This window comes from Rhizobium oryziradicis (assembly GCF_001939045.1).
Taxonomy (GTDB): domain Bacteria; phylum Pseudomonadota; class Alphaproteobacteria; order Rhizobiales; family Rhizobiaceae; genus Allorhizobium; species Allorhizobium oryziradicis.
In genome coordinates, this window is sequence record NZ_MKIM01000019.1 from 57,672 (window position 1) to 173,014 (window position 115,343).

Annotated in this window: 81 protein-coding genes, 3 pseudogenes and 1 other annotated feature (2 of these 85 cut by a window edge); of the genes and pseudogenes, 46 read left to right on the forward strand and 38 right to left on the reverse strand. The window is 57.2% G+C overall.

Annotation, left to right across the window (positions count from 1 at the left end; genetic code table 11):
• On the forward strand, positions 1-93 hold the 3' portion of the coding sequence (locus tag BJF95_RS01450; RefSeq protein WP_075637670.1) for a response regulator. The gene continues 609 nt to the left of window position 1, outside the view; the window shows 93 of its 702 coding nt (coding positions 610-702); its start codon lies beyond the left edge, outside the window; the stop codon is at positions 91-93.
• A gap of 82 nt (positions 94-175) precedes the next feature.
• On the opposite strand, the gene BJF95_RS01455 is transcribed toward BJF95_RS01450, so the two are convergent.
• The 5 genes from BJF95_RS01455 to BJF95_RS01475 all read right to left on the reverse strand — a co-directional run bounded on the left by BJF95_RS01455 (position 176) and on the right by BJF95_RS01475 (position 5,821).
• On the reverse strand, positions 176-1,081 hold the full coding sequence (locus tag BJF95_RS01455) for an ABC transporter permease (protein ID WP_083638642.1): 906 nt from the start codon (positions 1,079-1,081) through the stop codon (positions 176-178).
• Between the two features lie 11 nt (positions 1,082-1,092).
• On the reverse strand, positions 1,093-2,031 hold the full coding sequence (locus BJF95_RS01460) for an ABC transporter permease (RefSeq protein WP_075637671.1): 939 nt from the start codon (positions 2,029-2,031) through the stop codon (positions 1,093-1,095).
• On the reverse strand, positions 2,031-3,074 hold the full coding sequence (locus BJF95_RS01465; RefSeq protein WP_075637672.1) for an ABC transporter ATP-binding protein: 1,044 nt from the start codon (positions 3,072-3,074) through the stop codon (positions 2,031-2,033). The genes BJF95_RS01460 and BJF95_RS01465 overlap by 1 nt, the downstream gene beginning before the upstream one ends.
• Positions 3,071-4,168 (reverse strand): ABC transporter ATP-binding protein, encoded by a 1,098-nt coding sequence (locus BJF95_RS01470; protein WP_083638643.1) that lies wholly within the window; start codon positions 4,166-4,168, stop codon positions 3,071-3,073. The genes BJF95_RS01465 and BJF95_RS01470 overlap by 4 nt, the downstream gene beginning before the upstream one ends.
• Before the next feature lie 72 nt (positions 4,169-4,240).
• Complete coding sequence (locus BJF95_RS01475) at positions 4,241-5,821, reverse strand: ABC transporter substrate-binding protein (protein WP_245297207.1); 1,581 nt, start codon at positions 5,819-5,821, stop codon at positions 4,241-4,243.
• Positions 5,822-6,191: 370 nt separating this feature from the next.
• On the opposite strand from BJF95_RS01475, the gene BJF95_RS01480 reads away from it, so the two are divergent.
• Positions 6,192-7,013, forward strand: coding sequence for a sugar phosphate isomerase/epimerase family protein (locus BJF95_RS01480; protein ID WP_075637673.1), 822 nt, complete (start codon positions 6,192-6,194; stop codon positions 7,011-7,013).
• Between the two features lie 64 nt (positions 7,014-7,077).
• On the opposite strand, the gene BJF95_RS01485 is transcribed toward BJF95_RS01480, so the two are convergent.
• From BJF95_RS01485 to BJF95_RS01515, 7 genes are all read right to left on the reverse strand, one after another.
• Positions 7,078-7,848: an ABC transporter ATP-binding protein gene (locus tag BJF95_RS01485; RefSeq protein ID WP_075637674.1), complete on the reverse strand. Its 771-nt coding sequence runs from the start codon at positions 7,846-7,848 to the stop codon at positions 7,078-7,080.
• 2 nt (positions 7,849-7,850) lie between these two features.
• Positions 7,851-8,864, reverse strand: a complete 1,014-nt coding sequence (locus BJF95_RS01490; RefSeq protein WP_083638653.1) for an ABC transporter substrate-binding protein — start codon at positions 8,862-8,864, stop codon at positions 7,851-7,853.
• Positions 8,865-8,913: 49 nt separating this feature from the next.
• Entirely contained in the window at positions 8,914-9,759 is an 846-nt protein-coding gene (locus tag BJF95_RS01495; protein WP_075637675.1) for an ABC transporter permease, read from the reverse strand.
• 26 nt (positions 9,760-9,785) lie between these two features.
• Positions 9,786-11,138 (reverse strand): LLM class flavin-dependent oxidoreductase, encoded by a 1,353-nt coding sequence (locus BJF95_RS01500; RefSeq protein WP_075637676.1) that lies wholly within the window; start codon positions 11,136-11,138, stop codon positions 9,786-9,788.
• Positions 11,139-11,172: 34 nt separating this feature from the next.
• On the reverse strand, positions 11,173-11,787 hold the full coding sequence (gene msuE / locus BJF95_RS01505; RefSeq protein ID WP_075637677.1) for an FMN reductase: 615 nt from the start codon (positions 11,785-11,787) through the stop codon (positions 11,173-11,175).
• A gap of 334 nt (positions 11,788-12,121) precedes the next feature.
• Entirely contained in the window at positions 12,122-12,586 is a 465-nt protein-coding gene (locus BJF95_RS01510) for an Lrp/AsnC family transcriptional regulator (protein ID WP_075637678.1), read from the reverse strand.
• Between the two features lie 326 nt (positions 12,587-12,912).
• A complete protein-coding gene (locus BJF95_RS01515) occupies positions 12,913-14,049 on the reverse strand; it encodes an ROK family transcriptional regulator (RefSeq protein WP_245297208.1) in 1,137 nt (378 codons plus the stop codon).
• 222 nt (positions 14,050-14,271) lie between these two features.
• Between BJF95_RS01515 and BJF95_RS01520 the strand changes: the two genes are divergently transcribed.
• The 15 genes from BJF95_RS01520 to BJF95_RS01595 all read left to right on the forward strand — a co-directional run bounded on the left by BJF95_RS01520 (position 14,272) and on the right by BJF95_RS01595 (position 32,450).
• Positions 14,272-15,507: an extracellular solute-binding protein gene (locus BJF95_RS01520; RefSeq protein WP_075637680.1), complete on the forward strand. Its 1,236-nt coding sequence runs from the start codon at positions 14,272-14,274 to the stop codon at positions 15,505-15,507.
• Between the two features lie 70 nt (positions 15,508-15,577).
• On the forward strand, positions 15,578-16,621 hold the full coding sequence (locus BJF95_RS01525; RefSeq protein WP_075637681.1) for an ABC transporter ATP-binding protein: 1,044 nt from the start codon (positions 15,578-15,580) through the stop codon (positions 16,619-16,621).
• The gene (locus BJF95_RS01530; RefSeq protein ID WP_075637682.1) at positions 16,618-17,478 is read left to right on the forward strand and encodes an ABC transporter permease; all 861 of its coding nucleotides are present in this window, start codon (positions 16,618-16,620) and stop codon (positions 17,476-17,478) included. Before BJF95_RS01525 ends, BJF95_RS01530 begins: the two co-directional genes overlap by 4 nt.
• Positions 17,471-18,316 (forward strand): ABC transporter permease, encoded by an 846-nt coding sequence (locus BJF95_RS01535; RefSeq protein WP_075637683.1) that lies wholly within the window; start codon positions 17,471-17,473, stop codon positions 18,314-18,316. The genes BJF95_RS01530 and BJF95_RS01535 overlap by 8 nt, the downstream gene beginning before the upstream one ends.
• Positions 18,317-18,360: 44 nt before the next feature.
• A complete protein-coding gene (locus BJF95_RS01540; protein ID WP_075637684.1) occupies positions 18,361-19,098 on the forward strand; it encodes a glycerophosphodiester phosphodiesterase family protein in 738 nt (245 codons plus the stop codon).
• Positions 19,099-19,106: 8 nt separating this feature from the next.
• Positions 19,107-19,871 (forward strand): inositol monophosphatase family protein, encoded by a 765-nt coding sequence (locus tag BJF95_RS01545; RefSeq protein WP_075637754.1) that lies wholly within the window; start codon positions 19,107-19,109, stop codon positions 19,869-19,871.
• 10 nt (positions 19,872-19,881) lie between these two features.
• A complete protein-coding gene (locus tag BJF95_RS01550; RefSeq protein WP_075637685.1) occupies positions 19,882-20,574 on the forward strand; it encodes a DUF1868 domain-containing protein in 693 nt (230 codons plus the stop codon).
• Between the two features lie 723 nt (positions 20,575-21,297).
• Positions 21,298-23,388: a helix-turn-helix transcriptional regulator gene (locus tag BJF95_RS01560; RefSeq protein WP_175577179.1), complete on the forward strand. Its 2,091-nt coding sequence runs from the start codon at positions 21,298-21,300 to the stop codon at positions 23,386-23,388.
• Between the two features lie 94 nt (positions 23,389-23,482).
• On the forward strand, positions 23,483-24,511 hold the full coding sequence (locus BJF95_RS01565; protein ID WP_075637688.1) for an ABC transporter permease: 1,029 nt from the start codon (positions 23,483-23,485) through the stop codon (positions 24,509-24,511).
• A complete protein-coding gene (locus tag BJF95_RS01570; RefSeq protein WP_075637689.1) occupies positions 24,511-25,386 on the forward strand; it encodes an ABC transporter permease in 876 nt (291 codons plus the stop codon). Before BJF95_RS01565 ends, BJF95_RS01570 begins: the two co-directional genes overlap by 1 nt.
• Positions 25,387-25,388: 2 nt before the next feature.
• The gene (locus BJF95_RS01575; protein WP_075637690.1) at positions 25,389-27,056 is read left to right on the forward strand and encodes a nickel ABC transporter ATP-binding protein NikE; all 1,668 of its coding nucleotides are present in this window, start codon (positions 25,389-25,391) and stop codon (positions 27,054-27,056) included.
• A gap of 24 nt (positions 27,057-27,080) precedes the next feature.
• Positions 27,081-28,634 carry a hydantoinase/oxoprolinase N-terminal domain-containing protein gene (locus BJF95_RS01580; protein WP_075637691.1) on the forward strand — a complete coding sequence of 518 codons (1,554 nt, stop codon included), beginning with the start codon at positions 27,081-27,083 and terminating at the stop codon, positions 28,632-28,634.
• Positions 28,631-29,755 carry an S-methyl thiohydantoin desulfurase family protein gene (locus BJF95_RS01585; protein ID WP_139317362.1) on the forward strand — a complete coding sequence of 375 codons (1,125 nt, stop codon included), beginning with the start codon at positions 28,631-28,633 and terminating at the stop codon, positions 29,753-29,755. The genes BJF95_RS01580 and BJF95_RS01585 overlap by 4 nt, the downstream gene beginning before the upstream one ends.
• Positions 29,756-29,757: 2 nt before the next feature.
• Positions 29,758-30,834, forward strand: coding sequence for an S-methyl thiohydantoin desulfurase family protein (locus BJF95_RS01590; protein WP_075637692.1), 1,077 nt, complete (start codon positions 29,758-29,760; stop codon positions 30,832-30,834).
• A 41-nt stretch (positions 30,835-30,875) separates the two neighbouring features.
• Positions 30,876-32,450: an ABC transporter substrate-binding protein gene (locus tag BJF95_RS01595; protein ID WP_075637693.1), complete on the forward strand. Its 1,575-nt coding sequence runs from the start codon at positions 30,876-30,878 to the stop codon at positions 32,448-32,450.
• A gap of 273 nt (positions 32,451-32,723) precedes the next feature.
• Here BJF95_RS01595 and BJF95_RS01600 read toward each other — a convergent pair whose 3' ends face one another.
• From BJF95_RS01600 to BJF95_RS01650, 11 genes and pseudogenes are all read right to left on the reverse strand, one after another.
• Positions 32,724-32,906, reverse strand: coding sequence for a hypothetical protein (locus tag BJF95_RS01600; RefSeq protein ID WP_075637694.1), 183 nt, complete (start codon positions 32,904-32,906; stop codon positions 32,724-32,726).
• Between the two features lie 700 nt (positions 32,907-33,606).
• The gene (locus BJF95_RS01610) at positions 33,607-34,704 is read right to left on the reverse strand and encodes a hypothetical protein (RefSeq protein ID WP_075637696.1); all 1,098 of its coding nucleotides are present in this window, start codon (positions 34,702-34,704) and stop codon (positions 33,607-33,609) included.
• Entirely contained in the window at positions 34,701-36,149 is a 1,449-nt protein-coding gene (locus BJF95_RS23605; RefSeq protein WP_083638645.1) for a CmcI family methyltransferase, read from the reverse strand. Before BJF95_RS23605 ends, BJF95_RS01610 begins: the two co-directional genes overlap by 4 nt.
• A gap of 22 nt (positions 36,150-36,171) precedes the next feature.
• Positions 36,172-37,944 (reverse strand): TylF/MycF/NovP-related O-methyltransferase, encoded by a 1,773-nt coding sequence (locus BJF95_RS01625; protein WP_139317363.1) that lies wholly within the window; start codon positions 37,942-37,944, stop codon positions 36,172-36,174.
• Positions 37,941-38,189 (reverse strand): acyl carrier protein, encoded by a 249-nt coding sequence (locus tag BJF95_RS01630; protein ID WP_075637697.1) that lies wholly within the window; start codon positions 38,187-38,189, stop codon positions 37,941-37,943. Before BJF95_RS01630 ends, BJF95_RS01625 begins: the two co-directional genes overlap by 4 nt.
• 34 nt (positions 38,190-38,223) lie before the next feature.
• Positions 38,224-39,432 (reverse strand): cytochrome P450, encoded by a 1,209-nt coding sequence (locus BJF95_RS01635; RefSeq protein WP_075637698.1) that lies wholly within the window; start codon positions 39,430-39,432, stop codon positions 38,224-38,226.
• The gene (locus tag BJF95_RS01640; protein ID WP_139317364.1) at positions 39,425-41,248 is read right to left on the reverse strand and encodes a fatty acyl-AMP ligase; all 1,824 of its coding nucleotides are present in this window, start codon (positions 41,246-41,248) and stop codon (positions 39,425-39,427) included. Before BJF95_RS01640 ends, BJF95_RS01635 begins: the two co-directional genes overlap by 8 nt.
• A gap of 11 nt (positions 41,249-41,259) precedes the next feature.
• The gene (locus BJF95_RS01645) at positions 41,260-42,204 is read right to left on the reverse strand and encodes a radical SAM/SPASM domain-containing protein (RefSeq protein WP_139317365.1); all 945 of its coding nucleotides are present in this window, start codon (positions 42,202-42,204) and stop codon (positions 41,260-41,262) included.
• A 350-nt stretch (positions 42,205-42,554) separates the two neighbouring features.
• A pseudogene (locus BJF95_RS24285) lies at positions 42,555-42,656 on the reverse strand (IS6 family transposase); the annotation flags it as partial.
• Positions 42,657-42,851: 195 nt separating this feature from the next.
• A pseudogene (locus BJF95_RS24290) lies at positions 42,852-42,959 on the reverse strand (IS6 family transposase); the annotation flags it as partial.
• Between the two features lie 98 nt (positions 42,960-43,057).
• Positions 43,058-44,065, reverse strand: coding sequence for a bile acid:sodium symporter family protein (locus BJF95_RS01650; RefSeq protein WP_075637701.1), 1,008 nt, complete (start codon positions 44,063-44,065; stop codon positions 43,058-43,060).
• Between the two features lie 87 nt (positions 44,066-44,152).
• Here BJF95_RS01650 and BJF95_RS01655 point away from each other — a divergent pair, with 87 nt between their 5' ends.
• From BJF95_RS01655 to ggt, 6 genes are all read left to right on the forward strand, one after another.
• Positions 44,153-45,031, forward strand: coding sequence for a LysR family transcriptional regulator (locus BJF95_RS01655; protein WP_075637702.1), 879 nt, complete (start codon positions 44,153-44,155; stop codon positions 45,029-45,031).
• A gap of 70 nt (positions 45,032-45,101) precedes the next feature.
• Positions 45,102-45,776: a GntR family transcriptional regulator gene (locus BJF95_RS01660; RefSeq protein WP_075637703.1), complete on the forward strand. Its 675-nt coding sequence runs from the start codon at positions 45,102-45,104 to the stop codon at positions 45,774-45,776.
• 133 nt (positions 45,777-45,909) lie between these two features.
• Complete coding sequence (locus BJF95_RS01665) at positions 45,910-46,722, forward strand: transporter substrate-binding domain-containing protein (RefSeq protein WP_425348668.1); 813 nt, start codon at positions 45,910-45,912, stop codon at positions 46,720-46,722.
• 209 nt (positions 46,723-46,931) lie between these two features.
• Positions 46,932-47,645 (forward strand): ABC transporter permease, encoded by a 714-nt coding sequence (locus BJF95_RS01670; protein ID WP_075637705.1) that lies wholly within the window; start codon positions 46,932-46,934, stop codon positions 47,643-47,645.
• Positions 47,642-48,334, forward strand: coding sequence for an ABC transporter permease (locus BJF95_RS01675; RefSeq protein WP_075637706.1), 693 nt, complete (start codon positions 47,642-47,644; stop codon positions 48,332-48,334). The genes BJF95_RS01670 and BJF95_RS01675 overlap by 4 nt, the downstream gene beginning before the upstream one ends.
• 38 nt (positions 48,335-48,372) lie before the next feature.
• The gene (gene ggt / locus BJF95_RS01680) at positions 48,373-49,968 is read left to right on the forward strand and encodes a gamma-glutamyltransferase (RefSeq protein ID WP_075637707.1); all 1,596 of its coding nucleotides are present in this window, start codon (positions 48,373-48,375) and stop codon (positions 49,966-49,968) included.
• 160 nt (positions 49,969-50,128) lie between these two features.
• On the opposite strand, the gene BJF95_RS01685 is transcribed toward ggt, so the two are convergent.
• The 4 genes from BJF95_RS01685 to BJF95_RS01700 all read right to left on the reverse strand — a co-directional run bounded on the left by BJF95_RS01685 (position 50,129) and on the right by BJF95_RS01700 (position 53,927).
• On the reverse strand, positions 50,129-51,619 hold the full coding sequence (locus BJF95_RS01685) for a xylulokinase (RefSeq protein WP_075637708.1): 1,491 nt from the start codon (positions 51,617-51,619) through the stop codon (positions 50,129-50,131).
• Between the two features lie 244 nt (positions 51,620-51,863).
• The gene (locus BJF95_RS01690; RefSeq protein ID WP_075637709.1) at positions 51,864-52,334 is read right to left on the reverse strand and encodes an MEKHLA domain-containing protein; all 471 of its coding nucleotides are present in this window, start codon (positions 52,332-52,334) and stop codon (positions 51,864-51,866) included.
• A gap of 265 nt (positions 52,335-52,599) precedes the next feature.
• Positions 52,600-52,908 (reverse strand): GCG_CRPN prefix-to-repeats domain-containing protein, encoded by a 309-nt coding sequence (locus tag BJF95_RS24615; protein WP_075637758.1) that lies wholly within the window; start codon positions 52,906-52,908, stop codon positions 52,600-52,602.
• A 314-nt stretch (positions 52,909-53,222) separates the two neighbouring features.
• Positions 53,223-53,927 carry a TetR/AcrR family transcriptional regulator gene (locus tag BJF95_RS01700; RefSeq protein WP_075637710.1) on the reverse strand — a complete coding sequence of 235 codons (705 nt, stop codon included), beginning with the start codon at positions 53,925-53,927 and terminating at the stop codon, positions 53,223-53,225.
• A gap of 151 nt (positions 53,928-54,078) precedes the next feature.
• On the opposite strand from BJF95_RS01700, the gene BJF95_RS01705 reads away from it, so the two are divergent.
• Positions 54,079-55,338 (forward strand): HlyD family secretion protein, encoded by a 1,260-nt coding sequence (locus BJF95_RS01705; protein WP_083638647.1) that lies wholly within the window; start codon positions 54,079-54,081, stop codon positions 55,336-55,338.
• On the forward strand, positions 55,335-56,918 hold the full coding sequence (locus tag BJF95_RS01710; protein ID WP_075637711.1) for a DHA2 family efflux MFS transporter permease subunit: 1,584 nt from the start codon (positions 55,335-55,337) through the stop codon (positions 56,916-56,918). Before BJF95_RS01705 ends, BJF95_RS01710 begins: the two co-directional genes overlap by 4 nt.
• Before the next feature lie 335 nt (positions 56,919-57,253).
• Here the strand turns inward: BJF95_RS01710 and BJF95_RS24190 are convergent, their stop codons facing one another.
• Entirely contained in the window at positions 57,254-59,566 is a 2,313-nt protein-coding gene (locus tag BJF95_RS24190; protein WP_245297209.1) for a methyl-accepting chemotaxis protein, read from the reverse strand.
• Positions 59,567-60,048: 482 nt separating this feature from the next.
• On the opposite strand from BJF95_RS24190, the pseudogene BJF95_RS24295 reads away from it, so the two are divergent.
• Positions 60,049-60,284: pseudogene (locus BJF95_RS24295) on the forward strand (IS3 family transposase); the annotation flags it as partial.
• Positions 60,117-60,233, forward strand: a sequence feature (AL1L pseudoknot). Its footprint overlaps the pseudogene before it by 117 nt.
• Before the next feature lie 130 nt (positions 60,285-60,414).
• Here BJF95_RS24295 and BJF95_RS01720 read toward each other — a convergent pair.
• Both BJF95_RS01720 and BJF95_RS01725 read right to left on the reverse strand, forming a co-directional pair.
• The gene (locus BJF95_RS01720; protein WP_075637712.1) at positions 60,415-61,203 is read right to left on the reverse strand and encodes a carbohydrate-binding protein; all 789 of its coding nucleotides are present in this window, start codon (positions 61,201-61,203) and stop codon (positions 60,415-60,417) included.
• 12 nt (positions 61,204-61,215) lie between these two features.
• Entirely contained in the window at positions 61,216-63,009 is a 1,794-nt protein-coding gene (locus BJF95_RS01725) for a heparinase II/III domain-containing protein (RefSeq protein WP_075637713.1), read from the reverse strand.
• 208 nt (positions 63,010-63,217) lie between these two features.
• Between BJF95_RS01725 and BJF95_RS01730 the strand changes: the two genes are divergently transcribed.
• The 6 genes from BJF95_RS01730 to BJF95_RS01755 are packed head-to-tail and all read left to right on the forward strand — an operon-like array spanning position 63,218 to position 69,312.
• A complete protein-coding gene (locus tag BJF95_RS01730) occupies positions 63,218-64,156 on the forward strand; it encodes a carbohydrate ABC transporter permease (RefSeq protein ID WP_075637714.1) in 939 nt (312 codons plus the stop codon).
• A 14-nt stretch (positions 64,157-64,170) separates the two neighbouring features.
• Complete coding sequence (locus tag BJF95_RS01735) at positions 64,171-65,007, forward strand: carbohydrate ABC transporter permease (protein ID WP_075637715.1); 837 nt, start codon at positions 64,171-64,173, stop codon at positions 65,005-65,007.
• Between the two features lie 4 nt (positions 65,008-65,011).
• On the forward strand, positions 65,012-66,184 hold the full coding sequence (locus tag BJF95_RS01740; RefSeq protein ID WP_075637716.1) for a glycoside hydrolase family 88 protein: 1,173 nt from the start codon (positions 65,012-65,014) through the stop codon (positions 66,182-66,184).
• A gap of 49 nt (positions 66,185-66,233) precedes the next feature.
• Positions 66,234-67,361: an ABC transporter ATP-binding protein gene (locus tag BJF95_RS01745; RefSeq protein WP_075637717.1), complete on the forward strand. Its 1,128-nt coding sequence runs from the start codon at positions 66,234-66,236 to the stop codon at positions 67,359-67,361.
• Positions 67,358-68,071, forward strand: a complete 714-nt coding sequence (locus BJF95_RS01750; protein ID WP_075637718.1) for a DUF624 domain-containing protein — start codon at positions 67,358-67,360, stop codon at positions 68,069-68,071. Before BJF95_RS01745 ends, BJF95_RS01750 begins: the two co-directional genes overlap by 4 nt.
• On the forward strand, positions 68,056-69,312 hold the full coding sequence (locus BJF95_RS01755; RefSeq protein WP_075637719.1) for an ABC transporter substrate-binding protein: 1,257 nt from the start codon (positions 68,056-68,058) through the stop codon (positions 69,310-69,312). The genes BJF95_RS01750 and BJF95_RS01755 overlap by 16 nt, the downstream gene beginning before the upstream one ends.
• Before the next feature lie 42 nt (positions 69,313-69,354).
• On the opposite strand, the gene BJF95_RS01760 is transcribed toward BJF95_RS01755, so the two are convergent.
• Complete coding sequence (locus tag BJF95_RS01760; RefSeq protein WP_075637720.1) at positions 69,355-71,241, reverse strand: DUF2264 domain-containing protein; 1,887 nt, start codon at positions 71,239-71,241, stop codon at positions 69,355-69,357.
• A gap of 257 nt (positions 71,242-71,498) precedes the next feature.
• Between BJF95_RS01760 and BJF95_RS01765 the strand changes: the two genes are divergently transcribed.
• Positions 71,499-72,236: a FadR/GntR family transcriptional regulator gene (locus tag BJF95_RS01765; protein WP_075637721.1), complete on the forward strand. Its 738-nt coding sequence runs from the start codon at positions 71,499-71,501 to the stop codon at positions 72,234-72,236.
• Between the two features lie 15 nt (positions 72,237-72,251).
• On the forward strand, positions 72,252-73,922 hold the full coding sequence (locus BJF95_RS01770; RefSeq protein ID WP_083638650.1) for an acyltransferase: 1,671 nt from the start codon (positions 72,252-72,254) through the stop codon (positions 73,920-73,922).
• Between the two features lie 45 nt (positions 73,923-73,967).
• Here the strand turns inward: BJF95_RS01770 and BJF95_RS01775 are convergent, their stop codons facing one another.
• A complete protein-coding gene (locus BJF95_RS01775) occupies positions 73,968-75,236 on the reverse strand; it encodes a glycerate kinase type-2 family protein (protein WP_075637722.1) in 1,269 nt (422 codons plus the stop codon).
• A gap of 249 nt (positions 75,237-75,485) precedes the next feature.
• Here BJF95_RS01775 and BJF95_RS01780 point away from each other — a divergent pair, with 249 nt between their 5' ends.
• Together BJF95_RS01780 and BJF95_RS01785 are read left to right on the forward strand one after the other, a co-directional pair.
• Positions 75,486-75,719 (forward strand): hypothetical protein, encoded by a 234-nt coding sequence (locus BJF95_RS01780; RefSeq protein WP_075637723.1) that lies wholly within the window; start codon positions 75,486-75,488, stop codon positions 75,717-75,719.
• A 44-nt stretch (positions 75,720-75,763) separates the two neighbouring features.
• Positions 75,764-76,171, forward strand: coding sequence for a hypothetical protein (locus BJF95_RS01785; RefSeq protein ID WP_075637724.1), 408 nt, complete (start codon positions 75,764-75,766; stop codon positions 76,169-76,171).
• A 35-nt stretch (positions 76,172-76,206) separates the two neighbouring features.
• On the opposite strand, the gene BJF95_RS01790 is transcribed toward BJF95_RS01785, so the two are convergent.
• From BJF95_RS01790 to BJF95_RS01815, 6 genes are all read right to left on the reverse strand, one after another.
• A complete protein-coding gene (locus tag BJF95_RS01790; RefSeq protein ID WP_075637725.1) occupies positions 76,207-76,755 on the reverse strand; it encodes an Rrf2 family transcriptional regulator in 549 nt (182 codons plus the stop codon).
• 110 nt (positions 76,756-76,865) lie between these two features.
• The gene (locus BJF95_RS01795) at positions 76,866-78,242 is read right to left on the reverse strand and encodes an MATE family efflux transporter (protein WP_075637726.1); all 1,377 of its coding nucleotides are present in this window, start codon (positions 78,240-78,242) and stop codon (positions 76,866-76,868) included.
• Positions 78,243-78,245: 3 nt separating this feature from the next.
• On the reverse strand, positions 78,246-84,779 hold the full coding sequence (locus BJF95_RS01800; protein ID WP_245297210.1) for a non-ribosomal peptide synthetase: 6,534 nt from the start codon (positions 84,777-84,779) through the stop codon (positions 78,246-78,248).
• Between the two features lie 11 nt (positions 84,780-84,790).
• Positions 84,791-85,858 carry an LLM class flavin-dependent oxidoreductase gene (locus BJF95_RS01805; protein ID WP_075637728.1) on the reverse strand — a complete coding sequence of 356 codons (1,068 nt, stop codon included), beginning with the start codon at positions 85,856-85,858 and terminating at the stop codon, positions 84,791-84,793.
• Between the two features lie 44 nt (positions 85,859-85,902).
• Complete coding sequence (locus tag BJF95_RS01810) at positions 85,903-90,492, reverse strand: type I polyketide synthase (RefSeq protein WP_245297211.1); 4,590 nt, start codon at positions 90,490-90,492, stop codon at positions 85,903-85,905.
• A 34-nt stretch (positions 90,493-90,526) separates the two neighbouring features.
• Positions 90,527-92,668 (reverse strand): AMP-binding protein, encoded by a 2,142-nt coding sequence (locus BJF95_RS01815; protein ID WP_245297212.1) that lies wholly within the window; start codon positions 92,666-92,668, stop codon positions 90,527-90,529.
• Between the two features lie 439 nt (positions 92,669-93,107).
• Between BJF95_RS01815 and BJF95_RS01820 the strand changes: the two genes are divergently transcribed.
• The 10 genes in view from BJF95_RS01820 to BJF95_RS01865 are tightly spaced (at most 33 nt apart) and all read left to right on the forward strand, a layout consistent with a single transcriptional unit that may run on beyond the window.
• Positions 93,108-97,628 carry a non-ribosomal peptide synthetase gene (locus tag BJF95_RS01820; RefSeq protein ID WP_075637729.1) on the forward strand — a complete coding sequence of 1,507 codons (4,521 nt, stop codon included), beginning with the start codon at positions 93,108-93,110 and terminating at the stop codon, positions 97,626-97,628.
• Positions 97,621-98,499 (forward strand): class I SAM-dependent DNA methyltransferase, encoded by an 879-nt coding sequence (locus BJF95_RS01825; protein ID WP_245297213.1) that lies wholly within the window; start codon positions 97,621-97,623, stop codon positions 98,497-98,499. The genes BJF95_RS01820 and BJF95_RS01825 overlap by 8 nt, the downstream gene beginning before the upstream one ends.
• The gene (locus BJF95_RS01830) at positions 98,496-99,896 is read left to right on the forward strand and encodes an aspartate aminotransferase family protein (RefSeq protein WP_075637731.1); all 1,401 of its coding nucleotides are present in this window, start codon (positions 98,496-98,498) and stop codon (positions 99,894-99,896) included. Before BJF95_RS01825 ends, BJF95_RS01830 begins: the two co-directional genes overlap by 4 nt.
• Positions 99,893-100,120 carry an MbtH family protein gene (locus tag BJF95_RS01835; RefSeq protein ID WP_075637732.1) on the forward strand — a complete coding sequence of 76 codons (228 nt, stop codon included), beginning with the start codon at positions 99,893-99,895 and terminating at the stop codon, positions 100,118-100,120. Before BJF95_RS01830 ends, BJF95_RS01835 begins: the two co-directional genes overlap by 4 nt.
• 12 nt (positions 100,121-100,132) lie before the next feature.
• Positions 100,133-100,711 (forward strand): hypothetical protein, encoded by a 579-nt coding sequence (locus BJF95_RS01840; protein WP_075637733.1) that lies wholly within the window; start codon positions 100,133-100,135, stop codon positions 100,709-100,711.
• Positions 100,708-101,268 (forward strand): siderophore biosynthesis protein, encoded by a 561-nt coding sequence (locus BJF95_RS01845; RefSeq protein ID WP_139317366.1) that lies wholly within the window; start codon positions 100,708-100,710, stop codon positions 101,266-101,268. The genes BJF95_RS01840 and BJF95_RS01845 overlap by 4 nt, the downstream gene beginning before the upstream one ends.
• Before the next feature lie 33 nt (positions 101,269-101,301).
• The gene (locus tag BJF95_RS01850) at positions 101,302-105,714 is read left to right on the forward strand and encodes a type I polyketide synthase (RefSeq protein ID WP_075637734.1); all 4,413 of its coding nucleotides are present in this window, start codon (positions 101,302-101,304) and stop codon (positions 105,712-105,714) included.
• Positions 105,711-113,432, forward strand: a complete 7,722-nt coding sequence (locus BJF95_RS01855; RefSeq protein ID WP_075637735.1) for a non-ribosomal peptide synthetase — start codon at positions 105,711-105,713, stop codon at positions 113,430-113,432. Before BJF95_RS01850 ends, BJF95_RS01855 begins: the two co-directional genes overlap by 4 nt.
• 7 nt (positions 113,433-113,439) lie before the next feature.
• A complete protein-coding gene (locus tag BJF95_RS01860) occupies positions 113,440-115,131 on the forward strand; it encodes a condensation domain-containing protein (RefSeq protein ID WP_075637736.1) in 1,692 nt (563 codons plus the stop codon).
• Positions 115,128-115,343, forward strand: partial view of a thioesterase II family protein gene (locus BJF95_RS01865; protein WP_075637737.1) — the beginning only. 531 nt of this gene lie beyond the right edge of the window; 216 of the gene's 747 nt are visible here — the first part of the coding sequence; its start codon is at positions 115,128-115,130; its stop codon lies beyond the right edge, outside the window. The genes BJF95_RS01860 and BJF95_RS01865 overlap by 4 nt, the downstream gene beginning before the upstream one ends.

The window sequence follows — 115,343 nt, forward strand, 5'->3', positions numbered from 1 at the left end:
AAGATCGAGAGAGACCCAACGCAGCCAACCATTATTTGCACAGAAGCCGGTGTCGGCTATCGCTTTATGGGCGACGACAAAGAGACTGTTTAGCAGATCTACAGTTTGTCAGGGAAAAGTGGATGGAATCCGGTTTTCCCGAATAGACAAACGAAAACAAGGAAAGCGACAGGCTTCAGTTCAATGTTGGGTCAAATTTATCGCGCAACCAATCGCCAATGAGCGAAATACTGAGCGTGGACACAACAATAATCGCCGCCGGTGCCAACATGATCCATGGAGCAGACTGGATATAATCACGCCCATAGCCCACCATGGCACCCAGACTGGTCTGCGGTGGCTGCACGCCCAGTCCCAAAAAGGAAAGGCCGGATTCCAGCAAGATCACTTCCGGAAAATTCAGCGTCATGGACACCAGCAGAGTCGAGGCGATGTTGGGCAATATGTGGCGGCCATAGACCCGTGCCGGTGATGCCCCCAGATCGCGCACGGCTGCCGCATAGCCTTGGTCTTGCGCCGAGATAGCCAGGCCACGGGCAATGCGGGCAATGCGCTCCCAGCCATAAAAGCCCAGCAGAATGGTAAACAGCGGCAGAGAATTGCCCAGAAAGGCCAGAACTGCCAGCGCAATGATCATAAAGGGCATGGCGGCTTGCGCATCGATCACCATCAAGATCATCTGCTCGGCGCGACCGCGCAGGTAGGCCGCCAGAAATCCAAGCGTCACCCCGACCGTTGCCGAGACCAGAGTTGCCAAAAACGCAATGGTGAGACTGATGCGAATGGAGGCAATCAACCGCGAGAGCACATCCCGGCCAAGCTCGTCGGTTCCCAAGGCATGCGCAAAGCTGCCTGCCATAAAGAATGGCTCACTCAAACGTGCGCGCAAATCCATCGCCATATAGCTCTGGGGGGCAACAAGATTGCCAAACGCGATCAAAAAAAGCATCAAGGCAATCCAGGCAAAGGCCAGCAGAATGGTGGGTGGCCATGCCTTGAAAAAGGCTTTGACTTTTGATTTCGCCGTAAAAACAGATGCAGAAGGCAGCGGTGCCTGTTTGTGATTTTGTACAATGGCCATCAGACTCTCCTTCAGGATTTAACACGGACTCGTTGGCTGACACGAAGGCGGGGGTCGAGAAGGCCATACATCAGATCCACCATCAGATTGGCGAAGACCATGGCAAAGCCAATCAGGATGAGAATGACCTGCACGACGGCGAGGTCACGACTGGCAACAGAGCCAACCAGAAGACGGCCAATACCGGGCCAAGAAAATATGCTCTCGACCACCACGGCACCGGCCACCAGAGAGCCGAGCATGAAACCGATAATGGTCAGCGTGGGAATGGCGGCATTGGGGAGAGCGTGGTTGATGACCACTTTGTGCCACGGCACACCCTTTGCCGACGCGGTGCGGATATAGGGCTGGCCGAGCACTTCCAGCATGGCGGAACGGGTAAAACGGGCAATCACGGCTGCACCAATCAAGCCGAGCGTCACAATCGGCAAAATCGCACTTTGCCAGCTGTCCGAGCCGCCGGATGGCAAAAGGCGCCATTTGACCGCAAAAATCAATGCCAGCACCAGCCCCATGACAAAGCTCGGCACTGTGAACCCGGCAACGGAAAGCGTCATGATGGCGCGATCAATCCAGCTGTTGTGGTTCAGGGCGGCAATAATGCCAGCAAGCAGACCGATGATCAGGTTGAAAAGCAAAGCCGGAACCGTCAAGGCCAGAGTGAGCGGCACAGCCTGCATCACCAGCTCAAGCGCCGGTCTGCCATCACGCATGGATCGGCCGAGATCGCCTTGCAAAATCGCATGAAAATAGCTGAGATATTGCAGGGGCAAAGGCTGATCGAGGCCCCAGCTATGGCGAAACACGGCATAGGCTTCAGGCGGCGCATCCGGCCCGAGGATGATCACGGCAGGATCGCCTGTGAGGCGTAAAATGATGAAAGCGAAGGTGATGATCAGCACAACTGTGATCAGCGCACGGCCAAGTCTTGAGGCAAGATAAAGCAACATCAGACGCTCTCCAGGGTGGTTTGCTTGCGCGCAAGGTTGGGGGCAGGGCGAAGTGCGCTGCCGCCTGCGGTGTGAACCAGATGGCAGGCCGCAGCGCGGCCAGCGTCTCGCACAAGCTGCGGCACCTCCTTGCGGCAATTGGCAACAGCCACTGGACAGCGCGGGTGAAAGGCGCAGCCTGTGGGAATATTCACCGGGTTTGGCGGATCGCCCGATAAAACAATACGCTCACGGCGCGTTGTGCCACGCGGACTGGGTGCTGCCGACACCAGAGCCTGGGTGTAAGGGTGCAGGGGATTGTGAAACACCTCTTCAGGAAGGCCTTCTTCCACAATCTTGCCGAGATACATCACCGCCACCCGGTCGGCCATTTGGCGCACCACTTTCAGATCATGGCTGATAAACAGAGCAGCAAAGCCTGTTTTTTGCCGCAGATCATCCAGCAGGTTGAGCACCTGTGCCTGAATGGACACATCCAGTGCCGACACAGGCTCATCGCAGACCAGCAGGCTGGGGTCGAGGGCCAGCGCACGGGCAATCACCACACGCTGGCGCTGTCCGCCGGAGAGTTCGTGCGGGAAGTTTGTGGCCTGATCGGCACGCAAGCCGACAGAGCGCATCAGTGCTGCCGCACGCTCCAGCCGCTCGGCTTTGGGCATATCCTTGCGATGAATATCGAAGGGTTCGGCAATCTGGTTAAGGATCGGCAAACGCCGATCAAGCGCGCCCAGCGGATCTTGGTAGATCATTTGCATGCGTGCCCGCAGACGCCGCCACTCAGGCCCACGATCCACCGGCACGGGCACACCCTCAAACCGCACTTCGCCCGAATTTGGCGCAAGCTGACCAAGCGCAAGCCGGGCGGTGGTGGATTTGCCACAGCCAGATTCACCCACCAGCGCCAGAACCTCGCCCCGGTTGAGGTGAAAGCTGACACCATTGACCGCCTTCAGCGTAGCGGACTGGCCCCAAAGCCCGCCGGGCAGGCGAAGGGCGTAATGCAGGGTGATGTTATCGGCAACAAGAAGAGGCTGATCGCTCATGCCTTGGCTCCTTCCGACGACATCGTGCTTGGCACTTTCATCTCGACATGGTGACGAAGAACGATACTCGCTGCGTGATCTGCTCGCGCTTCGCATTGCCGACAGGCGGCAAAATGCGCGCTTGAGCCTTGCAGTGCCAAAAGCTCTGGCGCGCCGTCGTGGCACATATCCTCCACATAACCGCATCGATCCGAGAATGAGCACCCCGCTGGCAGCGCTTGCGGGGAGGGCACAGCGCCCGGAATCGCCATCAAGCGGCGGCGCGGACCTTCCAACTCCGGCAGCGCGGCCAGCAGGCCCTGTGTATAAGGGTGGGCCGGATTTTCAAACAAGCTTGATGCCGGTGCCTCCTCGACCACGCGACCCGCATACATCACCGCCACACGATCGGCCATATCGGCAATCACGCCCAGATCATGAGAAATCAGCGCCAGCGCCATGCCCGTATCAGCCTGAAGATCGCGCAGCAGATCCAGAATCTGCGCTTGAATGGTGGCATCAAGGGCGGTGGTGGGCTCATCGGCAATCAACAGGTCTGGCTCACCTGCCAGCGCCATCGCAATCATCACACGCTGGTTCATACCGCCGGAGAGTTCATGGGGATATTCGTTCAAACGTTGCGCGGCATTGGACATGCCAACCCGATCCAGCAATCGTCTTGCCTCCTCGCGCGCGCTAGTGCCAGACAGACCGCGATGAAGCGCCAAAGCCTCGCAAATCTGCCGCCCGATGCGGTGAACCGGGTTGAGCGCGCTGGCAGGGTCTTGAAAAATAAGTGCTATGCGCCCGCCGCGAATGGCATTCAGGGGGGATGCGGCCATGCCGATCAGCTCTTGCCCGTCAAAGATGGCAGAACCTGATATTTTTGCGCGACGCCCCAAAAGTCCCAGAACGGCCAGCCAGGTGATGGACTTTCCACAGCCGGATTCGCCAACGACCCCGAGCGTTTCACCCCGCTGAATGGTTAAATCAACACTGTGCAAAGCGCGCACATAGCGTTTGCCAATATCGAAATCGACACTCAAGCCTTTGACACACATCAGCGGGGCGCTCACCGCCAAGGATGTCTGTTTCTGCGGCAATAGGGAAGCCATCGCACATCTCCGGTAAAGGTAAAAAAGCGCCGGGGCGCTGGTGTCCAGCGCCCCGGTCGGTGTGATGTCGGATCAGTTTGCAGGTTTGATGCTGAAGTTTTCAGCCCGGAAATCCATCGACTGGAGGGGCGACCACTTCCATGCAATGTCCTTGCGCTTGCCGTAAAAAATCGCATTCTGATAGAGCACGGTATAGGCCGGATCTTCTCTTTCGGCGATTTCAAGCATGCGTTTGAAGGCTGCCTTGCGATCATCATGGTTCATCGAGGTTTCCAGCACGGTGCAGAGCTTGTTGAACTCGGCATTTGTCCACTCGCCGGACTGCTGCTGGCCGCCATTTTGGCAATGCTGGCTGACAATCGACGCGACCGGATCAGGATAAGAGGCCGAGTTGGACCAATCGCGAATGGCGCGATTGTTGGTCGGGTCCATGATCTGCGCCCAGTTTTCCTTCATCTGGAAATCGATGTTCAGGCCGATCTGGCGAAAGCTTTCGGCATTGATCTGCGCCGTGGCCACCTGATTGGTATAGTAATTGTTGAGAACCCGCATGACGATCGGCTCGCCTTTATAGCCTGCTTCCTTCAGCAGCTTTTTGGCCAGATCGAGATCATAGGCAGGTGGTGTCCAGCCCTTGACGAACATGTCGCCATAGTAATCCCATTGCAAACCAGCAGGTACAACGGTGCGGCCACCCCAGAGCTGATCAACAATCATCTGGCGATCAATAGCATGGGTGATGGCCTGACGGATCAGCGGATTTTTCATCACACCATTGTTTTTATCAAACACCATCAGGCGGTGATTGGCGATTGGGCCGCCGGTGACTTCATAGCCCTTTTCTTTTTCAATCAAAGCAATCTGATCGGGTGGCACATCAGTGATAAAATCATACTGCCCAGACAAAAGGCCGTTCACACGACTTGCAACTTCCGGCACCACAACAAAGCGCAGCTTTTTGATGGGCGGACGGGTGCCCCAATAGTCATCAAAGGCTTCCAGTTCCAGAATATTGTGGTCCTGAAACTTTGTAACCTTATAGGGACCGGTGCCCACTGGCATTTGCGCAAGGGCCGTCCAGCTTTTGGCATCGCGATAGGCTTTTTGCGAATAGATTTCAGAACCATAGCTGGCAATGCGATAGAGGAAGGTTGGATCGGGTTGCTTGGCCACGAACCGCACAGTTGAATCATCAACCTTTTCCACATGATCCAGCAGAGGCCAGGATTGAATATAGGCCTTGGCAACTTCCGGCGGCGGCACTTTGCCCTCAACGCCAGTCTGCTTGTTGATAAAGGTGTCTTTGCCATTCTTGGCTGCTTCGATTTGCTCCGGCAGCAGACCAAAACGCTCGGGAGAAAAGGTGAAAACGACGTCATCTGCCGTCATTGTTTCGCCATTGTGAAACTTCACCCCCTGACGAAGCTTCAGCTCAATGGTTTTATCGTCAATCTGCTTCCAGGACGTGGCCAGAAACGGCTTGCGGGGAAGCTTTGGATCTTGCCGATCATAATCAATCAGGCTTTCAAAGATCGAGTAGAAAATGCGAGAGCCAACATTGGAGCGCTCCTTCATGACATCCAGCGCACCGGATGTCACAAGATCCTGCACGGCGATGGTGATTGTCGGCCTATTGTCTTGATCGGCTGCCATAGCAGGGCCGGATACAGCAAGGGTAACAGCTGTTAAAGCTGAAAGCACCCAGCGTCTGACTTGGCGTCTGACATGGAGCCCGAAACCGGGCCTCCCACAGGAATTGGTCATCATGAAACCCTCGGTCCATTATGTGAAAGAGATGGCGGATTTGCTGCAAATGCCACAGGTGCAGCATCACTGCGCGGAACCTGACTCTGATGTGTGACCAATGCATAAAGCTGCGATGACAGCTGCGTGAACCTTCGTTGAAACAATTATGACCCTATGATTTTAGGGGTTTTTGTTCATGCGTTTGTCATCAAGCAAATCTAGCTTCGCGGCTCACACCCCGCATCTATCCCCCACGTCTACTCAGAGAGATGAAACAATGACCGCAGAACTTCCTGTTATCGGTGCTTGCTTGCCTGTGTCCGCCATCGCCCAATACAGAGATTGGCTGTTTGACAGCCAGCGCGATATTGAGCTTCAAAGCTTCCACGAGGCTGAGGTTCTTGAAGGCGACTGGAAACCTGTTGCCGAAGAGGCAAAGCGTCTTTTGGATGGCCATCAGGGCCGCATCGGCATTCACGGCCCGTTTTGGGGCTTCACCATTGACTCGATCGATTTTGAAATTCGCCGCATCGTAGAAAAGCGCATGATGCAGGGTCTGGATGTCTGCGCCGCCGTTAACGCCACGCACATGGTCATCCATTCGCCCTACACCACATGGGGCGAAAACAATATGGACAATGTTGCTGGTACACGCGACAGAATCCTTGAGCTGACCCACGACACATTGGACGCCGTGGTGCGCCGCGCCGAAAACCAGGGCGTTGTGCTGGTGGTTGAAAACATCATGGATGTTGATCCAGCCGATCGCCGTGGCCTGGTGGATAGCTTCAACTCTTCATCGGTCAAGCTCTCTGTTGATACCGGCCATGCCCATTATGCCCATGGCTCAACCGGTGCACCACCAGTGGATTACTTCATTCAGGACGCAGGTGCCGCTCTCGAGCATGTTCACTTGCAGGATGCTGATGGCTACGCAGACCGCCATTGGTCGATCGGCGAGGGCAATATTTTGTGGCCATCGGTTTTCCGCGCCATCTCAAAGCTTGAACAAAAGCCGCGCCTTGTTCTCGAACTGCGCGACAAGAACGACATTCCGGCATCCATGAAATTCATCACAGAAAACGGTCTGGGCCGCTAAAGTATTTCAGGGTCAGATTGAACCAGAGCGATGACAGAGAGGGATGCCCCCTCTGTCATCACGCTCAATGCAATCCAAATTCTCGCAAAAGACCTTCCCGCAGATGAACAAAGCGCGGATCGCTGCGATCTCGGGGCCTTGGCAGATCAACCGGGACCAATCGGATCGCACCACCTTTTTCCTTGGGCAGAATGAGCACCCGATCGGCCAGATAAACGGCCTCCTCAAGGTCGTGCGTCACGGTGATCATGGTCACCTTTTCCTCAGTCCAGATCCGGGTCAATTCCTCCTGCATGGTGATTTTGGTCATGGCATCAAGCGCGCCCAAGGGTTCATCAAGCAGCAGGATTTCAGGCTGCACCGCCAATGCGCGCGCAATTCCGACACGCTGCGCCATGCCGCCCGAAAGCTGCGCGGGCAGCGCTTCGGCAAAATCCCGCAAGCCAACCAGGGTGAGATAGTGGAGCGCCCGTTTTTGAGCGGTGGCGGCATCCAGCCTGCGCATCTCAAGTGGAAAAGACACATTGTCGAGCACTGTTCGCCATGGCAGCAGCCGAGGCTCCTGAAAGATGACCGCCCGTTCATTGCCGATGCCTTGAATGGGCCGTCCGTCTATCAAGACTTCTCCGCCATCGGCATATTCGAGCCCCGCCAGCACCCGCAACAGGGTGGTTTTACCGGAGCCACTGGCACCGACAATGGCAAGGCTCTCACCGGCGTGAATGTCGAGATCGAAGGCCTTGAGCACATTCAAATCGCGGCCATTGATTGAAAAGGATTTGGAGAGATCACGGATTGTGACTGTTCCGCGCTCAAAACTGGTCATCGCGTTCATGTTCAACCTCCGTTGTTGGCGGCAGCGTCTTCGGCTGGCAGCAAGAGGATGTTGGCGGCCTTGAGCTGGCCTTTGGCAAGTTTGCCTTCGCGCTCAAACACATCAATCCAGAATTGCAAGTCATGCTCAACGGCACGGCCGCCGGGACGCACACCGTAGCCCGCGAAGTACTGGGCCGTATCCGGGTTTTCACCGCGCTGCTGTAGGGCGCGCGCAAGCACTTTTTTGGTTTCCTCTGGATGCTCACGGGCATAATCCAGCGCCTGAGCTGATTTTTCAACGAAAAGTCGGGCGGTGTCCGGATGTTTGTTGACCCAATCGCGGCGCAACACCACGAAGCCACCGGCGATATCGCCTAGCACATCGGTGTCATCAAAAACCTTGCGCAAACCACCCTTGGCACGGGCGGCCCCCTCAAATGTTGTCTGCCAATAGCCAAATGCGGAGACATCGACCTGGCCAGAGCGCAGCACCTGTTCGAGTTGCGGGCCCGGCACAACAACAAGCTTTGCCGCATTTTCGGGCAAGCCCACTGAATGGAGTGCCTCGCGAATGGTGTAATCCAGATGGGCGCCAAGCGTGTTCACCGCAATGGTTTTCCCCGCAATGTCCTTGATGGACCGGATTGGGCTGCCGTCGAGGGCATAAAAGATGCTTTGGACTTGGTCGTTAATGCCGTTGCTTGGATAGGCCGCGACAAAATCATTGCCGCCGGCGATGGAATTGAGCACGGCGGAGGTCGCAGCGCTGCCGATATCGACGCTGCCTGAAGCCAGTGCGAACAGAGATTCAGGCCCGCCCGACGCATAGCCGATATTTTTAATGGTGATGCCTGTTCCTTCAAAGAAGCCCAGTTCCTGCGCAAGTTCGTGGGCCGAAAGACCTCCGGCACTGGCCAGAAAGCGCAGCGTCACCGGTTCAGGCGATTGGGCAAACACCGCCTCAACGGGAGGAAGAAGATAGAGACCTGCCGCGAAGAGAGCGAGGTGATTGAGTGTTCTGCGTGTGATGGTCATGGTTCGTCTTTCTGGAAAATAGGGTGAGGTGCCAGCTGAATGGGCAAGGTCAATGGGCCGCTTCATTCCACCGGCACAGCCGCCGCTGAAGCCGCTCGAGCACGGCATTTGCCAAAAGCCCAAGAATGGCGAGCAGCAGGATTGATGCAAACATCAAGGGAACTTGAAAATTGTATTGAGCGCTCATGACGCGAAAGCCAATTCCGCTATTGGCACCAATCATTTCTGCGGCGATGAGCAGCAACAGAGATGTTGTGGCACTCAGGCGAAGCCCCACGAAAATGGCAGGAACAGCGCCCGGCAAAACAATGCGCCGGAAAATATCCAAACGGCTTGCGCCATAGACGCGCGCCATCTCGATCAGCTTCACGTCCGTTTGCTTCACAGCGCCAATGGTTGCCAGCAGGATGGGAAAGAGTGTCGCCCAGAAGATAACGAACACTTTGGATGTCTCGCCGAGACCAAATAGCAAGATAAAAACCGGATAAAGTGCTAGCGCTGACGTTTGGCGAAAAAGCTGAAGAATGGGATCAAGACTTCTCTCGACGGCTTTGATCTGGCCCATAAAAAGACCGAGAGGAATACCCACAAGCACGGCGCTGCCAAAGGCAAGACCCGCACGTTGCAGGCTCACTGCAACATCGCCAAGCAGCAGTCCGTTGGCAAGACCATTCCACAGCGCAATCAGAATGGTATCAAGCGGCGGGAAGACGGCAGGGTTGACCCACCCCTGCTTGCTGGCCAGTTGCCAAAGCACCAGAAAGGCGGCGAGCAAGCCGTAACGTGACAGCAGGTGCCTGGCTATCCCTTCCGCCCGGCGGGCGTGATCCACCGGCTGTTGAACGTTGCGTCTTGCGGTAAAGCTTACGCGGTCGTCGAGATTGAACAGCGTCATGACATCTCCTTTCCTCACGTGATTGATTATTCAGCGGCGGCAAGATGTGCGGCACGCGCGGCCCAGCGGTTCTGTGGAAAGGGCAAGCCCAGATTTTCCCGCAGCGTTCGGCCTTCATAAGCGGTGCGAAACAGGCCGCGCCGCTGAAGCTCAGGCACCACCAGATCAATGAAGTCATCAAGGCCGGTTGGCAGCCAGGGTGGTAGAATGTTGAAACCATCCGCACCCTCGTTTTCGAACCACTCCTGCAATGTGTCGGCCACCTGCACCGCGGAGCCGATGATGGTGAAATGCCCGCGCGCTGACGCGACCCATTGATAGAGCTGACGAATGGTAAAATTATTCTCGTCGGCAATCTGCCGGATCAACGCTTGCCTGCTCTTCATCCCCTCAGTCGGCGGGGCGGGCGGCAGCGGTCCGTCCAGATCGTAACCCGTCAGGTCCAGCGTGCCGCCCGTCAGGCCGTTGAGAAGAGAAACCCCGTCTTTTTCCAAAATCAGACTGGTGAGGCGCTCATATTTCTCGCGCGCTTCCTCCTCGGTTCGGCCAACAAATGGCGAAACGCCGGGCATGATGAGAATATGGTTCGGGTCTCTGCCATGGCCAACAGCGCGGGCTTTAATGTCGCGATAAAACTCCTGCGCGGTGTGCAGATGCTGATGGGCGGTGAAAACCACCTCGGCCGTCGCGGCCGCAAGGTTGCGCCCATCATCGGATTGTCCAGCCTGCACAACAATGGGATGCCCCTGCGGTGAGCGCGGCACATTGAGCGGGCCTTCGACCTTGAAATGCGCACCGTGATGGTTTGTCCTGTGGAGCTTCGTTCTATCAAAAAACTCACCGCTTTCCTTGTCGCGGATGAAGACATCGTCCTCGAAACTGTCCCAGAGCGCCTTTACCACCTCGATATGTTCCTGCGCTCGGGCATAGCGAAACGCATGAGGATGCTGGCGATCAAGGTTAAAGTTGCGCGCAGCCGCCTCGGTGGCAGTGGTGACGACATTCCAGCCAGCGCGTCCGCCCGAAATCAGATCGAGCGAGGCGAATTTCCGGGCGGTGTTGTAGGGCTCCTCATAGGTGGTTGAAGCCGTAGCAATAAAGCCCAGATGGCGCGTCAGCGGTGCCAGCGCCGCAAACAGCGTGACCGGCTCAAATCCGGCAATCCTTGCGCTGCCACCCTCGGAGGTGCCACCGAATGACGTTGCAAGACCATCGGCCAGAAAATAGGCGTCGAACAGGCCGCGCTCGGCGGTGAGCGCGAGTTGCTTGTGGAACTCGAAATTGGTTGCCCCATCCGCAGGCTGATCAGGGTGGCGCCACGAGGCGATGTGCTGGCCACCACCGGGAAGGAAAGCGCCGAGTCGGATCTTGCGTGTCATTGAAATGCTCCTCAGTTCAGAAAATGATGCGTCGTCAGATGCGCTGGCCGATGGCACTGTTGCCGGCGACGCTCACGGGCCTTGCCAGATTGACAACATTGTCAAATGCACGATGGCGCTGGGCAAGATGCGGCTCGAGCTGCTCAACGGCGCGATTGATCCTGTCTATCAGGCGGGGTGATACCGGCTGGCCATTCACGAAATCGACCTCGGAGGCGTAAATACCGATTGGCAGCGTCAACGCTTCAAAGAAGCCAAACAAGGGGCGGAGCTGGTGCTCAATGACCAGCGCGTGCTTTTCGCCACCGCCCGTGGCTACCAGAAGAATCGGCTTGCCAGCAAGTGCTGCAGGATCAATAAGGTCAAATAGATGTTTGAAGAGACCGGGATAGCTGCCCTTGTAAACGGGAGCGGCAATGATGAGCGTTCTCGCATTGAGAATATTGTCAACGATGTCACGAGATACGCCCGTAAGCCCATCGATCGAGCGGGCATTGCCGAGATCGGGTCCAAACTGGGAAAGATCAATCACCTTGGACGTAACATCGAAATGTTCAACGGCGCGCGCTACAATATCCTCAACCAGAGCGCGGGTTTTGGAAGGAACGCTGAAGCTGCCAGCAAGGCCGACGACATCGGGAAAAGTCATGGACGTGATCTCCTTTAATCCACAATATCCATAGACTAAATTCAAATGCGCCCTGCAGTCTATTCCATATTCCAGTGCCAAAAGAGACGATCTGTTCTGAAAGCCAGGGCCGAAAGAGGCAAATCTTTTTGCCCAAACCGTGGGCTCGGGCTGGCATATCCCAAAATCTGTGCGCCCTGCATGGCACACAGATTTTCGTTTTAACGCGTTGTCTTGTTTGGATAATGTTGACCTAAAGTGGTTTCCGGCTTCAGGAAATTTGCAATCGCCTTATCGCGCGTCCATGTCATTCGACATCAACGGGGAGGGTGGCCCCAGCGTTGGGGGCTTTCATCTAACGGGTCGTCGTATCGACAGGATAGGCCGTGGTGAACTTGATGCGTTCCATGGAAAAATGGGACGTCACGTTTTTGAGGCTGACTGTTTCTGTCAGGCGACGATACAACGTATCAAAAGCCGCCATGCCAGACACGGCGATCCTCAACATATAATCAACCTCACCCGCCATGCGGTAAACCTCCATGACTTCCGGCATGGATGAAATAGCGGCGGCAAACGAGTCGCGCCATGCGGGACTGTGATCCGCGGCTTCAATGGCCACGAAAACCGTCAATCCCAGCCCGATCCGCTCAGGCGCAACCAAAGCGACGCGCTGAAGGATGATCCCCTCCTGCTCAAGCTTCTGTATGCGCTTCCAGCAGGGTGTTGGCGAGAGGTTCACCCGCTCGGCGATCTGCGCGACAGACAAGGTGGCGTCTTGCTGGAGTTCGGCGACAATCTTCCGGTCGATCAAATCCATGGGCCTATCCGTTCATGATCGTTACGTTTGCAATGAAATTGCGTAAATCATGGACACAAAAGTCTACAAGGTAAATAGACTAATTAGCTTCATAAACCTTTTCAGAGAAAGGATTTTGCGCGACAACCCACATCCGCACAAAATTTTATGCCCATCAAGCCCGGTAAAGCACACGATCATTGTGCATGCCATTTACACCGAGATTTCAACCATCTTCACGAAAACATTGCATCAGCCGCACAGGTAGGTGCCAGCCGAATAGCCCATCTTTTCGCCTAGAGTCTGTCTCTTCGGGAAAACCGGATTTCACTTTTCCCTGACAAACGCTAGCTCCTCTCCAGCTTGAAAAACAACGCATCAAGCGGCAGCATGGCAGCCCCAGCCGCTGACGGATCGACATTCGCCTCAGACAGAATAAGCTTCGGCTGCGGGGGTGGAGTGTTGTAGCGGTGGTTGTTCCACAATGTGGTGCGCTCTATCAACATTCGGCCCAATTCCGGCGGAATCTGGCCGCCGTAAACAATGGCCTCTGGATCCAAAAGGCCGGTGAGCGTGTTGACGGCCCGATCAAGCTGGGGAATGGTGCGTTCTATCCATTCTTCAACCCCCGGCCAATTCGGGTCAAATCGGTCGCGAAGATCATTGACAGTATCAATGGCAATGCCGCGTTTGCGCAATTCTTCAATCAGATAGCGCAGCGCAGGGCGCTTTTCCGACTCCTCGCCCGGCGTATAAATCCGCACTTCGCCTGCATTTCCATGGGCACCAAAATAGGCTTTGCCATCAATGACAATGCCGGTGCCAAAGCCATAGTTGAACGAAATATACACGAATGTTTTCGCCCACAGTCCGGCACCGCGCATTTTCTCACCAATCGCGCCGGTGGTTGCGTTGTTCTCAATCCAGATCGGCTTTTCAAAAAACGCCTCCAGCTCCGGCTCGAGATTAACCAATGACCAATCCCGCATCGGCTCAGGCGCATTGATCCCGCCGCCAGAGACGAAAAAGCCTGATAGCGCAAATCCGATCCCGACAATCTTGTCCATGGGCACGGCGTTGCGCTTTACCATTCTTTGCAATGCATCGCGTATTTCCAGCAGCGCGGTTTTGCGATGCAGCGAGGGCTGGCCAAGAACCAATTGCTCAACCGTATGGCAGGCCAAATCGACAAGGCAGATGGTGATGGTATCCGTGTTGACGGAGATGCCTACCGAATAGGCCGCTTCGCGTTGCAGCTCCAGCGAGGCACTAGGTTGGCCCCGTCCACGCCGCACCGTCTCACCCGTGCGCACAAATCCGCGCTGAACCAGTCCTTCCACAAGCCGATGAACAGATTGCTGGGCCAGATCAACATGGGTTGTCACATCGGCCCGAACGACCGGCCCATGACGACGGATAACGTCCAACACCCAGCGCTCGCTGAAGCTCAAAAGGGGATGTTTCGAAGAGGGACTGCTGTTCACCAAGAGAATTCCATTATTACCATGAATGCGCAGAAACCCCGAGTGATGCGTGATTTATCGATTCTACTTATAGGGGCCTTGCCGACATATTCCAGAACATTTGTCGTATTTCAGCAAAATGGGCGAGATTATCACCGATTTTCCCGTTGCATCTTGTCATAAAAATATTACACATTATGAGTAATAAAAAGACCAGAAAATACATCTCATCGGGAGACATCCATGCAGCGCCTCAAAATTTTGGGTCTTTTGGCCTCGACTGTGCTTGCCTTTGCCACATCTGTTCATGCGCAAAGCGCCTTGAAAAACGAGACAGAGGCGCTGTCCAAGGTGACGCGTGACAATTTCTATGATGTGGTCGTTCCGCTTGCCAAAGCCGAGGGCAAGGTTGTGATGTACAACTTCGCTGGCAGTTTTGGTGAGCTGTGGAACGAAGGTCTGATCAAGCCCTTCGAGAAGAAATACGGCATCAAGGTTGAGTATTCGGATGTGAAGGGCGATCAGGCCGATCAGCAATTGATCGCCATTCAAAAAGCCGGACAAAATGCCCCTGTTGATGCCTATTTCGATGGCGGCGGCTCTTATCCGGTGCTGTCTGCCGCTGGCGCGGTTGCCAATATCAATCTGGGTGCCATTCTGCCAAACCTTGCAACAGTACCCAGCCAGTTCAAGGACATTGTGTTTGGCGTGAATGTGCATGGTAGCTATCCGATTGTTCATCGCAATCAGACAGCCATTGGCTATGACAGCGCTTTGATCTCGGAGAAGGACGTTCCGAAAGATTTTGATGAGCTGCTGGCGTGGGCTGAGAAAAATCCCAAGAAATTTGCCATGACACTCCCGACCAAGGGCGGCTCTGGCGGTGGTTTTCTGCAATCTGTCGCCTTGAATTACACCGCGGGCGCGTGCCGTGACCGTCTTCTGGATTACAGCAAGAGCCAAAGCGAAGATGATGACTGGGCAATGTCCGAGCCCTGCTTGCAACCAGTGTGGGATTATTTCACCAAGCTTCTCAAGGTCACGGAACTGACCAATGGCAATGCCGACACCCTGAACCTGATCAACAACAAGCAGGCAGCCATCGGCACGGTTTGGGAAGATCAGGTGATGACATTTGTGCGCACCAAACAATTGCCCGCCAGTTTCAAGCTGACATTGCTGAAAAATGGACAGGTTGGTAGTGGCGATGCGTTCTTCATCCCGTCCAATGCCGTCCATCCAGCCGCCGCCATGCTGCTGATCAATGAAGCTTTCAGCATGGATTTCCAAGCCTATAAGATGGAAACCAAAGCCTCTCGCTCCCCGCGCAGCGATTTTGATGCCACGAAAGTGTCCGCTGAAACCCGCAGCTATCTGCTGCCTGCCTCTGTCTATCCATCTCTGTCACTCCCAGCCAATTGGGTCATGGGCAATTCGCTGGCAAAGGCGCTGGATGAGAAAGTTCTATCCCGACTTTGATCAAAAAACGGGCCGTGGCCGAGCGAGATATCGGCCACTTATTCCCTCGACAAGACAACTGGATAGAACAATGGCCGAGCTTGATCTGCGCGCACTGACCAAATCATTTGGTGCCACCGTGGCATTGCACCCAACATCCCTTCAAGTGAAGAAGGGTGAATTTGTCACAGTCCTTGGCCCCTCTGGCTGCGGAAAATCCACGCTCCTGCGTCTTTTGATGGGCATCATGTCCGCAAGCGGCGGCGAAATCCATCTGGCTGGCCAGCGCATTGATGGACTTGCGCCCGAAAAACGCGACATTGCCATGGTGTTTCAGTCCTATGCGCTGTTTCCGCATATGTCAGTGCGGAAAAACCTCGCCTTTGGCCTGAAAATGCGAAAAGTCGCCAAGGATGAGCAGACCCGCCGCATTGAACATGCGTTGGAGATCTGCAATCTGAGGCCTTACGTGGATCGTATGCCACGGCAGCTTTCCGGCGGGCAGCAGCAGCGCGTGGCGCTGGCCCGTGCCATTGTCATGCAGCCCAGCTTGCTGTTGTTTGACGAGCCGCTTTCCAATCTTGATGCAAAACTACGCGACAGTCTGCGCCATGATTTGCTGGCCCTGCACCAAAAAACCGGCTCCACCAGCCTGTATGTCACCCATGATCAGACTGAAGCCATGGCCATGTCGGATCGCATCGTGGTGATGAATGCCGGGCGCGTGGTTGAAATTGGCACACCTGTGGAACTTTACCGCAACCCCGCCCATGCGTTTACCGCGAGTTTTCTGGGCCAAACCAATCTTCTATCTGTCAACGCATACGGTTCAACCTGTGGCTTGCCTTGGGGTGGGGTGGGGCATCTGGATATGCTCGCCCATGGCCTGGTGAGCATTTCGCTGCGGCCTGAAAACATTATGCTGCACGATGCACCCGATGGAGCAGGGGAGATTATCGCGGCCTCCTTCATGGGCGCACATGCCCATTACATCATTCGTATCGCGGGCATGGACCTCCAAGTAACACGTAGCGGCGCGGAAGCCGTGCTGGAAACAGGCACGCGCGTGAACCTTACCGCACTTGGCCCCTTGCGGATTTTGAAAACCGATGGGCTGGAGGGGAAAGCGGCATGATATCCCTTCATGAGCGTCCCGCCTTGCAAACCGTGCTGTTGTTGTTGCCGGGTGTTGGCTTTCTGATCGTGCTGTTTGGCTTTCCACTTCTCACAGCCCTGTGGGGAAGCTTTGGCTTGGCGGGCGGGTTGTCGGCCTTCACGTTGAAATATTACGGCAAATTCTTCACAAGCCATGTGATGTGGCGTGGTCTCACCACTTCGATCTATTATGGCGTTGCGCCGGTTTTGGTCACGCTGGTTCTGGCCATTGGTCTGGCCTTGTTGCTGCGGCACCATTTTATGGGCCGTAAGCTGTTCAACGGGCTTTATAAAATCCCGATGGCGGTTCCCTCCATCATTGCCTCGTTGATGGTGCTGACACTGTTTGAGCAGGGCGGATTTGTGGAGCGCCTGCTTCTGCCTTTGGGATTACACTTGCCAAAACTGGTGCGTGATCCCTGGGGTGTCGGCGTGATCATGGCCACCACATGGAAGCAATTGCCGTTCATGACGCTGGTGATTACCGGAGCGTTTACCTCCATCCCGGCAGATATGCGCCATGCGGCGCGGTCTCTGGGGGCCAATCCTGTTGCGACATTTTTCTATGTTGAGCTGCCTCTGGCTTTGCCCGGCATTACGGCTGCAATCCTTCTGACCTTCATTGGTTCCATGGGCTCTTTCGCCATTCCGGATCTGATCGGTGCACCCAGCCCGTCGGCGCTGTCCGTGTTGATGGTGCGCGCCTTTGCTCAAGGTGATGTAGGGCAGGTCTATGCCATAGGCATGGTGCTGTCTGGCTTCGCAATCGCCGTTCTCATTCTCTATTACGCGCTGACATCCAACGCCCATGCGCGCGCAGGACGACACCATGAGTGACCATCATTCGCAATCGCACCAGATCAACCCGCAGGAAAGGCTGTTTGTGGCAGGCGGCCTGTTTGCCGGGCTGTTTGTGGTCATCGCCCTTCCCATCCTGCTGATGGGGGTGTGGAGCCTATCCCATGGCTGGGCCTATCCTCGTCTGTTGCCGCAAGACTATTCGCTGGACAATTGGCGACAAATTCTCGGCGGTGCCGGCCTGATGCCTGCCCTGATCAACAGTCTGGTGATTGCCGTTTGCGTCACCATTCTGACGGCGCTCATCGCGCTTCCGACAGCCTGGGCAATGGCCAAATGCAAAATACCGGGCAAACGCGCGCTGGAAATCTTCATTCTCGCGCCGACAATCATTCCCGGCATTGTCGTGGGTGTCAGCGTTGGACAGGTGCTGTTGATCATGGGCATCGCCTATACCATTCCCGGCGTGGTGCTGGTGCAAACCATTGGCACATTGCCCTTGATGATCCGGCTGATGAGCGCGTCATTCGAGACCTTGCCGGATGAGTTGATCCATGCCGCGCGCTCCTTGGGGGCAGGGCCGGCAGGCATTGTGACCCATATCATCCTGCCGCTGTGCATTCCGGGGTTGATGGCAGGCGGATTGCTGTCTTTTGTCGGCTCCTTTGAAGAATTCGACAAGACCTTCATTGCCGGAGCGCCCGTTATTCAGACCCTGCCCATCAAGCTCTACACCTATCTCGATCCCTATTCGTTGCAATTTCCGTTGGCAGCCATTGTTTCGCTCATTCTGCTGGTGCCGGTGTTGGTCGTATTCATTCTGGCCGGACGCATCATGCGCGACGACGTGCTTGCCAGTGGTATGGGCAAAGTCTGATCTCCCACCCACCTTCTTCTCTCCAAACGAAAGTTCTTCCTCTGATGTCTTGCCAATCTCCCTATGTTGCAGATCACCTGATTGCGCACCGTGGTGCCAGCGCCTACGCGCCCGAAAACACGCTGGCCGCCATGTTTGAAGCCAAAAAGCGCGGTGCGCGCTGGGTTGAAATTGATGTGAAACTGACCCGCGACGGTTATCCCGTTATCATCCACGACCACCACGTCGACCGGACCACCAATGGCACAGGCCTCGTCGCTGGCATGACATTGCAGGACATTCGCGCTTTGGATGCCGGAAGCTGGTTTGATCCTGCCTTTGCCGGTGAGAAGGTGCCAACCTTTGAAGAACTGATTGAGACTGTCCTTGCGCTGGATCTCGGACTTCAGGTTGAGCTGAAACCTACCCCCGGCGATGATACAGAGACAGCTGAAATCGCCTGCGCCACGCTGTTGCGCTATTGGCCCCATGGGCGTGGACGCATGTTCATGACCAGCTTTTCGGAGCGTTCGCTTTCACGGGCAGCGCAGCTTATGCCCGATGTGCCGCGTGCTTTTGCAGTTGTCGTTCCACCCAAAGATCCACGCGCATTGCTGGCAGAGGTCAATTGCCAGATTCTGCATTGCACGTCTGATATGCTGGATGATGATGCACTGGCCCGCCTGAATGACAGCGGCGTAGAATTTGCCGTTGCCACCATCAACAGCCTTGAGGATGCAAAACGGCTGCTGGCCGGGGGTGCGCAAACCATTCTCTCCGACTATGCAGATCTTGCCCTGTGAGTGGCGTGATGTCTCCCAACCACGCCTCTGCGGTGCAACTCGTGTTGAATGCGGGTGCGCTGGCGCTCGACTTTTTTGCACGGCGCGCCACACTTGCCATGTCCACAAAAGGCTCGCTGGATTTTGTCTCGCAAGCCGACCGAGACATTGAACAGTCTATGGGCGCTGCCATTGCGGCGGCCTTTGATGGTGCCCACCTCTATGGCGAAGAAGGTGGCGGAAAGATCTCGGACGATTACTGGATTGTCGATCCCATTGATGGCACCGCCAACTTTTTGCGCGGCAGCCCACTCTGGGGTATTTCGCTCGCCCACATGCGCTTTGGCCAGCCGGACATTGGCGTCATTCACTATCCGGTGCTCGGTCTTACCCTCTCGGCTGAAACCGGCAGCGGCCTGTTTATCAACGGTAAACCCGGCAAGCGGGATGATGTTTTTGACGCAGCCCGCGTGGTGGCCGTGGGCGAAAACAACCGTTGGGCACCTGATGCCATTGGTCAGGTGGAGCACCACCTTCGGCTGAAGCGCTGGGGCGTCGCCCAATATCGCTGTGCTTCCATCTCCTTAGGCTTCGCCGCCCTTGGTCGCACGGATGGCTATGTGGAGCGCTTTCTTAGCCTCTGGGATCTCGCCGCCGGCGTGCTGATCTGCCGCGAAGCCGGGCTGGAAAGCAGCTTTGGCGGGGAGGCTGTTGCCCAAGGCATGTGGGTGATGGTGGGCACAGCCGCTCTTGCTGAAGACCTTCAGCCGATTTCTAACCTCGTGACAGGATAACAACACAGCCATGCTTATTTCGACAGTCAAACCCCTTGATATCGGCCGAAAATTCCACGCTGACGGGGCGGTTCGCCATTTTCCCGGCAACACCATTGTCTGCCATGTCGCATCCCAAACGGCATTGATTGCCGGATTGGATCGGCTTTATGATCGCTTGCGCCAAGCGTCTGCGGCCCATTCCTATACATTGCTTCCACCCTCAAGCTGGCACATGACGCTGTATGTTGGCATTTGCGATCAGGACCGCCGTGTTTCGCGCTGGCCAAATGGCCTGACGCTGGATGCTCCGATGAAAGAAGCCAACCGCTGCGTCGAAGAGAGATTGCGCTCCGCGAGATTTGAGGGTCCGGCGCGGTTTCGCATGAAGGTAAAGCACTTCTGGCCGTTGAAAGATGGCATTGTACTGGGCGTGGAGCCAGCCGATGAAAGCGAAAACCAAGCCATCAGAGCCTTGCGGGATCAAATATCTGCAAGCTTCGGCATGCGGCTCGAAGACCACGACGTTTACAACTTTCACATCACCATGGCCTATTTCGTCGGGCAGCCCACCGATGCGGAATTCACCGCACTGTCCACGCTGCTTGCCGAGGAATTGCAAACGCTGCTTGAGACCATTCCCGTCTTTGAGGTCGGTCCTGCAGAATATTGCCTGTTCAATGACATGTTCTGCTTCCAGCGCCAGTTCTATATCATGGATTGAGAAGTCGATTGTCCAACGGCATCCATGATGTCTTTGATAGCGTTTGTTTTAAATCCAGCGTGCGCAACAAAAATGGCCCTATCTTACCGGATTGTGCTGATGCAGAATGGACAGGTTGTGCAATGCGCAACGCGTGGCGAAATTTACGGCGCGCCGCAACATGTGTCCGTATACGACGTTTGGGTGCCATCCCTTGCAACGTTTGCAAGCGCTGGAGTGTTTGCCTCCGGATTGGAGCGGGATCTCCGCTGCGATGATGGCGGGTAGCGAAACATGTGAGAAGTTTGTGGCAAAGCCGATCTGACCGGCCTTGCCCGACGTTTTATTCAGTTTTAAGTTCGATCGAGCGGTTTGGGTTTCTGTCTTGTCGGTGTTAGCGAGGGGTTACGCGCAGAACCATTTAGGTCAGGGGTTGAGTGACTGATGACAGCGCGCGATGTAGAGCCCGAAGTTAAGAGCGTGGGGCGAAAGACGGCTAGAGTTTGTCAGAGAGAAATGGAACCCGGTTTTTATGCTCAGACAAACGAAAACAAACATTTGGTTGAGCGGATTTTGCTCGATGTCCGTCCTGTTACGGTGGTGAGGGCATCGGCCGGTTTTGGAAAGACATGGCTGTTAAAAGCGTTGATCGAGGCAATCCCTCCATCGGCAACAAAATGGATCCTCTGTGATGATCATGAAACGCCACCTGACCTCACTCGACTTGAACCGGGGCGACGATATGTGATTGCCACGCGCAATCATGAAACCCTTCCGGGCCTCGATCGGTTGCGCCTATACGGGCAAGTGTTGGACTTGAGCGGCAGCGACCTTGTTTTTCCCATCAATGCCTTATCCGTTGAGGATTGGGATCGCTGTGCAGGCTGGCCGGTTCTGCTCTCGAATGCTGCTGCGGCACCTGTGGGTGATCCTGACGATACCCGGCTCACCCATTTTCTCGCGGACTGTTGCCTCGCAGATCTCACGGAGGCGCAAGTGTGCGCGCTGGTTTTGGGCGAGCATGAGTGGCCATCGTGGCTTATGGAGCGCCTGCCGCCATTGGCGCATCCATCCACGCAAGCGTATCGGCGGGTTCTGGCAGCCTTGCCGGGTGCGGTTGAGAAACGGTTGCTGTCTTGTTTTGCCGATCCCGCGCAGCAAGGGCTGTTCTCGAGCACGTTGGCACAGGCGCTGACGCGCAAGCCTGTTCATCTGAAGGCCGTGATTTTGCAGCTTCTGGCGCGAGGGCAGGGGGGCCAAGCCGTTTCCTTGTTTTGCAAGGTTGGTGGTTGGTTTCTGTATTACCGCCTGGGGCATGCAGCTTTCCAGGAGTTGCTTTCCATGCTCGAAGCGGCTTGTGACGAACACTCCGAGGAGTTGATCATCAGCCGCGCCTTCGTGGTGATCAAGGCCGGAGATATTGGCTGGGCATTGCAGTTTCTGGCCCGGCATTTCGGTCCAGACATGCGTGACGTGCTGAAGGTGCTCTCCTCTGAGAGTGCGCTTTCCCTGCGTGTCAGGCTGTTTCGAATTACCGTGTTGATTTATGAGGACGTTGCCCCGACCGATAGATTGCTGAACGCGCTGTTCGACATTGGCCGCGATTTGCCATTGAATGCGCCGGAGCAACGCGGATCATTCTACAACGCCATGCTGGAGTTTTTCCTGCGGCTCAGGCGGTATGAGGAAGCTGATGGCATGGCTGAAAAGGCGATGGCAGCCTATAGGCAGGCAGACTATCCAATTTTATGCTTCTATATTGCTCTGCATCAGTCGGTTCTCAGTTTGCTGACCTCTGATTTCAACCGTATGGTGCAATTTCTGCGGCTGGCCGCCGACATGCTGCAAAACAGCGGTTTTGACAGTCCCGGAGATCGGCGCTTGATGGATCTGGTCAACGCCTGCATGGCCTATGAAAATGGCGCGCCGGAAGCCCTGCTTGCCTTTCTGGATCACGACCTTTCCGGGCTGATGGAGGGTGAGTTGTGGCCGAGTCTGGCCGATATCGCCATCTATTACGGCAGTCATGCACTCAGCGTGCACATGTCTACGCGCGCGGGCTTACGGTTTCTGGAGCGCTGGAGCGTTTACCAGCCCCTTAATCGGCAGTTTCGCCTCTCCTTGGAAGTGCGCAAGGCGCAGATTTTGCAAAACGGCAATGGTTGGGGCGATGCCGTACGGCTTTTGACACCGCTCAGCGCGGGATTTAACCGGGTCTGGATCGAAAGTGCCGAAGACGCCCTGGCACGTTTGAGCGCGCGCAATGAGATCACACTGGCGATGACCTGGTTGCGGCAGATTGCCTATGAGCGGCCATCCTTTCTGCACCTTGACCGCAAATTGGAGATGATCCTAAGCAACCCGCATCTGCTTGTGCGGCAGGAAATTGCCGCCACCATCTGGCTGGCCTTTGTGTGCCGCCATACACAGCAGAACTCGAAAGCGCGAAATTTGTTGCGGCAGGTGTTTGAGCTGTGCGCAAGCCACGGTGGCCTGACGGCTTTGGCCGAGGAATGGCTGTTCCTCGATCATCTGTTGCAAGACAAGCGTATGGCGGAGTTTGTGATGGCGGCGACCCCGGCTCGCGCTATTCTGCGCCGTTTGGACAAGGGGCGGCAGAGCAGCCTTGCTGCTGCCAGAACCCAACTGACACAGCAGGAGTTGAAAATTCTGATGATGCTGGCGGAAGGTGCCTCCAACAAACTGATCGCCAGAAACTGCGGCATTGCCGAGCCAACGGTGAAATTTCACCTGAAAAACGTCTATCGCAAACTCGGCTGCACCCGCCGCCATGAAGCGATTGCCACGGCAAGGGCGCTCGGCTGGGTGCGCTAAAACCTATCCTAATTTTATAAAAACCTATCCTTTCCTCGCATTGATCTCGTCTCCTCACGCGCTCACCATGGAGCAAGAAAAGGGGAATAACGGGATGGTGTTGCATGTTGTCGAACAGATCGTGAGGCGGGTGTTTTCCGTTGTCATGGTGCTGTTCGTGCTGTCTTTGATGATTTTCGCGCTGGCGCGTGTGGTGCCGGGTGATCCAGCCCGAATGGCGCTGGGGCCATCTGCATCGCAGGAACAGGTCACGGCGCTCGCCCGCGAAATGGGTCTCGATCAGCCGGTGATCGTGCAATATGGCCGCTATATCACCAACGCCCTGCAGGGTGATCTCGGCCAATCGCTTTCATCCCATCGGCAAGTCACTCAGGACATCCGCGATTTTCTTCCCGCCACGCTGGAGCTTGTGGCGGTCACGGTGCTTCTTGACCTGCTGATTGCCATTCCGCTGGGCGTCATCACCGCACGCCATCGCAACACCTGGATTGATAATCTCGGGCGGCTGTTTTCCATGGTGGGTGTGACGGTTCCGTCCTTTCTGTTTGCCATTGGCCTGCAATTGTTTGCCGCCAATTTTCTGCCGGGCTGGCCTTTGTTGGGGCAGGTGAATTTTGATCTTCACGCTCCCGCTGGCCCAACCGGCTTTCTGCTGGTTGATAGTCTGATCCATGGTCGGCTTGATGTGTTCACCGATGCCCTGCAACATCTGCTTTTTCCTGCACTAGCGCTGGCCATGGCGGGCATTGGCCAGATCACCCGCATCATGCGCTCGGCGATGATTGAAAATCAGCGCAAGGACCATGTGCTGACGCTGCTGAGTTTCGGCGTGCCTGATTATGTGGTGACGTTTCGCTATCTGCTCAAACTGTCATCGGTCGCGCCGCTGACCATCATGGGGCTGGAATTTGCCTCGCTGATTGGCAATGCCTTTGTGGTGGAAATGGTGTTTGGCTGGGGCGGTTTTGCCTCTTACGGTCTTAACGCCATCCTGCAAAAAGACCTCAATGCCTTGATGGCGGTGGTGTTGATCTCCGGCCTGTTTTTCATTCTCGCCAATCTGGTCATCGATCTCGTCATCAGCCTGATTGATCCGCGTCTGCGTTTTCGGGGAGGCCAATGATGAGCCCCAATTCGATGATGAACAAGCGCGACCTCTCAGCCGGTTACATGAGCTGGTATCGTTTTTCTCGCAATCCTGCCGCTTTGATCGGGGCGCTGATTGTGCTCTCAGTGGTGGTCATGGCGATCCTTGCACCGCTGATCACGCCCTTTCCCAGCCATATCGGCTCCATTGTCGATTTTCGCCATCGCCACAATCCGCCAAATCTCACCAACTGGTTCGGAACCGATAAAGTGGGGCGCGATCTGTTTACCCGCACCATTTTTGGCTTTCGGGTCTCGTTGCTGCTGGTGTTTGGCGTGCTGGGCATCTCTGTTCCCATCGGCGCGGTGATGGGCCTGTGCGCGGGTTATTTCGGTGGCTGGACCGAGAGGTTGATCACGGGATTTACCAATATCATGCTGGCCATTCCGCCGCTGGTGATGGCGCTGGCAATTGGCAATGTGCTGGAGCCTAACCTGATCAATGCCATGATTGCGATTACGCTTTTGTGGTGGACCTGGCATGCACGGCTTGTCTACCGGGTCACGGTGTCCATAGCCGGAGAAGATTTTATCGAGGCGGCGCGTTTGGCGGGCGCTGGCCCGATCCATATCCTGTTTCGGGAAATTCTGCCCAATTGCATTGCTGTTATTTCGGTCAAGACCACGCTGGATGCGGCCTTTGTCATCCTGTTTGGCGCAACGCTGTCTTTCCTCGGTTTTGGGGTAAAGCCGCCAACGCCGGACCTAGGCTCGATGGTGGCCGATGGCCGTCAGTTTCTGCCAGAAAAATGGTGGGAAGTGCTGGCTCCGGGTGGTGCGATTTTCTACGCCACCCTTGGCTTTAACCTGCTGGGCGATGGTCTGCGCGACATGTTCGATGTGGAGGCGTGACCATGGCTGACCCCTTGCTGAGCGTGCAGGATTTGACCGTTGCTTTCTCCGGCTATGGCCGGGTGAACCGGGTATTGCACGAGGTTTCCTTTTCGATTGAGGCCGGAGAGCGGGTCGCGCTGATTGGCGAGACGGGATCGGGCAAATCCGTCACCTCCAAGGCCATTCTTGGCACTTTGCCGAGCAATGCCAAGGTGGAGACCGGCGCAATTGCCTATCGCGGACGGCAATTGCTGACACTTCCAAAGGGTGAGCGCAACAAACTGAAAGGCACTGCCTTTTCCATCATCATGCAGGACCCGCTGTCCTCCTTCAATCCGGTGTTTCGCATTGGTCGGCATCTGGAAGACGTGATGCATTATGCCGATCGTAATCAGGGCATTTATGATACGCCAAAGGGCCGAAAACAGCGAATTTTCGAGGTTTTGCGCAAGGTGCAGCTTGGCGATGTTGAGCGGGTGTTCAACGCCTGGCCGTTCGAGCTGTCGGGTGGCATGCGCCAAAGGGTGTTGATTGCGCTGGCGCTTCTGCACCAGCCCGATCTGCTGATTGCCGATGAGCCGGGTACGGCGCTGGATGTGACAACGCAGGATGAAATTCTGCGGCTGATCAATCGATTGGTGATGGAAGAAGGTCTGTCATTGCTGATGATCACCCACAATCTTGGCGTGGTGCGCCAGACGGCGGACCGGGTGATTGTGATGCAGCACGGTCGCATTGTCGAGCAGGGGGCGTTGAAATCCGTGTTTCAAGCTCCGCAACAGGCCTATACGCGGGAACTCATGGCGGCAGTGCCGCCGCTCTATGGCGAAGGCGTGGTTGATCAGCCGGTCAGCGACAAGGCTCCGATCATCACCTTGAGCAATGTGCGCAAACTCTATGCCAAGCGGGCGCTGTTTGGGCAGAAACGAGGCCATCTGGCGGTCAACAACATAAATCTTCAGGTCAATGAAGGCGAGATTTTCGGCCTAGCTGGAGAAAGCGGCTCTGGCAAAACCACGCTGGCGCGAATGATGATGAACCTGTTGCAGCCGAGCGAGGGCGAGATTGTTGTGCGCGGTACGCCACGCGATGGCGCTTTGCGCCTCAGCCAGATTGTCTACCAAAATCCCGGCACATCGCTGAACCCCAAGCGCACGGTGGCGCAGATTTTGGCTGTTCCCTTGGCCCATGTGGGTCTTGATAAGGAGCAACGTAATTCACGAATGGTCGAACTTTTGGACCTCGTGCGCCTGCCCGCCAGTTTCGTCTCCAAATATCCGCATGAACTGTCCGGCGGCCAAAAGCAGCGCGTAGCGATTGCCCGCGCCTTGGCGGCCAATCCGCAGATTATCATTCTGGATGAGCCGACCTCGGCGCTGGATGTCTCGGTGCAGAAAACAGTGATTGATCTGCTGTTGGACCTGCGCGCAAAGCTCGGCCTGACCTATGTGATCATCTCGCATGATCTGTCGCTGATGCGCAATTTCTGCTCGCGCATTGTCATTATGTACAAGGGAGAGATTGTGGAGCAGGGCACACCCACCGAGGTGTTTGCAACGGCTCGCCATCCCTACACCCGCGCCCTGATTGCCGCCATTCCGGTTTTGACCGATGCGCAAGAGGCGTTGAAACCCACCATTAGCGAAGAGGAACGAGGCCGTTTTCTGGTGCAAAGCACCAGCCAGTGACCCGTTGTTGAAAGGAAAATACCCGTGTACCGATTGGGAATAGATGTGGGCGGCACCAATACGGATGCCGTGGTCATGCAGGGCGGCAAGGTTCTGTCCGGTATCAAGGCTCCAACCTCCGAGGATGTCACCACAGGCGTGGTCGAGGCCATGGAAGGGGCCATCAAGGCAGCAGGCATTGACCGCAGCCTAGTGACCAATGTGATGATCGGTACCACCCATTTCACCAATGCGGTGATTGAGCGCAAGCATATGACCCCGGTGGCCGCCATCCGCCTCGGCCTGCCCGCCACCGCATGCCTGCCGCCTGCCATCGATTGGCCGGAAGATTTGAAACCCGTGGTCGGCAAGCACGGCTATATGGTGCGCGGCGGCTATGAATTTGACGGACGCGAGCTTTCGCCGCTGGATGAAGATGAGATCAAGCGCATCGCCGGAGAAATCCGCGCCAACAACCTCAAGGCCGCAGCCGTCACCTGCGTGTTCGGCCCAATCAATGCCGCCATGGAACATCGCACCAAAGCGATTTTGCAGGAACATTGCCCCGGCCTGCCGGTGGTGATGTCCACTGACATCGGCCGCATCGGGTTGCTGGAGCGCGAGAGTGCGGCCATCATGAACGCCAGCCTGTTGGAGCTGGCCTATAAAACCGTGCGTGCATTTGGCGAAGCCCTGAAAAGCGCAGGCCTGACCTGCCCCTTCCACATCACCCAGAACGATGGCACGCTGATGGCGGCGGAAACGGTGAAGGATTTCCCGGTTCTGACCTTCGCCTCCGGCCCCACCAATTCCATGCGCGGTGCGGCTTTCCTCACCGGCGTGCAGGAAGCCATTGTTGTTGATATCGGCGGCACGACTTCGGATGTCGGGGCGCTGCATCTGGGCTTTCCGCGTCAGGCCGCAACGGTGGTGGATGTCGGCGGCGTGCGCACCAATTTCCGTATGCCGGATGTGTTTTCCATCGGTCTGGGCGGTGGCTCGCTGGTGCGTGGCGATGCTGAGAGTGTGACCGTTGGTCCGCAATCGGTGGGCTATCGCATTACGTCTGAGGCCAAGGTGTTTGGTGGTGCAACGCTGACTGCCACCGATATTGCGGTGGCCGCAGGCCACGCCGATGTGGGCGACAAGAGTAAGGTTACCGATGTTTCGCCCTCGCTTGCCAAGGCAGCGCTGACGCGTATCCACCAGATGCTGGAAAATGCCATTGAGCGCAGCCGTGTTTCGCCCGAACCAATCCCGGTGATTGCCGTTGGCGGCGGCTCCATTCTGATGCCGGATAAGCTGGGAGATTTTAAGATCATCCGGCCCGAAAACTTCTCGGTTGCCAATGCTGTGGGTGCGGCCATTGCCCAGATTTCCGGCGAAGTGGACCGGGTCTTTGCGCTTGAAAACGGCCTGACCCGCGAGCTATGCCTGAAACAGGCCGAAGAAGAAGCGACAAAAAACGCCGTTGCAGCAGGCGCTGATCCCACCACCATTCAGGTGATTGAACGTGAGGATGTGCCTTTGGCTTATTTGCCCGGCAATGCCACCCGCATCCACGTGAAAGTCGTGGGCGAAATGGGGGGCCAGGCATGAGCCCGATCATCTCCCCCAAAGATTATTTTGATCCGAAAGATCTCTGGATTTTTGACCATGACGATCTGCTTTCGCTGGAAATCGGCGCGGGCATTCTGGGCACAGGCGGCGGCGGCAATCCCTATATCGGCAAGCTGCGAGCGCGGCAATTGCTGGATGAGGGCTATACGCTGTCGGTTTTGCCGCACCAGAAAATCCATGATGATGCGCTCTGCGTTTCCGTCGGTGGCATTGGTGCGCCGGTGGTGGGCGTTGAGCGATTGCGCGAAGGGCGCGAGGGCCTGCGCTGCATCCGGGCTTTGGAAGCGCATCTCGATGTCACGGTTGATGCGATTGCCTGTGAAGAAATCGGTGGGTCCAATTCCATGGAGCCGTTGGTCGTGGCCGCTCTCACCGGCTTGCCGGTGATCGATTGCGATGGCATGGGCCGGGCCTTTCCGGAAATGCAGATGACGACGTTTTCCATCTACGGCCATAGCTCCACGCCATCGGCGATGTGTGATGTGCATGGCAATGTTGTGCTGTTTCAACATGCGGTCTCAGAGCTTTGGCACGAGCGCATGGCGCGGGCCTGCGTGGTGGCGCAAGGGGGGGCATCAACGCTCGCCTCGGCACCCATGACTGGGGCTTTCGTCAAGCAATTCGGCATTCCCAATTCCTACACCCAGGCCGTCAGCCTTGGACAGGCGGTGCGGCAAGCGCAGAAAAACCATGACGACCCGATTGAAGCGATCTGCAAAAAGGAGAACGGAAAAAAGCTGTTCACCGGGAAGATCAGCGATTTGAAGCGCCATTTGCGCGGCGGTTTTGTGCGCGGCGAAGTGCAGCTCGTCGGTATTGATGCCCACCATGGCGAAACGGGGTCGGTGCTGATCCAGAATGAAAATCTGGTGTTCTTCCATGATGGCGAGATGGAATGCTGCGTGCCGGATCTGATCCTGGTGCTGGATGTCGATAGCGGCGAGGCCATCACCACCGAAATGCTGCGCTACGGCCAGCGCGTCGCCATCGTGGCCCTACCGTGCCATGGGCTGCTGCGCTCACGCGAAGCGCTGGATGTGGTTGGCCCCAAAGCTTTCGGGTTGGATGGTGTTGTTTACACCCCGATGAAAGGATCGTGATCATGGCAACGATGGTTCAGGAACACGATCTGGAGGCCATTGCCTTGGGCGGTGCCTATCTTGGCACAGGCGGTGGTGGCGATCCCTATATCGGCAAACTGATGGCGCAAGCGGCCCTGCGTGAGCATGGGCCGGTGAAGGTTGTACGGGCCGACGAGGTGGATGACGATACGCTGTGCATTTCCGTTTTCATGATGGGCGCACCCACCGTGATGTTGGAAAAACTGCCATCCGGTGCCGAAGTGCTGAAAGCCCTGCATGAGTTGGAGCAGTTTTTGGGCCGCAAGGCCGGCGCTATTCTCTGCGTCGAGGCTGGCGGGCTGAACTCCACCATTCCCTATATGGTGGCTGCCGTCACGGGCCTGCCGCTGGTGGATGGCGATGGCATGGGCCGCGCTTTTCCGGAATTGCAGATGGTGAGTTTTACCCTGCATGGCATTGCCGCAAGCCCGCTGGTTTTGGCTGATGACAAGGGCAATTCCTCGCTGTTCTCAGCCGTTTCCAATCTCTGGACCGAGAAAATGGCCCGCGCTGTCACCATCCAGATGGGCGGTGCAGCCCTTGTGGCCGCCTATGCGATGAGCGGAAAACAGATGAAGCAGGCCCTGTTGCATGGCACGATGACGCAGATCCGCACCATCGGCGAGACCATCCTGTCCGAGCGCGCCCGCTCCCGCCATGCAGGGAACGCTTTGCGCGAAAAGCTTGGTGGCACCCATCTTTTTACCGGCCGGGTGGTGGATGTGGAGCGAAAGACGATCGGTGGCTTTGCCCGTGGCAAGCTCACCCTGCGGGGTGTGGATCGGTTTGCGGGTCAGCGTTTTGCCGTGCATTTTCAAAACGAGTTTCTGCTGGCCGAAGGCGAGAATGGTGAAACCGTCTGGGCGACGCCCGATCTGATCTGCGCCCTGGATGCCGATATGGGCTTGCCCGTGACCACCGAGCAGATGCGTTACGGCCTGATGGTGGAATTCACCGGCATACCCGCCGATCCGCAATGGCATACGCCTGAAGGTCTGGCGCTCGCAGGGCCTGGTTATTTTGGCTACGGCGACAACGCAAAGCCGCTCTCTGCATGATCTTTTAAAATACAGCGAACAGTCAAAAAAAGGGGAATGAGATGAACGCAACACAGACTTTAAAACACCTCGCCGTCGCTTTGGCGATGGGAACCGCCATTGTTGCACCACAGGTGGCAATGGCCAAAACATCAACCGTGATGAACGTAACGCAGGTGTTTGGCACCATCGATCCGGCCAAGATCACTGATTACACCCAATATCTTGCCGCCGTGAATCTCTACGATGGCCTGACCACGGTGGACAGCACCGGTAAGATCATCCCGGAACTGGCCGAGAGCTGGGATGTGTCCGGCGATAATCTCACCTACACCTTCCATCTGCGCAAGGACGCAACATTTCAGGATGGCTCGCCAGTTGAGGCCAAGGATGTGGTCTACACCGTCCAGCGCCTGCTGGCGATCAACAAAGGGCCTGCCTATTTGTTTGCCTCGTTGATCAACCCGGACAATGTGAAGGCCGTCGACACTCACACTGTCACCATCACCTTGAACAAGGTCTATGCGCCGTTTCTGACCACCACGCCGCTGTTGCTGGTGATCAATGAAGATGCGGTCAAGGCTGCATCCAAGCAGCCATGGGGTGAGGATGTTGTTGGCGAAAAGTCTATGGGGGCGGGGCCTTATGTGCTGTCCAGCTGGCAGCGCGGCTCGGAAATGGTCATCAGCCGTTATGAGAAATATTACGCGGGCTGGCCAACCAACCCGATTGATGAAGTACGCTTTGTGCAGACAAAAGACGAAGCAACCGTCAAGGCGCTGGCCACATCGGGCCAATTGGGCATTTCCTCGACCACACAAGCCAATGAGACCTATGATGCGCTGGCCAAAACCGACGGCTATGTGGTGCAAACCACGCCAACAGCCACCGGCTTTTACCTCAAACTCAACACCAAGGCCACACCCACGGATGATGTGCATGTGCGCCGCGCCTTGCAATATGCCACCGATTACAAGACCATCCAGACGCAGATCATGACCGGCGACACCTTGGCCGGACCATTGGCTCCGGTGTTCAAGGATGCCTATCTTGATACGCTGAAAGCCCCGGAATTTGATCTGGAAAAGGCCAAGGCCGAGCTTGCACTTTCCAAATACGCTGGCAAGCCGATCAAACTGACGCTGACCTATGTGGCGGGCTTGTCGTTTGAAGAGGATATTGCGCTTTTGATGCAATCCAATTTGCAGCAAATTGGCGTGGATGTGGACATCAAGCCCGAACCCTGGAACCGCATCACCGAACTGGCGGCCAAGCCGGAAACCACGCCTGCCGCTACGGAAGTGTTCTATGGCCCAACCTATCCATCACCGGATAGCGTTTTCTATGTGCAATATCACTCCAAATCTGCCGGAACATGGGCCTCAATGGAATGTTTGCAGGATGCGGCGGTGGACAAATTGATCGACGAGGCGCGCTCCACCACAGATGCAACCAAGCAAAACGCCATCTATAAGCAGATTCAGCAGGCCATTGCTGACAAGGCACCCGATGTGAATTTGCTGACGAAAGTGCAGAAGGTTGCCTTCAGCAAATGCATCTCTGGCTATAAATTTGTGCCTATGCAGAGCTGGGATTATAATTTCCACAATCTGACATGGACATGCCCGGCCAAGTGATCGGTCTTTGACCAAGAGGCCCGATAGGGTCGGGCCTCTCTTGTTGAACTTTTGAAAAACGTAAGCTCAACCAAACGAATTGGGTGACCAAGATCAAACATAATTATTTTTGTCATGATTTATTGCCAGTGGCTTTTCAAACAAGTTGGCACCAAAACCATCAGCGTTTCTTTCTAATGTATGCCGCAAAAGCCCCCCAAGGACACCCATGCTCGCTTTCAGATTATGGAAAGACCAGCATTTGGGGCTTGCTTCTCACGCGCGCTCTCGCTCTCAAGGGTGATTAGCGTAGAACATGGCAAAATTGACCGCCAACATGATTGCTAGCATCCCCACTGTCGCAAGAATGAAGACTCCAATCTTTTTGAGTGCGCTATAGGGCTGCGGTTTTCGACTGAATGCAACCACGCCTGCAACACCAAGTGAAATGCCGATAATGGCGGGGAGTGACATCATTTCATGCGCCTTTCTTAAAATATCAATAGTTTGTCCTGCATGGGCGAGGGGACAGGCAACCAACTTTCTTGATAGCTCAGGCGGCCTTTTAAACCCTCTCGGCGAATGCACGCAAGCCCCGAAAGCTTCTGGTTGCGCAACGCCGGGACACCTGCTTCGAAATCATTGCGTTTTGCACATGGCACCAGTTGTCTCCCACGCAGATTTTCATCTCGTCGCGCAAACCCAGATGGCCGCCGCAGCGGAGCGGCGTATTGCTCGATGTAAAGATAATCTGCTCGTCGCTATGCATGCGCAGCACTGGACTTGACATAAAAAAAGTAGAGAGCGAATGCGCCTTCAATCGGTCAGCTTGAGAGGGGAACTCTCGAACTGAATTGGCTTCGGAAACCAGTTCCTACCAGCGTTGAACTTGTCCAGCTAGAAGGGCGCAAACTATCGCATTCCTAAATGGAATCACCCGTTTGTCACGCCCAAAATGCATAATATACATTATGGAACATTTCGGCGTCCAAGGCGCGTTCGGCTGTGGCCAAACAAAAAACAGCATTCAGCCGAACAGAACCAACATTTGCAACAGGACGGTCCGAGATCAGTGTCCTTGTCGGGCAGCACATACTTCAGAGGTATTTATTGACCTTCACGAAGAGCAAATCTCAACAAGGACATCTCGCAGAAAACAGACCTCTGTCAACGGGTCTCAGCTGGGGCGTAAAACGTCGACGTTGCACCTGCCGGGCTCGACGCCCAGCTCGCTCAACCATGCAATCCCGGCGTGCTGCATATCAACCTCCAGCATATATTCGCCCTCCCTGTCTGGCGCACGCGCGAGTAGGACGATATCTATCATCTCTCCCGGCTGGAGAGGCCGATTGAGAGGCTGTTGGCCATCGAGCCATTGCAACATGCTGCCGTCTGGGCGGCGCCAATGATTTCCCACCGAAAGTCCACTTTGATAGGTCGGTGCCCACGTTACGTCCGAGGTGTTGCGCAGGGTGATCTGGATATCACAAATGCAGCCGGCAGTCATCGTGATCCGCGACGGTAGCGTGTACTCAGCGCGGAGTGACCAGATCGGAAAACTACCGGAATAGGCTGCGGATGCCTCATCCATGCGCCGCCGGACAAGATCGCTCAAAAGGCTGAGGATTCTGCCACTGAACAATTTGCCATGTTCGGAGGGAAGTATATCGAACGTACTATGCGGCAGGTTGACGCGCAGAAGCGTTTCGGCATCGTGAAGCCGGTGGAGAGGGTTGGTCGTATCGTATCGTCCGAAGATTAAAGCTGCCCGCCCAGCATAGGGTGTGAAAAAAAGCGGGTTTAACTCTATGAGCAATGAGACAGGCTGGCCGGATGCCATGAAGATTTCCGCTATTTTTTGCGCCAGGATGGCAGCTTGACAATTGCCGCCAATAAACAACGGGCCTGAGAGGCCCAGCGAATGGAGTTCCTCCGCAAACATTACCGCCATATTGATCTGGTTCTCCGGCGTGTTTTTTACCACCATATGTCCCGACCGCATGCCATAAAGAGGCTGATCTGGCCCTAAGGCAGCAGCAAGGGCGGAAAACTCACCGTAACCCTGAAAGCACCATATGAGAGGCGGTCTTGATCCGCCAAGATTGACCCCGTAGATCAGTCCGTTTTCACTGACCACGTCGCCCTGCCACCAAGGACGGGTAACGGAACCGACTGTCTCGCGAAGTTGCTCTATCAATGCCGCGTTAATCAAGCGCGGTCGTTGGGCCGCAGCGGGGGACGTGTCATGCTGGTTGGGTACATGGTGTTCGGTCATCGGCGCCGTAACCATCCATTGATATTGAAGGTGGCGTTGTAACCAAAGCGATCACAAAGCGCCTCATCGATCTCGTAATCGATGGACCGCCCGGCCAGAAAAGCGTCGATGGCCCGAGACGGTGGAGACAGGGTGGACAAGTTGGCCTTTATGTCGCCTTCACTGCGAAATGCGCCGTCTTCGACAATCAAATAATCGCCCTTTGCCAGAAGCGGATCGAAGTACTCAAGCACTGCCGTGCAGGTTTCCTCGTCGTGTGCCGAATCCTCGATGATCAGAAGCGGATGTCCGAGGGATTTTATGTCCTCGGGCGGCAACACTTTTGCGAGATGGCGCGCATCCCCGACACGCGCGTCGATTCCGAACCGACCGTGATGATCACGGGGCATGAGATCAATACTGATGACCCGCGCCTCAAGTCCCAACGCTGCCATGGTATCAGCCAGCCACTCGGTCCGGCCACCTTCCAGGCTGCCGATCTCGATCACCGCCGATGGTTTCATCTGCTCGATCAAGGTCAGATAATTGGCCATATCCAGTGGGTTGAGGAGCATGGAGCGCCCCTTGTAGCGATAACGGAGGCTGCCTTTCAGCAGCGAGACCAGAACTTCGTCGGGCAGGACACTGGAAAAGCTGCGAGCCGCCTGCCCTGGCCGTGGTCCCATACCAACAGGGAGCAATTGCTGCCTGTTGGCACGCACACGCTGTAGTTCCACCGTTTTACACAGATTGCGCAGCGGTCTGCTCAGCTCCAGGCTGTCGAGAACGGCCGTAAGCGCTGGTGCGTTCACCAGCCGCGCACGCGGTACGATCACCGCCAAACCGAATAGCATTGGCAACCAGACAACCCTGAAGTCTTGGGACCTTCTTGCTATAAAATCCTCGATAGCCGTCCTGACACCGTTGCGCGGACCACCCTCCTGGACAGCATGATAGAGATGCTGGTTCATCCCAGCGGGGGAAAGACCCCGGTCCTCAGGCACAAGACCGCCCATGCGGTATTCCTGCCGGTGTTGCGGGGGAATGCGTTCAGGGCTGTAATAGAGATCACGCCTGCCATAGGGCCATTCCACATCGTGGCAAAGGGTAATTGGTGCCTGAACATCCACCGAGCCATCGCCGCCATAGATAGCAATCAGCTCATGATAAACAGTATACCAGTTGTGGTCACCGTCGAGCAGAACGACGTCGGCAGGCACGAGCTCTTTCAATACGTCCAGACTTGGGCAGTCGTGAAACCCGACCACTTCCGGAAACCGGGTTCTCAAGATTTCTATATCAAAAGCTGGCTCGGGATCAACGATCTCAAGCTGCGCGCCATTGGCGTGTGCCCACGCCGCCAGATGGCGGGAGTGGAGGCCTTGGTCAGCGCCGATTTCGATGATGCGGCGTGCATTCATCGCATCGAGAATAGGTTTGACAATACTTGGCCAGAACTGGAACATAGATATGTTTTCCGATGTCTTTTTAGGACTTCCGCCAGAAAGCGGCGGTCCAATCGATCATAGTGATAGGTGTAGTGATACCGCGGGCCGCTCTAAATTCCTCCACCGCCTGAGCGCACTGCGCCAAGGCACCGTAGTCATCTATAATGATGAAACCGCCCGGAGAGACGCGGTCGTACAGGGCTTCCAGTGCCTGCATGGTGGAGCTGTAAAGGTCGCCATCCAGTCGCAGCACTGCGATGTGTTCGACGCAACAGCCGGCGAGTGTATCGACAAAGAATCCAGGCAGAAAGCGCACGCGGGCATCCAGCAGGCCGAAATCGGCAAACGCACGTTCCACCCTCGCGCGCGAAACTGCGAGCGAGGGGACGTTTTCACGCGAAATATCCATTCCCTGATCTTCGGGCAGCAAAGGTGGCGGCAGACCCGCGAAGGAATCAGCGAGCCAGACATTGCGAGTCTGGTCCCCGTTGAGGTCCAGAACAGCCTTCATCAGAAGGCAGGCACCGCCTCGCCAGACGCCACACTCCATGAGGTCGCCAGCGACACCATCATGGAGGGCCGTGGTCACACACCATTCCAGATGGTCAAGACGTTGCCTCCCGATCATCGTATAGCCAAGCGGCAGAAAGGAGCTTTCGCTCAGCGTCTCGAAACCAACCGCACGGGCACGTCGCTTTTTTTCAAGTGCAGGCCCAAGCTTGCCCGGCACATCATATAATGTGTCCGTCCAGAATGTCGCGGGAAGCTCCTTTGCTCCGCGGACCGAATCCAGAGCCACCTCAATTTCGAGCCCGGTTTCGTTGAGCAATACGGATTTCAACAAGTTGAGATAGCGGTTGCTTGCATCCGGAACAGGGCGAGCCACTGTTGCCGCCTCTGTGGGTGCCGTGTAGCCGGCCGAAAGCTGACGTTGATAGACCTCTGCCGCCGCGCGTGAGACTGGTCCGAAATAACTCCGTTCCGAATCCACGATGTGAAAGCGTCCGCGCAGGCGAAAATACTCGCGAACCGCATTCTTTAAGACGTTTGGGGCATTCTGTCCTGAATTGGTGTGGGTTCCGCCGTGGATCTGATGAAACACTCCCTCGCCCAAAACCGTTACCTGGTGTGAGCGAGGATGTTCCAGAGCCCGCCTCAGCAGATCGGCATTGGCAGAACCACCACCCGGACTTTCAAACGCCGGATCATAGCCTGCAAGATCGGTCCAAAGATCTTTGTCCATGAACAGAAGATTGCTCTCGTCCAGCGGGCCGAACCAGCCTTTCGTGGCATTTTCAGTGAATGGACTGATGTCGAACAGGCGGTAGCCGTTATTTTGCCAATCTATACCGTCCAGCAGCCGGTCTTCCCAAGCGGCATCGTAACCGTGCTGCATGGTCAGCCATTGCGGGCCTGGCCCAAGCTGGAAAGACAGGGTGGTGACGACCGCATCAGAATCGGTGCGCGCTGCCCGCCGGCAGGCGTTGAGCAATCCCGGGCTCGCCATTCGGGCACCATCGATATTGACCCCCACCAGCGGCGCTGCCGCCAATGTCAGGCCGTAATTGATTGCCCGCACCGGAGATGGCCTCGGATCAGAAAAGGAGTGGATCTGCAGATTCATGTCCAGATGGGCAAAATCCTCGATCCTCGGGGGATGGCGAGACCCGTTGTCGATAACGATCACTTCATAATCGTCAGCGGCAATGCCCTGCTGATAGCGTGGCGAAAGGGTGTAGAGGGTCCGCGGCAACTCCCTCTCCATGTCGTAACTCACGACAATTAAGCTCAGTTCGGGACGCTTCACATTCATCCGACGATACCGCTCGCCTGCAGATCGGCGATCAGGCTGTTGATCGTCGAGTTACGCAGAAACAATGCGGCATCAATCTCTATATCGAAGTGCTCTTCCATAGCGCCCGCCATGATCACGGCGTCGACGGAGCTCAGGCCCATAACATTGAAGTTCACATCACTTTTTATGCTCTCCGCTTCGCATTGCAGCATGGTGGCGAGAAACGTTACTGTCCAGGCCCTGACATCATCTTCTTTTAACATTCGACATCCGTTTTTAGAGAAAATCCATTGGAATTTATAGGCTTACCTGGAAGGTCTTCATTCTTCTCTGAACATAGTTCGGTAGCCAATCTGGTTTTTCAGGCATGGCCGTGGGGCGTGGCCCCTCGAGCACGACACTGAAGGCGATACGGGCTTCGAGACGGGCAAGCCAGCCTCCCAGGCAATGATGTGCGCCTGCACCAAACGAGATTACCGGCGGTTTTGTGCGATCCAGCATGAACTGATCCGGATCGGCATAGGCGTCTGGATCACGATTCGCAGCGGCGATCACCAGAATCATGTGATCCCCGGCCTTGATCACACGATCAGCAATCGTTTGCTCTTGATGAGCCCAGCGCCGAAGATGCTGGATCGGTGGCTCCAGACGCAACGTCTCCTCAACCGCATTCGATGCGAGATCAGGACGAGCGGCCAAATGATTCCACATGTCGGGATGTCGTGACAGCCACCATAGCCCATTCCCGATAGAAGCCGATGTTGTTTCGAATGCCGAAATGAAGACAAAGCTGGCTAGAGCAGCCAGCTTATGATCGTCCAAAGGGTGATCCGTTTCATGATTGAGCCGTACAAGCAGAGACAAGCCATCATCTGCTGGTTGGCACCGACGATTCCGAATGTGTTCGCGTAAGAGCGCGTGGGCTTGCTCCAGACTTCGGTTTGCAGAGCGATATTCGCGCATTGAACGACCACGGAGGAGCACACTCGGCACCCCGATCAGCATATCGGCAAGCCAAAGGGCGTCATGGTCACTCAACCCATACAGCCAGCCGACCACCAATGCCGGCAAGGGAAGCGCGTAATCATCCATGAGATCGATTGCGCCACTACGGGCAAGCGGGGCCAGCAAGCGTCTCGCAAGACGGTCAATCTCGGCAGCGTAACTGGCCTGCGAGCGGGCTGTGAGCAGGCGGGCCACCAGTGACCTCAGCGGCTGATGGGCCGGCGGATTGCGTAAAAACAAGGCCACGTCGAGCAGGTGAAGCAACTCAGCCGGTTCCTCATTCAGGGCCTGGGAAATTTCTCTGACGAATTGGCCCACATCAAGGGTTAGCAGGGACGGGTCCGTAAAAGCTTTGGTGACCTCCTGGTGGCGCAGCAAAATCCAGGCGTGTTCGGCCTCGCTCCAGAATACGGGTGTGTGGACGCGGAGCGCTGCATAAACACTATAGGGATCATCGCGCAGCATCGGACTTAGGGTGTTAAAAGACGCTGGATCAATCATTCTGCTTGGCCTCAAAGTGCTTAGGCTCGTACGGGAGGCTCACGTCAAGCGGTACGTCCCGTTCTGCCGACTGGTCTTGTGGCACCAAAGCTGGCCAGTCCAATCGCGAGGGTGTCAGTTCTCCGGACAGATAGGCCTTGCGGCAGGCTGCGCGACGAATCTTGTTGCTTGTTGTGCGCAGCAGGGTTCCGGGCTTGACCAGAACCACATCCGAAGGCGTTGTACCGAAAGTCTCGCAGATCGCGGCGGATACTGCTTTGGGCGCACTTTCAAGCGTTGGATCGTTCAAATGACCACGCTTGACTTCCTGAAGCACGATGAAGTCATCCACCCCGTCGCGCTCGATGGCGAACGCGGCAGCCGCCCCGCCCAGAGCGGGATGGGCGCGAGACGCGGCGATCTCGATATCTTCGGGATGATGCTTGACGCCTCGCACGATAATCACCTCTTTCAGACGGCCAACGACGACCAGATCTTGGCCCTGCATCAGGCCAAGATCACCCGTTCGCAGGAAGCCACCGGCATCCGCCTCACCGGAAATTTTTGCGCGAAACGTTGCCTCCGACATGTCTTCTTGCTGCCAATATCCCGCGCCCACGTGGGGACCGCCTACCCATATTTCTCCAACCTCGCCTTCGGGCAAACGGCAGCGGCTTTCTGGATCGACTATGGCGAGACGTTGACCGATGGCACCTTGGCCACAGATGACACGCTCCATTCCTGCCGGCTGTGATGGGGTGGCCGGGGTGTGGATAGAGCTAAGCCCACGTCCCGCTGGCCCGCCAGAGACGAACAGCGTTGTTTCAGCCATTCCATAGCAGGGGAAAAGCGCTTTCGGATCAAACCCGGCTGGTGTGAGCCCATCAGCAAAACGTCGAAGATCATCTGCTCGAACTGGTTCCGCACCGCAAAAGGCGACGCGCCAGGACCGCAAATCTAGTTCACGCAAGCGCTCTGGTCGGATGCGATCCGCACACAGGGAATAGGCAAAATTGGGGCCACCACTGCTGGTTGCGCGAAAATGCGAAATCGCCTGCAGCCACCGCAGAGGCCGCTGGATGAAATCCATTGGCGACATTAAAACCGAGAGAGCCCCGAGATAGAGAGGTTGCAGCAATCCACCCACCAGACCCATGTCATGGAACAGAGGTAGCCAGCTGACCATCCGCGTTTTTACATCGTGACCAAAGGCAATGCGGATCATCTCCATATTGGCCAAAAGATTGCCATGGGTGACGATCACGCCCTTGGGATTGGCGGTTGAGCCGGAGGTATATTGCAGAAAGGCGGGTGCCTCGCTGCTGAACGCCGGTGGCGTCTGGAGCAGGCCCTCCTCGACACTCTCCTCATCGGTTATGATCCAGGGAAGACCCGACAGCTCGGCCGGAAAGGCACCACGCAGTGTTTTGTCTGTTGCCAGTCTGGTGCATGTCAGCACCAGGCAGGGACTTGCATCCAAGGCAATGGCGGCAATCCGCGCTGCCGATCGCGACGGCGTGATGAAGGGCGTTGGTACAGCGATGGCTCCGGCATAGAGACAGGCGCAGAAGCTGATGATAAACGATAAACCCGCCGGATAAACCAACAGAACAGGTCGCCCTTCTGCGCCTTTGGCGACCAGTTGTCCGGCGAGTGTCCGGGCGTGCTGGTCCAATTCCGCGTATGTCAGGCATTTTCCCTCGCCCTCGCCTCTTTCGAGAAAGCGCAAGGCAATTTTGTCAGGCAGGTGACTGGCATGATGGCGCAACACCTCTGAGAAGTTCACCCATCCGGTTCCGGTCTCAGATGAGGACTGTGGCCGATTATCTGCGAACATTGCTTCCACCGTCAGTGCGCCTTTTGCTTAAAATGCGTCAATGCTGCGATGGATGGGCTGGCGGCAAGGCTAGCGCCCACATCGCATCGATTGCAAACAGGTATGCTGGCCCGCTGCGTTTTCAGCGCTTCCAGAAAATTTGCGCGCCGGGCGGATGCAAACAAGGCGCTGTAGCGGCTATCCGCGAGGTTTCCCAAAAATGCAGCCCCGGGATGGAAACAGCACGGCACTATGTTGCCGCGATGATCCACATAAAGGTAGTTCGGGTCAGAAGCGATTGCACAGCCACCCTCGCCCATGGGCACGGCGTCCTGTTCTCGGTCTCTCAGACTGTCCGGCAATTGCATCCAGCCCCGAAAATCCGGTCGCACACCGAAGGGTTTTAGCACGTCGCGCCACCGCTGCTTGTCCTCCAAATTCTCGATCACGCAACGCGCCTGCAGATGAAGCCCCGGATACCGGGCGGCCAGATCACGCGCAAAGGAAAGAAAGCTCATGAGTTTTGACCACTTGCCCGGCGGTCGCAGCGCTTCATATCGCTCGGAAGTGCCATCTCCATCGCAGCTGATGGTCACCAAATTGACGAGACCCATCGCCACCAATGCCTCCAGCCTTTCCTCGGCATTGCTTTGGGCATTGGTGGATATCTCGACCCACCGGATATGGATGGGAGAAGCAATCAAGATGCGCCCCAAGTCTTCAAGATTGGGATGAAGCAGCGGCTCACCATAATTGAAGAGACGAAACAGATTGATCTTCGTTACATCTATATTGGCAATGCAGCGCTCGAACAGATCGATTGCGATAAACTCGGGTCGCGGATTTAGTCCTGAATTGGGACAACCGACACATCGTAACTGGCAGCCGCCGACGATATCAAAATGGACAGTGGAAAGCACTTCTCGCGTATCAAGGGGTTTCCCTTTAAGCGACGATGAAACTACCATCAATTTCATACCTCATCAAAACGACGGTCACATTCAAACAATATGAAGCCGAGCCGGTCCGACAGCCTGTCGATCCGGCGCGCGTTATAGTCAAGATTTCACCGATGGCGGGATATTTACCCTTAGCCATACACGGCGTTTCGCAATTAAAGAGTGTTAAGGTGCAGCGTTGAAATCGGTCAATACTTGTACATCAGCACGAATACAACCACCCACAGCGGACTTTTCAAGTTTTTAAATCTTTCAAGTCGATAGAGGTGCCAACAAAATCGTTCTGGTCTTTGACAGTCCGGCTTCCGCAGCTATGAGCATAGCCATAGAACGCGCGACCATCGGCCTCGCCGGTTTGATCGCGGATGGAAGGTGTTGGCACCGTCGAGATCACGCTTCGTGGATAGTAGAAAATCAGCCGGGTTTGCTTGTTTATTGATGGCCCGGCACAGATTCCGCCATTGACGCCGCCTGGCTATCCAAAGAGCAGCCTAATTAAATGCAATCTATCTGCATCCTAAGATTACAAAAACGGCAGCGTTACGGATTTCAACTTCTGGATGCGACGTGGAGCTTCAATCCGGACCGATGATTTTGTATCGTGTTGGTTGAAGGGCTCTGTTGCAAAGATTTTAAATAGCAACGAAATCCCATCGCCTCCTTCGTCAAGCGGTCTGATTGTCGAGATTGTGGGCGAGCAATGCCACGGCTTCCATGAGAGCACCCGGCCCGATACCGAAGGCACGCTCAACGATCCGTGCTTCTCCACGAATGTCGCCATTAAAAACGCTCATCAAAATTCTCGCCCAAAATTGCCCGCATTTATTGTGAGCATCATCGGAGTTCTTGCAACCTCAACGCAAATCCCGCTTCAGCGTGAAGTCACACTGTCTTTTGAGAATGATGCCTGCTGTGCAACCTCCTGAGCGTGGGAGGCCATTCGCCGCGCCAACCATGCGCAGACCATCAGCTGGATTTGATGGAAGAGCATGAGGGGAAGTACGATTGCCCCTACCGATTGTCCCGCGAAGATCACGCCTGCCATGGGAACTCCGCTCGCCAAGCTCTTCTTGGACCCACAGAAAACCGCCGCGATCTTGTCTTCCCTGCTGAAACCGCAAAGCTTCGAACCGAAGATGGTGAGCATCAGGGCCGCGGCCAGGAGGAATATGTCGAGACCGATCACCAGCGCCAGATCTGCCGTCGAAAACTCCGCCCAGATGCCTTCGATCACCGCATTCGAAAAGGCAAGATAGACGACCATTATAATCGATCCGCGATCAACCGGCGCGAGCAGCGATTTACGAGCCCGGATCCAGTTGCCGATGAAGGGTTGCAGGACCTGGCCGAGCACGAAAGGAAGGAAAAGCTGGAGCAGGATCTTCCAGATCATGTCGAGTGATACGCCCACGTGCCCGCTGGCCGAGAAGAGAATGGTGACGAGTGCAGGCGTAAGGAACATGCCGAGAATGTTGGAGGCCGAGGCCGCACAGATGGCAGCGGGCACATTGCCCCCGGCGATCGAGGTGAAGGCGATTGAAGACTGCACGGTCGATGGCAAGACGCAGACATAGAGCAGACCGAGATAAAGCGCTGGCGGGATCAGCCAGGGCGACAAAAATCCAAGCAGCAGTCCGAGCAAGGGAAAGACAACGAACGTGATGGCCAAGATGAAACTTTGCAGCCGCCAGTGCAGGAAGCCAGCCAAGACGACATCCGTGGAAAGCCGTGCGCCATGCATGAAAAATAGCAAAGCGACAGCAAGATTGGTTGCGACGCTGAACCATGCGGCAGGCTCGCCGTGAATCGGGAGCACTGATGCGAACGCCACTGTGGCGACCAGCAGGATTGTGAAGGTGTCGGGCAGGAAGCGTTTCATCAGAGAGTCTCGAAAATGGCTGGACAGAGACGCAACAGTAGTTATCGTATTTCACAATGCAAGAAATAACAGTTATCGGATTTTGTGATGATAGATCTCGTCCATCTGCGCAGCTTCATCGCCATTGCCCAGGTCGGTAGCTTCACCTTGGCGAGCCAGAAGCTCGGGCTGCGGCAGTCCACCGTCAGTCAGCACCTGCAGCGGCTGGAAGCAACATTTGGCCATCGGTTACTTGATCGCGACACACATGGTGTGCAACTCACGGCCAATGGTGAGGCACTCCTGCCCTATGCCAAGCAAATGCTCTTGCTCGAACGGCAGACGTCTGCCCTGTTCGCAGATGAACAGCCGCGCGGAACATTGCGGCTCGGGATTTCGGAGGATCTGGTGTCGGGCCAACTCCCGGCGCTCTTGCAGGATTTCATCGCGGACTATCCCACAGTGGAGCTCAATCTTACGGTTTCCCTGTCCCGAGATCTTACGGATATGCAGGACAAGGGCGAACTGGATCTGGTTTTCGCCAAGCGAAGACTGGGTGATCGTCGAGGAGAGCCGATCCTCCGTGAGCCGCTCGTTTGGCTTGCTGCGGACCCCGAGGCTGTGATGGCACGGCCAATTCTTCCGCTGATCGTTTTTCCGCCACCAAGCCTGACGCGCACCCTGCTGATGGAGGCCCTTGAGCGGGCCGGACGCCCATGGCGCATTGTCTGCTCTTGCCAGAGCCTGAGCGGTTTGACCGCGGCGGCAAGAGCCGGCATGGGTGTCTTGGTCCAGCCGCGCAGCCTTGCGCCCTCGGGCTTGCGGGAATTTCCGCCCTCGGTGCTCCCAGCCATGGAGGATGTGGAGTTCATTCTTGTGGCATCTGCCAGCGCGGATCGAAACACGGTTGCAGCCTTCACAAGGCTCATTCGCGATCGGGTTGGAGTAGGCCTGTCTCGGCCCATGGAAGCCCTACGCCACGTTTGATCAAAATACGCTTGACGCCGCTTGATCTGGATGTTTGTATAAGTGGATACAAAAATCCAATGAGTCAAATATGCCCCTGTCACCCGCTTCAATCACACATCTCGCTTCCACAGCAGAAGAAGAAGCCTATCTGCACCTTCAGAAAGCTTTGCGTCTTGGGCGATACAAGCCGGGCGATCGTTTGATCCCCGAAGAGATCGCGGCAGAGATTGGCATGAGCCGCATGCCAGTGCGCGAATCCTTCCGTCGTCTTGCTGCAGACGGGCTGGTGACACTGCGCCCGAACCGCGGCTGTATCGTCACTGGGCTAACCTTCAACGAAATCCAGGAGACGTTCGAGATCAGATCAGTTCTGGAAGGTCTTGCTGTTCGCCTAGCCATGCCTCGTATGAACGCAGAGACATTTGAGGAGCTTGAGCGCCTGCTCGACCGTATGGAACGGGCCGGGCAATCGGGCAGCGGAGATTGGGTTTTACGCCATCAGGAGTTTCATGCCTTTATCTACGGCATGAGCGGACGTCCAAAGCTGATCCGCCAGATCATCGCTCTGCATGTGCTGATCGAACCCTATATGCGGATCTGGTTCGATTATGTCGATAAGCCGCTGTCGGCCCGCGAGGAGCATGGCACGCTAATCCAGGCCCTCCGATCCGGTGATGCGCGGCATGCCGAAGCCGTCATGCAGGCGCACATTGTCGAAACGGCATCAATACTTGCCGATTATGCCAGTCCCGCGCGGCACTGAACGCCGCCCGGTCATTTTGTCTGAAGCTGGGGAAAACATCCGGCAAGGACGGGGAACCGCCGTCACGAACGGCTTAAAACGAAGAGGAAGAGTCATGAAAATCCGATGCATTGCTTCGCTTGCGGCTGCCTTTATGACACTCGCGCTGAGCCAGCCTGTTCAGGCCGAAGACGCGCCGAAAGAAATCAAAATTGCAACAGAAGGCGCCTATGCGCCCTGGAATTTCACCAGGGCGGATGGCAAGCTGGACGGGCTTGAAATCGATCTTGCCAACGATCTGTGTGCTCGTATGAAGATTAAATGCACCATCGTTGCCCAGGATTGGGACGGCCTCATTCCATCGCTCACTGTCGGCAAGTTTGACGTGATCATGGCCAGCATGTTCATCACACCGAAACGCCTGGAGACGATTGACTTTACCAAGCCCTACGCCGTCGATCCGTCTGGTTTCGCTGTCAGCAAAGACAGCCCGCTTGGCAAGCTGGGCGTCTCAACCGAGAAGTTCAAGCTCGACGATCAGGCATCTGCTCTGGCGGCAATCGAGAAGCTGAAGCCCCTCCTCAAGGGCAAGGTCGTGGGTGTACAGGCTGCGACCACCAATCTCGACTTCCTCAAGAAGTACTTCGCCGACACAGTCGAGATCCGCGAATACAAGACAACCGAACAACACGATCTCGACCTCGCCGCCGGGCGCATTGATGCGCTCTTCGCACAGCAAACCTCTTTGGTCGCCACTCTGAAAAAACCCGAGTTTGCCGAATATACCGTCGCCGGTCCGGGTTTTGTCGGCGGCGTCTTCGGCCTTGGCACGGGTGCAGGGCTGCGCAAGCAAGACACCAAGCTCAAGGAAATGCTGAACGCCGCGATTGATTCTGCCATTGCAGATGGCACCATCAAGCGGATCTCTGAAAAATGGGTTGGCACTGACGTTACACCGCTCAAGTAACCGAGACGGAGCAATCGCGACCGGAGTTCTTCGAATTCTGGTCGCGTAAACTGTAACTTCCGCAACATTCCTGAAATAAAAATCGATTTATCGATTTAAAGCGGAATTATGCAGGAAATTCAAAATATTACAGTGTCCTTTGTGCGTTTTATAAAGCGCGCGGCACTGTAGAGTTTGTCAGGTTCACATTGAGCCGGGGTTTCACCCATATGTTTGAAAAACTGTATCTGCTCGGCTTCACCGAAGGCGGCTGGGGCCTGTCGCTTCTGGGGGCCGCAGCTATGACATTGCTGCTGTCCGTCCTGGGCTTTCTGCTGGGCATGGGGTTTGGCGGTCTTGCCGCTGCCGGTCCTCTGTCGAAAAAACGCCTGCCCCGTGTTATCGCCAATGCCTATGGTACGGTCTTTCGCGGCGTACCGGACCTGCTCACCATCTACCTTTTCTATTATGGTGGCAGTGTCGCGCTCACGGCAATTGCCCGCAGCCTGGGTTCCGATGGCTTCATAGGGCTGCCGTCGCTCGCAACCGGTGTCATCGCAATCGGCATCATTTCCGGTGCCTATCAGGCCGAGGTCTATCGCGGCAGTTATCTTGCTGTCGAGCGCGGCCAATTCGATGCGGCAAGGGCATTGGCACTCTCCAATAGCCAGATGCTTCGCCTGGTCATCATTCCACAGCTCTGGCGTCACGCCATTCCGGGCCTGAGCAATGTCTGGCAGCTGGTGTTGAAGGATTCGGCGCTGATTTCTGTCATCGGCCTCGTTGAACTGATGCGCCAAACCCAGATCGGGGCCGGTTCGACACGCGAGCCCTTCCTGTTCTATCTGGCCGCTGCAGGCATCTACTTCCTGATTGCCGGTGTTACCGGACAAGTGTTTCGCGTGGCCGAAACGCATTCCTCCCGCGGGATTCTGCGCCCATGATCGACATCAACTTCTTTCTTGAGATATTCCCCAAGCTTCTTTCTGGCGTGCCGCTGACCCTGCAACTTGCGGGAACCTCAATCCTGCTTGGCTTCGTTCTTGCCCTTACTCTGGCGCTTATGCAGCAGGGTGAGCATCGCTTGATCGTCTGGCCGATCCGCACCTTTGTCGCTGCTTTTCGTGGAACGCCGCTGCTCGTCCAGATCTTCCTGATCTATTATGGACTGGGCCAGTTTCGACCTTCTCTGCAAATGATGGGTCTCTGGTGGCTGTTTCGTGAGCCTTACTGGTGCGCGATTCTGGCTTTGACCCTGAACACCGCTGCCTATGGGAGTGAAATCCTGCGCGGTGCGATCCGCAATGTTCCGCGCGGGCTCGGCGAGGCAGCAGCAGCGCTTGGCATGTCCCGCGTGCTCAGCCTGCGTTTCGTGATCCTGCCGATTGCCTTGCGGCAGGCAATACCGGCCTACGGAAACGAGATCATCCTGATGGTGAAGGGCACATCCCTCGCCTCCATCATCACGCTGATGGAGGTCACAGGCATCGCGCAGGGGCTGATTTCCCAGAGTTATCGCGCAATTGAGGTCTTCGTCGCCGCAGGCACGATCTATCTGGTTATCAATTTTATCATCGTCCGGGCGCTCAGCGCACTCGAAGCCCGGCTGACACTCGACCGTACCCGCGCCTGAACGGGTGATCAATTATGAATATGAGGAGACCAACGAGGATGCGCAATTTCGAGAAGCCGACGCGATCAGTGGCTATATCGACCAAGGCCATGGCGGCCACGTCCCACCCTATTGCAACACTTACTGCCATCAACATCCTGCAGGCGGGCGGCAATGCCATGGACGCAGCCATTGCGGCTTGCGCCGTGCAATGCGTGGTCGAGCCCGGCTCCACAGGCATCGGCGGTGATTGCTTTGCCCTTTATGCGCCGAAAGGGGGGGCAGACGTTCTTGCTTACAATGGATCAGGGCGTACACCCAAGGCCCTGACAATCGAGTGGTTCGAAGAGCGTGGCCTCACCGAAGTGCCGCGCCAGTCACCGTCTGCCGTTACCATTCCAGGGGCCATTGATGCCTGGACACGACTGCATACCGATCATGGCCGCCTCCCCTTCCCTGATGTGCTGGCCCCGGCCATTCGCCTTGCCGAGGAAGGCTACGCAATTACCCCGCGTGTGCACAGGGACTGGGTCCGCGAGGAAGGGCTCTTATCAGCGGACAAAGCCGCATCTGACATTTTCCTTCCCCATGGACGGGCACCCCGCATTGGCGAAATTCACCGCCAGCCAAAACTGGCCGCAACACTGCGGCGGATTGCAACGGAGGGCCGCGACGGCTTTTACAAGGGGCCGGTTGCAGCCGACATGGTTGAACATCTGCGAGCCCACGGCGGATTGCACACACTTGAGGATTTCGCCTCGGCACAAGGGCAATACGTGACCCCCGTGACCACCGCCTTCCGGGGCTACACAATCCACGAATGCCCGCCGAATGGTCAGGGTATCATAGCCTTGCTGATCCTCAACATACTGTCTTGCTTCGACAATTCGCTTGCGCCCCAATCCGCTGATCGTCTGCATCTGGAAATAGAGGCAACCCGTCTGGCCTATGCGGCCCGCGACGCATGGCTCGCGGACTCAGACAAATCAGAGGTGCCTGTTGATGAACTCCTGTCCGAGGCCTTCGCAAAGCGCCTTGCGGACATGATTGATCTGAAGCAGGCGCTGACCGACCTGCCAGACTTCGAGATGCCGCTGCACCGCGATACTGTCTACATTTCCGTCGTCGATGATGAGCGCAATGCCGTAAGCTTCATCAACTCGATCTTCGACAGCTTCGGCACGGGCCTGGTTGCTCCTGAATCTGGCGTCATCTTGCACAATCGCGGCCAGAGCTTCTCACTCAAGCGAGATCATCCCAACATGATCGCGCCAGAAAAACGCCCCCTGCACACCATTATCCCCGGCATGGTCACACAAAACGGCCAAACGCAGATGTCCTTCGGGGTCATGGGAGGCTACTATCAGGCGATGGGGCACGCCCATCTTATTTCGAAAGTGGTCGATTACGGCATGGACATGCAGGATGCAATCGACCTGCCCCGTCTCATCCCCGTGGGCGGCAAAATTCCGCGGGTCGAGGCAGAGCACACTGTTTCGCCAGAGTCTGTGGCAGAGCTGACCCGCCGAGGTTTCGAGATCATTCCTGCCGAAGATCCGATCGGCGGTGCGCAGGTGATCCGGATCAATTGGGATAATGGCACGCTCACAGGTGCATCCGAATCCCGCAAAGACGGAATTGCACTTGGGTATTGAATCCTAGTGTCTGTCAGGTCCAGGTTGAACCTGACAGACACGAGCCTTACCCTTGGAAAATTCCAGCTCTCAGAACCAAAACCGGGGCGCACTTCAGGATCACGGGTAAATCTGATCATGCAGCCAGTGTCCGGATTTCTGCTCGAAAGGCACGATCGTTCTAGAGCCGTGGAGCTCGCGCAAGTGCTGTCAGACGATGGGACGCGTTTTCTACCGCTTTCAGAGTGTCTTGAAAAATTGCGTAGAGGTCGTCGTAGATGCGGCTTTCGGCCTGCCGCGGTTCGTAGCGCAGAAAGGGTGCTGAGATACCGTCTGCAGCGTCCGCGATGTTTGGTGCGAGTGCAAGCCCCAACCGAGCGACAGCAAGGCAACCTAAGAGCCCGACCTCCTCTGTGTCCGAGACTATGACCGGTCTTTTCAGGATATCCGCCCGGATCTGGTTCCAATATGCGTTTCTTGCCCCACCTCCCGCGAGGCGAATCTCTTGTGCCTTCGCTCCTGCGGCGGCCTCCGCTCGCTCGAGCACCATTCGGTTCACAAAACTCACGCCTTCCATGGTGCCACGCACCAGATCACCGGGCTTATGCGCTGCCATCAGTCCCATGAAGCATGCGCGGATATCTCTATCCCAGAGGGGCGTACGTTCGCCATGGAGATAGGGATGGAAAAGAAGAGGCAATTCGGACTGCCGCGATAGAAGGATCGCCAGCCGTTCATCGAACGGGCGTTCATCCGGCATAAGGTTGTTCACCATCCAGGTCAGGACGTTCGCGCCGTTCAGTCCGGGCCCTCCGAGTTGCCAGATGGCGTCTCCCCACGGTATTGTGATTAAACCCGATGCCTCGGCTTTTGTATCGGATATGATACCGAACACTTCCGACGAGCCGGAAATGCAGTATCCCCTTGAGCATTTCAGGGCACCAATGCCTGCAGCCGCCGTCCACGTGTCGTTGGAGCCGCAAAAAACCTTTGCGCCCGCAATCTTGCTGAGCGCTCCAGGAATGTTCGATAGAACAGCTCCGACAACTTCATGCGGCCTTAAGATATCCGGCAACACGGCCTTGTCGATACCAGCCAGAACCGCAAGCGCGCTATTGCCGCCCTCCATCGCACTGAGAAGCCAAAACTGCGAGATGGGATCGCAGGCGAGTGAACCGGTGAGTTTGAAGTTTAGATAATCCTTCGGCTCGACAACCGATTGGGTCTTGTTCCAGGCAACTTCGTCGTTATGCTTTAGCCACAACAGACGCGCCAGCGGATGGAAGGCATTGAGGTGGCGAGCAAGTGGATGGCTTTGGACCGCAGGACGCATCAACAGGTCTTCGATCGTGCCATGAGCTCGCGAGTCTCGGAAAGTGATTGCCGGACGTACCGGTTCACCTTCTCCATTCAAGAACACTTGAGTGCGTGTGAAACCGCAAATGGCGACTGCCTCGATGTCGGTCAATCCACCGGGAATTTGCTTGTCGAGCCCGTCTGCTGCAGTCTCAAGGGCTTTCCACCAGACCTCCGGATCCTGTTCCGCCTTATCGACCTCATCCTCCACAAAGGCATTCGGAACACGCTCGATCGCAAGTGGCTTGCCATTTAGCTCATACACCCCGGCCTTTAGCGAGGAACCTCCAAGATCCAACAACAGCGCTCGGCTCATCTCGCAGACTCCTCAGGTTGGCGTTTAAAGGTACAACAACAGCTATCTGAAGCCGTAACAATCATCATCATCAGTAACACGGCTGCCCAGACACGACCGCACCATGCGCCATATGTGGCGCACGAAGGTTCGCTATGGATTTTTATATCTGCTGCATAATCTCGCGTCTTCTGCTTCGATACCAATAGCAAGCAGCTCCCTTGGCTGCCGCGAAAAAGCAACAAAATAAAATAAAAACAATATGTTATATCAGACAATCCGAGATCGGAAATGTCGCTGCTTGTCCGTGCCTTAAACCATCTTGCCCTATCAATTGCCAGACACAGCCATCATCGATCCAAAAGCGTCGACCGGACTTTGCTATACGAGCGCCTCGGTATCCGGATATATGCCCGTCCCGTGTAACTTTCTCCAACAGCAGTTGCCGGTCGGCACGGTTGGGAGCTTCAGCGGAAAGACGTGATGGCAGAGATGTAAACTCTTCCCAATCATATTCAAAACAACGTTGGGCTGCCAAATTTGCGTATATGAAGATTGGATCGGGATCGGTGTTGTGGGCGACGACAGCGAATGGGGCGTGGTGGTAGAGCCAATATGCATCTCGGTCATCGGTCACAAGCGGCTTACCCACAATGCGTCGATAACTCTCGACGAGCAGATGAAAGAAGGCTTCATCGTGGCAAAGGTCAAGACCTGCTCGATCGGTCGTTGGCATCAAACTTCCTCATGTGTTCAGACAGGTTTCGCACTGAAGATAACGTTGAAGTGAAACGTATATGTGAACGCTCGGGAAGGCACCGGCAAATAGTATTCAAGAGTTTGTGTTGATCAATAAACGAGGGGATGGCGTCCTGATGTACACCAACATGATGCGTATATGCATCTGTGCAGGCAATTGGACGACATCCGCCTCGTGGATTGGCACGTTTTAGAAACCACAATTGGTCATATGAAGCGCGTAACGCTCCACATCAAGCCAATCACCACCGGTCGCTACGATAATAGCGTCGCTCATGCCATGCGCGGTGTTCGCGCCAATCACGACGTTCCCGCCATTCCCTTCTGGCTTCCCAGCGATCACGCCGATCCCACCTTCTATATTCAAGAGGAGGACCATTTGGTCTGCAATAGCCCCTTGGGGATAGGTGGAAGCCACGCCCACAGGCGTAGTCCACTTTTTCCACGTAGGATGCTGCTGGCCGGGGGGATTGAACGGACGGCATCGCATAAACTGTGTTGGCAACGAGACTGGCTAGAATTATTCCGGCACTTAAAATTATCTTGCGCATTTCACATGACTCCTGTGACATTGCTAACATTTAGCGATCCTGTTCGTGAACCATGCCTGAATGAACCTTGACGTTTTCGTGGCAAGAAAAAGCAAACACATGCCGCATGTGCCGGGTGAGCGATAAAGGCTGATGTGCGGCATCCAACCGATCAAGTCAGTCTTTCCTGCATATTGGGAAGTGAAGGGACAGGCGATGCGGAGATCTACCGATGTGAGCGCGTATCTCTTGGCCATAGCCAAGTTAACCTGACATCACCATTGAACGATAACGGACGTGCGGCAAACAAGGCGTAAAGCAGGTGGCCGTGAATCCTATTCACGGCCACCTGCTTTCGCTGGTTCGTGACGATAACCGCACCCAGACAGAAAGAAAGTGGCTGCTTCGCGTGCATGTTTCTCCATCATCCCTTTCACGAACGTCAGATCAGCATGGAACAGCGAAGACATCAGCATCGGTAAAAAGACCAAATCATTGAAGTACCGGGCTGTCGCCTCAAGATTGTCGGGCGCAAAGGCCGGAAGAGATTTGATTTCGTCGGCTTCCGCGAGTTCGGCGACCAGTTTTTTCACAGTCGCCGTGCCATGTGCTCGCATGGCATAATGAATGGTGGTCGCCAGCGACGGATGTCGCGTCGCTTCTCCGATCACGCTGCGTATAAGCCCTACGGTCTCATCATTGATGGCGCGCTGTAAGATCAGGATACCCGCCGTCTCAAAACGCTCCTGAATAGTGCCGGCTGTTGTGGACGTGGCCATTTCGTTTGACCTTTGCGCCCAGCGCAAAACGACTTCTTTGAACAGTATTTCCTTACTTGTGAAGCGGTTATAGATGCTCGGCTTTCCAGCGCGAGCAACTTCGGCGATCTCGTCAATGCTAGCCCCCTCATAGCCGCGGGCGATGAACACCTGAAGTGCAGCCTGCAGAATTCGGTCTTCGACTTCTCCGGCTTTTTCCAGTGGCGGGCGGCCGCGCCTTGCAGTGCCCAGCTTCAACTTTGTGATCTTGGGTTTCGTCATTTCTCTCGCCAAGGTTTGTCTCACCGAATTTTGATTGGCCTGGATTAGGGCATCCCGTTTGAGGCTCTTGACTAGCACTCCGATCGGATCTACGTCAATAAATAAATGAAACGTTTCATTTCTTTTATTGTGGCGACGAAGGAGATTCACAATGAGCACGCCTCAGGATGAGACTTTTGGAAAGTTGATTGTGCTACACACCAAGGTGGGCGGTACGGAGCCAAAAAATGAACAGGATGGTGCCGTGGCTCGTCAGGATCAGGGCGATGATTCTGCAGCAGGCGATCAGGCTCAAGCCACCGAGGGCGCAGAGGGTGCAACGCACGCTTCTGAAGCGGAGAAACCCACGGGCGGACCACGGCGGCGCAAGAAGATGCTTCTGATTGGCGGGAGCGCGCTGGCGCTGGCCATGGTTGCTGGATTTATATACTGGGATAATAGCGCACATTATGAAAACACGGACGATGCCTTTATCGCGGCCCGCCAGTATGCCGTAACCTCCAGGGTCGCCGGTTATATCGCTTCGGTTGCTGTGACTGATAACCAGCATGTGCATGCAGGCGAGGTGATCGCCCAGATTGACGACCGTGACTATAAGACGTCTCTGGAACAGGCGCAGGCACAAGTGGCGGCTGCACAAGCCAATCTTGAGAATACACAGGCACAAAAGCTGGTGCAGCAGGCAAATGTCGAACAGGCAAAAGCCCAGATCGAGCAAGCCAAGGCCAATCTTGTCTTTGCTCAGGAGCAGGATAGCCGTTATCAAACGATGATGAAGAGTGGCTCCGGCACCATTCAAGAGGCACAGCAATATGAAGCTCAACTGCGGCAGCAGGAGGCGACACTCAACACAGACGAGGCATCGCTCACTGCCGCTCAGCGCCAACTGGATGCCTATGGTCCTCAGATCGCGAGCGCCGAGGCCATTGTAAAGCAGGACCAGGCCCAACTTGATCAAGCCAAGCTCAATCTCTCATACACGACAATTGTGGCTGCCCAGCCTGGTCGCGTTGTGCAGCTTTCGGCCGGTGACGGTCAGTATGTCCAGACAGGTTCAAACCTTGCGATGTTTGTGCCGGACAAGCTTTGGGTGACAGCAAACTTCAAGGAAACCCAACTCGAACATATGCGCCCGGGACAGCCGGTGTCTCTCACCATCGATGCCTATGGTGGACGCACGATCTCCGGCCATGTCGCAAGTGTGCAGCCTGGGTCGGGAACGGCATTCTCCCTGCTTCCTGCAGAAAATGCCACCGGCAACTATGTCAAGATCGTGCAACGCGTCCCCGTGAAAATCGAACTGGATGATGTACCGAGTGATATCGCCCTTGGTCCGGGCATGTCGGTCGTGCCCACCGTGCGGACCGATCCTACCGCTTCGGTATGGGAAAGCTTGAGGGATTTGCTATGAGCACGAGCGCCGTTGCCAAACCCTTGCCAAATCCCTGGATCATTGCCGTTGTTGTTGCACTCGCCAGCTTCATGGAGGTGCTCGACACCACAATCGCCAATGTTGCCCTGAACTACATTTCCGGCGGTCTTGGCGTGAGTCAGGACGAAGCCTCCTGGGTCGTGACCACCTATCTCGTCTCCAATGCGGTGATTGTCACGGCCACAAGCTATCTCGTGCGTATTCTCGGGCGCAAGACCTTTTTTCTCGGCTGCCTGGCGTTGTTTACAATCAGTTCGATCATGTGCGGCTTTGCACCCAATCTGCAATTCCTGCTGCTTGCTCGTATATTGCAAGGCGTAGGCGGTGGCGGCATGGTGCCGGTCGCGCAGTCCATTCTGGCCGATAGTTTTCCGCCAGAAAAGCGCGGCCAAGGCTTTGCTCTGTTCGGGGTTGCGGTCGTCGTTGCTCCCGTCGTCGGACCGACATTGGGTGGCTACCTCTCCGATAACTTCTCTTGGCACTGGTGCTTCCTGATCAACGGTCCCGTCGGTGCCCTGACGCTTGCAGCTGTTGCCATTCTGATCAAAGAGCCAGAAGGCAGCGCGCAGGAACGTGCGCAATTGCGCAAGGAAAAGATCGGTTTCGACTGGATCGGCTTCGGCCTTGTGGCGACCTTTCTGGGTGCGCTGGAACTGACGCTGGATCGTGGTCTGGAGGAGGACTGGTTCGGATCAACCTTCATCATCATAGCGGCCTCGATCAGCGCCCTCGCCTTTGTTCTGATGATCCCGTGGGAATTGAAGCACAAGAACCCGGCCGTCGACTTGCGGATGGTGGCCAGCCGGCAATTTGGAACCTGCTTTTTGGTGATGATGGCGACAGGGGCACTGCTGCTGGCCACAACCCAGTATCTGCCGCAGCTGGTCCAGCAGAATCTCGGCTACACAGCAACCTGGGCTGGTCTGATGCTATCTCCAGGCGGTGTGGTGACCATGGCCATGATGTTTGTGGTCGGCATACTCTCATCAAAAGTGCAGCCCAAATATCTGATTGCGATCGGTGCTGGCTTTGTCGCCTTCTCCATGTATCAGGTAACCAGTGTCTATAGTGGTATCGGCTTTTGGTATCTTGCCGAAGCGCGCATGTTGCAGGGAATTGGTCTGCCCTTCATCTTTCTGCCGATCACCTCTGCCTCCTATGACGGCATCCCCTCCAGCAAGACAGATCAGGCCTCGGCTTTGCTGAATGCTGCACGCAATACGGGCGGGTCTATCGGCGTGTCACTGATCTCAAACATCATTACCCACCGAGAACAGTTTCATCAGAGCCGATTGGCGGAACATGTCATTCCGTCGAATGGAGCCTATCAGGATACGCTGAGCCAGATGACGAATTATTTCATGGGGCAAGGCAGTTCACTGGTGATTGCTCAAAAGCAGGCACTTTCCTGGATCAATCAGCAAATTCAGAGCCAAGCCTCGCTTCTATCTTATGTCGACGCTTTCTGGGTTCTGACGCTGATCTCTCTGGCCGCAATCCCCTTGGCCCTCACACTCCGCAATGTAACGCTCGGGAAGAAAGCGCCTATGGGGCATTAGAGTATCGGCCGAAAAGTGGGAACCGGTTTTCGGATAAATCTGATGCGAAAACAAAAACTGAGAGCATCGTTCCGATTTTTGGAACGACGCTTTAGGATGTGTGGAGTGGACAATCAATCAAACGACTTTCAATCGTAGCGGCATAGCTGGAAACCGTTGAGATTTGGTCTGTGAAGCAACACGGTTAGTACCGCAAGACTGGTAAGTCCAAGGCCTGGAGTATCATCGTGATGTAAACTCGCTATCTTTGTTATTCAGACGAAGCCGCTGAATAAATTGCCAGATTCCTGACATTGTGACCATCTTTGTTCGATAGGTCCCTTTGCACATGCGTTTTATCTAAAGTCGACATCCTCGGCATCCGGGCCCCCCATCGACATATCGAGCATCCAGCCCTTTACGCGCGCCTGTTGGCTTGCAACGGATTGGCCGGGCTTCGACACATGGTGCAGTGCTGTCGGTTTTGTCGAGATGTTGCTCTTGGACCAAGCCTTGGCCGACTGATTGCCTTGCACTTGCACTTTAGCCCCAGCACTGTCGACCTTAAAGAAGGCAATAGAGGCCTGAAGCTCTTCGGCTTGGGCTGCGAGTTCTTCAGAGGTTGCCGACATTTCTTCCGATGCTCCGGCATTCTGCTGTGTCACTTTGTCGAGTTGCTGGATTGCCTCGTTGATCTGCGAAGCACCGATATCCTGTTCCCGGCACGCAGCAGAAATTTCAGAGACCAACTCGGCCGTTTTGCGGATGTCGGGCACGAGACGCGCAAGCATTCCACCCGCTTCGGTGGCGACCTGCACAGTCTGTCCAGACAGCCCACTGATTTCGGCGGCGGCTGACTGGCTACGTTCGGCAAGTTTACGCACTTCAGAAGCAACTACCGCAAAGCCCTTGCCATGTTCTCCAGCACGGGCCGCTTCCACGGCAGCATTCAGAGCAAGAAGATCGGTCTGACGAGCGATTTCCTGCACTATGGATATTTTTTCGGCAATCGTGCGCATCGCAGCCACAGCCCGGTTGACGGCCTCGCCGGACGCTTCGGCATCCTTGGATGACTGACGGGCGATCTTTTCGGTCTGGGCAGCGTTGTCAGCGTTCTGCTTGATATTGGAGGCCATTTCTTCCATTGAAGCAGAGGCTTCTTCAGCCGATGCAGCCTGTTCGGTCGCGCCTTGCGACAGCTGCTCTGAACCGGACGAGAGCTGCTGCGAACCCGCTGAAACATTCTGACTTGCGGCTAATGCATCGGCAACAACCCCGCGAAGGCGCTCGACCATAGACACAAGCGCAATGCCCAGAGTGTCCTTGTCTGAGAGCGGCTTTGGCTCAACGGTCAAGTCACCACTGGCGATCTGGTCGGCTATTGTCGCTGTGTTGCGCAGGTTGTCGACCATATTGTTGATCGCATCCTTCATGCGTTCATGATCGCCTTCGCATTCGATTTCCACATGCTGCGTGAGATCACCGAAACTCACCTGACGAAGAACACGATTGCCTTCAGAGATCGGAAGGATGATAGCGTCCAACATGCCGTTGATTCCGGAGATCACCTTGGCGAAATCCCCGACGAAATGAGCGGGGATGCCACGCTCAGAGAGCTTGCCAGCTGTTGAGGCGGCAATCAACCGGTGAAGTTCAGTGGTAATAGCCTGTAAATTTCCGCGCAGCGTCTCGATAGTCTCATTGATGAACGCCTTTTTGCCAGGAAACTGCTCAAGCGGTGCATCGAAATTGCCCTCACCCAGCTCCTTGATGCAGGCCATGGCCTTCTTTTTGACTGCAATGTGGCCGCTGACCATATCGTTGACACCCTTGGCCATCACGGCAAAGTCGCCCTTGAATTTCTCGACCGGCACGAAGATATCAATGTCACCCTTATCGTGCTCAATCGACATTGTCTTCATGTCTGAAATCAGGCCCTTGAGATTGGCGCGCAAGGTCTCAATCGTCTCATTGATGAAGACCTTCTTGCCGGGAAACTGCTCGAGCGGTGCTTCAAAATTGCCTTCGCCCAATTCCTTGATGCAGGCCATAGCCTTTTTCTTGACTGCTATATGGCTCCCGACCATGTCGTTGACGCCCTTGGCCATCACGGCAAAGTCACCCTTGAATTTTTCGACCGGCACAATAACATCAATATCACCCTTATCGTGCTCAATCGACATTGTTTTCATGTCTGAAATCAGGCCTTGGAGATTGGCGCGCAAGGTCTCAATCGTCTCATTGATGAAAGCCTTCTTGCCGGGGAGCTGCTCGAGTGGCGCTTCAAAATTGCCTTCGCCCAATTCCTTGATGCAAGCCATAGCCTTTTTCTTGACTGCTATATGGCTCCCGACCATGTCGTTCACGCCTTTGGCCATCGCGGCAAAGGTACCCCTGAAGTCTTCTGTGGGTAACAGGATATCAATGTCGCCCTTATCATGCTCACCTGACATTCTTGCGATTGATGCCGCGAGCTTCTGTATCGGTTGTAGGGTGACATCAAGTAATTGGTTAACAGCAATCAGTATTTCTTTAGCGTCGCCTGTTGCTTCCAAGGTATTTGCACGCTCGGATATGTTTCCATCTGCAATGCCATGACAGATGCGTTGTATTTCTGCTACAGCTACCTGAGATTTGGAAGATTTCTTCATTTGTGTGTAGAAAGACATTGTATATCCTCTATCGGAAGCTGCTCTTATGGTTTGTATGATGTCATCACCTACGTGACGGTAATCTCAAGAACAGATTGTCAAAGAGCGTGCTAAAGTCCAAGCAGCTCATCTGGACAACTGAAGTGTGCACTGAATCCATACGACCAAACACGAGTGCCGTTGAGGACCCGCCTTAGAAGCGCGATAGGCAAGATACTGTTATCATGAACGAAAACGCGTATTTATCTCTCGCTGCTCGAGGCTCAAGGGGCGATTACTGCACTCGGTCTTGATACGTGATTTTTCCGCTTCATGCGAAGAAACAATCTCAATTAGCTCAATTATAAGGTGTATTTGTTAATCACACCCTAAGGAGTCCATCATTTTAAGCGATGTCTCACGTATAGTTCATGGGTTTGTTGCTATTTTTTGGGAAAGGTTTCGGAAATAACGGGTCAACCGCACCGGGTTTGCCGTTGACCTCAACTGGTGAGAGGTAACGAACGAAGGCTCTGGAACGGGAGAATTGCGAGCTTCATCAGGCCAACGAGATTTTACGAAAGGCATCTGCTTCTTTCGCGATGGCGGAGCTTGAGCGCCCACTGATGCGATGATGTCCTTCATCGACGCACACCGCTCGCTGCTCGGGGTCGAGCCGATTTGAAGATTGCTGCCGATTGCCCCGTGCACTTATTACGAAGTCATTGCCAAACGCACGGACGTGCACCGCCTTGCCGAGTTTGTCCACAGCCCGGCAGAGATAGGTTCATTCTCCGCAAACCTTTATATAGGTTTTGTCAACGCCAGCCGTATGAAACAAACCGTCACGCTTGCATCGGTTGTCTATCATCCTCACAAACGACGGCTTAATCTCCCCGACCCCATATTTCAATCTGAGTGAGGGCCGGATAAACCGAAGGATCGTCAGCCTTGATCAGGTTTTGCAGCGTGACCCACTCAACCCGCTTGGGCGCAAAAGCAAAGCGCTGGCCTGCATGGGTTTTCATCAGTGGCACGGTCAGCGTATCGCCAGTGTCGAACAGCAGCGTAGCCTGCTCCCACCATGCATCATGCGGAAAATCGGCGCGCAGATACAGCACCACCTCATCCACCAGCACTGGGCGGCCAAATTGCACGGTGAGTGCTGCCAATGGATCGCGATTAATGCCCCAGCTGGTGTAGGGCCAAAAGCCGTGGCCAGCATTGGCCTTTTCACCATCAATGGCATTGCGCGCCGCAAAGGCCGCCTCTCCGCGGGTGGAAACATTGGCCGATGCATGGGGAAATATCTGCGTATTGCCCGATGTATCGTAGGGATTGCAGGCGAGATTGCGCCGGCCAGGCACCTCGCCGGCCCGCATCAGGCGCGCAGAGAGCCGATGCGTGGTCCCGCCAAAGGCCTCAGGCGGATAGGCTTTTTGGTCTGCATGGTGTGGGATAGGAAACAGACAGGCTTTCTCAGCGACATAAACCAAGGCCGCTGGCATGGCATTGTCGAGACACAGGAGCACGGAGTGTTGCGGATGATCGGTCTCCAGCACCACGCAATCGCCTTCGTTATAGACGGATCGATGCACAAGAATAACCTCATCCTCACCCGAGGCCTCGGATAAAACCACTCCTCGATCATCGATCACCTTCAATGTCAGGCGCATGGCGGTCTCTCCTCAAACCACAGTCAATGTCAGACGATTGCTCTTGAACGGCAGCAGCACGCGATAGAGCCGATCAGGCCAGGCCATACGTAAACGCGGATCGGTGATGGGGATCTCTTCAACCACCGCCGATGCGTGGCCATGCACCGTGATATTTCCCAGCCCTGGCAGGTGAAGGCCATCCGCTGAAAGCTCTGGCCTTTGCGAAAACATCAGAGACAATTGCGCAGGTTTATCGCCGTCAAAAACATCGTCAATTTCCACGCCATGCCCCTTCAGCAACCGAACCCGCCGAAGGTACTGGCGAAGATGGGCCTGTTCGGGATAGGCTCCGGCGATATCCATTGATATGTATGATTGGAGCGCTCCAAGCTCGACCTGCACATCTCTTGCGGCAAAGGTCTCGCCATCCTGCTGCATCACACCTGCAAAACCCGGCAAATTGTGAAAAGCCGATTGCATGGTCCAGATCTCATAGCGGCTGGGTGAAAAGGTCTTGGCCGTATAGCTCTCCACGCCGACATCGATCAAAAAGGGCTTGCCGTTTTTGTAAAGCGTGAAGCTTCCGACATCGTTGTGATTGTGGCTATCAACATTGTCGCCCGCCTTGACGGCAAGGGCGTAAGTCTCATCTCTGGCAATCAACAAGCCGACACTGGGATAATAAATATCCGGCTTTTCAACTGCAGGCGGGCTGCGCGCCAGCATGGCTTTCGCTGCAAACGCCGTTTGAAGGCGGTAGAAGAGATTGATTTCCTGCGGCAATTCCGGATGCATATCCTGCGCCCAATCGGACGCGGCAAAATCTGCCAGACGGTTTGATCCCGTTGCCACGCCAAACAGATATTCGCGCGCGCTACAGCGATCTGCCACGGCAGAGCAATCGGCAAAATTGAAATAAGACTGCCCATCAATATGCACATCGACGATGTATTCGGCCATATTGCGCAATTTCGGCTGCTGCCAAAGCGGCGAAAATGCCGCAGGTGCCACAGAACTCAGCACGTTGAGCGCATTGAACAGACAGAGCCCCGCATGGCGATAATACATCGCCCCTTCTTCGCAGGCACCGTCATCGCCATAATCCTTGAGAAAGGCATCCAGACTTTTCGCCGATTTTTCGACAATGCGGCCCCTATCCTCTTGCGTATTGGGCCGCGTGAACGCGGTCAGCAAAACGTTTTGCGTACACCATGCTGTCCAGTTGTTCATGGGTTCATCGCCATTGCCCATCCACCAGAAATGGCTCGACAGATAGGGCGCGATGATCCTGTTCTGAAGCTCGCGATCAATGCGGCGCACGATTTCGGGGCTGATCGCATTAAGCGGCTGTTCCAGCAGGCTTGCCAGCACCGCCAGTTGCGCAGCCGTTTCAGCGGCAAACAGATCAATAATCGGCGCTGAATTGTCTGGCAGGGCCAGACGCGGTCCGCCGCGAACATAGGAATTGTGGGCCGGAAGCTGCCAGCCGCTTTCTTCACAGAGCAACATCACCCCATCGATGATCTGATCCAGAAAACGCCCCTGCCCTTCAACAGCCTCTGCCATCACAAGCGCATTCAGCATGCGTCGACGGGCAAAGAACAGGTCTTCAAACCGGGTGCGGTTGCCGTTGCGGTGATACTCCATGAAGGCACAGGCCGTGATCAACGGCCATTCCTGCTCAAGCGCCGCCTCGCCGCCTGCAACAAGTCTGGCGCGATAGGCCGCCGGGATTGCCTCCCATGCCTGACGATCCGCAACCACTGGAGCAAACGCGAAATCCGGTAAAAAATCCGGCAGTTGCCCAAGGCATTCAACAAACATGGACCGACTTCCCTCCAACCGAAACGCCCGGCAACCCGCAAAGATGTTATACAGGTTTAAGCATTTTGCATTCTTTTGGCAAAACATATTTCTTACTTGTGTTATTTTTTGAAGAAATGTATTACAGGCATGCCTTGGGAGGGCGAGCGCCGCTTTTGATGTCATCGAGTATCAAGCGTCGTCGCCAAAGTGGCAGGCAGGAGGAAAAATGGTCACACAGACCTTTCGTGAGCAGGCGGAGCGCACGCCCAAACGGGTGGCTTCGATGTCGAAGCGTCAGCGGAAATTGCGCGCCAATCTGGTTGCCTATTCCTTTATCGCGCCCAATTTTATCGGCTTTGCCACGTTTACGCTGGGGCCAATTCTGTTTGCCTTCGCTCTTGCCTTCATGCACTGGGATGGCTCCAACCCCATCACCTTTGCCGGGCTTGATAATTTCTGGCATCTGTTTGGCGACCGCGCTTTCAAGGATGCGCTGTTCAACACCATTATATACACGGTGTTTTCCGTTCCCTTGACGCTGGCTTGCGCGCTGGGGCTGGCGGTTTTGCTCAATCAGAAGATTTTCGGACGCGCGTTCTTTCGAACAGCCATGTTCTTCCCCTATGTCGCCTCGCTGGTGGCCGTGGCAGTGGTGTGGAACATGCTGTTCAACCCCGATATGGGGCCGGTCAATATGCTCCTCTACAGCATGGGTATTGACCCCGCCCATCTGCCCGGTTGGGCTGCGGATCGGCATTGGGCCATGGTCACCGTCATCCTGTTCGGCATATGGAAAAGCATGGGCTATTACATGGTGATCTATCTGGCCGGGCTGCAAGGCATCAATGCCGAGCTCTATGAAGCGGCCAATCTGGACGGTGCAACCTCTTGGCAGAAATTCTGGTATATCACCGTGCCGCAGCTGGCACCCACCACGTTCTTTGTCTCGGTCATGCTGACCATTCAATCCTTCAAGGTGTTCGACCAGATTTTCATGATCACCCAGGGCGGCCCCGGCACATCCACACTGGTGCTGGTCTATCATATCTACAACGAGGCCTTCATTTCCTGGGATCTGGGCTATTCCAGCATGGTGTCGTTGGTGCTGTTCTTCATGGTTTTGATCATTACCGTGGTGCAGTTTCGCGCCGCCCGCGACGCGTGAGAAGGAGCGGCGTGATGAAAATTCTGGGTGTTAAAATCAAGCTGAAAACCGTGATGGTCTACATCACCATCATCGCGATCACCGTGTTGATGCTGTTGCCATTTGCGTGGATGCTGTCGGCATCGCTCAAACTTAATCGCGATGTTTTCGCCTTCCCGATTGTGTGGATTCCACCCCATCCGCGCTGGCAGAATTATATTGATATCTGGACCAAGATTCCGCTGGCACTGTTTGTTTACAACACCTCAAAGCTGACCATCATTGTTACCATCTTGCAGCTGTTAACCTCCAGCTTTGCGGCCTATGCCTTTGCCAAACTGCATTTTCCCTACAAGAACCTGCTGTTTTTGGGCTATATCGCCACCATCGCCATGCCTTGGCAGGTCTATATGGTGCCGCAATTCCTGTTGATGCGCGAATTTGGCCTCAACAACACCCACTTGGCGCTAATTTGCCTTCAAGCGTTTAACGCCTTTGGCGTGTTTTTGATGCGGCAGTTTTATATGTCGATCCCGGATGAGCTGTGCGAAGCGGCCCGCATTGATGGCATGAACGAGTATCAGATCTGGGCCAAGATCATGCTGCCGCTGTCCAAGCCAGCCCTGTCTACGCTGACGATCTTCACCTTCGTCAACACCTGGAACGATTTTCTCGGGCCGATGATCTATCTGACCCGCACCGAGTTGAAGACCATCCAGATCGGCCTTCGCATGTTTATTTCCCAATATTCGGCTGAATATGGGTTGATCATGGCCGCCTCCGTGGTCGCCATCATCCCTGTTCTTGTGGTGTTTCTGGCGCTGCAACGCTTCTTTGTTGAAGGCGTGGCCAATTCCGGTTTGAAAGGTTGAAACGATGAACGTATTCGCCCAGAATTTTATTGTTCCCGCCATTTCTGACGATGAGGTGAAGGCAGCACTGATTGAAGCTGTTGCGCAGGTGCGGCGCAATCTTCCATCCTTTACCTATCAGGCCCAGAACCACTCCAGCGTCAACAATATCTACCCCGCTGTTGCCAATGACCAATGGACGGCAGGCTTTTGGCCCGGCGAGATCTGGCTGGCCTTTGAGCATACGGGCGACAAGATCTTCCAATATGCCGCCCAAATTCAGGTGCAGAGCTTTCTCCATCGCATCGAGAACCGCATTGAAACCGACCATCACGATATGGGCTTTCTCTATTCGCCCAGCTGTGTTGCGGCATGGAAGCTGGTGGGTGATGAAGATGGTCGCAAGGCCGCTCTTCTGGCCGCCGACCAATTGATCGAGCGCTTCCATCCTGTCGGTGGATTTCTGCAAGCCTGGGGACCGATGGGACAGCCGGAAAACCACCGCTATATCATTGATTGCCTTCTTAATCTTCCGCTTCTCTATTGGGCAAGCCGGGAAACGGGCGATCCGAAATACCGCGATATTGCGCTGATTCACGCCCGCACGACGCTTGCCCATTCCGTCCGCGCTGATGATTCCACCTATCACACGTTTTACATGGACCCGGTAACCGGCGGTCCGGTGCGGGGTGCCACCAAACAAGGCTATCGCGATGATAGCGACTGGGCGCGTGGGCAGGCGTGGGGCATTTATGGCATGGCGCTCTCCTATCGCTATGAACCCCTTCCAGACTATCGCGACGCTTTTGACCGCTTGCTGGCCTTCTATTGCAAGCGCCTGCCAACTGACCTTGTGCCCTATTGGGATCTGATTTTTACCGAAGGTGACGAGCCGCGCGATTCCTCTTCCGCGTCCATTGTCGCCTGCGGCTTGTTGGAAATGGCCGATCTTGTCGGTGGCGAGGCGGCGGAAGACTATCGCCTTTTGGCACGGCGAATGATGAAAAGCCTTGTCGATCACTATGCGGTCAAAGACCCGGCCCGCTCAAACGGCTTGGTGCTGCACGGCACCTATTCGAAAAAGAGTCCCTACAACACCTGCCGTGGCGAAGGTGTCGATGAATGCGTCTCGTGGGGTGATTATTATTGCATGGAAGCCCTGACGCGGCTTTCACGCAACTGGTCCACCTATTGGTGAGTTACAAGTAAATACCCCTCACGTTTTCTGAAGGGGACCGGAGAAGCAGATGGCTGGCATTACCCTATCAAAACTCAACAAAAGCTTCGGCGCATTGACCGTGGTGCACGACATTGATCTGGAGATCGCGGACAAGGAATTCATCATTCTGGTCGGCCCATCCGGCTGTGGCAAATCCACAACCTTGCGGATGATTGCCGGTCTGGAAGAGGTCACCGGCGGTGAATTGGTGATTGGTGATCAACTGGTCAATGACGTACCCTCCAAGGATCGCGACATTGCCATGGTGTTTCAGAATTATGCGCTTTATCCGCATATGACTGTCTATAAAAACATGGCCTTTGGTCTGCAATTGCGCAAGGCACCGCAGGACGAGATTGACGTCAAGGTCAAGGAAGCCGCGAAAATCCTCGATATCGAGCATCTTTTGAACCGCAAGCCCAAGGCCCTTTCAGGTGGCCAGCGCCAGCGCGTGGCGCTTGGCCGCGCCATGGTGCGAAATCCTGCCGTTTTTTTGCTGGATGAGCCGCTTTCCAACCTCGATGCCAAGCTGCGTGGCACCATGCGGGCCGAGATTACCAAATTGCACAAGCGGCTGGATGCCACATTCATCTATGTCACCCATGATCAGGTAGAAGCCATGACCATGGCCGACCGGATTGTGGTGATGAAGGATGGCCGCATCCTGCAAGTCGATACACCGCAAAACCTCTATGACACACCGGTCAACATGTTTGTTGCGGGTTTTATCGGCGCGCCACAAATGAACATGCTCACCGTGACACTGGCAAAGCGCAGTGATGATTATGTGGCCGTGTTTGGCGGACAGGACATGCCTTTGCCCAAGAGTTTTGACGCAGAAAGGCTCAAAATCTATGAAGGGCGCGAGCTGGTTTTGGGCCTGCGGCCAGAGAATTTCTATGAATTTCAGCCCGTTGACGTTGCCGCAAACACGATTGCCTCATTGAGCACCACGGTGGAACTGGCCGAGCCAATGGGGTCTGAAGTTCACCTCAATGTCGTCTGCCACGGGCACACTCTGATTGCCAAGGTCTCGCCGCGCTGCCGGGCGCGCAGCGGCGATGCCATCACCTTGGTGGTGGATATGAGTTACGCCCATCTGTTCGACAAGGACACCGAGCTGGCCATTCCCCGCCAGCAGATAGGCACGGCATGAACTGGCTGCGCGCACGATTTCAGCGAGAGGGCCCCGGCATCCCCAAGGATGCGCCGAAAAAACGCGGCTTGGCCCTGTTTGCTCAGATTGTTGTGCGTGAAGCCTGGGACTTGTTTAAACTGAACCTGATGATTGTGGTTTTTTGCCTGCCCATCATCACCATCCCCGCCGCCCATGCAGCGGCAACACGCATCTGCATCTCCATGGTGCGCGATGAAAATACCTATCTCTGGCGCGATTTCTGGCAGGCCTTTTGCCGACATTTCAAGGCAGCAACGGCTTGGGGCCTGGTCAGCGCTACAGTACTGGGCCTCTCCGGGTATGCGGCGTTCATTTATGGGCAATTGGCTATCGTCAACTTTGCCTTTGCGGCAGCAGCCACCCTGTGCGTGATGATCTGGGTGTTTGTCTTGGCGCTCACGGCGCATGTGTTCGTGCTTTTGGTGGAAAAGCCCGATCTGGCCCCTTACGATCTGGCGCGGCGGGCCGCCCTTGCCATGCTGGGCCGCCCTTGGCCCATCCTTGCGGCCTTTGCTTTCATTGCCAGCCTGTGGCTGCTCCACATCGTGTTTTATCCGGTGTCGGTGTTCATGCCCGCCGCGTTTAATTTCTCGCTGGCCACGCTGTCCGTCACATTCAGTGCGCTCAAAGCAAGCGATAAAGATCATTCACAAGAAACGGGGAGGAGACCCATATGCGAAACCTTTTGAAAATGACGCTGCTGGCCGCAAGCATCGCGCTGCCGGGCCATGCTTTTGCGCAAGGTTCCATTACCTTGAACTGGGCGCTGTGGGATTGGGACAAGGTTGCGTTCTATCAGCCGCTGATCTCGGCCTATGAAAAACTGCACCCCGACATCAAGATCAACCATACCGATCTCGGCTCGCAGGATTACAACACCATGTTGATGACCCAGCTCACCGGTGGGGCCAATGATATCGACATCGTTACCGTCAAGGACATTCCGGGCTATGCGCAATTGGTCAGCACCAAAGCGCTGGTTGATCTTTCAAAAGAGGGCGCTAGCCCCAAAGACACCAAGGACTACGCGGGCCTGATTGAAGCTCTGACGGTGAACAATGGGCTCTATGCCCTGCCGTTTCGCACCGATTTCTGGGTTGTCTATTACAACAAGGATTTGTTCGATAAGGCGGGCGTACCCTACCCCACCAATGACATGACCTGGAAGCAGTTTGACGATACGGCGCGCAAGCTCACCAAAGGCTTTGGCTCCAACAAGGTCTATGGAACCCATCTGCACACATGGCGCTCAACCGTGCAACTGCCCGGCATTCAGGATGGCAAGCACACCCTGATTGATGGCAAATATGAGTTTCTGAAACCATGGTATGAGCGCGCTCTGTCCTTGCAGAAAGATGGCGTTGTGCAGTCCTACGGTTCGCTGAAGTCCACCAACACCCATTATTCCGGCCCCTTCTTCAATCAGCAGATCGCCATGCTGCCGATGGGCACATGGTTCATTGGCACCCAGATTGCCAAGGTGGCGTCTGGTGAATCGCTTGCCAAAAACTGGGGTGTCGTCAGCTTTCCTCATCCCGATGGCGTTGCAGCCGGCACCACGGCAGCCCAGGTCACCAGCCTTGGCGTGAATGCGCGGAGTGCCAACAAAGCCGCCGCCGAGGATTTCGTCAAATGGGTCTCAGGCCCGGAAGGTGCAGCGATTGTTGCCGCAACCGGCACGATCCCAGCCCTGCGCGATGACAAGGTGATTGACACGATTTCTGCCACCAAGGGCTTTCCATCGGATGCCAACAGCAAAGCGGCACTCAAGGCCACCAAGTCCTATCTTGAAATGCCCGTCAGCCTCGGCGCCGCCAAGATCGAACTGGTGCTGAACCGCGTGCATGATTCCATCATGACCGGAAATGTCCCGGTGGATGAAGGCTTGAAGGAGATGGATCAGGGCGTTCAAGAGGTTCTGAAGAAATAATAACAAATCAACGGCCTGAAGGAAAACCTTCAGGCCGTTTCTTTATTCGGTCTGTGATAAAATGATTTTATGACTCTGGCAAAAATTCAACAGAGTTTCCGGCAAATCCATTGGGCTTATCGCTGCCGATGCATCCGGCTTGGCAAAACAGGCCGTTGCCAACCAGCTTGTACCCGCAGGCACCTGCCCGACAAGGCGGGGAAAGAAGGTTCGCGGAAAGCGCAAATTTGTATTGGGTGCAGCCCGGATAATGCTGGCCTGACGATCGGAGAGCAGATCAACAATGCCTGACACCGCCGAGAGACTGCGCACGAACCCACGCCCCGGCCCGATCTCGAACCATGATGCAGGCGATTGATGGCCATCTCCTGTTCGGTCAATGGCAAAGCCGCCCTCACCGACATGCAAGGGCACATGGGTGGTGATGCGATGCAGGCGCACATGCCAGCCGGACCCTGCAAAATCCACCCAGCTCTCAATGGAAAGATCCGCATCCGGCTGCCACCGCCCCCAAGCCATGCCCTGATCCAGCCCGGCACCGGTGATCATGTTGCGCGACATCCACGCGATCCCGTCGCGCGAGACAATCAGGCCTGAATCCACAGCACTTCGTTCTGGCCGATCTGGCGCACCTGCATCACTGGCCACAGAAAAGGCAAAGGCCGAGGAATAGGCAAAACGGCCATATTTGGCATCAAAACAGCGATGTTCGCGGCCATCCTGCCCGCCCGTCAGCACGACGGCATCGCCGTGTTCGCGGCGCATCAGAAAGCCGCTTGCGGGTGAAGCAATCCGCCCGCCGGGCAATTGATCGGCAGGCTCCTCATCCGTTGTCCAGAACGGGTGGGATTGTGGCATAGACAGAACCAGAAAACTCTTCAAGGCCCAATAGGGCGAGCCCGGAGCATTATAGGCCTCTGACATCAGCAGATTGGGATAGCTATAGCCCACCGACAAAATACCATCCCGCCCGGTGATCGGCTGCGTGCCCCACCAGCGCAAATGCCGCAGCAACAGGCCTTTAATCCGCCCCCACGGCAAAACCTCTTCATCGGCAAAAGCGCAAGCCGCCCAGAAGGCTCCTTGCGCAAAGCGATAGGTCATGGAACGCCCGAACGGCACGGCGGCACCATCATCGGCAAACCAATGCTGAAAATCTTGAGCAAAGCGCCGTGCCCTCTCACGATAGCGCGCGGCATGGTCGGGGTAGAGATCACCTGCCAGTTTGGCAACCATCAGCCCATAGAAATGGAACCCCATGGGAATATAGTAATCAAGCTGATACCACTTGCCGTCGCGATAATAACCATCTGCCAAATGAAACTGGTCCAAGCGATCCAAAGCGGCGCGAATGGCATCATCAGACCATTCTTCCCCCACATTGCGCAGAGCAAGATTGGTCAGCACCCGGAAAAACAGCCAGTTATTGTCCGCTGTCGGGTAGTCATTGATTGTGCGCATCCAGCAAGACACGCGCTGTTTGGCGTCAATTGAAAGCGGCACCCAGAAGGCATCAGGTGCCAGAATGAAGGCCAGAGACAGGCCCGCCATTTCCACCATGCGCTGATCAAACGGCCCGACATCGCCCCAATATTCGGGATGGTCCGGGTCTGTGCCGTTTGTTATGCCCTCGATATAACGGCTGATATCCTCAAAGGGGAAGCCTCCGGCCAGGAGAGGAGCAAGCCCCCAGAGTGGACGGATCAGCGCCTCCATCTCGCTTGCTGCCCCGCCGTAATGGGCACCGGCTGTTCCAAGCCGCAAGCGAGCATTGCCTTTTGAAAAGCAATCCCGCAACGGCGCATAAAAGGCCTCGACCGCCCGCGCCAGATCATCCCGACTTGAGAGCGGATTGCCGTGAAGGGGATTGAACTGGAGGAAATGGCGCACGGTTTCGTCTTTTTCCCAGGCACTTGTTGCAGCGTGCATCCTCTTAACTCCCATCCAGCATCTGATCACCGCGCAGCGTTCCTCAGATTGGCTCATCTTAAACTTATCATACAGAGATACAGGCTGTATATTTCTCTGTAAACATAGATTTTTCTATGATTTTAATGCCGAGCGCATTTTGAATTTTCACAGCAAAGCGTAAATCTGTTGAAAAATTTGTGAAATTATCATACACCTTTGCAAAACAAGTCACCCGAAGACGCATCTGCCGGGTGAGATTTGACTGAGGAATAACCGTGGCCGCATATACAGGTGTAACCCGTGGCAGCAGAACATTGGCCTGGCAGGTCAGTGAAGCCCTGCGCAAAGCCATTCTGGACGGTGATTACACACCGGGCGACAAATTGCCGAGCGAGGCGCAACTGACCGAAATCCACGGCGTCAGCCGCACTGTTGTGCGCGAGGCAGTGGCCGCTTTGCGCTCAGACCATCTGGTGGAGGCGCGCAAAGGGGCTGGTGTGTTCGTTCTGCCCCGTCCCGATGATGCAAGGCCTGTTGCGCTGATCGACAAGGTCCGGCTGGCGTCTGATCTTGAAATTCTGGAAATCCGCACCCCCATTGAGGTTGAGGCTGCGGGGCTTGCTGCCCTGCGCCGCTCGCCCGCCCATGAAGAGGTTATTCTTGATCGTCATGCTGCAGTCATGACCTGTATCGAGGCGGGAACATCCATTCGGGCGGCAGATTTTGCGCTGCATCTGGCCATTGCCGATGCCACGCATAATCCACTGTTTCGTGAGTTTCTGGAACAGCGCGGCACCTCCGCCATTCCGCAATCCAAACCGGTTGCAGAGGATCAGCGCGAGGCAGATGCCTATCGCCGATTGATTTATCAGGAACATGAAGCCATCGTGCTGGCGATTTCCAATGGTGATCGGGATGCCGCCCGCAGCGCCATGCTGCACCATCTCGAAGGCAGTCAGGTGCGCTACCGCGCCCTGTTGCGCACCGAGCGCATGCGCCCAAGTCAGCTCTAGCAAGTCAGCTCTAGCATGAAAAAAGACCCTGACGCATTGGATGACAGCACAGCGCCAGCCACCAATGCGGCACTGAGCAAAGACCGGTTGAATTTTCTGACCTGGGAGCGAAAAGCAGCCGATATTAATGCACCGGAGCATCAGGCCCGGCTGAAGGCGCTGGAAGCCCATGCCGGAGCCAGCTTTGGCCCCGGCACCTATATTGCCGAACACGCTGCCATTCATACGCAACGCTTGATCATGGGCGCACAGTCATGGATCGCGGGTCACGCGCTGGTGCGGGGCGATGTGGAAATGGGCGATGATGTTTCCATCAATGCCTATGCCTGCCTGTCGGGAAAAGTGCGGCTCGGGCATGGCGTGCGCATTGCCTCGCATGTCAGCATTGTTGGCTTCAACCACGGTTTTGAAGATCTGCAAACGCCCATCTATCGCCAACCCTTGACCACGCTTGGCATTCACATAGACGATGATGTCTGGATTGGAGCCAATGCCGTGGTGCTGGATGGCGTCACCATCGGCAAGGGTGCCATTATCGCAGCCGGTGCTGTGGTGGCCAAGGATGTGCCAGCCTATGCCATTGCCGCCGGTGTTCCGGCCCGCGTGGTGCGCATGCGCCAGCAGGCATCGCCACTGCAAAGCCCTGAGACAAGGGCCGAAATTGCCTTGCGCAAACTGGACGCCATAGCACTGGCAGATTGGCGCGCGGTGCTTTCTCACCACCGCCATGCCGACGATTACCAATCTGCGGACGCCAGCGGCGCAGTCCGGCGCAGCATACGGCATCTGTGCGACGCCATTGAAATTGCCGCAGCCTTCGGCGGCGAGCGCGATGTCTTTGATGTTGAACCCACCATCCAGCGTCTGCAAGCGGTGCAGGAGCAAACCACGGGCCTGTTTCCCGATCCGTATCACCAGCCACAACATCCACTGCGCGATGATCCGCTGGCGCTCTACAATGTGCTGGCGGTAGGGTATGCGCTGGAATGTCTGGGCGCAAAACCGCTGTATCCCGTCACGCTTGTCGAGGATTTGACGGCACCGGCGCTGATCGAATGGCTTGAATCCCTGCCCTGGCGCACCCGTGCCTGGCACAGCGGCGCAACGGTGGATGCCATTGCCACGGCGCTCTATTTCAATGCGCGTTATTTCAACTCGGGCTCCAATCGCCATGTGCTGTTCGGCTGGCTGGCGTTGAACGCAAACCGCGTGACGGGTCTGTGGGGCAGCCCAACCGAAGCTGAAGGTTTTCTACAACCCGTCAATGGTTTTTATCGGCTCTCACGCGGGTCCTATGCGCAATTTGGCCTGCCCCTGCCCTATCCTGAAAGAACGATCGATTCCGTCCTTGGCCATTATCGTGCCTATAAGGGGTTTTCCGGCGTGCAGTTCAATGCCTGCAATCTGCTGGATACAATTCACCCTCTGCTTCTTTGCCTGAAACAGACAGACCATCGCCGCGAAGAGGCCCGCGCAATTGCCTTTTCGCTGATTGAGACGCTCTCAAACGGCTGGACACGCCAACACGGCTACGCCTTTGCAACGGGGCAAGACACCAGTTTGCAGGGAACAGAAATGTGGCTCTCAGTCCTGTGGCTTGCAGCGGAGCTGGTTGGCCTATCGCATCACCTTTCGTTCACACCAAAGGGTGTTCATCGCTTTTCGACACCGATCATAATCGGCTAATGCATGTCGCAGTGAATAGGATTCACTGCGACATGCTTTACAGAATCATCCAATCAGGATCGCCCGAATATCGTTAACATTGGTCAGCGTTGGACCGGTGACAACCAGATCGCCAATGGCCTTGAAAGCCGTGTAACTGTCATGGTTGGCCAGGGCCAAACGCGGCGCGATACCCGCCTGCTTCAGCCGCAAAAGCGTGTCTGGCCCGATGATTGCACCTGCGGCATCCTCGACGCCATCGATTCCGTCGGTATCACCTGCAATTGCCCAGACAGAATCGAGACCGTTCAGACCAAGGGCAAGGCTAAGCAGGAATTCAGAATTGCGTCCGCCCCGCCCAGGACAGCCCTTCGGCAGGGACACGGATGTTTCTCCGCCCGACAAGATGACGGCTGGAGCAGAGACGGGAAGCCCCTTGATCTTCACTGACTGGGTAATCCCGGCAAAGACAGTGCCAACCTCACGCGCTTCGCCCTGCAATGCATCGCCCAAAATCACGCTGTGCAATCCCTCTTGTCTGGCAATCTCCGCGGCCGCTGCCAAAGCCATGGAAGGCGAGGCAATCAACCGGACATCAACATTCATTGGTGGAGAGGGGAGCAGGTTTTGCTTTTGCGCAAGAACCTCCTGTGCCGCCAGCGGCAAATCAAGCTTGTAGCGTGCGACAATCTCGCGGGCATCCTCAAGCGTTGTCTGCGTTGGCACGGTCGGTCCCGAAGCAATCTCCGAAGGATCGTCACCCGGCACATCGGAAATAACCAGCGTGACAACCTTTGCAGGATAGGCCGCCTGCGCCAGGCGCCCGCCTTTGATGGTGGACAATTGCTTGCGCACCGTATTCATTTCCGCAATCGTCGCCCCACTGGCCAGCAGAGCAGCGTTTACGGCCTGCTTGTCTGCCAAGGTCATCCCACCCGCCGGGGACACGAGCAACGAGGAACCACCGCCGGAAATCAGCGCGATGACCAGATCGTCGGGACCAAGGCCTTGGACGCTTTCGAGAATACGCTTTGCGGCTTCCACGCTCATGGCATCAGGAACCGGGTGAGCGGCCTCAATAATCTCGATCCGCCCCGCGGGCACAGCGTGGCCATAACGTGTGACCACAATGCCGCTCAGGTCAACATCCTGCCAGGCCATGTCGAGCGCCGCTGCCATGGCAGCCGAGGCTTTGCCGGCCCCAATCACCACACATCGCCCGGAGGGGCGCTCGGGCAAATGCGCGGCAAGCACTTTGGCCGGATCGGCGCTGGCAACCGCAGCATTGAAAATACGACGCAGCGTGGCCCGTGCGGAGGCGTTGTTCCAGCTCATTCTGCAGCTGCCATTTTCAGGATATTGGACGCTGCGATTGCTCGGCAGACGGCATCCCTAACCTGTACGGCGGTGACAACCTCGGGGGCAATCTTGTCTTCACGCATCAGAATTCTCCGTATCTACGTTTTACTTTGGATAGAGGCCTTGCGAACCCCGGAACGCGCAGCACAGCGCGCCAGAATATACGTTACCACCGCCGACACCACCAAGATTACCGATTGAGTTGATGGTGGCAATACCAACCACATGCCAGATCCGCTCTCCATGCTGGTGCCAATGCCTGTGCACGATTTTCGCGCGATCAAACCGGAGATGCTGACCCGGTTGAACGCAAAACTGTTGACCGGAAGGCTTGCCGTCATTCTCACAAGGGTCCGGCTGCGCGACAGTATGCTGGACCTTTTGACCGACACGCAGCCTGCGCTGGCGAAAAAAATCGACCCCTACGGTCCTAACCCGAACCGCTCACACGTCTATTGATCAGAAACCGAACTGAGTTTAGGCAATAGGGCGAGGAGAGAGGGATGATGCATTTCACACGCGAAACCATGACCGTATTTGCAATCCTCACCACCTTTGCCTGCACACCGGACCGTAAGTTTGCCTTCCGGGAACTTGCCGAATTGTGCAATGGCCCTTCAGGGAAGATCATCAAAAGCATCTTGCTGTTGCTCCGGCATGGACTGCTGCAACGCGAGCCAGATGGTCGCGTGGCGCTTGCCATCAATCCGGCTGGCGTAACGCTCGGCACCATTCTGCGCCTCACCCAGACGGATCTTTTTCAAGGTGATAAACACCGCAGCCATGCGGATGAGAATGTGCTCACCCTCGCCGTCGAGGCCGCAGCCGAGAATTTCTTGCGAATGGCTGACCAGTTCACGCTCAAGGATCTAAGCGCGGATGACCCATCCAAGACATGCGACGCGGCATAGTGGATACGATTGCTGCCCGGCAACGTCAGCACAGATCAGGCGTCGGCATCGACGCTGTCGTCCACGGGAGACGAACGAGGGACAGGTAACTCGGGCACAGGCAACTGGGGCACAGGCAAGCGCATCAGACGCTCGCGCGCCGGTCGGGAGGTTACGAGACTGCATTCAAGACACGCAATAGCGGAGCTATCGGGCGAGGCCACAAGGTCCGCAACCGTGAAACGGTCGAGTAGTCGGACAAGGAAGGATGAAGCTGCTGCAACGATGCCATCAAGCAAGGGCTGCCCTTTGAGCGTACCCGGTTCCGGTTCTTCCGCGCTGCCGTCCAGTTCCGGCTGGGTGATGCGCAGCACGTCGGCGAGCCTGATGTCCTTAGGGTCGCGCGCAAGGCGCAGACCACCACCCGGCCCGCGATCGCTGTTGAGAAACCCGTTGCGCACCAGAAGCGCAACAACTTGATAGGCATGATCCCGCGTTGCGCCGACCTCTTGCGCCAGATGCTGGGCAGGGTACTTCGTCGATGGATTTTTCGCGCAAGCTGTCAATATACCGATCGCAATTTCGGATTGCCGTTTCAGGCGCATGGATGGCACTATCAGGTCAGTTAATCGTTAAGCCATAGTCGCATATTTGGCGGGTGGTGACCATGGGCAAATGTTTCAAGATCAATTGGACATCGTTGCACAAGACAAGGTCATGCGACGACATTGCGCAGCCATCCGCGCGCCTGCCAGCGCGCGAGCATGAAGCCAGCCTTCAATGTTTCTTCGATGATCAGCGCGTACCAGACACCTTCAACCCCGTAGCCTGCGTGCACGCAAAACAGCCATGCCAGCGGCAGGCCAAGCCCCCAGGTCAAGCCGATACTGACGATAACCGGGACCCGTGCATCACCGACAGCCCTGAGCGAATGCAGCAACACTGTATTGAAGGCAAAGCCCGGCTGGATGAAGATTGTCAGCAGCAACAGGTCTTTGGAGAGTTTCAAAACTTCGCCGGTCTGTCCGAACAATCCGAGATACTGAGCGGAGAAAAGCCAAAAAAGAAGCGCGATCGTTGTCGTTGCCAAGCTCGCAGCAAAGCTGGAGCGCAACGCCTGACGATAGGCGTCCTGCCGCCGCCCTTCGCCCCAGCGATAGCCGACGAGCACTTCGTTTCCCTGGCTCACAGCCATGATGACAAGGACGAGGAACGTCATGGCAAGCATGACATAGGTACGGCTCAAAACACTGGAGACGCCGTATCCCGCAACGAAGCCGAGCAGCACAAGCTGGTAAAAACCGTAGCCGATATAGTCGGAAACACTTGGAAAGGCGAGAACGAGCATTCGCCGCACACGCAAAAACTGCACCTTGAACGGCCCAGACACGAGACGAAGACCGAGCACGCAATAGACCGCAAGGCCGAACATCAGCGCCATTGCCATCCTGGAGCCGAGCGTCGCATAGGCCGCACCTGTCACCCCAAGAGGCGGAATTGGCCCCGCACCAAGCACAAGAACATAGGTTGCGCCGATGTAAATCACCGACAGGACGAGACCGGTCATCACGATCACGCGGCTGCTGCCAAAAGCCCTCAGGCAGGAGATTGCCGCGGAGGCAAGCGCATTGAAAGCCATGGCAGCGGCGGCCACGGACAGATAAAGGCTTGCATCGTCAACAATTGATGCCGGGACATCGAGAATCCGCAAGGTCACCGGTCCACAGAGAAACAGAAGACCGCCAATCAGAAGGCCGATGAGCGTGTTGGTCAAGACTGCAAGTGCCGCGATCTGGCGGGCACCCTCCTCGTCACCCCGGCCCAAACTGTGCGATATCAGAATGACCGCACCGATCCCGACCATGCTTGAGATCTCGAAGACCACCTGAAGCACTTGCCGCGCAATCGCCACCGCTGCTGCTGCGTCAGTGGAATAGGCGCTCACAATCAGCATTTCCGACAGCATGACCACGAAGGTCAGCAGCGAATGCACGAACATCGGCAGGCTGAGCCGAAAAAGCGTCTTTCTTGTCCGCGCGGATGGCGGGCGACGCAGGAGATCCGCATCGCCAAGGGTTTCAACTGTCTCCATGCGTCAGGCACCCGTGCGTTCTGCCCGCAGGCCACGACGACCCAAAAGGCGATCGCGACCCGTCTGGCGCAAGAGGCTCCTATCACGTCCAGACCACTCGCCTTCACGACCGGCTTGGAGTTGTGCAATATGAGCGGCCAGAGTTTCCAGCGTTGGAAACCGGAAGAAGGCGGTAATATCAATCGATATTCCAAAACGCTGGTCGATCACCCCCTGCAACGAGACAACGAGCAGCGAATGACCGCCGCATTCGAAGAAATTGTCACCGGGACCAACATGGTCGATTTTAAGCGCCTCTCGCCAGATCGCAGCGAGCGTTGCGGCAGGTTCGCCGGACACCGGCGGACGCGTTTGCAGCAGTGCCAGTTTTGGCCGGCAGGCCGGAAGGGCACGGCGATCAACCTTGCCGTTTGGCGTGAGCGGGAAGGCATGGAGCACGACATAGACCGATGGCAGCATGTAGAGCGGCAGGCTATCGGCCATATGGGGTCCAAGCTCCGCGCTCGCCTCCCCGACAAATGGCTCTCGCCAACGCAGATAGGCGACAAGCTGCTTGCCAGCACCACCATCCTCAACCAGCACTGCCGCTTCGGCAACGCGTGGATGGGCCGCGAGCCTCGCCTCGATTTCTCCGAGTTCGATTCGGTAGCCGCGCAGCTTCACCTGATTGTCGATCCGACCGAGAAAATCGAGGGTGCCATTCTCGGCCAAACGCACAAGGTCGCCAGTGCGGTAGAGATGGTAGCCGTCCTGAGGACCCCGCCGGAAAGGGTTGGGGATAAACCTGTCTGCCGTCAGGCCGGGTTTGCCCCAGTAGCCCGGACTCAAGCCCGCACCGCCAATGTGCAACTCACCCGGCGTGCCAGGAGGTACCGGTTCGCCACGCCGGTCAAGAACATAGAGTTGGGTATTCTGGATGGGGCCAGCAACTGCGACACTATTATCGCTGAGGTCTTCACGCCGAACCTCAGTGGCCGCTGACCAGATGGTTGTCTCGGTTGGACCGTAAAGATTCCAAAGGCAGTCGCCGCGATCGAGCAACTCGGCCGCAAGACGGCTGTCCAGCGCCTCACCGCCGCACAGCATGCGAAGCCCATGAGCGCCGTGCCACCCCGCCTCGATCAACATGCGCCACCCGGCAGGCGTTGCCTGCATGACGCTCGGCTGCACGCGATCCACGAGCGCGGCAAGACGCCGACCGTCGCGGGCAATAGCGCTCTCAGTAAGCAGCACTGTTGCGCCTTGCGACAGGGGGGCGAACAATTCCAGCCCGGCAATGTCGAAGCCAATCGTGGTCAGCGCCAGCAGGCGATCGTCCTCGCCCATCCCCGGCTTTTCGGCCATGGAATCGATGAAATTGGCAAGCGCACCATGGGTGATTGCCACACCCTTTGGCTGGCCGGTGCTGCCGCTGGTATAAAGTAAATAGGCGAGATCATCGGCCTGCACCGCAACAGGTTCGAAGGATGTTGACGCACCGCCGAATATCTGGGTCGGGTCCATCACCGGAACATCTTGCGGCATCATCGCCCGCTCGCGGTCCTCAAGATCTGTCAGCACCAGCGCCGCACCGGAATCGGCCAGCATGTAGGCAATGCGCTCTGCCGGATAGTCGGGATCAATTGGCAGATAAGCCGCACCCGACCGCATGACCGCCAGCAGCGAGGGCAACAGTGCCCTTCCCCGTCGCAGATAGACCGCAACGACCGCACCCCGACCGATGCCGCGCTGGTAAAGGCGAAGGGCAAGAGCATCCGCATAAGCAACGAGATCGCCATAGGTCATGGTGCTGTCGCGGCCCTCACCCACCTGAATGACAGCGGCTTTGCCCGGTTCACCTTTCGCCCGCGCAATGATCTGGTCGTGTACGGTCACACTTGGCCGCGTCTGCGGACCTTGGCCCATCTGGAGCAGAATTTCACGCTCATCGGCATTGAGCATATCGATGGTGCCGAGGCAGGCTTGCGGATCATCCGCGATGGACGCAAGCACAGTCTCGTAATGCCGCAGCAGACGATCGGCACCCGTGGATGACAGGCGGGATGGGTCTGCGGCAAGCGCAATCTCAATCTCGGCACCGGGGAAAATCCGGAGCGACAGCGAATAATGCGTGCGCTCATAGCTGCCGGGATCGGTGAGGTTAAGCGTATGCGTTCCTTCCGCAAAGGCCGCCTGCATCGAAAGTGGCAGATTTTCGATAATCAGCAACGTGTCGAACAGCGGTTGATCGGCGGTCTTGCCAGCCCAGCGCTGAATATCGGCAAGCGCTGCATGCCCATGCTTTTCCCGCTGGCGATGCGCCGTCTGAAGGCCCTGAAGCCATTCGGCGAGCGTGTCATCCGGTCGTGTCAGGGCGCGAAACGGCACCGTGTTCAAAAACAGGCCAATCATGCGGTCTGCATCTGGCAGGTCCGGCGGACGGCCCGATAGAACCGTTCCGAAAATCACATCATCTTCGGCCCCATAGCGCGATAGCAGCAGCGCCCAAGCGCCTTGCAGCACGGTGGCCAACGTCAACCGCTGCCGCCGCGCCATGGCGGCAAGCCGCGTTGCAAGCCCTGCATCAAGGCTGCGCCGGATCTCGACAATGGCCTCGGGCATCGTCTCGCTAATTTTCGTCTCCCCGAAAAGACCGCCTTGAGGCAGATCGGCAAGAGCGTGCGTCCAATAGGCTTGTGCCGCAGCACTATCCTGCCGGTCGCGCCACGCCACGTATTGGCGATAAGACGGCGGCGGCACCGGCAGGCTTTTGCCAGCATAGGCCTTGAGCATTTCACCGACAAGCAGCGAGCCGCACCAGCCGTCCATCAACAGGTGGTGGAAAGTCCAGACGAAGCGATGGCGATTGGGACCGAGCCGGATCAGCGCAAACCGCAAAAGCGGTGCAGCATCCAGCGTAAAGCCACGACGGCGATCCGCCTCCAGCCATGCCGCAAAGGCTTTTTCCTGTCCCGCCGCGTCGTTACCCGACCAATCCGCTTCGCGCCATTCGGGCACAACCTCCTCTGCAATGACCATGATGGGCCGCTCGACATCCACCCAACGGCAGGCACCGCGCAAGACCTCGTGGCGGACAATCACCCTCTCCCACGCTGCTTTGAAGGCATCCACATCCAGCGGGCCTTCCAGCACACACCAGCATTGCTCGATATAAGTGCCTGAGGCTGGGGCCATCAGACTGTGGAACAGCATGCCCGTCTGCACCGGCGTCATCTCGAAGCTGGACCCGCTTTCGGCAACCTCGACTGCCTGAACCTCGCTCTCGGCAGCGGAAGCGGCGGCAGCTTGAGCCGCGATTGTCTGCAACTCGAAAATCTGGGTCGGCTCAAGCTTCAGCCCCTTGGCCTGGGCCTTCGCGACGATCTGAACCCCGATAATAGAGTCCCCGCCGAGATCGAAGAAATTATCCTCGATGCCAAAATCCTCGCGCCGCAGCACGGTCTTCCATATCGCCAGCAGCGTCGCCTCGGTGGCATTGCGGGCTGGAACCGGCTCCGCCTGCGTTGTGGAAAGCTGTGGGATCGGAAGCTGTTTGCGATCCACCTTGCCATTCGGGTTGAGCGGAAATTCCTTCATCATCACAAAGGCGGTGGGCACCATGTAGCGCGGCAATTGCGCCGACAGCGACTGGCGCAGCTTGCGCTCAATCTCACCATCGTTGGTCGCGGGCAGATCGTGTGTCAGCACATAGGCAATCAGCCGTTCGCTTTCTGCGTCAAGCGTGACAATGGCCTGCTCAACGACGCTTTCGCGCAGCAATTTGTCCTCAATCTCGCCAATCTCGATGCGATAGCCGCGCAGCTTGACCTGAAAATCCGTGCGGCCGATAAATTCAATCTCGTCACCTGCCAGACGAACAACCGCATCACCTGTGCGATAGAGCCTAAGCGCAGAGCTGTTTTCATCGCAGAACGGGTTCGGCACAAAACGGGCGGCTGTCAGCGCCGGGCGGTTCCAGTAACCGGGGCTGAGGCACGGCCCGCCGATATAGAGTTCGCCGCCAATGCCGCGCGGCAAGGGCTGCATATAGGCGTCGAGAACATGGAGATGGGTATTGTCGAGAAGGCCACCAACCGGCACCTTGCCGCTTTCCGCATGGGCGCGGGTGACCCTGAGCGCGCTTGCCCAGATTGTCGCCTCCGTCGGCCCATAGACGTTCCACAGCTCTTTCGTGCGATCAATCAGCTTGCGGGCAAGCGGTGCATCCAGTGCCTCGCCGCCGCACAGCGCTATCAGATGCGGCAATCCCTCCCAACCGCTGTCGATCAACATGCGCCAATAGGCGGGCGTTGCCTGCAAATGCGAGATGCGATCCGTGACAAGCACATCGGCAAGCCGCTGTGGCGCAAGCAGCAGGTCCTGACCGTAGAGCACGGTGGTTGCACCAACGTTGAGCGGCAGAAGCATTTCCAGAATGGAAATGTCGAAGGTAGGCGTGGTGATTGCCAAAAGCCGATCACCGGGCGCAAGCCCCGGCGAGACGGCCATGGAGCGCAGGTGATTGAGAAGGCTTGCATGGCCAATCGGCACGCCGTTCGGTCGGCCCGTGCTGCCGCTGGTGTAGAGAAGATAAGCGATGCGCGCAGGGTCCGAAGGCGGCAGGACGGAAAGGTTTTCGCTGACCGGCAGCGGAAGAGTCGGGTCAAAAGAGCGCTGGGCCGGATAAAGGTCTGCCTTGTCCGTCAGCACGAGGCTGACACCGGAATCCTCAAGCACATAGGCAACCCGGTCAGCCGGATGGTCGGGATCGAGCGGAACATAGACCGCACCCGCCTTCAGAATGGCAAGGAAGGCGATGACGGATTGTCCCCTGCCCGGCAGCGAAACGGCAACCCGATCGCCGGGGCAAACCGAAAGGCTCACAAGCGTTTCGGCAAGCGCATCCACATCTTTCTGAAGTGTGCCATAGGTCCAACTGCGGCCCTGACTTTCCAGCGCAATCGCATCGGGTTGGCGGAAGGCAACTTGCGCAATCGCATCCTGCACGGTGATGTCAGGCACGGGCCGCACGGCAGGCGTTCCAAGGGCAACCACGGCGGCATGCTCTTCGTTTGTGAGATAGGCAAGCGTTGGCAGCAGAGCATTGGGAGCTTGCAGGATGGAGCCGAGCAAAACCTCGAAATGGGCGGCCATGCGCTCAATCCGCCAGGCATCGAAGATCGCTGCGCGATATTCGATGTTCAGCAGATAGCCGGATTCCCGCTCCATCACATACCAACTGAGATCGACCTTTGTTTCCCGCAGCCGTGCTGGCTGTTGGCGCACCTTGAGGCCGCCGATGCCGAAATCGATCTGCTCGGCATTCTGTGCGCGATAATTTTGCGACTGCAACTGGAACATGACCTGCGAAAGCGGGTTCTGCCGTTGGTCGCGGCTCATGCCAAGTGCTTCTGAAATCAGCGGAAAGGGAAATGCCTGATGGTCGAGCGCATCCGAGAAGCGCTCCTGCACAGCCCCGACCCACTGCGAAAATGTCATGCGCGGGTCGAGTTGCGCGCGCAGCACCAGCGTGTTGGTAAACAGGCCAATCAGCCCTGCCGCAATCGGATCGTCCCGCCCGGCAACGGGCACGCAGACGGACAGGTCCCGCTCGCCACTGTAGCGATGAAGCAGCAGCGTGAAGGCCGCAGCCATCACGACAAAAGGCGTCGTTCCAAGCTGGCTGGCGAGCAAGGCGACCTGCGACGACACCGAGACGGGAATGATCCGTGTCACGGTGGCCGCCGTCATGTCAACGCTGCTGCTGCGGGACCGATCGCTTGGCAATTCCAGCGGCTTGAGATCGGCCAGCGTTTGCTTCCAGTAGCCGCGGGCGCGTTCGCAATCCGGGCTTGTAAGCCATGCCTGTTGATCGAGAACCAGATCACCAAAATCCCGAGTGATATGCGAAAGATCGGGCGTTGCACCCACGGCATAGGCGCGGTAGCAGGCCGTCAGCTCGCGCATCAGCACACCGCGTGACCAGCCGTCCGCAACGATGTGATGGAGGGTGATCGCCAGCAGGTGATTGCCCTCATCCTGCCGGAAGAGATGTGCCCGGATCAGCGGTGCCTTTGAGAGATCGAAAGATTCCGTGGCAACAGCCAGCGCCAGCGCCTCACCATCCTCGCCTGTCACCTCCAGATCGGTAAAGCCCATGGCAAAATCATGGGCTGGATGAACCTGCTGCCAAGGCTCACCGGCCTCCACCGGAAAGGCGGTCCTGAGCGGTGCATGCCGGGAAACGATCATTGCAAGGCTGCGCTCAAGGGCTGCACGATCAAGCGGCCCCTCAAACCGCCAGCGATACGCAACGTGATACGCAGAACTTGCGGGATAGAGGCTCTGCTGGAGCCAGAAATGCTTCTGGCCGGGTGTCAGCGGCAGGCGCTCGGTGCGGGTTGGCACCCTTGGCGTCTCATGTGGCGTCTCTTGCGGTGCTACCCGTTCCCAGGCGATCCCACGGGCTTCGAGCTGGCGGCGGAAAGCCTCGCGTTCGGCAAGACCCAGCGCCGCAACGCGGGCGCGCAGCGCCAGAATCGGATCGGCAGAGTTCACGGGCAGTCTCCCTATACGGCTTCGGCGATTGCAGGCTTTGGCGCATGCTGGCGCGCAAGCCGCGCCAGATGCGGCAGACCGCCCATGACGAGATCGTAATCCTGCACGAAGTCGATCAGGCAGGCGATTTCATCGATGCCCGCCGCCGCCAGCGCTTCCACGGTCTCCGCCGTGCTTTCCGGCGTGCCGATGAGCGAGCGGCCCTTGATAAAGCCCTCAACCCCGAACTCGATCAGACTGTCGAGATCGTCCCGGCTGAAATTTTCGAGCGCAATATCAAGACCCATGCTGCGGGCCAGCCCCTCAAGCAGATGATAATGGGTTCTGAGATAATCGCTGAAAGGGCCTTTGACATTGGCCTTCACAGTCTCGACATCGCCGCCGAGGTAGGTGTGCACCATGATGGTGACGGTGCCCGCAGCCGGGTCAAAGCCGTTCTTTTCCAGCGACCGGCGGTAGGCGGCAATTTTGGGCGTCAGGCTTTCCAATGTCTCGCCGAGCAGCGCCGTCAGCACATTGATGCCGCGACGGCCCGCTTCCACAAAGGTCTCCATGGACTGGCAGGCCACCCAGAAGGGCACGCGCGGCTGAATTGGGCGCGGCAGCGTCTTTGCCTCAACGGCATTGCCTTCAGTATCTTCAAAGGTGAGCGTCTCGCCAGCAAGCAGCCTGGTGACCTGATCAAAGCTCCGCCACATCAGGCTGCGGCGGCTGCCGTGCGGCTCACGCGACAGCACGAATTCGTTGCGCGTCCAGCCCGACGCAATCGCCACACCCACACGGCCTTGTGAGAGATTGTCCACCACGGCAATTTCTTCGGCCACGCGCACGGGATGATGAAGCGGCAGAACAATGCTGCCGGAGCGCAACTGCACCTTCTTTGTCACCATGGCCAGTGCGGCATGGATCATCGACGGATTGGGATAGAGGCCACCGAAGGCATGAAAATGGCGCTCCGGCACCCAGAGCGCGCTCAGGCCATTGTCATCGGCAAATTTTGCGCTGTCCATCAGCAGTCGATAGCTGTCACCGCTGGCAGCAGAGCCATCGCCATCAAAATAGAAGAGGCTGAATTTCATCGTCGTCGTTCCTTTACGTATTGCGGATGGAAGGCAGGGGACCGTCAGGCCTCCTTGCGGAGCGTCTCTGCCTCAATGTCGTCCAAAAGGGCAGAAAGCTCCGCCTGTTCTTTCAATGCCGCCTCAAGCCGCTCCCGGATAACGGCAGCGATGCCCCCTACGGTCGGCGCATCAAACAGCAGGGCGCGCATGGGCAGCTCAATTGAGAATTGCTTGCGCAACCGCGTCACGACCTGCACGGCAAGCAGGGAATGTCCGCCAAGCTCGAAGAAATTGTCATCGATTCCGATACGCGAAATGCCAAGAAGTTCCCCGATAACAGCCGCCACATCGGTCTCGATGGGATCGCGCGGGGCAATGAACGCGGCCTGCACACGCTCGCGCCCGGCATTGTCCTTTTGATCCACGACCGCGCCGGCTCTTGCTTCTTGCCGTGTTGCCATCATGCGATGCCGCAGATCAAACGGCGTCACGGCAAGCCGGGAGACCTGTGGATGGGCGAGAACCGCCCGGGTTGCCTGCCAGACCTCGTCGGCGTCCATCGCGTCGGTAAGAAAGCCTGTTGCCTCCTCTCGCGTGGTGCCAAAAGGAAGGCATGCATCCCAGGCTATTGCCTGCCAGACCGGACGATGGGTGCCGCACTGTGCATCAACAAAGGCTTCGAGAAAGCTGTTGGCCCCCGCATAGGCGGCAAGACCCGCGCCACCGACCAGCGTCGAGAAGGACGACTGAACAAGCACAAAATCCGGGGCGTGACCGGCAAGCGCCGCTGAGAGAGCGCTCAGGCCATCAACCTTGGTTGCAAACAGGGCGGCAGTGCGCTCCGCTGCGGCCTCCGTGAGTGGGCAGTGATAAACCTCGCCCATGCCTGCTGTGTGGAAAACGCCACGGATCGGGCCAAACGGTGCGGCAAGCGCCTTGAAGCATGCGGCGAGCCAAGCGGCATCAGCGAGATCTCCGCTGAACAGCACGTAGTCCTCTCCCGGTGTGCCAATGCTGCGCAAAGCCCGGATAAAGGCACTGATCGGATGCTTCGGCCCGTGCGAGGCAAGCCATTGCTCCCAATCCGCAGCATTTGGAAGCCCGCCGGGTCCGACGATGACGACCTTCGCGCCCAGTGTTTGAACGAGCGCACGGGCATAGACGAGCGCCAGACCGTCGAGGAGATCGCCTGCGATAAGGTAAGTGGCCCCCGCCGTGAGAGCCGAAACATCGACTGGCTCCGGCAAGCGCGTTGGCACATGGCTCTCCACCCAGCAATAGCCGTTGCGCAGCGCCATCACAGTGCTATCGTCGCGCCAAGGGCGTGACATCTGCTCGGCAAGGCCGTGCACGATGGCACCTTCTGAAGGGGCAAGATCGATGCTTCGGCAGGAGATGCCCGGAATGTCCTGCGGCAGGACGCGGAGCATACCAAGCACCTTGGCCACCTGCGCATCAACGGTCTCTGCGCCGGTCACGGCATGCAGACCGCATGCCAACACAGTCTGAAGTGGCGGGCGGCTCTCACTGGCGATCAAGGCTTTGGCAAGTGCAAAACTGCCGGTGAAAGCGATGTCTGGGGCCGCATTGGTGTCAAGAGAGAAACCATTGACGATCTGGGTCGGTGTTGCATCGTTGGCCGCAAGATCGGCAAGCACTTTGCGATAGTGATCTGGGTCAGTGGGGTCGATGTGATACCTGCCCTCAGCAATCCCGTAGACTGTGTCAGGCTTCACCCGTGTGATCTTGATCTGATCAGGAACCGGACCGATTGCGGCAACAGTCTCCTCACCGCCAAAGATAAGCCAATGCTCGTTACCGCTCGTCGTGAAAGGCTCAAAGGGCGCGCGTTGCCAGACCGGCTGGTAAAACCAATCCTCAATTGATGTGTGCCGGGCGGCTTTGTCGGGGATGGATTCGGTGGGTGCAATCCGCGCAATCGCGTAGGAACTGCGCTGGAAAGGGTAGGTTGGAAGAGGCACGCGGCGACGCAGGCCTACCTCTTTTGCGGCCACAAGTTCGACATCAATACCCGCGATCCAGAGCTCCGCCAATGCCAGCAGCGCGTGGTCGCAGGCATCAAGTGGCACCTTCGCATCAGGCAGCGAGGTGGCAACGCGAAGCTGAGCCTTTCCCTGCTGGCGCGCAAGCCGGGTCAGTGTCGATCCGGGTCCAACTTCAAGAAGAAAAGGAGCTGGCAGTTCAAGCACCCGCGCAAGGCAGGGGCCAAACAGAACAGTCCGGCGCAGATGGGCCACCCAATAGGCCGGGTCAGTCGCCTCCTGTGCCGTCAGCCAATGGCCCGTCAGGTTCGAGACAATGTCAATCTGCGGCGCATTGAGTGTCACCGTGGCGAGCACCTGCGCAAACGCTTCAAGCGCAGGCTCCATCATGAAGCTATGAAAGGCATGGGAGGTTTTCAGCTCATGTCTGCCGATACCGCTGCGATCAAACCGCTCCGCGAGTTCGGCAATTGCCTCTGCCGTGCCCGCCAAAACTGTGCTGCGCGGACCGTTGACAGCGGCCAGTTCCACGTTGGGAGACAGTGATGCGCGCGCCTCCTGTTCCGAGAGCATCACGGAGAGCATGGCACCGGACGGGCAGGCCTGCATCAGCCGCCCGCGGGCAACAACCAGCTTCACCGCATCTTCCAGCGAAAAGACCCCGGCAAGGCAGGCCGCAACATATTCCCCGAGACTGTGACCGACCATGGCCCGTGGCTTGATGCCCTTGGCAAGCCACATCTGCGCCAGCGCGTATTCGACTGCAAAAAGTGCTGGCTGCGTTATCTCTGTGCGGGAAAGCAGCTCTGTCGTTGTGCCATCGCCAAAGATGATGGCCGCGAGGTCAAGTTCGGGCGGCATCAAGCGCAGGCAGGCATCGAAGGCGGTGCGGAATGCTGCATCCGTCTCATACAGCGCCCGCGCCATTCCCGGATATTGTGCACCCTGCCCCGGAAACAGCAGGATCAAACTTGCATCGCCCGCCAGCGGCTCACCCGAAACACAATGGGGGGCCTCACCGCTGCGAATGATATGCGCGGCATCGTCTCTGTTCCTTGCAAGGGCGACAAAGCGATGCTCCATCGCCCGACGGCCCTGCCGGAGCGTATAGGCAATATCGGCGAGCTGCGCGCCATCATCGGTGTCCAGATGATTGGCCAGCGCGTTTCGCATTGCTGCCAGCGCGTCCGGCGTTTTGGCCGAAAGTGGCAAGAGATAAGGCCCGGTGGTGTCCGCTTCGCGGTCGCGAACCGGCGGTTCCTCAACAATCACATGCGCATTCATCCCGCCCATGCCAAAGGCGCTTATGGCTGCGCGACGCTTGCGCAGCTTGGTCACCGGCCATGGCCGCTGCTCGGCAACGATGTCGAAAGGGGTTACGGCCAGATCAAGGGCCGGGTTCGGGCTGGTAAAATTGATGCTGGCAGGCAGGATCTGGTGCTTCAGCGCAAGAACGGTCTTGATCAGCCCTCCCATTCCGGCTGCCACATCCATATGTCCGAGATTGCCCTTCACAGAACCAAGACCGGAGCGGCGGCCCTGGCGTGTCAGCGCATCGCCATACACACTGGACAGCGCACGGATTTCGATGGGATCGCCGAGGGTCGTTGCGGTTCCATGCGCTTCGACGTAATCCACCTCTGAGGCTTCGAGGCGGGCGTCGGCAAGGGCTGCCTCAAGCACCGCCGTTTGCCCGGCAACGCTGGGCGCCGTTAACCCGACCTTTGCGGAGCCGTCGTTGCCGATGGCCGATCCGCTGAGAACAGCATGAATCGTATCTCCGTCAGCAATGGCGTCGCTCAGCCGTTTGAGAACGACAACACCGACGCCATTGGTGAAAACTGTGCCCTCGGCATTGGCATCAAACGGACGGCATGCGCCATCCGGCGAGGCGATGCCTTCGCTCTTGTAGAGATAGCCTTCCGGGCGCGGCTGGCCAATAGCGACAGCACCCGCCAGCGCCATATCCGCCTCACGCGCTAAAAGGCCGCGTGCCGCGAGGTGAAGCGCCACAAGCGCCGTGGCGCAGGTGGCCTGTACGCCAACGGTTGGCCCGGTGAGATCAAGATGATAGGCAACACGCGAGGCAATCATGCCAAGCACATTGCCAAGGCCCGCCTGGATCGGATCTGTTGCGTCCTTGAGCGCCGGATTGGCCTGTATCTGGCTGAAATGATAGTTCAGCGCACCACCGGCATAGACACCGATACGACCGGCATAGGTTGCGCTGTTGTATCCCGCATGGTCGAGAGCATTCGCTGCGCATTCGAGAAAGACGCGATGTTGGGGATCAAGCAATTCCGCATCGCGCGGCGAATATCCGAAGAAGCCGGCATCGAAGCCCGTCGGATCGTCGAAACCACCCCAGACGCGGACATAATCCGGTCGGGTCGCCATCGTGGGATCGACCCCGGCTTCTTGCAATTCTTGATCCGTCACAGAGCGAAGGCCGCTTCGACCTTGCTTTAGAATATCCCAGAATGTGTCGAGATCATCGGCTCCGGGAAAGCGCGCGGCCATGCCGACAATTGCCACACGCTCGTCCTTTTCCCTTTGCACCGCCTCCAGACGCCCACGCGCATCTTTTAAAATCGAGAGGATCTCATCCTGGTCAACCATGTCCGGGGTCGGGGTTTCAACATCAGTCATAGGGTTTCTCTCGTTCAAATTAAGGATGCTGCGTTCAACGAAGCAATGCCTTCAGGGCAGCAAGTTCCGAGGTGATAGCGGAGCGGGCGACAGGGGCAGACGAGGGTGGATTGTGAGCCACAGACCCATTGCTCTGGAGCTTTGCGTCCTGAAGAGGCGCTTTCCCCGCTTGATCGTCTTCGATGAGGCTATAGAGATGATCTGACAGGGCCTGGATGGTCGGATGTTCGAAAATCAGGGTTGGCGGAACCGGCACGCCCAGCTCTCGCTCAATCGTTGCGCCGATATTGACGAGCGCCACAGAATCGAGACCAAGATCAAAGAAGCCAGCGGAATTTGCGGGCAAGTCCCCCTCGCCCAACCGGGCAAGCAGAGCCACCTCCTGCCGCAACAGATGCCGCAGCCCTTCCTTGCGAAGCGCTCTCGGCGATTGCTGAAGCTGGTCACGCCAGCTTCGTTGCTCGGCAAGCGCGGGGGCGCTGAGCACACTCTCTGGCTTTGCATCCCAGCGGGCAACGATGCGCAGATCACCCGTTGCGATACCCTGTCGGCAAGCGAACCGGCGAACTTTGCCACTCGGCGTGCGTGGCAGACTGCTTGGCCGCAACAGCGCGATGACGGCGGCCCTGATGTTGTGATTGCGCGAGACGGCACCGCGCACGGCGCGGATCACATCATCGGCATCAAGATCGCGCAGGCCATCGCGGGTCAGTTCACAAACCACGCCCAATTGCTCCTCGCCATCAATCTCGATGGCAAACACCCCCGCCCGGCCTTGTGCAAGTGCCGGATGGCTGGAAAAGACGGATTGCTCAATATCTTCCGGGTGATGGTTCTGCCCGCGGATGATCACCAGATCTTTCAACCGACCGGTGATGTAGAGCTGCCCATTGCGGCGAAACCCCAGATCGCCGGTGCGGCGCCAACCGCGCAATCCGTCCAGCACCTGATCAAAGGTCTCCGCATTCAGTTGCGTGCGGCCCCAATAGCCAGGCGTCACATTCGGACCCCGGATCCAGATTTCACCGACCGTGCCATCATCCACGCGCCTGCCCGCTTCGGGATCGACAAGCGCAAGGTCAAGCCCCTCGGCAGGGCGGCCGCAGGCGGCAAGAGCGAGCCTATCATACTCGTCGCCATCATCCGTTTCGACGGCAGTCCCGGTTTCGACAAGCGCGTTGCGGCTGACAGACAGGATCAACGGTGGATCGTCGGGACTGTTACCCGATTGGAACAGCGTGGCTTCCGCCTGACCGTAGCAGCAATAAAATGCCTTGCCACGAAAACCATGGGGCGCAAAAGCGGCGGTAAAGCGCTCCAGCGTCTTCGGGCGGATCGGCTCTGCCCCATTATAGGCAATGCGGATTTTGGAGAGATCAAGTCCGGCACCAGCCTGCGGCGAATATTTATCAACGCAGTGCTCGTAGGAAAAATTGGGGCCGCCAATGACGGTGGCGCGCACATGGCTTGCCAGCTCCAGAAAGCGCAGGGGCCTGCGCAGAAACGACGCAGGTGCCATCAGCGCCACCGGAAAGCCGTTGAACAATGGCGACAAGATACCGTCGATCAGCCCCATATCGTGATAATGCGGCAGCCAGCAGGCAGATATGTCGGATGGACCATATTCGAACGCCAAGCTGATCTGCCGCAGGTTGGCGATCAGGTTGCCATGCGTGACCATCACCCCTTTTGGATCGCTCGTCGAACCCGATGTATATTGCAAGAAAGCGACATGCTTTGCCTCTGGCGCATGAAATGGCGTGCCATCATCTTCAAAGACGACTGGGGTTGCAGGATCGGCGGCCTTCGGGGCGAGCGCGAAGCCATGGCCGACGGCCTGTTGCAAGGGGCGAAGAACATCCAGCAGTTCAGCGGTTGAGAGAATTCCGCTTATCCCGGCATCGCGCGCGACATACAACCATCGATTGATTCCATCGTTCCGCCGCGGGGCCGGAACGGGGACGGGAACAGCACCTGCATAAAGACATCCAAAGAAGGCCGCGATGAAACCAAGGCCCGGCGGATAGACCACGAGAATGCGCGCGCCGGGAGCAATAGATCCCGTCTGGGCAATTTCGTCAGCCACAAGCCGCGCCCGGTCACGAAGCATGCGCCAGGTCCAGCAATCCGGCTTTGCCTGCGCTGTCGTAACCGCATCATCGTGGAAAAAACGCATGGCAACATCATCCGCCATATCCCGCGAACGATTCTCAAGCATATGAATTATAGACGTAAAATTCGCCTCACTTTGCGAGATTCGTTGCGTCCAGGACGTATCGTGCACTGCCATCCCCTCCTTGCTGAAGAGCGCCCGCGGAAAATCCGCCCATTGCCAAACATGCCCTTTTGCGTTCACAAAAGGGCATTCAGCCGCTTGAAATTTTGCTGATGGCAATCTGCGTTCGCCATCGAATTGGCACTTGCATATAATTCTTGAATATCTTAGTCAACAATATAAATACCCTTTTGACGACTGCTCAATCAAAATTCACAATCCAAGCTGAGGTTGTAATGATTCTCAAAATAGCTCCGGGTAAAGGCATCTCCGCCACGGCCGTTTCCGCACAAAAGGTGTGTGGACAACAGGTCCGACGTGCTCTGACGGAGGCATGCCGATGACGGCGCTCGAAACGGTAGACGCGCTGCTTTTGCGCCTGTCGGAAAAAGGCATCCGCATCACATGCGTCGATGGACGGCTGCGGCTTTCAGGCTCCGAGAGTGTGCTCACTGAGGACATCACCGATACGATCCGCGCCCGCAAGGCAGAGATCATTGCGACGCTTTCCCGTCCCCAAAACGATCATGACGCGGTAACGAGTGGAACAATCCCTGCCCGTCATGCCGACGCGCCACCGCTGTCCTTTGCCCAGCAGCGCTTGTGGTTTGTCGAGCAGATGATGCCCGATGCTGGCCTTCATCACATTTCGCTTGCCGTCGAGGCACGCGGCAACATCGATTTTTCCGCTTTAAAAGCAGCGCTTCAAAGCGTTGCAGAGCGCCATGCGATCCTGCGCACCCGCATCAATATGCGCGATGGTATTCCCTCTCAACGCATCATCGCCGACAGCGATATTCCGTTGCAATTGATCGACCGGCAGGCTGACAAGCCGGATGAGACGGAAATCGATCGGATACGGCAAGAGGAAGCGCGGCGGCCCTTCAATCTGGCCTTTGAGCCACCGCTGCGCCTGACGGCAATCCGCCTTGGCTCTGAGCAAACGCTGCTCCTTTTGACGCTGCACCACATTGCCGGGGACGGTTGGTCGATGGATGTGCTGCTTGGCGATCTCTCAGCGATCTACAAAGCCAAGGTGTCGGGCATGGATGCGAATCTTCCCATGCTTCCCATCCAGTACGGCGACTTCGCCGCATGGCAACGCGACCATCTGGCAGGCCCGGCGCTTGAGCAATCTTTAGCGTTTTGGACCAATCATCTAGAAGCGCCGCTTCCCGCCACGCAATTACCGGGGGATTTCATACGGCCACCTGTTCAGGCCAATGCCGGAGCCTTACATGCCATCGCCTTCGATGCCAACACGACGGCCCGGCTGAAAGCACTTGCGAAAGCAGAAGGTGCCACCCTCTTCGCCACACTGTTTACGGCCTTCAACACCCTTGTCTATCGCTATACCGGGCAAAGAGATCTGGTGATTGGCACGCCCGTGGCTAACCGTCGCCACCGGGAAACGGAAGGATTGATTGGCCTGTTTGTTAATCCGCTGCCGGTCCGCACACGACTTTCTCCTGCTGCGAGCTTCCGCGAGGCGCTGCGCCAGACGCAGGCGACCCTCTGGTCAGTGCTTGACCATCAAGACTTGCCTTTTGAGCAATTGGTGGAAGCAATGAAGCCAGAGCGCGACCCCAGCGTCCATCCGCTTTTCCAGCTGAAATTCCAGCTCGATGCTCAACCTTCACAGAGGGTGGGACTGTCGGGCCTTACGCTGACCCGCCTGCCACGGCACGACGGTGTTGCGAAACTCGATCTCAGCCTCAACCTGATCGATGCCGGAAGCACAATCCATGGCACTTTCGAATATGACGCAGCGCTTTTCCGCCCTGAGACAATCGCGTCTCTTGCCGCCCATTTCGGCGTGCTGATCGAGGAGATTGCCCGCGAGCCGGAGACGGGCCTTGCTGCTCTTCCCTTGCTTGGAGCAGAGGAGCGTGACTGCCAGATCGTTGGCTGGAATGCGACGGCAACACCTTTTGATGAGAAAGCCTTCTTCCACACCGTGTTTGAAGCTCATGCGGCCCGCACACCAGATGCAATCGCGCTTGTTCATGTCATTGATGGCGAGCGACATACGCTGACCTATGGCGCGCTGAACCAGCGCGCCAACCAGATCGCGCACCATCTGCGCGGTCTCGGTGCCGGTCCGGAAACCATCGTTGCCATCGCGCTTGAGCGCAGTTTCGACATGATTGCTGCCTGGCTCGGCGTGCTCAAGTCTGGTGCTGCCTATCTGCCGCTTGATTCGGCCTATCCGCCCGAGCGCCTCGCCATGATGCTCTCAGATTCCAAAGCCCGTTTGGTTTTGACCGAGAGCCGCCGGACATTGCCGGAGACAGTGACCCGCATCGATCTCGATACAGATTGGCCGCAGGATGAAATGACGGGCAATCCTGATCTCGTCAGCCGGCCCGATCACCTTGCCTATATCATCTACACCTCGGGATCGACCGGGCGTCCAAAAGGCGTGCTCGTCGAGCACAGGGGCCTCGTCAACCTGACAGAGCACAAGATTCGCATTGGCGGGGTGAAGCCGGGCGATTGTGTGCTCCAGTTTTTCTCCTTCTCGTTTGATGCCTCGATTCCAGAACTCGTCATGGCACTCGGCGCAGGCGCGTCACTGCTGCTGTTACCCGCCGGCGAGCTTCTGCCCGGACCAGCGCTTGCCGAACATTTGAAAACGGAAGCTGTAACGCATGTGACAATGACACCGTCTGCGCTTATCGCGCTGCCAGCGGACGATTATCCAGCGCTGCGCATGGTGCTGACCGGTGGCGAAGCGCCAACGCCCGAATTGATCGAGCGTTGGGGAACCGGGCGGCTGTTCATCAACGCCTATGGCCCGACGGAAACCACAGTCAATGCCAGCATGGTGCCTTGCGGCAATGGCCATCCTATGGAGGCGAGCTTGCTGCCAGCTGCCAACAAGCAACTCTATGTGCTGGATGACAATCTGGAGCCGGTTCCGATCAATCAACCGGGCGAACTGCATATTGGCGGGCTCGGCATTGCGCGCGGCTATCACGGTCGCCCGGCCCTGACCGCCGAGCGCTTCGTGCCCGATCCATTTTCCGCAACAGGCGGCGTGCTCTACCGCACAGGCGACCGTGCCTGCCAGCTGGCGGATGGCCGCATCCGGGTTCTTGGCCGCCTCGATGATCAGGTGAAAATCCGCGGCTATCGCATTGAGCCGGGTGAAATCGAGGCCATGGTGCTGACGCATCCCACAACCGCGGCAGCTGCAGTGGCGATCCACGAGATCGATGGTGAAAAGCGCATCATTGCCTATGGCGTTGCCAAGGATGCAACCACTGTCACAGCACTGGACATGAAGGCATTTCTTGCTGCACGTCTGCCCCGCTACCTCGTGCCGGACGCCTTCCTTTGGCTCGATCGCTTGCCACTCACGGTCAATGGAAAGATCGACACCAAGGCGTTACCGCTTCCCGATCTGGCGCAACAGGCTGGCCGTGCGCCGGAAGGAGAGATGGAAAAAGCAATTGCTGCGATCTTTGCGCAGATTCTTGGGTGCTCGCCTGTTTCGGCCACCGATGATTTCTTCGCAATCGGCGGTCACTCGCTGCTGGCCACACGGCTATCGGCGCTTGCCAAATCGGCGTTCGGCCTCGACATCGCCATCGTCGATCTCTTCGAAGCACCGACGGTCGAAGCGCTGGCGGCAAGAGTGAGCAACCGAAACAACAGCCTCATGCCGGAAGTGCAGATGTGCAGGGCCGATACCGAGCTTGATGCGGCCATCCGCATTCCAGCGCAGATTGTGTCTACTCATCCTTCGAGCCATGTATTTCTCACCGGAGCGACAGGCTTTCTGGGCGCATATCTGCTCAGCGAACTGCTCAAAGACAAGTCTCGCACGGTCTCCTGCCTCGTTCGAGGTGTGACCGGTGCGGATCGCCTGCGCCAATCGCTTCAATCCTACGGCCTGTGGCGGGATGACCTTTTAGCGCGCATCAGACCGCTGCCGGGCGATCTCTCACAACAAAAATTCGGGCTTTCTGATGCCACCTACACTGCGCTCGGTGAAAGTGTCGAGGCCGTCATCCACAATGGTGCGGAGGTTCATCATCTCCATCCCTATGAACGGCTTCGCGCGAGCAATGTTGGCGGCACGGTCGAGGCGATCCGGCTGGCGGCGGCAGGCCGAGGGCGGCCCCTGCATCTCGTCTCCTCGCTCAGTGCACTTACACGGCGAGGCTCTGGCGAAGCGATCACAGAAAGCGCTTCGATCCGGGACTTTCCCCTGCCAGTTGGCGGATATAACCAGACCAAATGGGTTGCAGAGCATCTTGTGGAGACTGCCAAGCAGCGCGGCCTTCCGGTGACAATCTATCGCCCTGGCGCGATTTCGGGCGATAGCCGCACTGGAACCTTCAACAAAGCCGACATTCTGTGCCGGCTCATGCAGGGCTATCTGCGCTCAGGGCTTGCACCAGAGGGTGACACCCCGCTGGAAATGCTGCCGGTGGACACTGTCGCCCAAGCGATCATTGCCCTTGCCGACAAGCCCTCATCGATCAGTCAGACCTTCCATCTGGTTCACTCCTCGCCGGTCTCGTCCTCGCTGCTTTTTGAGGCCGCCGCTGCAGAAGGGCTCCACCTGAAACGCATTCCCCGGCTGGAATGGCGTGCCGAGTTGGATCGCATTGCGCGGGAAGAGACCGATCATCCGCTTTACCCGCTGATGGGCCTTTTTGAGCAAACACCTGCCACTTCATCACAAGGCGCAACCCGCACCGTTGAGCGCAGTGAAACACATCGCGCGCTTGCGCTCGCATCCATTGTCGAGCCAGCGCTCGATCTTCGCCTTTTTCGCTCCTATCTGCGCGCTTTCATTCTCAATGGCGCGCTCAACCCTTCCACAGAAAATGAGCAGAGATATGCTTGAACAAGCAAGCAAATACGATCACTGGGCCTGGCTTTACAACCGCACTCTTGGCCCCCGATACGGTGCCTATAAGATCGGCCCGATCGAACGGGTGGTGCTGCCGCATGTGCCAACTGGCGGCGCTATTCTGGATCTGTGCTGCGGCACCGGCCAGCTCGCGGCCGCTCTCTCGGAGCGCGGCTTTGCAGTCACTGGCCTCGACGGCTCTGCCGATATGCTGCGCTATGCCCGCGAAAACGCCCCGTCCGTGACCTTCATTGAGGGCGATGCCTGCAATTTCGCCTTTGAGAAGCCCTTTGACGCGGTTCTCTGCACCAGCGCCTCGCTCAATCACATGCAAAGCCTCAAGGATCTGGTCGCCGTGTTTTCGAGCGTCAGCCGCGCGCTGAAGCCGGGTGGTATCTTCGTGTTCGACGTCAACCATCCGGCCCAGATGTCGCGCTATTGGCACGGCCATCCAACAGAGGGCGAGATCAACACCGACTTCGCCTGGCTGATTACCCCGCACTATGATTCCGCTGAGAGCCTGGGTGCCTTCACTGTCGATATCTACCGTCGTCCCGATGCCCATCCCGTTTCCATGCTGGATCGGCTGTTCACTCGATTAATGAGGTTCCGGCGTATCCGCCTAGCACTCCTCTCCCACTTCAGCCGCTTGCGACCTCAATGGGAGCATCACTCGGTCGTCAACCAAATCTGGGGGCACGATCTCGACACCATGTCACACGCGCTGCAGGAGAGCGGCTTTTCCACGGATTTGCGCAGCACGCAGGGCGGGCCGGTCGATGACAGCCATGCCGCCTATTTCTTCTGCCGGAAAGTCACCACGTCCGAAATACAGGCGGAGACCACAAAGGAGACCGCCCTATGAATGCGCTGACGAACAATCCAACACCCGTTCAGGCGGCAGCCACCATCATCGCCGCCTTCAACAGCAAAACGGAAAAGTCGAAGGCGGCGGGCGCGCAGAACCGGCGCGTGTTGGCTGATAAATCCGCAATCGGTGTGCCCTTCTCGCTGATGGCCAAGGAGGCGCTCTACCCGATTGTGGTCGAGCGGGCGGAGGGAACCGCACTGCACGATATCGACGGCAATCGCTATATTGATGTGCTGATGGGAATGGGCATCAACCTTTTTGGCCACAACCCGCTCTTCATCCGAGAAGCGATCGAAGCTCAGCTTGCCAAGGGTTTTGCGCTCGGGCCACAATCCGATCTGGCAGGCGAGTCTGCCGCGCTCTTTTGCGCGCTGACGGGCAAGGAAAGAGTAACCTTCACCAACACCGGCACCGAAGCCGTGATGACCGCGCTGCGGCTGGCACGCGCGGCGACCGGCAGACGGAAGGTTGCGATGTTCATCGGCTCCTATCATGGCCATTCGGATCAGGTTCTCAACCGCATTGCTGGCCCCGATGACGAGCGCACCGTGCCCGCCTTTCCCGGCATTTCGCCCGCAACGGCAGAAGATGTGGTGTTGCTGCCCTATAACGACCCGCGCGCATTGGAAATCCTTGAACGGGATGGCGAAACCTTTGCTGCCGTGCTGGTCGAGCCGGTGCAGAGCCGCAATATCGACATCCAGCCCCGCGCCTTTCTCCACGCACTGCGCGATGTCACGCAGCGGACGGGCACAATCCTGATCTTCGATGAGATGATCAGCGGCTTTCGCGTCGCCCCCGGCGGTGCGCAGCAACATTTCGAAGTCGAGGCGGATCTGGCGACCTATGGCAAGATTGCCGGGGGTGGCTTGCCGCTGGCGCTGATTGCGGGCAGCAACCGATTGATGAACCATATCGACGGCGGCCCCTGGTCTTTCGGGGACCAATCTGTACCTCCAGCCCAACCGACCTTTTTTGCCGGCACCTATTGCCGGCATCCCTTAGCGCTTGCAGCCGCGCGCGCCGCCGCGACATATATGCTCCAGCAGGGCCGGTCTTTGCAGGATGGCCTCAATGCTCGCACGCGCAGCCTTGTGGAGCGCCTCAATGCATCGCTTGCGGCAGCGCGGCTTCCCGTCGTCTTCACCCAGTTCGGCTCCTTCTTCTCGATTGCGGTCAACCGCAGCCGCATTCCACCGCTGGCGCTGGGATTGCTGTCACTCGAACTCCTCACCGCTGGCATTCATCTGCGCAGCGGCGACAGGGGCGGTTTTCTTTCCACTGCCCATTCAGATGGCGACATCACAGCCATCCACGATGCCTTCCTGAACGGGCTGCAATCGCTTGCAGGTTTCGGCCTCATCCCCCTCTCCGACGGAACAACACCATGAGCAACCAGGACCAAAATACCGATTTTCCACACCGCGTCGTCATCAGCGATGAGGAGCGATACTCGATCTGGCCGACCTACAAGGCCATCCCACTTGGCTGGCGCGATGGTGGCTTCGAGGGATCAAAACAAGCCTGCCTCGACCATATCGCGGCGGTCTGGACCGACATGCGCCCGCTTTCGCTCCGTCGCCAGATCGACGGCGACCCATCCGTCAACCGGTAAGGAGATGCAGCCTTGAACCAGTATCAACGCGCCCTCGACCCGGATGTCGCAAGCGAGGAAAGCCGCCCAGTCGAAACACCGGTTCGCGGCCAGATAACCCTGAAACAGGTCAAGGCATCCGCTCCGATGGAGGCACCGGCGGATGATAGCTGGCTTGATCTTCCGCTTCCTGACGGGCTGCCCGCAGAAGCGCAGCTCAGCGATGGCGAGAAACGCCGCATGCATGGCGTGCTTTCCGGTCTGCTTGAGGCGATTGCGCTCGATCATCGCGACAGTCCCGCCCGGTTGGATGCGCTGCTGACTGAACTGGGCAAGGCGGCAGACGAAAGGCCAAAAATCGACACAGAGGGGCTGCCGCTCACCCCCTTTCAGGCGACGGACTATGACCGCTATTTCCGCGTCAATCGTCAGTCTGCGGAAGAACCCGCTGTCGCCATGGTGCGTAGCCTTGTCCAGACAGTGCGCGCCGTCACGCAGCTTTTTGCCCGCAGCCCGGAACTTCCCGTGATCCACGTCCGCCACCAGATGGAAGGCTTTGAAAGCCACGCGCATCTGCTTGCCCGGACCTTCGGTCTGGAGCCGCTGCGATGATGGCCGTCAGCCCTCCGTCTCCCTATGCGATCTGGCGGGAGTTTCACTGGGCATTCTTTTTGAACGTTCAGGGGCTCATCGTTTCCCTTCGCCGGTTCCAGCTATCAATGGAGCGCGGCCAGCTGGCCGCTGCCGAGCAGGAGCTTGAGACCGCCTCGACACTGCTTATTTCCTCGGCTGCGTCCATGGAACTCGCCGCGAGTTTTCCGAAAGACGTCTACGAGACGACGGTGCGCGCCTCGATGACCCAGCCACATGTGCAATCGGACGATTTCAGCGGCCTGATGTCTTGGGACCATGCCGTTCTGATCAGCGTCTGGCGGGACCTTCGCCCGATTTTTGAAACGCTGCCGAATGAGCTCGCCGCCGCGCATTCCGGGTTTATTGCGGCCTATAAATATCTTGCCGAGAGCCATGCAGGCGTCTGCTCGCGCTTCGTGGACAGCGGAAGCCTGCGCTTCGAGGACCGCAATGCCGTCGATACGCTGCGCCGCTTTGAACGCGGACGGCTCGGCCTGATCGACCCCAAGGGCAAAGGTTGCCCGTTTCATTCCTGAGCGTACCACCAGAACAGATCAAGGAACCTTGTTATGAATGACCTGTCCGCAGCCCCTCTTTTTGATGACAACAGGCATCATATTGCCGTGATCGGCATGGCTGGCCGCTTTCCCGGTGCACCGGATGTTGAACGCTTCTGGCAAAACCTGATTGAGGGTGTGGAATCGATCGAGCGCCTCTCGCCGGAGACCCTGAAACAACGGGGTGTTTCTGCGGAAATGGCGGCCCTTGCGGATTTTGTGGCCGCCAGCACACCGCTTGTGGGTTCGGATCGCTTCGATGCGGCTTTTTTCGGCTATAGCCCCGCCGAGGCTGAAATTCTCGACCCGCAACAGCGCATCTTCCTCGAATGCGCCTGGCAGGCACTGGAAACTGCCGGTTATGTGGGGGACCGCTATCAAGGACCAATTGGCGTTTTCGCCGCCGCTGGCATCAACACCTATGTCTTCAACCTGCATGACAACAGCCGCATCCGCGAGACCGTCAGCCCCTATGAGCTGTTCGTCGGCAATGACAAGGATTTTCTGGCCACCCGCACCGCGTTCAAGCTGAACCTGCGCGGCCCGGCCATCACCGTGCAAACCGCCTGCTCCTCCTCGCTCGTTGCCGTCCACATGGCCGCCCAGAGCTTGCTGTCTGGCGATTGCGACATGGCGCTGGCCGGCGGCATTGCCCTCTCGCAATCCTTGGGCTATCGCGCTCGTGAAGGCGGCATCCTCTCGCCTGATGGCCATTGCCGCGCCTTTGATGCTGCCTCAAGCGGCACGGTTCCCGGCAGCGGGGTCGGCATCGTGGTGTTGAAACGGCTGGAAGATGCGCTTGCCGATGGCGATACGATCGATGCCGTCATCCTCGGCTCGGCGATCAACAATGACGGCGCACTCAAAGCAAGCTTCACCGCTCCGCAGGTGGACAGTCAGGCGGCGGTGATCGCCGATGCGCAGACCATGGCAGGCGTGCGGGCTGACACCATTGGCTATATCGAGGCCCATGGAACGGGCACCAGACTCGGCGACCCGATAGAAGTTGCAGCTCTGACCAAGGCGTTTCGTCGTGATACTGAGCGCCGGGGCTTTTGCGCGCTCGGCTCGGTCAAAACCAACATTGGCCATCTCGACACCGCCGCCGGTATTGCAGGCTTCATCAAGGCAGTGCTGGCCCTGAAAAACCGGCGGATTCCGGCAAGCCTCCATTATGAGAACCCGAATCCGCAGATTGATTTCGCAACCAGCCCCTTTTTCGTCAATCAACGTCTGCGCGATTGGGACAATCAGATCGGCACGCGCCGCGCGGGCGTGAGTTCCTTCGGCATTGGCGGAACCAACGCCCATATTGTACTGGAAGAGGCCCCACCTAGCTCTGCCTCAAAGGCAGGCAGCGGCCCGGAACTCTTGCTTCTGTCGGCACGAACCGAGGCGCAGCTTGCAGCCAGTAGCGAGGCGCTCGCAGCGCATCTTGCCGCAGGCTTGGACCATACACATGCCCCGACGCTTGCGGATGTTGCGCACACGTTGCGCCATGGTCGCCGCGATTTTGCCAAGCGTCGTTTCGTCGTGGCGTGCAACGCCAAAGAGGCTGTCAGAAGCCTGCGCAACTCTGTTCAAACCGGCACGGCAGAAGGCGAGACAGCGCAAGCCGTGTTCCTGTTTCCCGGTCAGGGCAGCCCTTATGCAGCAATGGGGAAGGCGCTTTACGCCGACCTGCCTGCCTTTCGTGAACCCTTTGACGCCTGCGCCTCCGACCTTGATCGGCTGATGGGGATCGATTTCAAAGCCTGCCTGTTTTCGAACACGGATGACCTTGACCGCACGGCCTTCGCCCAACCCGCGCTTTTTGCCGTTGAATACGCGCTCGCACACGCCTTGATGCGCCACGGCGTGAAACCCGCGGCCCTGCATGGCCACAGCATCGGTGAATATGTCGCCGCCTGCCTTGCTGGTGTCTTCGACCTCGAAACAGCGCTTCAGCTCGTTGTTGCGCGCGGGCGGTTGATGCAGGCGCAAGCACCCGGTGCCATGCTGGCGGTGATGCATGCGGATGAGCCGATCACGCCTTGGCTTGATGACGTGATTACGCTGGCCGCTGCCAATGCACCCGGTCTCAGTGTTCTCTCCGGCCCAATGCAGGCAATTGCAAATCTTCAGACACGCCTGAAAGACAAGGGTATTGCCGCACGCCTGCTGAAAACCTCCCACGCCTTCCATTCGCCGATGATGACGGAAGCGGCAGTACAGTTCCGCGATGTCGTTGCAGGCATTCACCTGTCAGCGCCGCAAATACCGCTGATTTCCAATGTCACGGGAACATGGATGACAGCGAAAGATGCGACCGACCCGGACTATTGGGCGCGTCATCTGTTGCAGCCCGTCCGCTTCGAAGATGGGACACGCACACTGCAATCCCTTACAGCACCTGTTTTCGTTGAGATCGGCCCCGGTCGCGCACTTGGCACATTGACCGCTGCGGCACGCGTCGATGCAAGCCGGATCATAGTGACGCTTGCAGAAGGCAAGGATGAACCGGGGCAGGTTTTGTCGGCTGTCGGTCGGTTCTGGCAATTGAACGGCACTCTGGATTCTGGCGAAGCGGCTGGTCGGCGGCGCGTACGGCTTCCGACCTATCCCTTCCAAAGCGAGCGCTACTGGGTCGATGCGGATAGCGAGCCTGCCACAACCAAAAGAACGGCAGCATCTGTTGAAGGCCCCGGCCTCTACCGCACCACCTGGCGGCGCGCGCACGTGAGCAACAGCTCTGCTCGATTGAAGGGCCGCGTGCTTGTTTTCGACGATGGTCACCTTGGCTCCGCTCTCGCCACCGAGCTTGAGCGCAGCGGTGCGGAACCCTATCGCGCCATGATCGGCACCGGTTTTAGCGAACCCGACTTCCGCTGCTTCAGCCTCCGCCCCACGATCAGCGACGACTACGCCAGCCTCTTTGAGAGCCTCGTTGAGCGGGGGGCAAGCCCCGACCATATTGTCTTCGGCTGGCCTCTTACGCCTCAGGCAAACGAAGCGCCGGAAACTGCTGCGCAAGCCCTTCTGGCGCTGGTGCGGGAACTGGTAAAGCACGATCGCCCCGTCACTCTGACACTTTTGACCCGGTCGGCAGCCGATGTAATCGGCCTGGAAGAGCTTGATATTGCGCAGGCTCTGACTGCGGGCGTTCTTCAGGTGATCGCTCAAGAATATCCGTCGCTCCATTGCCGCCATGTCGATATTGACGCTACCAGGCCCCCTGAAAGTGCAAGACGCATTCGCGATGCCTTGTCAGCGAAAGAGGATGTGCTCGCCTTGCGTGGTGCGCATCGCTGGCTGCCGGAAACGGAACGGTTTGAAGCGCCGCAAGGTGGCCAAGCCTTTAAGGCCAACGGTGTCTATGTGGTGGTCGGCAATATCGCGGATGGCGTTGGCGAGACCTGGGTTGATGCGCTGTCCGGTCTGGGCGCGACCGTCGCTCTGCTTCACGATTCATCCGCACCGGCTTTTAAGCATCCGGCTCGGTTTAAACGGCAGCTCGATTGCGGCGATGCCGCCGCCTTGAACGCTGCTCTGGATGATGTCACTGCGGAATTTGGTCGGATTGACGGCATCTTTCTCAGCCTGCCGCAGTCGAACCACCACTCCGCCGCGCTGATTGATGCGCTGGCGGATGCCCATTGGGCCTATAATATCGCCAGCAAACTGCGCCCGGTTCGTGCACTTGGTGAGGCTATTGCGAAGCGGAAAATCGGTTTTTGCTGCGTTCAGTCCTCGCTCTCAACCCTCGTTGGCGGGCTTGGCCTTGGTGCTTACGCCGCCACGCACCATGCTATTGACCGGATTGTCGCCGAAGAGAACAAGAATGGCACCACGCCATGGTTTGCAATCGGCTATCCGCTGATCGAGGCAAACCCCGGCACGACCTTGCAGGCGACGGGCCGTGCAAACGCTTTCGCGATCTCGACTGCGGCCGCATGGGATCTCACGCGACGCCTGATTGAAAATGGGGCCACCGGACAGACCATGCTTTCGGGTGCGGCCATTCCCCCGGTCGCTTCCGACCTTGATGCGCAGGAGGCAGCCGCCACTGACGGCGGGCGTGGACGCCCCGCACTCGGTGTCGCCTACCGCAAGCCCGGCAATGACACCGAAGCGACAATCGTTCACATTTTCGAAGACATCCTGGGCCTGTCGCCCATCGGGGCCGATGACGGCTTTTATGAACTCGGCGGCCATTCCCTGCTCGCCATCCGCGCCGTTGCCAAACTCCGGGAGGCCTTCCCCGTGGATATCGCCATGCGCGAGCTGCTTTTCGACAATCCGACCGCCGCAGCAATCGCCCAATCGATTTTGGAGCGCATGACGCAGAAGACCGACCTTTCCGCCATCGCCGATCTTCTCAATGAGGTCGATACCCTGTCCGACGCCGATGTGAGCAGGCTTCTCGCCGGAGGAAATGCACAATGAACGAACTTTTCGCAAAGATCGCCGGGCTTTCACCAGAGCGGCGGGCGCTGCTGGAACAGAAGCTGAAAGCACAGGGCATTACGGTTCCCGCCCCCTCCGGCATCCAGCCACGGGCAGACCGCGAGGCGGCGGTTCCGCTGTCATCGGCGCAAAAACGCCTCTGGTTCATGCAGCAGCTGGACCCCGGCACCGTTGCCTACAATATGAACCTGGCACTTCGACTGAAAGGCGCGCTCGACCGCGCAGCCCTTGCGCGCGCCTATGCCGCCCTCATTACTCGGCACGAACCCCTGCGGACACGCTTTAAGATGGGCGAGGATGGCCAGCCGCAGCAAGTGGTCGAGGCATCCGGCGCGGCTGATATTGGCTATCACGATTGCCGACAGCATCCCGAACCGGAAAAAGCGGCCCGTCTTCAGCTCAAAGCAATTGTCGAGACGCCCTATGATCTCACCCGCCCGCCGATCCGTGCGGCACTGGTTGCGGTAAGCGATTACGAGCATGTGCTGGCGCTCGGCATGCATCATATCATCAGCGACCGCTGGTCGATGGGCGTCTTTGCCCGGGATCTCTCGACGCTTTACCATGCGGAAGCGACAGGAACCACTGCAACACTCGCACCCCTTCCGGTGCAGTTTGCCGACTGGACGCTGTGGCAGCGCGACTTGCTGGACGGTCCCGCCCTTGCCGAGCAGTTGGACTACTGGACAGAGAGCCTTGCGGGCGAACTGCCTGTGCTGGAACTCCCCTTGGATCGTCCACACAGCCTGACCGCAAGCTTCAGCGGCGCGCACCTTCCCGTTTTGATCGACCGGGCATTGTCGCTCAGGCTGCGCGCACTTGCCGCCGAGCAGAATGTCAGTCTCTTCACATTGCTGCTTGCTGCCTTCAACGTGCTCTTGCATCTTTATACTGACAGCGACGACATTATCATTGGCAGCGAGGTTGCCAACCGCGACCGGCCCGAGACGCAGACCATGATGGGACCGCTCGTCAACACGCTCGTGTTCCGCAACGACTTATCCGGCGATCCGACCTTCACGGCTCTGCTCCAGAAGGTTGCCGATGCTGTGCGCCGTGGCCTTGCCCATCAGGATATCCCGTTTGAGCGCCTTGTCGAAGCGATCAATCCAGAGCGCTCGCTGTCGGACCTGAACCCGCTCTTCAACGTGAAATTCGACATTCAGCACAGCATTGCCCCGCCGCCAGGCCTGCATGGACTGACGATTGAACCCTATCCGCTGCGCGAAGTGGCGACAAAATATGACCTTCGCTTCAACCTCGAAGACGACCAGCCGGATATCAAGGGCAAGATCGAATATTCAAGCCAGATTTTCAATGAGAGCACCATCGCCTCCATGCTTGTCCGTTTCGAGCGCCTGCTGGAGCTTGTGGTGCGCGAACCCTCGCGGCGGCTCTCGACGCTTTCTCTTCTGACACCGGAGGAAGAAGCAGCCATCATCGCAGCCAGTTCTGGTCTCGTGCGGGATTATCCGGTTGAGGAATGCCTGCATGATCTCTTCCTGAAACAGGTCGAGCAAACACCGGACGCGGACGCGGTGACCGATGGCGATCTGACCTGGTCCTATCGCGACCTCGAAGCGCAGTCTTCGCGTGTGGCCGCAAGTCTGGTGGCCGACGGTGTCAAGCCCGGCGACCGGGTGGGCATTTGCATGCGCCGCTCACCCCGGATGATCGCCGGTATCCTTGGCATCATGCGCGCCGGTGCGGCCTATGTGCCGCTCGATGCCGATTATCCGGCAAACCGCCTCGCCTTCATTGCCGAGGACAGCGGGATCACCATCCTGCTCACCGATCACCGCCCGGCCTTCGCCACGCCAGCCCAGACACTCGTTGACATTAATACCCTGCCAGACCTCCGGCTGGAGGCGCAGCCTGCTGTCTCACCGAACCATCTCGCCTACATCATCTATACATCCGGCTCGACAGGCAGACCCAAGGGCGTCGCCATCGAGCATCGCTCCGTCGTCGCCTTCATGTATTGGGCGCGGGAGCGGTTCACCCGCGAAGAGGTGGCGCGCATGCTGGTGCCAACCTCGATCAGTTTTGATCTGTCGATCTTCGAACTTTACGCGCCCCTCGTGCTCGGCGGCACGCTTGTTGTCGCAGATCATTTTCTGGCGCTGCCGCAGCTTTCCGCCAAGGTTGATGTGACGTTCATCAATACGGTCCCAAGCCTCTTGCAAGAACTGCTACAGGAACAGCGATTGCCAAACAGTGTGCGCACCGCAACCTTCTGCGGAGAGCCACTGCCAGCAGCACTTGTCTCCATTCTGAAACGCGATTATCCGAACCTGCGTATCCTCAATCTCTACGGCCCTTCGGAGGATACCTGCTTTTCAACGGAAGTGCCCTTGCACGGCGATCATTATCACGGCGGCGTTGTGCCGATCGGCAAGCCCTTGCCGAACACGCAAGCCTATATTCTCGACCGTGCCGGTCGCTTGCGCCCACCTAGCCTTTCCGGCGAGCTTTATCTCGGCGGCACGGGCCTTGCGCGCGGCTATTTTGGCCGACCTGAGCAAACCACTGAGCGCTTCATTGCCAACGCGTTCTCGAGTGAGCCCGGCTCCCGTCTTTACCGGACCGGGGATCGCATCCGCCGCCGGGCCGATGGCAACCTCGAATTCTGCGGGCGGCTTGACCATCAGGTGAAAGTGCGTGGCTTGCGCATCGAAACAGGCGAAATCGAGCACAATCTCGAACAGATTAGCGGCGTCGAAAAGGCGGTTGTGGCTGTGACGCAAGGCACGGATCGGCAGCTTGCTGCCTTTATCGAACCCCAAGACGGCGTGAGACTGAATGAAACAGAGCTGCGCCGTGCGCTGGCCCAAACCCTCCCTGTCCATATGGTGCCGACGCTCTGGTGCTTTCTGCCCCGCCTGCCGCAGCAGCCGAACGGCAAGATTGATCGCGCAGCACTGCCATCGCTGGCCGCAACAGTCGCCACCGGGTTCAGCCCGCCTGAGACCGAAACGGAACAGCGTATCGCTGATGCCTGGGCCGATGTGCTGGCCATCGATTCGATCAGCCGGGACGACAATTTCTTCCGGCTTGGCGGCCACTCGTTGCTGGCCATGCGCATGATTGCCCGGCTGTCGTCATCGCTTCCGACAAATGCCGTGCTGCGAAAACTGTTTGAATTCCCCCGCCTCAAGGATTTTGCCGCCGCCCTTGCGCGTGACGAGACACCGGTGACAGCACCTGTAAACGCCATCGACGCCCTCCCGGACGGTACGAAAATACCTCTGTCCTTTGCCCAGCAGCGGCTTTGGACATTGGCCGAGCTGGAGCCGGACAGCGCCGCTTACACTGTGCCCGCCGCAATCCGCTTTCATGGCGCGCTTGATATTAATGTGCTGCAACACGCTTTCACAGCCCTTGTTGCACGCCATCCGGCATTGCGCACGCGGATCGTCAATCGCGATGGTCAGCCTGTGATCGAGATCGATGCCAGCAGCCATCCAGACATTGCAATTGTGGATGTGGACGAAGCCGCCTTGCCGGAGGCGCTTGCCTCTGCATGCACGCAGCCGTTTGACATGGCGACCGGCCCTCTATTCCGCGCCCAGATTTTCCGTCTCTCCACAGACGAGCACGTTGTTTTCGTAGCACTCCACCACATTGTCTCGGATGCGCAATCGCTTCAGCTGATGCTGCGGGATTTGACACGGTTCTATGATGCGGGCCGACAGGGCAAAGTGGCAGACCTTCCGCCGCTTATCCTGACCTATGGCGATTTCGCCGCTTGGCAGCGAAAGCAGCCGCTGGGCGAGCAGATCAACTATTGGTGCCGCCTGCTGAAACATGCACCCCCGCTTCTAGAACTGCCAACGGATTTTCCGCGTGGTGCGCGCCAAGAGTTCAAGGGCGGAAGCGTTCATTTCCATCTTGATCGTGCGCTCACGGCCCGTCTGGTCAATTTTGCCCATGAGCGGGACGCGACACCCTTCATGGTGCTTCTTTCTGCCTTTTCGACCCTGCTGTCGCGTTATTCCGGCGCGTCCGATGTCGTCATCGGAACGCCGGTATCCGAGCGGCCAAACCGCGCGCTGGAAGATGTCATCGGACTGTTCGTCAACACACTGGCGCTGAAACTGACGCATGATGCTGCAACAAGCTTTTCGCAGCAGGTTGCGGCCACGCGTTCGCTTGTCCTTGATGCCTTCCGCCATCAGGATGCGCCGTTCGAATGCGTTGTCGATGCCCTCTCGATCGAGCGAAGCTGGAGCCACAACCCCGTGTTTCAGGTGATGGTCACATGGCAAGCGGACGAGCCGCACAGCCCATGCCCTGGGGGCCTGACCGCGACGCCGGTGGTGCTTGCACAGGAAACGTCGAAGGTCGATTTGACGCTGGATCTGCGCCATCGCGGCGAACAGTTTTCCGCCACCTTGATTTATCGCAGCGATCTGTTCCGCCAAGAGACGATCCTTCATATGGCAGAGGCCTTCACCACCTTGGTCGAGGCTCTTTTATCGGCCCCTGAGCGAGCACAGGTCGAAATCGACGGACTGCCCGAGCGGCAGCGCCAGCAGATTGCTACCTGGAACGCGACGGCAAAGACCTATGATGCGACGCCAAAAAGCTTGCACGGTTTCTTTGCGCGCTCAACCGAGCGCACACCCGATGCCATTGCCGTCACCGATCGAAACAGCAGCCTGACCTACGCTGAGCTTGATCGGCAAGCGGAGGCGCTTGCCCGGCATCTCGCCTTTCTTGGCATCGGACGCGGCAGTGCTGTCGGTATTTGCCTTGAGCGTACCGTCAATCTCATTGCTTCCATGCTTGCCGTCTTAAAGACGGGGGCGGCCTATGTGCCGCTCGATCCGAAATATCCGAAGGAACGGATTGCCTTTGTCGCAAAAGACGCAAGCCTTTCCCTGCTTTTGACGCAGGAGGAGCGCGATGACTTTGCCGACATCAAAACCCTCGATCCGACCACCATCTGGAACGGAACGCAGGCCGTTTCCGGGGTCCCTCTCCCCCATACAACCGAAGGACGCGACCTCGCCTATCTCATCTACACCTCAGGCTCGACAGGGCTGCCGAAGGGTGTTGCAATCGAGCATCGCAATGCAATTGCCTTCACACACTGGGCGCTCGACACCTTCCCGGCGGAAAGCTTTGCCGGAATGCTGGCCTCAACATCGGTCTGCTTCGACCTGTCCATCTTCGAAATTTTTGTGACGCTGGCCGCCGGTGGGCGGATCTTCATCGTTGATGATCTTTTCGAACTGCCGGACGCAGAATTCGCCAACGAGATCACACTTATCAACACCGTGCCGACCCCGATGACCGAACTCATGCGGTTTGGCCCATTGCCCGCTAAAGCAAAAACAGTTTGCCTTGCGGGCGAACCGCTACCGCCAAGCCTTGCACGCGCAATTCTGGAAAGCGGACAGGTCGAGGCGCTTTACAATCTCTATGGCCCCTCCGAGGACACGACCTATTCCACCGGATGCCGGATCGACACCGCGGGGCTGCCCATCCATATCGGCAAGCCCATTACCAACACCACCGCCCATGTCCTTGACGCAGCGCTCAATGAAGTGCCAATCGGCATGCCGGGCGAGCTTTATCTGGCGGGCGAGGGTATCGCGCGCGGCTATCACAATCGCCCGGACCTGACGGCCGAGCGCTTCCTGCCAAACCCGTTTGACAGCACCGGCCAAGCACCCCTGCTCTACAGGACTGGCGACCGCGTTCGTCGGCTGGCCGACGGCAATCTCGACTATCTTGGACGCGCTGATCGCCAGATGAAAATCAGCGGTTTTCGGATCGAACCCGGCGAGGTCGAGGCTGTGCTGATGCGCTATCCCGGCGTGACAGGTGCCGCCGTCGATGCCTGGCGCGACAATACCGGCTATGCCCGTCTGGCTGCCTGGATCGAGGTGGCGGCACCAATTGAAAAGGCAGCACTCTCGGCTCACTTAAGCCGCGAATTGCCCCGCCATCTGGTGCCAACGTTTTTTGCGATGCTGGACAAGCTGCCGCGTCTGCCAAACGGCAAGCTTGACCGCAAGGCTCTGCCCGACCCATCCGATGAAGCCAAAATGGTCGCAGACGACCACGCACCACACGGTGGCTATGAAGAGAAGATCGCTGCGATCTGGGCGAAACTTCTGGGCCGCGAGGCAATTGGACGCAACGACAACTTCTTTGCGCTTGGCGGAGATTCAATCCTTGCTATTCAGGTCGTGGCTGCGGCGCGCCGCATTGGCATAGCCATCAAACCACGCGATATCTTCCAATATGCAACGCTTGCAGCCCTTGCCGCTTCTGTCTCAGATCTGGCACCAGAACCGCCTGAAACCGGACCGATGCGCGGAGACATTCCGCTTGGCCCGGCACAGCACTGGTTTTTTGAGCAGAATTACCCGGAGATTGCCCATTGGAATCAGGCACTGGTGCTGAAACCCGGCAGGATGCTGGATGACAAGATGCTCCAAAAGGCCATGGACCTTCTCCACCAGACCCATGATGCGCTGCGCAGTCGTTTCGTCCAGCAAGACGGACAGTGGCATCAGGTCGTGACGGAGGTTGAAGCCGCACCACCGCTGCGTTCCACTCGTTGCATGGCATCCGAGGCGGAAGTCGCGCTTTTGGGTGAGGCGAATGCGCTGCAACGCAGCTTCAATCTCACGGAGGGCCCGCTCTGGGGTGCCACGCTCGTGACCATCGACGGGCGCGAGCAACGTCTGCTGATCGCAGCGCATCATCTTGTGATCGACGGCGTCTCCTGGCGCATCCTGCTGGATGACCTTCAAACATGCCTGGCGGCGATTGAGGCCGGTCTTGAGATGCGCTTGCCACCCCGCACAACGGGGGTTGATGTCTGGGTGCGTGCGCTCAAAGACAGTGACGTGTTTGATGAGCAAGAGGACCATTGGCACACGATCGTGGAGGCCAAGACCGCAGCGATCCCGACAGACCACTCGGGCAGCAATTGTGCTGGCGACACAGCCATTGTTGATCTGACAATCGATCCGGACCTCACCGGACGCCTTCTGCGGGATGTTCCGTCCTGCTATCCAATCGATGCCGAAGAAGTCATGCTGGCTGCACTTTACAATGCGCTCCGCGACTGGAGCGGGCATGACAGGCACCGGCTGATCCTTGAGAGTCACGGCCGGCCCGACCTGTTCGATAGCGTCGATCTGAGCCGAACCGTCGGCTGGTTCACGGGCCTTTATCCCGTTCTCTTCGATGTCACCACGCGCGACACCCGAACCACATTGCTCTCGGTCAAGGAAAGTCTCCGCCGTGTTGCAAATGACGGTATCGGTTATGGCGTCCTGAAATATCTGAAGGGCGTTGCATTGCCCCGGCTGGAGGACATAGCCGAGATCCGGTTCAACTATCTTGGTCAGACGGACACGCTGTTTTCCCACGATGCGCTCTTGTCACGCGCAACGGAGCCAGCGGGTGATCCGCGTGGTGCGCGCAATCCGCGCGGGGTGTTGCTCGACATCAATGCAATCATCAGCGGCGGGCATTTGCGCATTCGCCTTGCCTATTCCCGGCAGATTCACGACCGGCAGACAATCGAGACGCTTGCAGCGGGGCTGCAAAACCATCTCGAAAGCCTTGTCGATTTCTGCCTGACATCAACAGACGCCGGCTATACGCCTGCGGACTTCAAGCACATGACACTTGACCAGGATGACCTCGAAGCCATCCTGCGCAATCTCTGAGGGCACCATGCAGAATGCGAGCCAGCGCCTAGAGCGCAACAATATCGCCGATATCTATCCGCTTGCCCCGATGCAGGAGGGCATTCTTTTTCATTCGGTGTCTTCCCCCGGCGACGGCCTTTATATGCCGCAAACGGCATTGCGCATCACCGGCCACGTCGATGCTGATGCTCTGAAGGCGGCATGGCAAGGCGCAATTGACCGCCATCCGATCCTGCGCTCGGGCTTCTTCTGGGAGGAGCGCGACGAGCCGTTTCAGATCGCCTTCCGCAGCCTTCCCGTGACATTCAAGAGGCTGGACTGGACCGATCTTGATGCTGCTTCCGAGCGCGAGCGGCTGCAAGCCATGTTTTCCGCCAACCGGGCCGAGCCGTTTGACCTGCGCCGGCCACCTCTCATCCGGGTCCAATGGATCAGAACCGGACAAGACCAGTCGATCATGGTTGTCTGCTACCATCATATCATCCTCGACGGCTGGTCGATCCGTCAATTGCTCGACGAGGTGCTGGCCCTCTACCGGCGCGCAATAGGCAAGGCCGAGCCTTCCCTTCCGCCCTCCCGCCCTTACGGCGATTACATCGGTTGGCTGAAGAAGCGCGAGCGGGCCGTGTCGCTTCGCTTCTGGCAAGATCGACTTAAGGGTTTTGCGGGCACAACCCGGCTTCTGGCAGGGGAAGCGACAGGCCAGTTCGAGCGGCAATGCCGGGAAATCCCAAAACCGCTGCATGACGCCGTGTTGGCCTATGGTGCCGCCCATGGACTGACACTCAACACGCTGCTGCAAGGGGCGCTGAGCTTGCTGATTGCACGCCAGACCTGCAGCCGTGATCTGATCTTCGGCACAACGACAGCCGGGCGCCCGGCGACACTGGAAGGGGCAACGACGATGATCGGCCTCTTCATCAACACGCTGCCTGTGCGTGTTCAAATCAAGCAGGGCCAATCTGTCTCTGACTGGCTCGCAACCCTCCAGCAAGCCCATGCCGAAACGGGTGAGCACGACCATGTGCCGCTCGCCACTCTCCAAGGTCCGGGCGTTTCGCTGTTCGACACGCTGCTCGTTGTTGAGAATTTTCCAGCAAAGGCGACACGGGAGAATTCGCCTTTGCTGCTCAAAACTGAAGGCATCGACTTTGATGAGCGAACGCATTTTCCGCTCACGCTCTGGGCGACACCGCATTCGGCGGGGCTGACACTGATGGCCGGTTTCAGCCGCGATATGCTGACATCTGAGAGCGCCACCGCCCTGCTCGAACGCTTAGGCGACATAATCTCCATCATCATCCGCTCATCTGCTGCAGATGTCTGCGCAATTCTTGATGACCTTCCTCCAGCGATGGCAGTTGCCGGTCTCTCCAAGACCGGATCTGAGGACACTGCCCATTTGATACCATTGAAAAAAGCAGCCGCGGGCACCGTGACATCCGCAGCGCCTTCGGCGACGGAAATTACAGTGGCGTACATCTGGACGGAGGTGCTCAAATGCGGTGCCCTTGACGGGCGGGCCCATTTCTTTGAGCTGGGCGGCCATTCACTCCTTGCCGTGCGTGTCGCCAGCCGCCTTCGTGACGCGTTCTCCGTTCCGGTGCCAATGCGCGCACTGTTTGAGCGCCCCGTCCTTGCGGAGCTTGCGGACTATATCGACAGTCTTCGTCCGCAGGCCACCCCCGCCACCGACCATATCGAGATTGACATATGACGATAACGCCATCACGCCCGATGCTTCTTTGCCTGCCCCCAGCAGGCACCGGAGCCGGGCTTTTTCGCAACTGGGTACGAACCGCGCCAAGCACGATGACGGTGCATGCCGTTGCGCTGCCCGGCCGCGAAGCGCGCTATAACGAACCGGCACCACGGTCAATTGACGCGCTTGCCGATCAGCTTGCCGTTGAGCTTGAGCCTTATATCGGC

What these genes read in the sequence shown, in the direction of transcription:
- BJF95_RS01480 (WP_075637673.1), top strand. Translation starts at nt 6,192, where the DNA reads ATGACCGCAGAACTTCCTGTTATCGGTGCTTGCTTGCCTGTGTCCGCC.
- BJF95_RS01570 (WP_075637689.1), top strand. Translation starts at nt 24,511, where the DNA reads ATGAGCCCCAATTCGATGATGAACAAGCGCGACCTCTCAGCCGGTTAC.
- BJF95_RS01530 (WP_075637682.1), top strand. Translation starts at nt 16,618, where the DNA reads ATGATATCCCTTCATGAGCGTCCCGCCTTGCAAACCGTGCTGTTGTTG.
- BJF95_RS01640 (WP_139317364.1), bottom strand. Translation starts at nt 41,248, where the DNA reads ATGTTCGCAGATAATCGGCCACAGTCCTCATCTGAGACCGGAACCGGA.
- BJF95_RS01455 (WP_083638642.1), bottom strand. Translation starts at nt 1,081, where the DNA reads ATGGCCATTGTACAAAATCACAAACAGGCACCGCTGCCTTCTGCATCT.
- BJF95_RS01860 (WP_075637736.1), top strand. Translation starts at nt 113,440, where the DNA reads ATGCAGAATGCGAGCCAGCGCCTAGAGCGCAACAATATCGCCGATATC.
- BJF95_RS01650 (WP_075637701.1), bottom strand. Translation starts at nt 44,065, where the DNA reads ATGAAACGCTTCCTGCCCGACACCTTCACAATCCTGCTGGTCGCCACA.
- BJF95_RS01610 (WP_075637696.1), bottom strand. Translation starts at nt 34,704, where the DNA reads ATGACCGAACACCATGTACCCAACCAGCATGACACGTCCCCCGCTGCG.
- BJF95_RS01710 (WP_075637711.1), top strand. Translation starts at nt 55,335, where the DNA reads ATGAGCACGAGCGCCGTTGCCAAACCCTTGCCAAATCCCTGGATCATT.
- BJF95_RS01750 (WP_075637718.1), top strand. Translation starts at nt 67,358, where the DNA reads ATGAACTGGCTGCGCGCACGATTTCAGCGAGAGGGCCCCGGCATCCCC.
- BJF95_RS01465 (WP_075637672.1), bottom strand. Translation starts at nt 3,074, where the DNA reads ATGAGCGATCAGCCTCTTCTTGTTGCCGATAACATCACCCTGCATTAC.
- BJF95_RS01500 (WP_075637676.1), bottom strand. Translation starts at nt 11,138, where the DNA reads ATGACACGCAAGATCCGACTCGGCGCTTTCCTTCCCGGTGGTGGCCAG.
- BJF95_RS01565 (WP_075637688.1), top strand. Translation starts at nt 23,483, where the DNA reads ATGGTGTTGCATGTTGTCGAACAGATCGTGAGGCGGGTGTTTTCCGTT.
- BJF95_RS01470 (WP_083638643.1), bottom strand. Translation starts at nt 4,168, where the DNA reads ATGGCTTCCCTATTGCCGCAGAAACAGACATCCTTGGCGGTGAGCGCC.
- BJF95_RS01575 (WP_075637690.1), top strand. Translation starts at nt 25,389, where the DNA reads ATGGCTGACCCCTTGCTGAGCGTGCAGGATTTGACCGTTGCTTTCTCC.
- BJF95_RS01790 (WP_075637725.1), bottom strand. Translation starts at nt 76,755, where the DNA reads ATGCGCCTGAAACGGCAATCCGAAATTGCGATCGGTATATTGACAGCT.
- msuE (WP_075637677.1), bottom strand. Translation starts at nt 11,787, where the DNA reads ATGACTTTTCCCGATGTCGTCGGCCTTGCTGGCAGCTTCAGCGTTCCT.
- ggt (WP_075637707.1), top strand. Translation starts at nt 48,373, where the DNA reads ATGCGCAATTTCGAGAAGCCGACGCGATCAGTGGCTATATCGACCAAG.
- BJF95_RS01745 (WP_075637717.1), top strand. Translation starts at nt 66,234, where the DNA reads ATGGCTGGCATTACCCTATCAAAACTCAACAAAAGCTTCGGCGCATTG.
- BJF95_RS01625 (WP_139317363.1), bottom strand. Translation starts at nt 37,944, where the DNA reads ATGAATGTGAAGCGTCCCGAACTGAGCTTAATTGTCGTGAGTTACGAC.
- BJF95_RS01735 (WP_075637715.1), top strand. Translation starts at nt 64,171, where the DNA reads ATGAAAATTCTGGGTGTTAAAATCAAGCTGAAAACCGTGATGGTCTAC.
- BJF95_RS01730 (WP_075637714.1), top strand. Translation starts at nt 63,218, where the DNA reads ATGGTCACACAGACCTTTCGTGAGCAGGCGGAGCGCACGCCCAAACGG.
- BJF95_RS01645 (WP_139317365.1), bottom strand. Translation starts at nt 42,204, where the DNA reads ATGAAATTGATGGTAGTTTCATCGTCGCTTAAAGGGAAACCCCTTGAT.
- BJF95_RS01815 (WP_245297212.1), bottom strand. Translation starts at nt 92,668, where the DNA reads ATGCGTTTTTTCCACGATGATGCGGTTACGACAGCGCAGGCAAAGCCG.
- BJF95_RS01665 (WP_425348668.1), top strand. Translation starts at nt 45,910, where the DNA reads ATGACACTCGCGCTGAGCCAGCCTGTTCAGGCCGAAGACGCGCCGAAA.
- BJF95_RS01835 (WP_075637732.1), top strand. Translation starts at nt 99,893, where the DNA reads ATGAGCAACCAGGACCAAAATACCGATTTTCCACACCGCGTCGTCATC.
- BJF95_RS01590 (WP_075637692.1), top strand. Translation starts at nt 29,758, where the DNA reads ATGGCAACGATGGTTCAGGAACACGATCTGGAGGCCATTGCCTTGGGC.
- BJF95_RS01825 (WP_245297213.1), top strand. Translation starts at nt 97,621, where the DNA reads ATGCTTGAACAAGCAAGCAAATACGATCACTGGGCCTGGCTTTACAAC.
- BJF95_RS01720 (WP_075637712.1), bottom strand. Translation starts at nt 61,203, where the DNA reads ATGCGCCTGACATTGAAGGTGATCGATGATCGAGGAGTGGTTTTATCC.
- BJF95_RS01635 (WP_075637698.1), bottom strand. Translation starts at nt 39,432, where the DNA reads ATGATTGATCCAGCGTCTTTTAACACCCTAAGTCCGATGCTGCGCGAT.
- BJF95_RS01760 (WP_075637720.1), bottom strand. Translation starts at nt 71,241, where the DNA reads ATGCACGCTGCAACAAGTGCCTGGGAAAAAGACGAAACCGTGCGCCAT.
- BJF95_RS01655 (WP_075637702.1), top strand. Translation starts at nt 44,153, where the DNA reads ATGATAGATCTCGTCCATCTGCGCAGCTTCATCGCCATTGCCCAGGTC.
- BJF95_RS01830 (WP_075637731.1), top strand. Translation starts at nt 98,496, where the DNA reads ATGAATGCGCTGACGAACAATCCAACACCCGTTCAGGCGGCAGCCACC.
- BJF95_RS01510 (WP_075637678.1), bottom strand. Translation starts at nt 12,586, where the DNA reads ATGGATTTGATCGACCGGAAGATTGTCGCCGAACTCCAGCAAGACGCC.
- BJF95_RS01550 (WP_075637685.1), top strand. Translation starts at nt 19,882, where the DNA reads ATGCTTATTTCGACAGTCAAACCCCTTGATATCGGCCGAAAATTCCAC.
- BJF95_RS23605 (WP_083638645.1), bottom strand. Translation starts at nt 36,149, where the DNA reads ATGTTCCAGTTCTGGCCAAGTATTGTCAAACCTATTCTCGATGCGATG.
- BJF95_RS01785 (WP_075637724.1), top strand. Translation starts at nt 75,764, where the DNA reads ATGATGCATTTCACACGCGAAACCATGACCGTATTTGCAATCCTCACC.
- BJF95_RS01490 (WP_083638653.1), bottom strand. Translation starts at nt 8,864, where the DNA reads ATGACCATCACACGCAGAACACTCAATCACCTCGCTCTCTTCGCGGCA.
- BJF95_RS01675 (WP_075637706.1), top strand. Translation starts at nt 47,642, where the DNA reads ATGATCGACATCAACTTCTTTCTTGAGATATTCCCCAAGCTTCTTTCT.
- BJF95_RS01850 (WP_075637734.1), top strand. Translation starts at nt 101,302, where the DNA reads ATGAATGACCTGTCCGCAGCCCCTCTTTTTGATGACAACAGGCATCAT.
- BJF95_RS01460 (WP_075637671.1), bottom strand. Translation starts at nt 2,031, where the DNA reads ATGTTGCTTTATCTTGCCTCAAGACTTGGCCGTGCGCTGATCACAGTT.
- BJF95_RS01670 (WP_075637705.1), top strand. Translation starts at nt 46,932, where the DNA reads ATGTTTGAAAAACTGTATCTGCTCGGCTTCACCGAAGGCGGCTGGGGC.
- BJF95_RS01705 (WP_083638647.1), top strand. Translation starts at nt 54,079, where the DNA reads ATGAGCACGCCTCAGGATGAGACTTTTGGAAAGTTGATTGTGCTACAC.
- BJF95_RS01520 (WP_075637680.1), top strand. Translation starts at nt 14,272, where the DNA reads ATGCAGCGCCTCAAAATTTTGGGTCTTTTGGCCTCGACTGTGCTTGCC.
- BJF95_RS01795 (WP_075637726.1), bottom strand. Translation starts at nt 78,242, where the DNA reads ATGGAGACAGTTGAAACCCTTGGCGATGCGGATCTCCTGCGTCGCCCG.
- BJF95_RS01740 (WP_075637716.1), top strand. Translation starts at nt 65,012, where the DNA reads ATGAACGTATTCGCCCAGAATTTTATTGTTCCCGCCATTTCTGACGAT.
- BJF95_RS24190 (WP_245297209.1), bottom strand. Translation starts at nt 59,566, where the DNA reads ATGTCTTTCTACACACAAATGAAGAAATCTTCCAAATCTCAGGTAGCT.
- BJF95_RS24615 (WP_075637758.1), bottom strand. Translation starts at nt 52,908, where the DNA reads ATGCGCAAGATAATTTTAAGTGCCGGAATAATTCTAGCCAGTCTCGTT.
- BJF95_RS01540 (WP_075637684.1), top strand. Translation starts at nt 18,361, where the DNA reads ATGTCTTGCCAATCTCCCTATGTTGCAGATCACCTGATTGCGCACCGT.
- BJF95_RS01485 (WP_075637674.1), bottom strand. Translation starts at nt 7,848, where the DNA reads ATGAACGCGATGACCAGTTTTGAGCGCGGAACAGTCACAATCCGTGAT.
- BJF95_RS01700 (WP_075637710.1), bottom strand. Translation starts at nt 53,927, where the DNA reads ATGACGAAACCCAAGATCACAAAGTTGAAGCTGGGCACTGCAAGGCGC.
- BJF95_RS01660 (WP_075637703.1), top strand. Translation starts at nt 45,102, where the DNA reads ATGCCCCTGTCACCCGCTTCAATCACACATCTCGCTTCCACAGCAGAA.
- BJF95_RS01535 (WP_075637683.1), top strand. Translation starts at nt 17,471, where the DNA reads ATGAGTGACCATCATTCGCAATCGCACCAGATCAACCCGCAGGAAAGG.
- BJF95_RS01805 (WP_075637728.1), bottom strand. Translation starts at nt 85,858, where the DNA reads ATGAAATTCAGCCTCTTCTATTTTGATGGCGATGGCTCTGCTGCCAGC.
- BJF95_RS01475 (WP_245297207.1), bottom strand. Translation starts at nt 5,821, where the DNA reads ATGGCAGCCGATCAAGACAATAGGCCGACAATCACCATCGCCGTGCAG.
- BJF95_RS01725 (WP_075637713.1), bottom strand. Translation starts at nt 63,009, where the DNA reads ATGTTTGTTGAATGCCTTGGGCAACTGCCGGATTTTTTACCGGATTTC.
- BJF95_RS01780 (WP_075637723.1), top strand. Translation starts at nt 75,486, where the DNA reads ATGCCAGATCCGCTCTCCATGCTGGTGCCAATGCCTGTGCACGATTTT.
- BJF95_RS01775 (WP_075637722.1), bottom strand. Translation starts at nt 75,236, where the DNA reads ATGAGCTGGAACAACGCCTCCGCACGGGCCACGCTGCGTCGTATTTTC.
- BJF95_RS01495 (WP_075637675.1), bottom strand. Translation starts at nt 9,759, where the DNA reads ATGACGCTGTTCAATCTCGACGACCGCGTAAGCTTTACCGCAAGACGC.
- BJF95_RS01585 (WP_139317362.1), top strand. Translation starts at nt 28,631, where the DNA reads ATGAGCCCGATCATCTCCCCCAAAGATTATTTTGATCCGAAAGATCTC.
- BJF95_RS01595 (WP_075637693.1), top strand. Translation starts at nt 30,876, where the DNA reads ATGAACGCAACACAGACTTTAAAACACCTCGCCGTCGCTTTGGCGATG.
- BJF95_RS01525 (WP_075637681.1), top strand. Translation starts at nt 15,578, where the DNA reads ATGGCCGAGCTTGATCTGCGCGCACTGACCAAATCATTTGGTGCCACC.
- BJF95_RS01545 (WP_075637754.1), top strand. Translation starts at nt 19,107, where the DNA reads ATGTCTCCCAACCACGCCTCTGCGGTGCAACTCGTGTTGAATGCGGGT.
- BJF95_RS01845 (WP_139317366.1), top strand. Translation starts at nt 100,708, where the DNA reads ATGATGGCCGTCAGCCCTCCGTCTCCCTATGCGATCTGGCGGGAGTTT.
- BJF95_RS01690 (WP_075637709.1), bottom strand. Translation starts at nt 52,334, where the DNA reads ATGCCAACGACCGATCGAGCAGGTCTTGACCTTTGCCACGATGAAGCC.
- BJF95_RS01630 (WP_075637697.1), bottom strand. Translation starts at nt 38,189, where the DNA reads ATGTTAAAAGAAGATGATGTCAGGGCCTGGACAGTAACGTTTCTCGCC.
- BJF95_RS01755 (WP_075637719.1), top strand. Translation starts at nt 68,056, where the DNA reads ATGCGAAACCTTTTGAAAATGACGCTGCTGGCCGCAAGCATCGCGCTG.
- BJF95_RS01770 (WP_083638650.1), top strand. Translation starts at nt 72,252, where the DNA reads ATGAAAAAAGACCCTGACGCATTGGATGACAGCACAGCGCCAGCCACC.
- BJF95_RS01820 (WP_075637729.1), top strand. Translation starts at nt 93,108, where the DNA reads ATGACGGCGCTCGAAACGGTAGACGCGCTGCTTTTGCGCCTGTCGGAA.
- BJF95_RS01855 (WP_075637735.1), top strand. Translation starts at nt 105,711, where the DNA reads ATGAACGAACTTTTCGCAAAGATCGCCGGGCTTTCACCAGAGCGGCGG.
- BJF95_RS01600 (WP_075637694.1), bottom strand. Translation starts at nt 32,906, where the DNA reads ATGATGTCACTCCCCGCCATTATCGGCATTTCACTTGGTGTTGCAGGC.
- BJF95_RS01810 (WP_245297211.1), bottom strand. Translation starts at nt 90,492, where the DNA reads ATGACTGATGTTGAAACCCCGACCCCGGACATGGTTGACCAGGATGAG.
- BJF95_RS01685 (WP_075637708.1), bottom strand. Translation starts at nt 51,619, where the DNA reads ATGAGCCGAGCGCTGTTGTTGGATCTTGGAGGTTCCTCGCTAAAGGCC.